At 65.0% G+C, this 115,097-nt stretch carries 101 protein-coding genes, 4 tRNA genes and 8 pseudogenes (1 of these 113 running past the window's edge); 62 read left to right on the top strand and 51 right to left on the bottom strand.

Features of this window, described 5'->3' with window-relative positions:
• From recF to AUC68_RS05520, 4 genes and pseudogenes are all read left to right on the top strand, one after another.
• On the top strand, positions 1–354 hold the end of the coding sequence (recF, locus tag AUC68_RS05535) for a DNA replication/repair protein RecF (protein WP_083240456.1). Its footprint begins 846 nt before the window's first position; only the last 354 of its 1,200 coding nucleotides appear in the window; its start codon lies beyond the left edge, outside the window; its stop codon occupies positions 352–354.
• 76 nt (positions 355–430) lie between these two features.
• On the top strand, positions 431–2,863 hold the full coding sequence (gene gyrB / locus AUC68_RS05530) for a DNA topoisomerase (ATP-hydrolyzing) subunit B (RefSeq protein ID WP_069436713.1): 2,433 nt from the start codon (positions 431–433) through the stop codon (positions 2,861–2,863).
• 137 nt (positions 2,864–3,000) lie between these two features.
• Positions 3,001–3,855: pseudogene (locus tag AUC68_RS17575) on the top strand (transglycosylase domain-containing protein); the annotation flags it as partial.
• Positions 3,856–4,268: 413 nt separating this feature from the next.
• Positions 4,269–5,075 carry a transglycosylase domain-containing protein gene (locus tag AUC68_RS05520; RefSeq protein ID WP_244500424.1) on the top strand — a complete coding sequence of 269 codons (807 nt, stop codon included), beginning with the start codon at positions 4,269–4,271 and terminating at the stop codon, positions 5,073–5,075.
• A 32-nt stretch (positions 5,076–5,107) separates the two neighbouring features.
• Here AUC68_RS05520 and AUC68_RS05515 read toward each other — a convergent pair whose 3' ends face one another.
• The 5 genes and pseudogenes from AUC68_RS05515 to AUC68_RS05495 all read right to left on the bottom strand — a co-directional run bounded on the left by AUC68_RS05515 (position 5,108) and on the right by AUC68_RS05495 (position 9,641).
• Positions 5,108–5,917 carry a M48 family metallopeptidase gene (locus AUC68_RS05515; protein ID WP_069436710.1) on the bottom strand — a complete coding sequence of 270 codons (810 nt, stop codon included), beginning with the start codon at positions 5,915–5,917 and terminating at the stop codon, positions 5,108–5,110.
• Between the two features lie 88 nt (positions 5,918–6,005).
• Entirely contained in the window at positions 6,006–7,277 is a 1,272-nt protein-coding gene (locus AUC68_RS05510) for a polyhydroxyalkanoate depolymerase (RefSeq protein WP_069436709.1), read from the bottom strand.
• A 103-nt stretch (positions 7,278–7,380) separates the two neighbouring features.
• Positions 7,381–7,986 (bottom strand): SCO family protein, encoded by a 606-nt coding sequence (locus AUC68_RS05505; RefSeq protein WP_069436708.1) that lies wholly within the window; start codon positions 7,984–7,986, stop codon positions 7,381–7,383.
• Positions 7,987–7,990: 4 nt separating this feature from the next.
• Positions 7,991–8,787: pseudogene (locus AUC68_RS05500) on the bottom strand (ABC transporter permease).
• A gap of 53 nt (positions 8,788–8,840) precedes the next feature.
• Complete coding sequence (locus AUC68_RS05495) at positions 8,841–9,641, bottom strand: ABC transporter ATP-binding protein (protein ID WP_244500406.1); 801 nt, start codon at positions 9,639–9,641, stop codon at positions 8,841–8,843.
• Between the two features lie 123 nt (positions 9,642–9,764).
• On the opposite strand from AUC68_RS05495, the gene AUC68_RS05490 reads away from it, so the two are divergent.
• Entirely contained in the window at positions 9,765–11,210 is a 1,446-nt protein-coding gene (locus tag AUC68_RS05490; protein ID WP_069436707.1) for an ActS/PrrB/RegB family redox-sensitive histidine kinase, read from the top strand.
• Positions 11,211–11,479: 269 nt separating this feature from the next.
• Positions 11,480–12,031: an ActR/PrrA/RegA family redox response regulator transcription factor gene (locus tag AUC68_RS05485; RefSeq protein ID WP_141701109.1), complete on the top strand. Its 552-nt coding sequence runs from the start codon at positions 11,480–11,482 to the stop codon at positions 12,029–12,031.
• A gap of 38 nt (positions 12,032–12,069) precedes the next feature.
• Here the strand turns inward: AUC68_RS05485 and AUC68_RS05480 are convergent, their stop codons facing one another.
• Complete coding sequence (locus AUC68_RS05480) at positions 12,070–12,567, bottom strand: MmcB family DNA repair protein (RefSeq protein WP_069437035.1); 498 nt, start codon at positions 12,565–12,567, stop codon at positions 12,070–12,072.
• 172 nt (positions 12,568–12,739) lie between these two features.
• Between AUC68_RS05480 and egtB the strand changes: the two genes are divergently transcribed.
• The 3 genes from egtB to AUC68_RS05465 all read left to right on the top strand — a co-directional run bounded on the left by egtB (position 12,740) and on the right by AUC68_RS05465 (position 16,358).
• Complete coding sequence (gene egtB / locus AUC68_RS05475; RefSeq protein ID WP_069436705.1) at positions 12,740–14,029, top strand: ergothioneine biosynthesis protein EgtB; 1,290 nt, start codon at positions 12,740–12,742, stop codon at positions 14,027–14,029.
• Positions 14,029–15,021: an L-histidine N(alpha)-methyltransferase gene (gene egtD, locus AUC68_RS05470; protein ID WP_069436704.1), complete on the top strand. Its 993-nt coding sequence runs from the start codon at positions 14,029–14,031 to the stop codon at positions 15,019–15,021. Before egtB ends, egtD begins: the two co-directional genes overlap by 1 nt.
• A gap of 86 nt (positions 15,022–15,107) precedes the next feature.
• Complete coding sequence (locus AUC68_RS05465) at positions 15,108–16,358, top strand: diphosphate--fructose-6-phosphate 1-phosphotransferase (RefSeq protein WP_083240454.1); 1,251 nt, start codon at positions 15,108–15,110, stop codon at positions 16,356–16,358.
• A gap of 9 nt (positions 16,359–16,367) precedes the next feature.
• Here the strand turns inward: AUC68_RS05465 and speE are convergent, their stop codons facing one another.
• Both speE and speD read right to left on the bottom strand, forming a co-directional pair.
• Positions 16,368–17,222 carry a polyamine aminopropyltransferase gene (gene speE / locus AUC68_RS05460; RefSeq protein ID WP_069436703.1) on the bottom strand — a complete coding sequence of 285 codons (855 nt, stop codon included), beginning with the start codon at positions 17,220–17,222 and terminating at the stop codon, positions 16,368–16,370.
• Positions 17,171–17,710: an adenosylmethionine decarboxylase gene (speD, locus tag AUC68_RS05455; RefSeq protein ID WP_069437033.1), complete on the bottom strand. Its 540-nt coding sequence runs from the start codon at positions 17,708–17,710 to the stop codon at positions 17,171–17,173. The genes speE and speD overlap by 52 nt, the downstream gene beginning before the upstream one ends.
• Positions 17,711–18,066: 356 nt before the next feature.
• Here speD and AUC68_RS05450 point away from each other — a divergent pair, with 356 nt between their 5' ends.
• Genes AUC68_RS05450 through AUC68_RS16705 form a run of 5 tightly spaced genes read left to right on the top strand, consistent with a single transcriptional unit; the run spans position 18,067 to position 21,450 of the window.
• The gene (locus AUC68_RS05450; protein WP_069436702.1) at positions 18,067–19,038 is read left to right on the top strand and encodes an extracellular catalytic domain type 2 short-chain-length polyhydroxyalkanoate depolymerase; all 972 of its coding nucleotides are present in this window, start codon (positions 18,067–18,069) and stop codon (positions 19,036–19,038) included.
• A 5-nt stretch (positions 19,039–19,043) separates the two neighbouring features.
• The gene (locus AUC68_RS05445; protein WP_141701108.1) at positions 19,044–19,493 is read left to right on the top strand and encodes a GNAT family N-acetyltransferase; all 450 of its coding nucleotides are present in this window, start codon (positions 19,044–19,046) and stop codon (positions 19,491–19,493) included.
• A 13-nt stretch (positions 19,494–19,506) separates the two neighbouring features.
• The gene (gene bcp / locus AUC68_RS05440; RefSeq protein WP_069436701.1) at positions 19,507–19,971 is read left to right on the top strand and encodes a thioredoxin-dependent thiol peroxidase; all 465 of its coding nucleotides are present in this window, start codon (positions 19,507–19,509) and stop codon (positions 19,969–19,971) included.
• Positions 19,972–20,005: 34 nt separating this feature from the next.
• Complete coding sequence (locus AUC68_RS05435; RefSeq protein WP_083240451.1) at positions 20,006–21,232, top strand: serine hydrolase domain-containing protein; 1,227 nt, start codon at positions 20,006–20,008, stop codon at positions 21,230–21,232.
• 35 nt (positions 21,233–21,267) lie between these two features.
• Positions 21,268–21,450, top strand: a complete 183-nt coding sequence (locus AUC68_RS16705) for a hypothetical protein (RefSeq protein WP_083240450.1) — start codon at positions 21,268–21,270, stop codon at positions 21,448–21,450.
• Here the strand turns inward: AUC68_RS16705 and AUC68_RS05430 are convergent.
• A complete protein-coding gene (locus tag AUC68_RS05430; protein WP_069436700.1) occupies positions 21,447–22,703 on the bottom strand; it encodes a NupC/NupG family nucleoside CNT transporter in 1,257 nt (418 codons plus the stop codon). The genes AUC68_RS16705 and AUC68_RS05430 overlap by 4 nt on opposite strands.
• A gap of 215 nt (positions 22,704–22,918) precedes the next feature.
• Between AUC68_RS05430 and AUC68_RS18615 the strand changes: the two are divergent.
• The 6 genes and pseudogenes from AUC68_RS18615 to AUC68_RS05395 all read left to right on the top strand — a co-directional run bounded on the left by AUC68_RS18615 (position 22,919) and on the right by AUC68_RS05395 (position 30,529).
• Positions 22,919–24,317: pseudogene (locus AUC68_RS18615) on the top strand (carbohydrate porin).
• Positions 24,318–24,448: 131 nt separating this feature from the next.
• On the top strand, positions 24,449–25,816 hold the full coding sequence (locus AUC68_RS05415; RefSeq protein WP_141701106.1) for a porin family protein: 1,368 nt from the start codon (positions 24,449–24,451) through the stop codon (positions 25,814–25,816).
• Between the two features lie 239 nt (positions 25,817–26,055).
• Complete coding sequence (locus tag AUC68_RS05410) at positions 26,056–28,203, top strand: adenylate/guanylate cyclase domain-containing protein (RefSeq protein WP_141701105.1); 2,148 nt, start codon at positions 26,056–26,058, stop codon at positions 28,201–28,203.
• Positions 28,204–28,306: 103 nt separating this feature from the next.
• Entirely contained in the window at positions 28,307–28,510 is a 204-nt protein-coding gene (locus AUC68_RS05405) for a hypothetical protein (RefSeq protein WP_069436696.1), read from the top strand.
• Between the two features lie 7 nt (positions 28,511–28,517).
• Positions 28,518–28,739, top strand: a complete 222-nt coding sequence (locus AUC68_RS05400) for a hypothetical protein (protein WP_069436695.1) — start codon at positions 28,518–28,520, stop codon at positions 28,737–28,739.
• Positions 28,740–29,425: 686 nt separating this feature from the next.
• Positions 29,426–30,529, top strand: coding sequence for an acyltransferase family protein (locus AUC68_RS05395; protein WP_069436694.1), 1,104 nt, complete (start codon positions 29,426–29,428; stop codon positions 30,527–30,529).
• Positions 30,530–30,807: 278 nt separating this feature from the next.
• On the opposite strand, the gene AUC68_RS05390 is transcribed toward AUC68_RS05395, so the two are convergent.
• Positions 30,808–30,884, bottom strand: a tRNA-Arg gene (locus AUC68_RS05390).
• Between the two features lie 187 nt (positions 30,885–31,071).
• Here AUC68_RS05390 and AUC68_RS05385 point away from each other — a divergent pair.
• The 8 genes from AUC68_RS05385 to AUC68_RS17085 all read left to right on the top strand — a co-directional run bounded on the left by AUC68_RS05385 (position 31,072) and on the right by AUC68_RS17085 (position 39,090).
• Positions 31,072–32,742 (top strand): FAD-dependent oxidoreductase, encoded by a 1,671-nt coding sequence (locus AUC68_RS05385; protein WP_069436693.1) that lies wholly within the window; start codon positions 31,072–31,074, stop codon positions 32,740–32,742.
• Between the two features lie 90 nt (positions 32,743–32,832).
• Positions 32,833–33,573 (top strand): 5'-3' exonuclease, encoded by a 741-nt coding sequence (locus tag AUC68_RS18610; RefSeq protein ID WP_083240449.1) that lies wholly within the window; start codon positions 32,833–32,835, stop codon positions 33,571–33,573.
• Complete coding sequence (gene polA, locus AUC68_RS05380; RefSeq protein ID WP_425283218.1) at positions 33,543–35,690, top strand: DNA polymerase I; 2,148 nt, start codon at positions 33,543–33,545, stop codon at positions 35,688–35,690. Before AUC68_RS18610 ends, polA begins: the two co-directional genes overlap by 31 nt.
• Positions 35,691–35,936: 246 nt before the next feature.
• Positions 35,937–36,521 (top strand): hypothetical protein, encoded by a 585-nt coding sequence (locus tag AUC68_RS05375; protein ID WP_069436692.1) that lies wholly within the window; start codon positions 35,937–35,939, stop codon positions 36,519–36,521.
• A gap of 31 nt (positions 36,522–36,552) precedes the next feature.
• Complete coding sequence (locus tag AUC68_RS05370) at positions 36,553–37,545, top strand: SulP family inorganic anion transporter (RefSeq protein ID WP_204376967.1); 993 nt, start codon at positions 36,553–36,555, stop codon at positions 37,543–37,545.
• Positions 37,530–37,814: a hypothetical protein gene (locus tag AUC68_RS18105; RefSeq protein WP_280138522.1), complete on the top strand. Its 285-nt coding sequence runs from the start codon at positions 37,530–37,532 to the stop codon at positions 37,812–37,814. The genes AUC68_RS05370 and AUC68_RS18105 overlap by 16 nt, the downstream gene beginning before the upstream one ends.
• 68 nt (positions 37,815–37,882) lie before the next feature.
• On the top strand, positions 37,883–38,521 hold the full coding sequence (locus AUC68_RS17090) for a hypothetical protein (RefSeq protein ID WP_204376966.1): 639 nt from the start codon (positions 37,883–37,885) through the stop codon (positions 38,519–38,521).
• A complete protein-coding gene (locus tag AUC68_RS17085; protein WP_204376965.1) occupies positions 38,506–39,090 on the top strand; it encodes a hypothetical protein in 585 nt (194 codons plus the stop codon). Before AUC68_RS17090 ends, AUC68_RS17085 begins: the two co-directional genes overlap by 16 nt.
• A 3-nt stretch (positions 39,091–39,093) precedes the next feature.
• On the opposite strand, the gene AUC68_RS05360 is transcribed toward AUC68_RS17085, so the two are convergent.
• The 5 genes and pseudogenes from AUC68_RS05360 to AUC68_RS05345 all read right to left on the bottom strand — a co-directional run bounded on the left by AUC68_RS05360 (position 39,094) and on the right by AUC68_RS05345 (position 44,199).
• Positions 39,094–39,789 (bottom strand): glutamine amidotransferase, encoded by a 696-nt coding sequence (locus tag AUC68_RS05360; RefSeq protein ID WP_069436691.1) that lies wholly within the window; start codon positions 39,787–39,789, stop codon positions 39,094–39,096.
• 30 nt (positions 39,790–39,819) lie between these two features.
• Positions 39,820–40,296, bottom strand: a pseudogene (locus AUC68_RS15645) (gamma-glutamyltransferase); the annotation flags it as partial.
• Positions 40,297–40,527: 231 nt separating this feature from the next.
• A complete protein-coding gene (locus tag AUC68_RS15635; RefSeq protein ID WP_083240446.1) occupies positions 40,528–41,352 on the bottom strand; it encodes a gamma-glutamyltransferase in 825 nt (274 codons plus the stop codon).
• A 125-nt stretch (positions 41,353–41,477) separates the two neighbouring features.
• Positions 41,478–43,282 (bottom strand): annotated as a pseudogene (locus AUC68_RS05350) (phosphoenolpyruvate carboxykinase (GTP)).
• A 110-nt stretch (positions 43,283–43,392) separates the two neighbouring features.
• The gene (locus tag AUC68_RS05345; RefSeq protein ID WP_069436690.1) at positions 43,393–44,199 is read right to left on the bottom strand and encodes a HugZ family pyridoxamine 5'-phosphate oxidase; all 807 of its coding nucleotides are present in this window, start codon (positions 44,197–44,199) and stop codon (positions 43,393–43,395) included.
• Between the two features lie 141 nt (positions 44,200–44,340).
• On the opposite strand from AUC68_RS05345, the gene AUC68_RS05340 reads away from it, so the two are divergent.
• From AUC68_RS05340 to AUC68_RS05310, 7 genes and pseudogenes are all read left to right on the top strand, one after another.
• Positions 44,341–45,036 carry a response regulator transcription factor gene (locus AUC68_RS05340; protein ID WP_069436689.1) on the top strand — a complete coding sequence of 232 codons (696 nt, stop codon included), beginning with the start codon at positions 44,341–44,343 and terminating at the stop codon, positions 45,034–45,036.
• Positions 45,037–45,048: 12 nt separating this feature from the next.
• A complete protein-coding gene (locus tag AUC68_RS05335) occupies positions 45,049–46,860 on the top strand; it encodes a sensor histidine kinase (protein WP_069436688.1) in 1,812 nt (603 codons plus the stop codon).
• A 57-nt stretch (positions 46,861–46,917) separates the two neighbouring features.
• Positions 46,918–47,367: pseudogene (locus AUC68_RS05330) on the top strand (HPr kinase/phosphorylase); the annotation flags it as partial.
• A gap of 93 nt (positions 47,368–47,460) precedes the next feature.
• The gene (locus AUC68_RS05325; protein ID WP_045364320.1) at positions 47,461–47,862 is read left to right on the top strand and encodes a PTS sugar transporter subunit IIA; all 402 of its coding nucleotides are present in this window, start codon (positions 47,461–47,463) and stop codon (positions 47,860–47,862) included.
• Positions 47,863–48,180 carry an HPr family phosphocarrier protein gene (locus AUC68_RS05320; RefSeq protein WP_069436686.1) on the top strand — a complete coding sequence of 106 codons (318 nt, stop codon included), beginning with the start codon at positions 47,863–47,865 and terminating at the stop codon, positions 48,178–48,180.
• Between the two features lie 150 nt (positions 48,181–48,330).
• Positions 48,331–49,719, top strand: a complete 1,389-nt coding sequence (gene ahcY / locus AUC68_RS05315; RefSeq protein WP_069436685.1) for an adenosylhomocysteinase — start codon at positions 48,331–48,333, stop codon at positions 49,717–49,719.
• 365 nt (positions 49,720–50,084) lie between these two features.
• Complete coding sequence (locus tag AUC68_RS05310; RefSeq protein WP_158008242.1) at positions 50,085–50,912, top strand: outer membrane protein; 828 nt, start codon at positions 50,085–50,087, stop codon at positions 50,910–50,912.
• A gap of 183 nt (positions 50,913–51,095) precedes the next feature.
• Here AUC68_RS05310 and AUC68_RS18605 read toward each other — a convergent pair whose 3' ends face one another.
• From AUC68_RS18605 to AUC68_RS05295, 5 genes are all read right to left on the bottom strand, one after another.
• Complete coding sequence (locus tag AUC68_RS18605; protein WP_083240445.1) at positions 51,096–51,269, bottom strand: ribbon-helix-helix protein, CopG family; 174 nt, start codon at positions 51,267–51,269, stop codon at positions 51,096–51,098.
• A gap of 148 nt (positions 51,270–51,417) precedes the next feature.
• Positions 51,418–51,535: transfer RNA gene (locus tag AUC68_RS16700), tRNA-Leu, on the bottom strand.
• 1,151 nt (positions 51,536–52,686) lie between these two features.
• Complete coding sequence (locus AUC68_RS05305) at positions 52,687–53,742, bottom strand: ligand-gated ion channel (RefSeq protein ID WP_158008241.1); 1,056 nt, start codon at positions 53,740–53,742, stop codon at positions 52,687–52,689.
• 236 nt (positions 53,743–53,978) lie between these two features.
• Positions 53,979–54,557, bottom strand: coding sequence for a beta-class carbonic anhydrase (locus AUC68_RS05300; RefSeq protein ID WP_069436683.1), 579 nt, complete (start codon positions 54,555–54,557; stop codon positions 53,979–53,981).
• Between the two features lie 409 nt (positions 54,558–54,966).
• Positions 54,967–57,444 carry an arylsulfatase gene (locus AUC68_RS05295; RefSeq protein WP_069436682.1) on the bottom strand — a complete coding sequence of 826 codons (2,478 nt, stop codon included), beginning with the start codon at positions 57,442–57,444 and terminating at the stop codon, positions 54,967–54,969.
• A 446-nt stretch (positions 57,445–57,890) separates the two neighbouring features.
• On the opposite strand from AUC68_RS05295, the gene AUC68_RS05285 reads away from it, so the two are divergent.
• The 6 genes from AUC68_RS05285 (at position 57,891) to trxA (ending at position 69,400) form a co-directional block, all read left to right on the top strand.
• Complete coding sequence (locus tag AUC68_RS05285; RefSeq protein WP_069436680.1) at positions 57,891–59,105, top strand: PAS-domain containing protein; 1,215 nt, start codon at positions 57,891–57,893, stop codon at positions 59,103–59,105.
• The gene (locus AUC68_RS16695) at positions 59,042–60,130 is read left to right on the top strand and encodes a sensor histidine kinase (protein ID WP_158008240.1); all 1,089 of its coding nucleotides are present in this window, start codon (positions 59,042–59,044) and stop codon (positions 60,128–60,130) included. The genes AUC68_RS05285 and AUC68_RS16695 overlap by 64 nt, the downstream gene beginning before the upstream one ends.
• The gene (gene tsaE / locus AUC68_RS05275; RefSeq protein WP_141701103.1) at positions 60,127–61,653 is read left to right on the top strand and encodes a tRNA (adenosine(37)-N6)-threonylcarbamoyltransferase complex ATPase subunit type 1 TsaE; all 1,527 of its coding nucleotides are present in this window, start codon (positions 60,127–60,129) and stop codon (positions 61,651–61,653) included. The genes AUC68_RS16695 and tsaE overlap by 4 nt, the downstream gene beginning before the upstream one ends.
• 32 nt (positions 61,654–61,685) lie before the next feature.
• Positions 61,686–62,390, top strand: coding sequence for a nucleotidyltransferase family protein (locus AUC68_RS05270; protein ID WP_069436678.1), 705 nt, complete (start codon positions 61,686–61,688; stop codon positions 62,388–62,390).
• A gap of 9 nt (positions 62,391–62,399) precedes the next feature.
• Positions 62,400–69,005 carry a double-strand break repair helicase AddA gene (gene addA, locus AUC68_RS15615; RefSeq protein ID WP_083240443.1) on the top strand — a complete coding sequence of 2,202 codons (6,606 nt, stop codon included), beginning with the start codon at positions 62,400–62,402 and terminating at the stop codon, positions 69,003–69,005.
• 62 nt (positions 69,006–69,067) lie between these two features.
• Positions 69,068–69,400 (top strand): thioredoxin, encoded by a 333-nt coding sequence (gene trxA / locus AUC68_RS05260; protein ID WP_069436677.1) that lies wholly within the window; start codon positions 69,068–69,070, stop codon positions 69,398–69,400.
• A 23-nt stretch (positions 69,401–69,423) separates the two neighbouring features.
• Here trxA and AUC68_RS05255 read toward each other — a convergent pair whose 3' ends face one another.
• The 12 genes and pseudogenes from AUC68_RS05255 to aroA all read right to left on the bottom strand — a co-directional run bounded on the left by AUC68_RS05255 (position 69,424) and on the right by aroA (position 80,791).
• A complete protein-coding gene (locus AUC68_RS05255; RefSeq protein WP_069436676.1) occupies positions 69,424–70,776 on the bottom strand; it encodes a bifunctional folylpolyglutamate synthase/dihydrofolate synthase in 1,353 nt (450 codons plus the stop codon).
• 133 nt (positions 70,777–70,909) lie between these two features.
• Positions 70,910–71,926 carry an acetyl-CoA carboxylase, carboxyltransferase subunit beta gene (accD, locus tag AUC68_RS05250; RefSeq protein WP_083240442.1) on the bottom strand — a complete coding sequence of 339 codons (1,017 nt, stop codon included), beginning with the start codon at positions 71,924–71,926 and terminating at the stop codon, positions 70,910–70,912.
• Between the two features lie 12 nt (positions 71,927–71,938).
• Positions 71,939–72,790, bottom strand: a complete 852-nt coding sequence (gene trpA, locus AUC68_RS05245) for a tryptophan synthase subunit alpha (RefSeq protein WP_069436675.1) — start codon at positions 72,788–72,790, stop codon at positions 71,939–71,941.
• A 2-nt stretch (positions 72,791–72,792) separates the two neighbouring features.
• A complete protein-coding gene (trpB, locus tag AUC68_RS05240; protein WP_425283211.1) occupies positions 72,793–74,019 on the bottom strand; it encodes a tryptophan synthase subunit beta in 1,227 nt (408 codons plus the stop codon).
• A gap of 55 nt (positions 74,020–74,074) precedes the next feature.
• Complete coding sequence (locus tag AUC68_RS05235; protein WP_342027460.1) at positions 74,075–74,674, bottom strand: phosphoribosylanthranilate isomerase; 600 nt, start codon at positions 74,672–74,674, stop codon at positions 74,075–74,077.
• 109 nt (positions 74,675–74,783) lie between these two features.
• The gene (locus tag AUC68_RS05230) at positions 74,784–75,002 is read right to left on the bottom strand and encodes a hypothetical protein (protein WP_069436673.1); all 219 of its coding nucleotides are present in this window, start codon (positions 75,000–75,002) and stop codon (positions 74,784–74,786) included.
• Between the two features lie 10 nt (positions 75,003–75,012).
• On the bottom strand, positions 75,013–75,357 hold the full coding sequence (locus AUC68_RS05225) for a LapA family protein (protein WP_069436672.1): 345 nt from the start codon (positions 75,355–75,357) through the stop codon (positions 75,013–75,015).
• A gap of 45 nt (positions 75,358–75,402) precedes the next feature.
• Entirely contained in the window at positions 75,403–75,702 is a 300-nt protein-coding gene (ihfB, locus tag AUC68_RS05220; protein ID WP_069436671.1) for an integration host factor subunit beta, read from the bottom strand.
• Positions 75,703–75,753: 51 nt separating this feature from the next.
• Positions 75,754–76,716, bottom strand: coding sequence for a signal peptide peptidase SppA (gene sppA / locus AUC68_RS05215; protein WP_069436670.1), 963 nt, complete (start codon positions 76,714–76,716; stop codon positions 75,754–75,756).
• A 229-nt stretch (positions 76,717–76,945) separates the two neighbouring features.
• A pseudogene (rpsA, locus tag AUC68_RS05210) lies at positions 76,946–78,645 on the bottom strand (30S ribosomal protein S1); the annotation flags it as partial.
• A gap of 194 nt (positions 78,646–78,839) precedes the next feature.
• The gene (gene cmk, locus AUC68_RS05205; protein ID WP_069436669.1) at positions 78,840–79,481 is read right to left on the bottom strand and encodes a (d)CMP kinase; all 642 of its coding nucleotides are present in this window, start codon (positions 79,479–79,481) and stop codon (positions 78,840–78,842) included.
• The gene (gene aroA, locus AUC68_RS05200; RefSeq protein ID WP_342027459.1) at positions 79,478–80,791 is read right to left on the bottom strand and encodes a 3-phosphoshikimate 1-carboxyvinyltransferase; all 1,314 of its coding nucleotides are present in this window, start codon (positions 80,789–80,791) and stop codon (positions 79,478–79,480) included. The genes cmk and aroA overlap by 4 nt, the downstream gene beginning before the upstream one ends.
• 99 nt (positions 80,792–80,890) lie before the next feature.
• On the opposite strand from aroA, the gene AUC68_RS05195 reads away from it, so the two are divergent.
• Together AUC68_RS05195 and AUC68_RS05190 are read left to right on the top strand one after the other, a co-directional pair.
• Positions 80,891–81,289 (top strand): TIGR02300 family protein, encoded by a 399-nt coding sequence (locus AUC68_RS05195; RefSeq protein WP_069436667.1) that lies wholly within the window; start codon positions 80,891–80,893, stop codon positions 81,287–81,289.
• A gap of 159 nt (positions 81,290–81,448) precedes the next feature.
• A tRNA-Ala gene (locus AUC68_RS05190) sits at positions 81,449–81,524 on the top strand.
• Between the two features lie 101 nt (positions 81,525–81,625).
• Here the strand turns inward: AUC68_RS05190 and AUC68_RS05185 are convergent.
• The 5 genes from AUC68_RS05185 to AUC68_RS05165 all read right to left on the bottom strand — a co-directional run bounded on the left by AUC68_RS05185 (position 81,626) and on the right by AUC68_RS05165 (position 84,514).
• Positions 81,626–81,937 (bottom strand): hypothetical protein, encoded by a 312-nt coding sequence (locus AUC68_RS05185; protein WP_069436666.1) that lies wholly within the window; start codon positions 81,935–81,937, stop codon positions 81,626–81,628.
• A gap of 96 nt (positions 81,938–82,033) precedes the next feature.
• Positions 82,034–82,612 (bottom strand): TetR/AcrR family transcriptional regulator, encoded by a 579-nt coding sequence (locus AUC68_RS05180; protein ID WP_069436665.1) that lies wholly within the window; start codon positions 82,610–82,612, stop codon positions 82,034–82,036.
• Between the two features lie 30 nt (positions 82,613–82,642).
• Positions 82,643–82,984, bottom strand: coding sequence for a thiosulfate oxidation carrier complex protein SoxZ (locus tag AUC68_RS05175; RefSeq protein ID WP_069436664.1), 342 nt, complete (start codon positions 82,982–82,984; stop codon positions 82,643–82,645).
• A complete protein-coding gene (locus AUC68_RS05170; RefSeq protein ID WP_069436663.1) occupies positions 82,981–83,472 on the bottom strand; it encodes a thiosulfate oxidation carrier protein SoxY in 492 nt (163 codons plus the stop codon). Before AUC68_RS05170 ends, AUC68_RS05175 begins: the two co-directional genes overlap by 4 nt.
• Positions 83,473–83,506: 34 nt before the next feature.
• Positions 83,507–84,514, bottom strand: coding sequence for a quinoprotein relay system zinc metallohydrolase 2 (locus tag AUC68_RS05165; RefSeq protein ID WP_083240439.1), 1,008 nt, complete (start codon positions 84,512–84,514; stop codon positions 83,507–83,509).
• Between the two features lie 289 nt (positions 84,515–84,803).
• Between AUC68_RS05165 and AUC68_RS05160 the strand changes: the two genes are divergently transcribed.
• Positions 84,804–85,151 (top strand): Hsp20 family protein, encoded by a 348-nt coding sequence (locus AUC68_RS05160; RefSeq protein WP_158008239.1) that lies wholly within the window; start codon positions 84,804–84,806, stop codon positions 85,149–85,151.
• A 20-nt stretch (positions 85,152–85,171) separates the two neighbouring features.
• A complete protein-coding gene (locus AUC68_RS05155) occupies positions 85,172–85,438 on the top strand; it encodes a BQ00720 family protein (RefSeq protein ID WP_069436661.1) in 267 nt (88 codons plus the stop codon).
• A 76-nt stretch (positions 85,439–85,514) separates the two neighbouring features.
• On the opposite strand, the gene AUC68_RS05150 is transcribed toward AUC68_RS05155, so the two are convergent.
• From AUC68_RS05150 to AUC68_RS05120, 7 genes and pseudogenes are all read right to left on the bottom strand, one after another.
• Complete coding sequence (locus AUC68_RS05150; RefSeq protein WP_069436660.1) at positions 85,515–85,982, bottom strand: PTS sugar transporter subunit IIA; 468 nt, start codon at positions 85,980–85,982, stop codon at positions 85,515–85,517.
• A gap of 416 nt (positions 85,983–86,398) precedes the next feature.
• Positions 86,399–87,940 (bottom strand): RNA polymerase factor sigma-54, encoded by a 1,542-nt coding sequence (rpoN, locus tag AUC68_RS05145; protein ID WP_069436659.1) that lies wholly within the window; start codon positions 87,938–87,940, stop codon positions 86,399–86,401.
• Positions 87,941–87,966: 26 nt separating this feature from the next.
• Positions 87,967–88,865, bottom strand: a pseudogene (lptB, locus tag AUC68_RS05140) (LPS export ABC transporter ATP-binding protein).
• Between the two features lie 343 nt (positions 88,866–89,208).
• Positions 89,209–90,147 carry an LptA/OstA family protein gene (locus AUC68_RS05135; RefSeq protein ID WP_083240438.1) on the bottom strand — a complete coding sequence of 313 codons (939 nt, stop codon included), beginning with the start codon at positions 90,145–90,147 and terminating at the stop codon, positions 89,209–89,211.
• Positions 90,144–90,899 (bottom strand): LPS export ABC transporter periplasmic protein LptC, encoded by a 756-nt coding sequence (lptC, locus tag AUC68_RS05130; RefSeq protein ID WP_069436657.1) that lies wholly within the window; start codon positions 90,897–90,899, stop codon positions 90,144–90,146. Before lptC ends, AUC68_RS05135 begins: the two co-directional genes overlap by 4 nt.
• Positions 90,900–91,027: 128 nt before the next feature.
• On the bottom strand, positions 91,028–91,648 hold the full coding sequence (locus tag AUC68_RS05125) for a ribonuclease D (RefSeq protein WP_069437027.1): 621 nt from the start codon (positions 91,646–91,648) through the stop codon (positions 91,028–91,030).
• Positions 91,649–91,728: 80 nt separating this feature from the next.
• Positions 91,729–91,815, bottom strand: a tRNA-Leu gene (locus tag AUC68_RS05120).
• 146 nt (positions 91,816–91,961) lie between these two features.
• Here AUC68_RS05120 and AUC68_RS05115 point away from each other — a divergent pair.
• The gene (locus AUC68_RS05115) at positions 91,962–92,936 is read left to right on the top strand and encodes a complex I NDUFA9 subunit family protein (protein ID WP_141701102.1); all 975 of its coding nucleotides are present in this window, start codon (positions 91,962–91,964) and stop codon (positions 92,934–92,936) included.
• A 16-nt stretch (positions 92,937–92,952) separates the two neighbouring features.
• Here the strand turns inward: AUC68_RS05115 and AUC68_RS05110 are convergent, their stop codons facing one another.
• Positions 92,953–93,750, bottom strand: a complete 798-nt coding sequence (locus tag AUC68_RS05110) for an undecaprenyl-diphosphate phosphatase (protein ID WP_069436656.1) — start codon at positions 93,748–93,750, stop codon at positions 92,953–92,955.
• 147 nt (positions 93,751–93,897) lie between these two features.
• On the opposite strand from AUC68_RS05110, the gene AUC68_RS05105 reads away from it, so the two are divergent.
• The 3 genes from AUC68_RS05105 to AUC68_RS05095 are packed head-to-tail and all read left to right on the top strand — an operon-like array spanning position 93,898 to position 96,657.
• Positions 93,898–94,584, top strand: coding sequence for a glutathione S-transferase family protein (locus AUC68_RS05105; RefSeq protein ID WP_069436655.1), 687 nt, complete (start codon positions 93,898–93,900; stop codon positions 94,582–94,584).
• 58 nt (positions 94,585–94,642) lie between these two features.
• Positions 94,643–95,773 carry a tRNA epoxyqueuosine(34) reductase QueG gene (queG, locus tag AUC68_RS05100; RefSeq protein WP_069437025.1) on the top strand — a complete coding sequence of 377 codons (1,131 nt, stop codon included), beginning with the start codon at positions 94,643–94,645 and terminating at the stop codon, positions 95,771–95,773.
• A complete protein-coding gene (locus AUC68_RS05095) occupies positions 95,770–96,657 on the top strand; it encodes an SDR family oxidoreductase (RefSeq protein WP_069436654.1) in 888 nt (295 codons plus the stop codon). Before queG ends, AUC68_RS05095 begins: the two co-directional genes overlap by 4 nt.
• Before the next feature lie 3 nt (positions 96,658–96,660).
• Here AUC68_RS05095 and AUC68_RS05090 read toward each other — a convergent pair whose 3' ends face one another.
• Positions 96,661–97,476: an alpha/beta hydrolase gene (locus tag AUC68_RS05090; RefSeq protein ID WP_083240437.1), complete on the bottom strand. Its 816-nt coding sequence runs from the start codon at positions 97,474–97,476 to the stop codon at positions 96,661–96,663.
• A 46-nt stretch (positions 97,477–97,522) separates the two neighbouring features.
• On the opposite strand from AUC68_RS05090, the gene AUC68_RS05085 reads away from it, so the two are divergent.
• From AUC68_RS05085 to pheT, 9 genes are all read left to right on the top strand, one after another.
• Positions 97,523–98,719: a glycosyltransferase family 4 protein gene (locus AUC68_RS05085; protein WP_069436653.1), complete on the top strand. Its 1,197-nt coding sequence runs from the start codon at positions 97,523–97,525 to the stop codon at positions 98,717–98,719.
• A gap of 200 nt (positions 98,720–98,919) precedes the next feature.
• Complete coding sequence (locus tag AUC68_RS05080) at positions 98,920–99,831, top strand: hypothetical protein (protein ID WP_141701101.1); 912 nt, start codon at positions 98,920–98,922, stop codon at positions 99,829–99,831.
• Positions 99,832–100,008: 177 nt separating this feature from the next.
• Positions 100,009–101,055 carry an O-antigen ligase family protein gene (locus AUC68_RS05075; RefSeq protein WP_069436651.1) on the top strand — a complete coding sequence of 349 codons (1,047 nt, stop codon included), beginning with the start codon at positions 100,009–100,011 and terminating at the stop codon, positions 101,053–101,055.
• A 7-nt stretch (positions 101,056–101,062) separates the two neighbouring features.
• On the top strand, positions 101,063–101,332 hold the full coding sequence (locus AUC68_RS05070; RefSeq protein WP_069436650.1) for a hypothetical protein: 270 nt from the start codon (positions 101,063–101,065) through the stop codon (positions 101,330–101,332).
• A gap of 151 nt (positions 101,333–101,483) precedes the next feature.
• Positions 101,484–102,005 carry a translation initiation factor IF-3 gene (infC, locus tag AUC68_RS05065; RefSeq protein ID WP_069436649.1) on the top strand — a complete coding sequence of 174 codons (522 nt, stop codon included), beginning with the start codon at positions 101,484–101,486 and terminating at the stop codon, positions 102,003–102,005.
• 184 nt (positions 102,006–102,189) lie between these two features.
• Positions 102,190–102,393 carry a 50S ribosomal protein L35 gene (rpmI, locus tag AUC68_RS05060; protein WP_069437023.1) on the top strand — a complete coding sequence of 68 codons (204 nt, stop codon included), beginning with the start codon at positions 102,190–102,192 and terminating at the stop codon, positions 102,391–102,393.
• A 34-nt stretch (positions 102,394–102,427) separates the two neighbouring features.
• Positions 102,428–102,784 (top strand): 50S ribosomal protein L20, encoded by a 357-nt coding sequence (rplT, locus tag AUC68_RS05055; RefSeq protein ID WP_069436648.1) that lies wholly within the window; start codon positions 102,428–102,430, stop codon positions 102,782–102,784.
• 30 nt (positions 102,785–102,814) lie between these two features.
• On the top strand, positions 102,815–103,900 hold the full coding sequence (pheS, locus tag AUC68_RS05050) for a phenylalanine--tRNA ligase subunit alpha (protein ID WP_069436647.1): 1,086 nt from the start codon (positions 102,815–102,817) through the stop codon (positions 103,898–103,900).
• 3 nt (positions 103,901–103,903) lie between these two features.
• Positions 103,904–106,348, top strand: a complete 2,445-nt coding sequence (gene pheT / locus AUC68_RS05045; protein WP_083240436.1) for a phenylalanine--tRNA ligase subunit beta — start codon at positions 103,904–103,906, stop codon at positions 106,346–106,348.
• 357 nt (positions 106,349–106,705) lie between these two features.
• Here pheT and AUC68_RS05040 read toward each other — a convergent pair whose 3' ends face one another.
• From AUC68_RS05040 to AUC68_RS05030, 3 genes are read right to left on the bottom strand one after another with little or no spacing between them, the layout of a single operon-like run.
• Entirely contained in the window at positions 106,706–107,866 is a 1,161-nt protein-coding gene (locus tag AUC68_RS05040) for a CapA family protein (RefSeq protein ID WP_069436646.1), read from the bottom strand.
• Positions 107,863–108,144: a hypothetical protein gene (locus AUC68_RS16690; protein ID WP_158008238.1), complete on the bottom strand. Its 282-nt coding sequence runs from the start codon at positions 108,142–108,144 to the stop codon at positions 107,863–107,865. The genes AUC68_RS05040 and AUC68_RS16690 overlap by 4 nt, the downstream gene beginning before the upstream one ends.
• Positions 108,145–108,171: 27 nt before the next feature.
• The gene (locus tag AUC68_RS05030) at positions 108,172–109,836 is read right to left on the bottom strand and encodes a GMC oxidoreductase (RefSeq protein WP_083240434.1); all 1,665 of its coding nucleotides are present in this window, start codon (positions 109,834–109,836) and stop codon (positions 108,172–108,174) included.
• 154 nt (positions 109,837–109,990) lie between these two features.
• Between AUC68_RS05030 and msrA the strand changes: the two genes are divergently transcribed.
• On the top strand, positions 109,991–110,602 hold the full coding sequence (gene msrA, locus AUC68_RS05025) for a peptide-methionine (S)-S-oxide reductase MsrA (protein ID WP_083240433.1): 612 nt from the start codon (positions 109,991–109,993) through the stop codon (positions 110,600–110,602).
• 63 nt (positions 110,603–110,665) lie between these two features.
• Here msrA and AUC68_RS05020 read toward each other — a convergent pair whose 3' ends face one another.
• Together AUC68_RS05020 and AUC68_RS16315 are read right to left on the bottom strand one after the other, a co-directional pair.
• The gene (locus AUC68_RS05020; RefSeq protein ID WP_069436643.1) at positions 110,666–110,911 is read right to left on the bottom strand and encodes a hypothetical protein; all 246 of its coding nucleotides are present in this window, start codon (positions 110,909–110,911) and stop codon (positions 110,666–110,668) included.
• Positions 110,912–111,041: 130 nt separating this feature from the next.
• The gene (locus AUC68_RS16315) at positions 111,042–111,269 is read right to left on the bottom strand and encodes a hypothetical protein (RefSeq protein ID WP_141701100.1); all 228 of its coding nucleotides are present in this window, start codon (positions 111,267–111,269) and stop codon (positions 111,042–111,044) included.
• Positions 111,270–111,515: 246 nt separating this feature from the next.
• On the opposite strand from AUC68_RS16315, the gene lepA reads away from it, so the two are divergent.
• From lepA to AUC68_RS17080, 3 genes are all read left to right on the top strand, one after another.
• Positions 111,516–113,327 (top strand): translation elongation factor 4, encoded by a 1,812-nt coding sequence (gene lepA / locus AUC68_RS05015; RefSeq protein WP_069436642.1) that lies wholly within the window; start codon positions 111,516–111,518, stop codon positions 113,325–113,327.
• Between the two features lie 309 nt (positions 113,328–113,636).
• Positions 113,637–114,752 carry a TAXI family TRAP transporter solute-binding subunit gene (locus tag AUC68_RS05010; RefSeq protein ID WP_069436641.1) on the top strand — a complete coding sequence of 372 codons (1,116 nt, stop codon included), beginning with the start codon at positions 113,637–113,639 and terminating at the stop codon, positions 114,750–114,752.
• A gap of 58 nt (positions 114,753–114,810) precedes the next feature.
• A partial coding sequence (locus AUC68_RS17080) for a hypothetical protein (protein ID WP_204376964.1) occupies positions 114,811–115,097 on the top strand: 287 nt, incomplete at its 3' end.

The raw sequence follows: 115,097 nt of genomic DNA, 5'->3' as shown, positions 1-115,097 counted from the left end.
GACCGCGCGGCGGCCCGCACCCTCGAGGGCCCCCACCGGAGCGATCTGCTGGTGGTTCATGGACCGAAAAACGCCCCGGCCGCAATTTGCTCCTCGGGCGAGCAAAAGGCCCTGCTGCTGGGCCTGGTTCTGGCCAAGGCCGAGCTGATCAAGACCATGGACGGCATCGCTCCGCTCGTCCTCTTGGACGAGGTGGCCGCCCATCTGGACGAAACTCGGCGCAGGGCGCTGTTCGACGAGATTTTGAGGCTCGAGGTGCAGGCCTGGATGACCGGAACGGATAAGGAACTTTTTTCGCCCCTGGCACAAGATGCTCAAATCTTGGACGTGAATCGGGGTATAATAGGTTCATGATTCAGACGCGCGCCGGCACCAATGCCTGGCCTTACGACGACCTTCGAAACCTCTTCTAAAAGTACTTTCATAGCCCATGACACCAGCTGCCAAACGCAAGGCTGAAGCCGCGGCCGATTACGGCGCCGAATCCATCAAAGTCCTGAAGGGCCTCGACGCCGTGCGCAAACGGCCGGGCATGTATATCGGCGACACCGATGACGGCTCGGGCCTGCATCACATGGTCTACGAGGTGGTGGACAACGCCATCGACGAGTCGCTCGCGGGCTATTGCGACCTGATCAACGTGACCCTCAACGCCGACGGGTCGGTCACGGTCAACGACAATGGCCGCGGCATCCCCACCGCCATCCACCAGGACGAAGGGGTCTCGGCCGCCGAGGTCATCATGACCCAGCTCCATGCGGGCGGAAAGTTCGACCAGAACTCCTACAAGGTCTCCGGCGGGCTGCACGGCGTGGGCGTCTCGGTGGTGAACGCCCTGTCGAGCAGGCTCGAGCTCACGATCTGGCGGGGCGGCAAGGAATACGCGATGCGGTTCGCCAATGGCGAACGCGAAGGCCCGCTCGAAGTCGTGGGCGAGTCAGGCGGCAAGACCGGCACTCAGATCACCTTCGTGCCCTCGCCCGAGACGTTCACCATGGTGGACTTCGACTATGCGACGCTCGAGCACCGCCTGCGTGAACTGGCCTTCTTGAATTCGGGCGTGCGCATCGTTCTGAACGATTTGCGCGGCGTCGAACCGAAATCGGAGGAGATGCATTACGAAGGAGGCCTGCGCGCCTTCGTGAAATTCCTCGACCGTACCAAGCACGCGCTGATCTCCGAGCCGGTGGTGGTGGAGAAGACCCATGACGGCATGACCGTGGAAGCCGCGCTGTGGTGGAACGACAGCTACCACGAGAACGTGCTGTGCTTCACGAACAACATTCCCCAGCGCGACGGCGGCACCCATCTCGCCGGCTTCCGGGCCGCGCTCACGCGCACGGTCAACACCTATGCGGCCGAGTCCGGCATCGCCAAGAAGGAGAAGGTGTCTTTGACCGGCGACGATGCACGCGAGGGGCTGACCTGCGTGCTCTCCGTGAAGGTCCCGGACCCGAAATTCTCGAGCCAGACGAAGGACAAGCTGGTCTCGTCGGAAGTACGCCCCGTGGTGGAAAGCGTCATGTCCGAGCGGCTGTCGCAATGGTTCGAGGAGAACCCGAACGAAGCGCGCAACATCGTGCAAAAGATCGTGGAGGCTGCGGCCGCCCGCGAGGCGGCGCGCAAGGCCCGCGAACTGACGCGGCGCAAGGGCGCGCTGGACGTGGCTTCCCTCCCCGGCAAGCTCGCAGATTGTCAGGAGCGCGATCCGGCAAAGTCGGAACTGTTCCTGGTGGAGGGCGACTCCGCCGGTGGCAGCGCCAAGCAGGCGCGCGAGCGCGGCTTCCAGGCGGTGCTACCCTTGCGCGGCAAGATCCTGAACGTGGAGCGTGCGCGCATCGACAAGATGCTGTCGAGCGCGGAGATCGGCACGCTCATCACCGCGCTCGGCACGGGCATCGCCGATGAGTTCGACCTCTCGAAGCTGCGCTACCACAAGATCATCATCATGACGGACGCGGACGTGGACGGCTCGCATATCCGGACGCTGCTGCTGACCTTCTTCTACCGGCAAATGCCGCAGATTATCGAAGCCGGCCATCTCTTCATCGCCCAGCCGCCGCTCTACAAGGTGAAGCGGGGCAACCAGGAGCGCTATCTCAAGGACGAAGCCGGCCTTCAGGACTACCTGATCGGCGAGGGCCTCCAGGATGCCGTGCTGGTGACGGGCGACGACGCGGCGCGCTGCGGCGCGGATTTGCGCGACATCGTCGAGAAGGCCCGCAAGATCACCTCCATCCTGAGCGGTCTGCATAGCCGCTATCCGCGCTTCATCATCGAGCAGGCCGCCATTGCCGGCGTTCTCAATCCGAAGATGCTGAAAGACGCGGCCGAGGCGCAAGAAGCCGCAGCCTATATCGCGCGCCGGCTGGACGCCCAGTCGGACGAGATCGAACAGGGCTGGGAAGGCGAGGCGCTGCCCGAAGGGGGCTTGCGCTTCTGGCGCGAACTCCGAGGCGTGATGGAGTCCCATCTGATCGATGGGCCCTTCATCGCCTCCGCCGACGCGCTGAAGCTCGACCAGTTCGCCGAGCACCTCCAGGAGGTCTATGCGAAGCCGGCCATTTTGAAGCGCAAGGAGACGAGCCTCACCGTGCACGGCCCGTCCGATCTCCTGGGCGCCGTCATGGAGACCGGGCAAAAAGGCCTCTCGCTGCAGCGCTACAAGGGCCTTGGCGAGATGAACCCGGAGCAGCTCTGGGAGACGACGCTCGACGTGGAAACGCGGACCATTCTGCAGGTGAAGATCAAGGAAGGCGAAGACGCCGACGACATCTTCTCCCGGCTCATGGGTGACGTGGTCGAGCCGCGCCGCGAATTCATCCAGGAAAACGCGCTCCAAGTCGCCAATCTGGACGTTTAGGCGCGCTGTCACACCGCATCCTTAACGGGATGGCAACATGGCTATCCTAGGGTGTGCCCGGTGGAAGACACCCCCCACGGTCCGTTCGCGGCGGCGGCTGGACCGGTTTCCATAGTTCGCACGGAGTGTAGTTGCGTATGAGCGGCGCGAAGCGCAGGCCCAAACCTCAAGGCACAGGTCAAAGCCGCGCCCGGCCCCGTTCGTCAGCCCCCAAGACGTCAGGGCCGAAAACGGCCGCACGGCGCCGTCCGCCTTCCACGCGGCGGACGCGCGGCAAGCGCAACGGCCTCGTGGCGCGTTACAAGCGCCTGTCTCAGCGGCATCCCTATCTTTTCAAGGCGGCCCGTTTCGGTCTTCTCGCTTCGCTCTGGGGCACGATCATCCTGGCGGGCGCGGTGATCTTCTTCATCTCGCGCGTGCCCGATCCGGTCCTGGCGACGCTGGACGACCGGCCGCCGAACGTGACCGTGCTTGCCGCGGACGGCACGGTCCTCGCCGAGCGGGGCCTCCGCCGGGGGCATATCCGCGTCGACGTGCTCCCCAACCACCTCATCAAAGCGGTTCTGGCGACCGAGGACCGGCGCTTCTACGATCATTGGGGCGTCGATGTCGGCGGCATGATCCGGGCCAGCTATCGGAACTTTCGCGCCGGGTCGGTCGTGCAAGGCGGCTCGACCATCACGCAACAGCTCGCGAAGAACCTGTTCCTGGAGCCCGAGCGCACGGTGATCCGCAAGCTCGAGGAGCTGGTCTATACGGTCTGGCTCGAACAGCGCTTCACCAAGGACGAAATTCTGGAGCTCTACCTGAACCGGGTCTATCTCGGCGGCGGCACCTATGGCGTCGAAGCGGCCGCGCGGCACTATTTCGGCCGGTCGGCGCGCGACGTGACCCTGGCCCAGGCGGCGGTGCTGGCGGGCCTCTTGAAGGCACCTTCGCGTTACGCGCCGACCCGCAGCATCAAGGCGGCAAGCGCGCGGGCCCAGGTGGTCCTCGACAACATGGTCGATGCGGGCTTCGTCTCGCAGGCCGAAGCGCAAAACGCCGGCCGGCAGCCCTTGCGACTGCAGGCCAAGGGAGACGCCACGGGCTATCCTTACGCGGTCGATTGGGTCGCCGCGATGCTGCCCGAATATGTGGGCCGTCACAAAGACGCGCTGGTCGTGCAGACCACGATCGATGCCAAACTGCAGCGGCTGAGCCAAGAGCGCTTGCGCAAGCTTCTGGATGGCAAGGGGCGAAAGCTGAACGCGGGCGAAGGCGCCGTGGTGGTGCTCGACCCCAAATCCGGCGCGGTGCGCGCGCTTGTCGGCGGCCGCTCCTACAGAAACAGCCCGTATGACCGTGCGCTCACGCGCGGCGCCAGCCGGGCTCGGCCTTCAAGCCCTTCGTCTATCTCGCGGCGCTGGAAGCAGGCTACACGCCCGCCTCGGTCGCGAACGACACCCCGGTCAATATCCGGGGCTGGACCCCGTCGAACTATACGAACACCTATAAGGGCCAGGTGTCGCTCCGCTACGCGCTGACCCATTCCATCAACACGGTCGCCGTGAAACTGACCGCGAATTTGGGACCGGGCCGGGTGGCTCAGACGGCACACCGCCTTGGCATCAGCTCGAAGCTCCACGCGCAGCCCTCGCTCGCGCTCGGCACGTCCGAGGTGACGTTGCTTGAGCTGACGGGCGCCTATGCGCCGTTCGCCAATGGCGGCGCGCGGGTGCTGCCCCATGTCATTACCCGCATCCGCAGCGAGGACGGCAAGGTGCTCTACACGCGGCAACGGTCGGCCGTGGGGCAGGTGGTCGCGCCACACCATGTGGCGGCCATGAACGACATGATGGGCGCGGTGGTCCGGCAAGGCACCGGCAAGCGCGCCGCCATTCCCCGGCATCCCGCGGGGGGAAAGACCGGGACCACCCAGAACTCGCGCGATGCCTGGTTCGTCGGCTACACGGCGCACTATGTCGCCGGCATCTGGATCGGCAACGACAACAACACGCCGATGAAAAAGGTCACGGGCGGTTCGCTGCCCGCGGAGCTGTGGCACGACGTCATGCTCGTCGCCCACAAGGATTTGAGGCCGACGGCACTGCCCAGCCAGCGCGGGCCACCACTCCCTGGCAGGGCCGGGGCGCGATCGCCGCGCGCTTTCCGTTCAACCTCAACGGCCGCGGCGAGCGCGGCGGCTCTCAGCCCTTCTACCAGCGTGTGATCAGCTTCTTCGGCGGCGGTTAGGCCCCCGCGTCAGGGCCCTGGAGGCATGTCGGCGCCGTAAGCATGGAGGTTCGACCCGTGCTTATGGAGCCAATCGCGCGCTTCGGTCTGGCGCGGCATGGTGCGCGCAACGAGTGCCCAGAACCGCGGCCCGTGATTCATCTCTTCCAGATGCGCAACCTCATGGGCGGCGAGATAGTCCAGCACGAAGGGCGGCGCGAGAATCAAACGCCACGAAAAGGACAAGGCGCCCGTCGATGAGCAGGACCCCCAGCGGGTGGTCTGGTCGCGCACGCTGATCCGTTTCGGTGCGAGACCGAGCCGCTTGGCGTGAATGTCCACGCGGAGCTTGAGATCGGCTTGGGCCTGCCGCTTCAGCCAATCGAGCAGACGGCGCGGCGCGTGGTCCGCTTCCCCGGCCACGTGCAGCCGCGGCAGCGGCCCGGCGGCGGCGGACAATCCCTCCGGCCACACGGGCGCGAGCGGCACGTCGTCCGAATCCTCGACCCAGACGACCCCGCGGCGGCGGACGGGACCCGCGAAATAGAGGCGATGGGCGAGGCCACGCAAAGGAATGACCGCGCCGTCCGTGAAGGGCACCGGATCGCACAGTCCCGCGAGCCGCTCCTTGAGCCAGGCCATGTGGCGCGACAGGAATTGCTCGGCATCGGCCAGGCTCGAATGGGCCGGCACGGTGAGCACCGCGCCCCGGCGGGCTTCGCTGACCTGAAGGCTCAAGCGCCGCGCCCGGGCGCTGCGGCGCAGGACCAGCGGCACGTCCAGACCGTTGATCTGGATCTCCCTCGTCCCGACGCGTCCGAGCTTGAGACGCTTCAACATGCGGCGTTCCCGGCCATTGAGCCCAATTGCCCCCGAATCTTAGGGCGTCAGATTAGCACGAGGGCCGGCGGGAACGCGTGCCCGTGCTTTAGGCAACGCGATCCAGAACGCGCTTGAGCATGCTCTTCCGCCGCTGGTGCGCCCGCATAAAGGTCCGGACTTTCGGCAGAATCTCGTTGCGGAAGCGCGAGCCGTTGAACACGCCGTAATGGCCCACGCCCTCCTGCAGATGGTGGGCCCGCATCGTGTCCGGCAGGCTCGTGCACAGATCGTGTGCCGCCTCGGTCTGACCGACGCCGGTGATGTCGTCCTTGTGGCCTTCAACGGTCATCAGGGGCACGCGCTTGATCGCGGACGGGTCCACGAGCGTCCCGTGATGGCGCATCTCGCCCTTGGGCAATTTGTGCTCCATGAACACCGACTCGATGGTCTGGAGATAGTACTCGGCCGACAGGTCCATCACGGCGAGGAACTCGTCGTAGAACTCACGGTGCTTGTCGGCGGAATCGCCGTCGCCCTGGATCAGATTGTGGAAAAGATCGCGGTGGGCGGTCACGTGCCGCTCCAGATTCATGCCCATGAACCCGGAAAGCTGCAGAAAGCCGGGATAGACCAGCCGCATGTGGCCGGGATAGGGCCATGGCACCTGGGTGATCACGTTCTGCCGAAACCAGCTCAGCGGCTTGCCCGTGGCGTATTTGTTCACCGCCGTCGGGCTCTTGCGGGCATCGATGGGACCGGCCATCAGCACCATGGAGCGCGGCACGTTGCGGTCGCCCCGCGCTTCCATCAACGCCACGGCCGCGAACACCGGCACGGTGGGCTGACACACGGCCACGACATGCACATCGCCACCGAACGACTGAATGAATTCAATGATGTAGTCGATATAGGTGTCGAGATCGAACACCCCTGCCGCCCGCGGGACGAAGCGCGCGTCGATCCACTCGGTGATATAGACATCGTGGTCGGGCAGCATGTCCCGCACGGTCCCGCGCAGAAGCGTCGCGAAATGCCCCGCCATTGGGGCCACCAGCAGGACCTTGGGATCCTTCTTCTGCACGGATGCGGGCAGATCGCGCTGGAAATGCACCAATTTGCAGAACGGCTTGGTGCGGACCGCGACCGGCTTCACGGCGACGGTCCGGCCATGCGCCGTCACCTGGTCGATCTCCCATTCCGGCTTGCGATAGCGGCGCGTCGAACGTTCGAAGAGCTCCAGCGCCGCCGCCGCACCCCGGCCCATGACCGTATGGGACGCCGGATTCAAGGGATTTCGCCACATCATCCGGTAGGCTTCAGCCGCCGCCCGGGCCGGATGCAGCGCGGCCTGATTGAGCTCATAGAAATGGTAAAGCATGAGTGCCTCCGACTCGCTCCATTCTAATGCTGCATCGCAAAATGCGGTGGTGATATTGTGCTGCCCTGCAATGACAGATGGCCGCAGGGCGAATTTGGCGCGATCAAAGGAGCCCGCGCAACGTCTCCGCCATTTTTTCTGGGGATGTTCCGTAAGGAAAATAGGTCACGAACTTGCCGTCGGGCCCCATGAGGTAAAGCAGCGCCGAATGATCGACGCTGTAGTTCTCCCCGGCGTTCTCCTCTTGAAACTTCTGGTAGGTGACCCGGTAGGCTTTCGCGGTCTTGGCGATGGCTTCCGGCGTTCCCGTCAGCCCGACGAAGTTCTCGCCGAAATTCGCCACATAGGCCGACACGAGCTCAGGCGTGTCCCGCTCCGGATCAACGGTAATGAAGACCGGGACCACCCGATCGGCCTTGTCCCCAAGATCGTCCAGCGCCGCCGACATGACCTGCAATTCGGCGGGGCAGATGTCGGGGCAGTGCGTGAAGCCGAAGAACACGAGCATGTAGCGCCCAAGGAAATCCTTGTCCGTGACGGTCTTCCCATCCTTGCCGACAAGCTCGAAGGGACCGCCGATCAGCGCTTGCCCGCTGGTGACCACGCGGTTCTTGGTTGGGCTTTGCTGGTCGAGCATGAGCGCGCCGACGCCGATCAGGGATCCAAGCAGAAAACTCCCCACAATCACGAGAATCAGTCGACGTTTCATGGCCTCACTCACCAAGCTGCAACAGCGAGCCGTTGTCACGGGCACGGCTCAACAACCAACGGAACACGCCGTACCCGATGGCCAGGTAGACCGCGTTCAGGCCGAGCGCCCACCACAGATCGCCCGCGTCGAAGCGGTGTTCCAACAGGATCGCGCGCATTCCTTCGAAGACATGGGTCGGGGGAAGCGCGAGCGCCACGGGCTGGAGCCAGCCGGGCAGCGCGGACAGGGGGTAATACACACAGTCAGCGGCAACAGCAAGAAGGCGAGCGACCAGGCCAGTTCCTCGGCACCAAGGCCGTAGCGCAGCATGACGCCCGCCGCGATCAGCCCCAAGGACCAGCTCGTCACCACCAGCATGGCGAAGAACACCGCAAGCCACAGGCCGAGATCGAGCAGGTTGAAGCCGAAGATGAAGAACGCGGCCACCGTGACCGGGAGCATGCCGATGGAAAGCCGCAAGACGCTCCACAGGCAAAGCGCCACGACAAGCTCATGGGGGCGCAAGGGGCTGATGAGAAGATTGCCCAGATTGCGGGACCACATCTCCTCGATGAAGGTGGTGAAGAAGCCGAGATTGGAGCGGAACAGGATGTCCCACAGCAGCACCGCGCCGATCAGGACGCCGGCGCCTTGGGCATAAGGGTTGTTCGTGCTCGCCAGGAACTTCTGCAGGAAGGCCCAGGTCAGCATCTGCAGGAAGGGCCAATAGATCAGCTCGACCAGGCGCACGCTCGAGCTTCTCAGGAGATAGATATAGCGGCGCAGCAGCGCGCCGATGCGGCGCACGGACGCCCGCACGCCCGTGGGGGCGAGAAGAACGGGGCCGACGGCGTCAGGGGCTTGGCGGACGCTCACGACGCTTTCCTTTCAGCCCCGTCGGGCGCAGTCGCGGCACTCCGCCCCCGCACCACGTCGAGGAACACGTCCTCGAGCGTTTCGCGGCCATAGGCGGCAATGAGTGCGCGCGGGGTTTCGTCCTCGACGATCCGCCCGGCGCGCAAGAGGATCACGCGGTCCGCCAGTCGTTCGACCTCGGTCATATTGTGCGAGGCGATCAGCAAGGTCGCTCCGCGCTCCGCCGCGTAGGCTTTGAGTTTCTGGCGAACCCAATCGGCCGTGTCCGGATCGAGCGAGGCGGTGGGCTCGTCGAGCAGAAGGAGCTCGGGCGCGTTCAACAGGGCCTTCGCCAGACCCACGCGCGTCTTCTGTCCCGCCGAGAGCTTGCCCGTCGGCCGGTCCAGAAGCGTCTCGATCTGCAATTGGGCGGCGACGCCCGCGATTCGCGCGCGTGCGTTGGCGATGCCGTAGAGCCCGGCATAGACCATGAGGTTCTGGCGAACCGTGAGCCGCTGGGGCAGATCCACATAAGGGCTCTGGAAGTTCATGCGTTGGGCGACGGCGTAGCGGTTGCGCGTGACGTCGGCTCCGAAGATGCGAACCTCCCCGGCGCTCGGCCGGATCAGGCCGAGCAGCATGGCGATGGTCGTGGTCTTGCCCGCGCCGTTGCCCCCAAGCAGGGCCACGGTGGAACCGGCTTCGATGCAAAAGTCGAGATGGTCCACGGCGGTCACGGACCCGAATCGTTTTGTCAGGCCGCGCGCAACAACCGGCAATGCGCCCGCGCCGCTCACGTCCTGTACATTGTCTCGCACCACCTCACTCCTGTTCTTGTGGCTCCGGCCGCGCGATTGGGCCGCCTTGTCCTGCCGGGTCGCCGTGCGATAGGGAACATCTTTGTCGGAATTATAGCTTTGGACCCATGCTAGGATTCGTTCATGAGCCTCATCGATAGCGGTCAAGCCAATATCGAGGCCGCAACCCCCGAATGGCTGCGCGCGGGCGATTCGCGTTTGCGCCTGCATACGATCGTCCGCCTGCGGTGGCTCGCGGTGATCGGCCAAAGCGTCACCATTCTGGCGGTGCATTGGGGACTGGGCATGACGGTGCCCATCGGCTGGTGCTTCGCCGTGATCGCCTTGTCGGCTTGGCTCAACGTGGCTTTGCGCATCCGTTTTCCGGAAAGCCAGCGCCTGACCGCCCGGTCCGCCTTCCTGATGCTGGGCTTCGACATCCTGCAACTCGCCGCGTTGCTCTATCTCACCGGCGGGCTGCAAAACCCTTTTGCCTTTCTCCTGGTCGCACCCGTCGCTGTGTCCGCCTCGGCCCTGCCGCTGCGCTGGACCATCGCGCTCGGCCTGCTCGCGATTGCCGCGGCGAGCCTGCTTGTCGCCTTTCACTATCCGCTGCCCTGGTGCCACCAGGGCCAACCCGTGCTTGAGGTCTTCCATCACTCGGTCGCCTGGTGCTACGCGCAGACGATCGCGATCCCGCGGCTCTACGTTCTCGGCGTCTGGACGGCCGTTGTCCTCGGCATCGTGTTCATCGGCTTTTACACCTGGCGCACGGCTCAGGAGAACCGGCGCATGGCCGAGGCGCTCGCGGCAACCGAGATGGTGCTCGCGCGCGAGCAGCGGCTCTCCGCCCTCGACGGCATGGCGGCGGCGGCGGCCCATGGGCTCGGCACGCCGCTGGCCACGATCGCCGTCGCGACCAAGGAACTCCTCCGCGAGACCAAGGAAGGCGAACCGATCTATGACGACCTGCTTCTGGTCCGCAATCAAGCCGAGCGCTGCCGCGACATCCTGAAGGAGCTGAGCGCCCGCGCCGAGGAGCTCGACACCATTCTCTCGCGCCTGCCGGTGAGCCACCTCATCGACGAGGTCGTCGAACCGTACCGGCCCCTCGCCGTGCCCATCGCGGTCACCACCGGCCCGAAGCCGGGCGTGCCCGCCAAGAGCGATGCGGCCCGGGAGCCCGTCACCGACCGCAATCCCGGCGTTCTCTACGGGCTGGGCAATATCATCGAGAACGCCCTCGACTTTGCCAAGGACGAGGTCCGCGTCGAGGCCACCTGGTCACGCGACGAAGTCCGGATCGTCGTCACCGACGACGGCGACGGCTTTCCGCCCGAGGTCCTCGAACAGCTCGGGGAGCCCTTCGTGACCACGCGGCCGGCCGCGACCTTCGACCATGACGAGCCGGGTCATGCGGGCATGGGTTTGGGCTTCTTCATCGCGAAAACACTTCTGGAACGGTCTTGCGCGCGCCTCGAACTGGCAAACCGGCCCGAGCCCGAAACCGGCGCCGTCGTGACGGTGATTTGGCCGCGAAAAGCGTTTGAAACGCCTCAGTCCTGCAACAGGGCGGATATGGCAATTTAGGGCCCGATACCCTTTCCGCACAGCTTTCGCCGCGCTTTGTTCACCATACCGCTGAAATACGGGCGCTGACTTGTCCCGCTTTATGCCTTTTTTCAATGCAAAAGCTTCTGGCGCAATAGGCCAAGACTTGTCACGCCCGTCAGAAGACCTTACCTCTAACCCCAAGCCATACAAGGCAAACTATTCGAGCGTCCGGGAGGACACGCCCCTTGGTTGGGTTCCACGACCGTGAAGGGAGCAGACGAATGGACATCCAGTCGGTATCAACGATGTCAGACGATTTCAGCGGCGCGCCGCAAGACAATACGTTGCTGATCGTCGACGACGACCGCGCGTTTCTGCAGCGCCTGGCGCGTGCGATGGAGACGCGTGGCTTCGCCGTCGAAGCGGCGGCATCCGTCGACGAAGGACTGGCGATGCTCCGGCAGCGTCCTCCGGCCTTCGCCGTGGTGGATATGCGCCTCGACGACGGCAACGGAATCGATGTGATCGCGGCGCTGAAGGAAATCCGTCCCGATTCGCGCGCCGTCGTCCTGACCGGCTACGGCAATATCGCCACAGCCGTTTCCGCGGTGAAGATCGGCGCCGTCGACTATCTCGCCAAACCAGCCGACGCCGACGACGTGTACAACGCTCTGGTCGCCTCGCCCGACGACAAGGCATCCCCGCCGGAAAATCCGATGTCGGCCGATCGTGTCCGCTGGGAACACATCCAACGGGTCTACGAGCTCTGCAATCGCAACGTCTCGGAGACAGCGCGGCGGCTCAATATGCACCGTCGTACCCTGCAGCGCATCCTGGCGAAGCGCGCGCCCAAATAGGACCCGCAACAGGTAAGACCGGCAAAGAGACGGACCGGTCAGCTTCGCAACCCGCAACCGGGGTCGAGATGATGCTGGAGCCGGAGCGCCGCTGCGCGCGCGAAGCACAGCATCATGGTCTTGCGACGGGCGGCATTGAGCCGCTCTTCCGTCGGTTCACGGACGAGTTCGGCGCCGTAACGATCGGCGAGAATGAGGCCGGCGCGTTCCGGGATCACCTCGTTCGGAAAGTCCGCGGACACGGCGAAATAGAGCCGGTCGCAGAAGTCGAGATATTCGTGCCATTTTCCGTCGGTGCGATAGTCGGTCAGGCAGGACTTGATCTCCACGATCATGATGTCGCCGGAGGCGGACAGCGCCACCACGTCGGCGCGCCGTCCATTGGCCAGCGGCAGTTCCGTGATCACCGAATGGCCGAAGGCGCGCAGCGTCCGGCAAACGCCGCGCTGAAGCGCGGCCGCGGCGTCCGACTGCCGGCCGTCGGCGACGATCAACGGGTCTTGGTCTAACTCGGCCGCGGACCTTTCGCTTGCCACCGGTGTTTCCTTCTGCACGGACCTTCACGGTCGCATGCCAAACCATCGTCACGGAATTGTGCATGGTGGCTCGTTTCGAGATGTGGAACAAGCAGCGAAACGCCGCTTGGCAAGAGCCACCGCGATTCGCCGGCCCTGCGAACCACGAGCTACGCGAACATTGGGAGGAACGATGAGTCTCACCCAGCTTGCCGTCGCCGCAACAGATCAAGACACACCGAGCCCTCGCGATCGTCTCCGCGGCAGACTCGAGCAAACGCGCGCCCTCTCGGCCGACCTTGCCCGCCCCTTGAGCGATGAAGATCAGGTCGTTCAAGCCATGGACGATGCCAGCCCGACGAAATGGCATCTCGCCCATACGACATGGTTCTTCGAGGCGTTCGTCCTGTCCCAGTTCCTCCCCGGCTATGTCCGCTTCGACGAACGCTTCGAATATTGTTTCAACTCCTATTACGAGAGCGTCGGCCCACGCCATCCGCGCCCGTTTCGCGGGCTGCTGACCCGGCCGTCCGGCGATGACGTGCGCGCCTATCGCGCCCATGTGGACGGGGCCCTCGAGACGCTTTTCGCGCACGATCTTCCGGACGAGGCCCTGAACCTGATCGAACTCGGCATCAACCACGAACAACAGCATCAGGAATTGCTGCTCACGGACATTTTGAGCCTGTTCGCGTCCCAACCGCTGAAGCCCGCCTATCGCGAAGATGCCACCGGGGCTCCCGCGGGCGCAGTGGCGCCGCTGGCCTTCACCGCTTTTGAGGGCGGCATCTTCGAGGTCGGCCACGCGGGTGCGGGCTTTTCCTACGACAACGAAGGACCGCGCCACGAACAGCTCATCCGGCCCTTCAAGCTCGCCAATCGCTGCGTCACCAATGCCGAGTGGATCGCCTTCATCGAGGACGGCGGCTACGAGACCGCTTCGCTGTGGCTCGCAGACGGATGGAGCCTGATCAACGCCGAGGGCTGGCGCGCGCCGCTCTATTTCGAACCGGCCGAGGGCGGGTACGGCCAAATGAGCCTTCGCGGCTTCCGCCCCGTCGACCCGGCGGCGCCGGTGACCCATGTCAGCTATTTCGAAGCGGATGCCTTCGCGCGCTGGGCGGGCTATCGGCTTCCGTCGGAGTTCGAGTGGGAGCGTGCGTCCACCGGTCTTGCCGAGCGCGGAAAGACGCTGGGCGCCGGGCATTTGCGGCCTCGGCCCGCGCCGGACGGTCCGGGCCTCACCCAGATGTTCGGGGACGTCTGGGAATGGACGGGAAGCGCCTATCTGCCCTATCCGGGCTACAAGCCCGCCCCCGGCGCCGTGGGCGAGTACAACGGCAAATTCATGTGCAATCAGTTCGTGCTCAAGGGCGGCTCCTGCGCGACGCCGGACGGCCATGTGCGACGGACCTACCGCAACTTCTTCTACCCCCATCAGCGCTGGCAGTTCACGGGGCTTCGTCTGGCGGCGGATGCGTGATGGCGCGGTCTTCGTTCATACGCCAGGCCAGCGCCGAGATCGCGAGCGACGCCCGGGTGGCGGAGCCTGCCGGTTCCGCGGAGTTCGCCGAAGCCGTCCTGGCTGGCCTTGCGGCCACGCCTCGCAGCATTCCCTCGCGGTTTCTCTATGACGAAACCGGATCGGCCCTGTTCGAGGAGATCACGCGGCTCGACGAGTACTATCCCACACGGACGGAGATTGCGCTGCTCCGGGCGCATGGCGATGAGATCGCACGCTGCGTGGCCGAGGTGGACACGCTGGTCGAGTTCGGTTCGGGCTCGAGCCGCAAGACGCGCCTTCTCATCGAGGCTCTTGACGGGCTTGAGACCTACGTCCCGATCGACGTTTCCGAGACCTTCCTCGCCGAAGCCGCCGAGGGCCTCGAAGCGGATTTCGACGGGCTGACCGTCACGCCCGTCGTCGGCGATTTCACCGAACCGCGCGATCTCGAAGGCGTGCGGGCGGACCGGCCGCTCGGTTTCTTCTCCGGTTCCACCATCGGCAACCTGTCCCACGCCGAGGCGCGGCGCTTCCTCGAAAATGCGGCGGAGCTGCTGGGCGCGGAAGGGAGTTTCCTGATCGGCGTCGACCTGCAAAAGAGCCTCGACATCCTGATTCCCGCCTATGACGACCCGGACGGCGTGACCGCCGCGTTCAGCCTCAACCTGTTGGCGCGGATCAACCGCGAGCTCGACGGCGACTTCGACACGGACCGGTTCGCCCACCGGGCGCTCTACAACGCGCGCGAAGGGCGGATCGAGATCTATCTCGAGAGCCTCGCGGACCAGACGGTCCACGTTCTCGGCCAGCGCTTCACCTTCGCGGAAGGGGAGCGTATCCACACCGAGAACTCCCACAAATACACCGTCGAGGGTTTCCGGGGCCTCGCCTCCGAGGCGGGCTGGAAACCGGCCCGGGTTTGGACCGACGAGGCAGATCTTTTCAGCCTCCATCTCCTGCAGGCGGCTTAAACGGCAGCCCTTGCCAGCTTCGCCTTGCAACGGGGCAAGGCTCCGGGGCATGGTGCCGCCATCACCAGAACCAGGAGGAGTAGCGCGTGTCCGATCTTCCAACCGGCAATGCGGCCATCGGCCAATCGGGCGGGCCGACCGCCGTCATCAACCAGTCGCTGGCCGGCGTGGTCGAGGGCCTGCAAACGGGCCTTGTCGCGTCGGGCAAGGTGAAGAAGATTTTCGGCATGCGCCATGGCGTGCGCGGGATCGCCAAGGATGGCGGCGACCTGGTCGACCTTTCACACCTGCCGGCCGCGACCATCGAGGCCGTCGCGCAGACGCCCTCCGCGGCGCTGGGCTCGACCCGCGACAAGCCCGACGATGCCTATTGCGCGCAGATTCTGGAAGGCTGCCGCCAGAACGAGATCCGCTATTTCTTCTATATCGGCGGCAACGACTCCGCCGACACCTGCCGCATCGTGAGCGAGAAGGCGGCCGAGGCCGGGTACGAGATGCGCTGCTTTCACGTGCCCAAGACCATCGACAACGACCTGAAAGAGAACGATCACACGCCGGGCTTTGCCTCTGCCGCCCGCTTCGTGACGCTCGCCCATATGGGGGACGCTCTGGACAATGCCAGCCTCGGAGGCATCAAGATCAACGTCGTCATGGGCCGCAATGCGGGCTTCCTGACCGCAGCGGCCTCGCTCGCACGGCGCGCGCGGGAGACGGACAAGGACGCGGCCAAGCGGCCGGCACCGCATCTGGTCTACGTGCCCGAAGTGCCCTTCGTGATGGATCACTTCCTCCACGACGTGGACTCCGTCTACACCAAGCTCGGGCGCTGCCAGGTCGCCGTGAGCGAAGGAATTCGGGACGCCAACGGCGAGGAGATCGGGCCGCAGCTGATGCGCTCGGGCGAGGTGGACGCGCACGGCAATGTGCAGCTATCCGGCTCCGGCGCGCTGGGCGACGGGCTGGCCGATGCGGTCAAGAAGGCGCTGACGCCCGCGGGCGGCAAAGCGCCGCGCGTGCGCGCCGACACGTTCGGCTATCTGCAGCGCTGCTGGCCGGTGACCTCCCCGGTCGATGCCAGGGAGGCGCGTGGCGTCGGCCGTCATGCGGCGGCCCTTGCCGCCGAGGGGGACACGGGCGCATCCATCACCATCGAGCGGACCTCGAACGTGCCGGGCGAGTATCGCAGCGCCTTCGGCCGTGCCGAGCTCTCCGCGGTCGCGCGCTACGCGCGCCACATGCCCGAGGACTTCTCCGACAACGGCAACAATATCAGCGCCAGCTTCTACGACTATTGCATGCCTCTGGTCGGCGACCTGCCGGAGTTCGGGACGCTGTAACCGGCGGGGCTATTTCTCGACCAGATCGCGAATGTAGTTGGGCAGCGCGAAGGCTGCGACCTGCAGGTCGGGATTCCAATAGCGCGTGGGGAACGCTCCGGCCGCCTCGTAGCGCCGTGCGATCGTGCCGCTGGTCTGCTGGCGGAGCGTGGCGTCGTCGCTGGCCCAGCCATACGACATGGACCCGCCGAAATAGCTCGGCGTGGTCGCCAAATAGGCGAACGCGTCCTTGAACAGCTTGCGGAAATAGCCCACCGACTCCGCCAGTTCCGGGCCTTGCAGGAACGGCAACCCGTTCTGGGTGACGAGCACGCCGCCCGGTTTCAGCGCCCGGCGGCAGCTCGTGTAGAACGCCTCGGTGAAGAGAACCGCGCCCGGCCCGATGGGATCGGTCGAATCCACCAAGATCGCGTCGAAGCGGTCGTCGGTTTCGGCCACGAACTTGGTGCCGTCGGCGATGACGATGCGCGTACGGGCGTCGTCATATGCCCCTTGGCTGATCTCCGGAAAATGCGCACGGCACAGATCGATGACGCTGCGGTCGATCTCGCACAGGGTCGCGCGCTCCGCGTCCGGGTGCCGCAAGACTTCGCGCAAGACCCCGCCGTCGCCGCCGCCCACGATGAGCACGTCCTTCGCCTCGGCATGGGCGAAGAGCGGCACATGGGCCATCATCTCGTGATAGACGAACTCGTCCCGCGTCGAGAGCTGAACCACGCCGTCCAGCATCATCACCCGGCCGAAATCCCCGTTTTCGAAGATGATCAGCTGCTGATGGTCGGTCTGGCTGTCGAACAGAACCTCGTCCGCCTTCAGGCGGACGCGGAAGCCGTTATGGAGTGTCTCTTCGACCCAGCGTTCCATCGCTCGAGCTCCCTGCCGCGAAGTTCGGTTTTCACAACGACCTTGTCGGGCGAAAAGGCTTGCTTCATCACGTCGATGGTCGCGTTCGGATCGGCCGCGCCGCACATGAAGACGTCCAGGGCCGCGTAGCCGTATTCGGGCCAGCTATGGATCGAAATATGCGACTCGGCGAGCACCGCGACCCCGGACACACCGCCATTGGGCTCGAAATGGTGCAGGTGGATATGCAGGAGCGTCGCGCCCGCTGCGTCCACACACCCCCTCAGCGTCGTCTCGATGTGATCCAAGTCGTCGAGCCGCTCCGCCCCGACGAGATCGATTATGAGATGTGTGCCCGCATAGCGCACACCATCTCGCTCACAGAAAAAGTCCTTGCGCTCCTCTCCCATTTCGGGATCGAGGCACCGGGAATGGTTTTCTTCCGTTTGGGCGGTGCTTGAACCATGATCCAAGTCCATCCCCAATTGGAAGAGGGCGTCACGGGACATGGCGTCCTCCCCAACCAGCAGATAGATCCAGACGAACACAGGGCGTGGGCCCCGTTCGGATAAGAGGCGCTATTTGCACCGCGCGAGTCCCGCTTGCAAGTGGTATTTGGGGCCTGCGATCATATTGGGACCCGTGACGCGTGTTATGGACGTGCCATCCACGCTTTAACTTCCAGTGTGACGGCAACAGGATAGGCCCATGCCGGGGACTCACGCGCGAGGAGACCATTCTGCCATGACCTTCAGGCCACGACGGCCGGCGGCGCGAAAGGCGCCGTTCTCGGTGCCCTTCTCGGGGCCGCCCTCCTCTCTCCGAACCCGGCCGCCGCGGAAGCCCTGCCGAAGGTCGCGCGGCGCTGTCGCAGACGTCCGTTTCGGGCCTGTCCTCCGGCGCGTTCATGGCCGGACAGTTCGAGATCGCGCATTCGAAGGACATCGTGGGGGCCGGCATCGTCGCCGGCGGCCCCTATGCCTGCGCCGAATCGGCGGCGGCGCGGCTGTTCCCCTACTGGTTCACGGGCGTGGCACAGAACGCGGTCCAGGCCGCGCAAAGCTGCATGAAGACGACACTCGGGGAGCCGGACCCGGAGAAGCTGCTCGCGCGGGCGAAGGAGCTGGCCGAGGACGGCGAGATCGATCCGCTCTCCGGGCTCGCCACGCACAACGTGTACCTCTATTCCGGCGACAAGGACTCCACGGTGAGCCGGCCCGTGGTCGAGGCCGCCAAGCGCTTCTACGAGCTCGCGGGCGTGCCCCAAGGCAATCTGTCCTATATCGAGGGCGACGGGGGCCACGCCTTCATCACCGAGGAAGGGGGCGCCGCCTGCGGCCTGTCGGAGACGCCCTTCGTAAGCGACTGCGACTACGACCAGGCCCGCGCTATTCTGGGGTGGATCTACGGTCCCCTGACGCCGGCCAATGCGAAACCGGAAGGCGAATTCATCGTATTCGAACAGGCCGAGTTCACCGAGTCCGGCGAGGGGCTTGCCGATGAGGGCGTGGTCTATGTCCCGCCCTCGTGCCGGCAAACGCCCGGCTGCCGCATCCATGTGGCGCTCCATGGCTGCCAGCAGTCCCGCGCCCGGGTCGGCGGCACCTTCATCGAGGACACCGGCTATGCGGAGTTGGCCGACACGAACCGCTTGATTATCCTGTTTCCGCAAATCGCCTCCAGCGCGGTGAACCCGCAAGGCTGCTGGGACTGGTGGGGCTATACGGGCCTCGACTATCTCGGCAAGGATGCGCCACAGATCAGCGCGCTTTGGAAAATGGTCCAACGCCTCGCGGAGCCTCCGGCGCAGGCGGAGGCCGAGCCGGGACAGGAGTGACAATCATGGATCGCGGCACGACCGTCCTGATCTTCGAGGCGCCGCTCGATTCCGCCCTCTACCGCGACGCCTTGCGCTTGCGGGAGCACATCCTGCGCCGGCCCTTGGGTCTTGCCGTGAGCCGTGAGGAACTCGCCGACGACACCATGCGTCAGCATTTCTGCGCGGTCGACTGCGGCGCGGTGGTGGGCACGGTGTCCTTGCGGCCGCTGGACGAGACGACGCTACACCTCAAGCAAATGGCCGTCGCCGAGCCCAAACGGGCCGCCCGTATCGGCTCGCGCCTGGTCGCCCATGCGGAGCGCTGGGGCGCATCCGCCGGCTTTCGGCTTATGATCGCCCACGCCCGCATCGGCGCGGAAGGGTTCTACCTCAAGCACGGCTACGCGCAGGAAGGCGGCGTGTTTTTCGAACAGACGATCCCGCATATGCGGGTCACCAAGCGACTGCGATAGGAGGCCACACGGCATGGTTTTACAGGTTGGCGACAAAGCGCCCAGTTTCACCCTTCCCACCGACGGCGGTGGTGAGATCTCCTTGAAGGACTGCAAGGGCGAAGCCGTCATCCTGTATTTCTATCCCAAGGACGACACGTCCGGCTGCACGGCCGAGGCTTGCGCTTTCCGCGACGCGCTCCCGGATTTCTCCAAAGCGAAGGCCAAGGTCATCGGCGTCTCCAAGGACCCGGTGAAGAAGCACGACAAGTTCAAGGAGAAATACGACCTCACCTTCCCGCTCGCCTCGGACGAGGACGGCAAGATCTGCGACGCCTACGGGACCTGGGTCGAGAAGAGCATGTATGGCCGCAAATATATGGGCATCGAGCGCTCGACCTTTCTGATCGACGGCAAAGGCGTCATCCGTGCGATCTGGCGCAAGGTGAAAGTGCCCGGCCATGTCGATGAGGTTTTGAAGGCGGCGCAAGAACTGTAGGAGGGCGTGACGGCGTCTCGTGCCCAAGGCTCTGTTGCTCCGAGGTAGGCTTTGGCTCGCCGCCGCGACCGTTGCGCTGGCGGCGGTCGCGCTGGTCGTGGTGCCGCCGCTTTACCGCATCGCCCTGCTCGGCTCCGGCTACATGGCCGAGCAGCTTTGCGCGGGGATCTTCGTCTCGGACCGCAGCTTCGACCACGTGATGGGCGAGGACTTGTCGGGGCCCGGCTTCGGCGCCTTGGCGCTCTTCACGCCCCATGTTGACGCGGAGGCCAAGACCGTACGCGCCTCGGCCTACGGCATTGCCGGCCAAACGGCGGTCTACCAGGACGGCCTGGGCTGCACGCTGATCCGGCATCGATCGCCCGACGGCTTTCGCGCGCGCACAGGCGATCTGTTTGCCGCAGAACCGCTGGCGGCATTCGACTTGGAGTGGCCGGACGGGTCGATCGTTGCGGCAGGGGCTCGGGACACGGACTTCGAATGGCCCGACGGCGTGGATGGACAGGCTGCGTCCGGGGCCGTGGATGCCATCTTCGCGGACCCGGATCCGGCACGCCCGCGAAACACGCGGGCGCTCGTGGTGGTGCACAAAGGCCGTATCGTCGCCGAACGGTATGCGCCCGGTTTCGACGCGCAGATGCCGCTCGTCGGCTGGTCCATGAGCAAGACGGGCACGAACGCGCTCATCGGCCTTCGGGTCAAGGATGGGGCGCTTTCTCTCGACGACAAGCGCCTGATGCCCGAATGGCTTGGGCGCGACGACATGCGCGGGGAGATCACGCTCAACGCGCTGTTGCGCATGACATCGGGACTGGCCTTCGACGAAGACCCCGGCGACAAGCTCAGCGACGTGTCCCAGATGATGTTCGTGCAGCCCAACACCGCGGCGTTCGCCGCCTCCAAACCGCTCGCCTACGCGCCCGGGACCCATTGGCACTACTCGACCGGGGCGGCGGCGATACTGTCGGGCGTTCTGCGTGAAACGTTCGACGACGAGAGGGACTATCTGCGCTACCCCCGGGAACGCCTGTTCGGCCCGCTCGGCATGCGCACGGCGCAACTCGCGCCCGACGCCTCCGGCACGTTGATGGGCGGGGCCTTTCTCTATGCCTCTGCGCGCGATTGGGCGCGGCTCGGACTTCTGTACCTGCAGGACGGCAAATGGCGCGGCGAGCAGATCCTTCCCGAAGCTGGGTCGCCTATACGACCAAGCCGACGGTTCAGTCTCCCGAAGACAAATACGGGGCGCAGGTCTGGCTGAAACTGGAGAAGTCAGAGAATCTTGGCGAACCGCCAATGCCGGCCGATTCCTTCTACATGCTCGGCCACAACGGGCAGGTTGTGGCCATGGTCCCGTCCAAGGACCTGGTGGTGGTGCGGCTGGGGCAAACCCTGAGCGGCGGCGATTGGGACACGGCGCGGGACCTTTCGCCGCTCGTCAACGCGTTCCCGGACACGGCTCGGGCGAGCGGCTCCTAGGTCAACAACAGCCCGGCCATGGCCCCGGTCATGAAGCAGGCCATCGTGCCGGCAACCAGCGCCTTAGGGCCGAGGTCAACGATCTCGGCGCGCCGCTCCGGCACGAGGGCGGCAAGGCCGCCCAGCATGATGCCGAGGCTGCCGAGATTGGCGAAACCGCACAGCGCATAGGTCAGGATCGTGGCGCTGCGGGGCGACAGGGCGTCCGCCGGGAGTTCGGCCATGGACAGATACGCGACCAGCTCGTTGAGCACGATCTTGGTGCCCATGAGCTCGCCCGCGAGCCCCGCCTCGTTCCAGGGAATCCCGATGAGCCAGGCGACGGGCATCAGGAGCCAGCCCAGAATGCGCTGAAGGCTCACCCTGAAGCCGCCAATCTCGGGCAATAGGCCAAGGAACAGATTGACGAGATGCACGAGCGCGATGGCCACGATCAGCACCGCCACCACGGCGACGATGATTCGAACACCCGCCAGCGTGCCGTTGACGATGGCCTCGACGGCGCCGGTTGCATCCTCGCCAGGGCCCGGCTGCTCCACCGCATCGCCCGTATAGTCGCCGGGCACCATCAGCGCGGCAATGGCGACCGAGGCCGGCGCGCTGATCACCGAAGCGACCATCAGCGTCCCCGCCGCGTCGGTGAGCACGGGCGACAGGACGGTCGCATAGAGCACGAACATATTGCCCGCGATGGTCGCCATGCCGACGGTCATCACGAGGAACAGCCCTGCGCGGGTCAGGTCGCGCAAATAAGGGCGAATCAGAAGAGGCGCCTCGATCATGCCGACGAAGACATTGGCCGCCGAGGCGACACCGGTCGCGCCGCCGAGCCCGATTGTCCGCTCGAGGAGCCAAGCGAAGCCCTCTACGATCTTCGGCAGGATCCGCCAATAGAACAGCAGCGCGCTGAGGGCGCTCACGATCAGGATGAGCGGCAGCCCTTGCGTGGCCAGGATGAACATGTTCTGGGGGGCGGTGGGCTCGAAGGGTACCGGCCCCCCGCCCAGATAGCCGAACACGAAGGAGGTTCCGGCGAGCGTCGCCTGACGCAGCGCCTCGACCGCCTTGTTGAGCCAAGATAGCGCGGCCGTGACGGGCGGCAGGCGCAAGAGCAGCACGGCCAGCGCGAATTGCAAGGCCATGGCGCTCGCCACGACCCGCACGGGAATCGCCCGCCGGTCCTCGCTGACGGCCCACGCGAACCCCAAGAGGACAATCAGTCCGAGCCCCGCTTGGAGTATGCCCTGCCACATGGTCTTGCCCCTTTTGGTCCAGGCCTGGTCGCTGCCGGATGGCGTACGCGTTTCGCTGCGGCGGCGTCAACCGCCGCGCGGAAGCCGCCGTTCCCGGACCGGGCGGCGCACGATGAGCATCACTCCCGGCGCAACCGTCTGATATCGTATGGTCCGCGCGGCGTTCCGCGGGAACCGCCCGAGCCGGACCGGAAGGTCGCATCGAGGGAGCGCAGATGGTTAGCCCGGGACAGGATCGCCTAAGGCGACTCGGCCCATGCGCCGCCGGGCTCATGGGTCTGGCCGCGGGCTTGGCCGCGGTCTTGCTCCCGCCCCTGCCCGCCAGCGCCGGCGAGCGCGATCTGCGGACGCGCGGCACGCTGACCGGCGATTGGGGCGGCGCGCGGACGAGGCTTTGGGATCGCGGTATCGACCTCCGCCTCACCTATACCGGCGAGGTCTTCGGCCTTCTGTCCGGCGGCGCCACGACCGGGGCATCCTATGAAGACCTCATCGACCTCGAGGTGAACGCCGACCTTGAAAAGCTCGTGGGCTGGACAGGGGGATCCGCGCACGTCTCGCTCTATCAGATCGACAACGGCGGCAGAAACGCAGCCGACCTGGTGGGCTCGCTCACCGACCCGAGCAATATCGACGCGTCGCCCACATTTCGTCTGTTTACGGTGTATCTCGAACAAGAGCTTGGCCGCGTTGGCTCCCTGCGCGCAGGGCAGATCGCGGCCGACGACGAGTTCCTGATCAGTTCCACCGCCGCACCGCTGATCGCCAGCACATTCGGCTGGCCCGGCATCGCCGCCGCCGACTTTCCGCGCGGCGGACCGGTCTACCCGCTGGCGACGCCGGGCGCCGGCTGGCGCTGACCCCCACGAACGAAACGAAGGTCATGGGAGCGGTCTTCAGCGGTGACCCCGCCGGAGAATGCCCGCTCCTGCAGAACCCGCAGTCCTGCAACCCGCACGGCACAACCTTCAGCTTTACGGGCGGGGCGATCTTCATGGGAGAACTTCAATACCGCCCGAACCCCTCGCGGGAGGACGAGACCGGCAGCGCCTATCGGATTGGCGGCTGGTACCATACGGGCAAGTTCGCGGACCAGGCGATCGGGAACGGCAATGACGGCACGATCATCGCCATCGCCGAGAATCCGGCAAGTCCCATCGAACACCAGACGAATTGGGGCCTCTACGCCGTCGTCGACCAGCTCCTTTGGCAAAGCGATACGGCGCGCGTCATGGCGTTTTGGCGCGGCGGCATCGCTCCGCCCGACCGCAACTTCGTCTCGTGGTACATGGACGGCGGGTTCGGGATTACCGGGCTTGTCTCGGGCCGGCCGACGACGTCCTCACGTTCGGTGTGGCCCATTCCAACGTCAGCCGGGACGAAGCCGCGCTGGTGCGCTCGGCATGGCGCCTGTTCGGCTATCCGACCAAGGTCCGCAGCGGCAACATCGTGTACGAGCTCACATACACGGCAAAGCTCACGCCCTGGTGGAGCCTTCAGCCCGACCTGCAATACATCACCTATCCCGGGGTTGCGCCGATCGGTCCCGACGGCCTGCCACGGCCGGTCGGCGATGCGCTGCTGGTGGGGCTGCGCACCACGGTCGCGTTCTGACCCCGAGTGCTGGTCAGAACGCCATCCTATATGACATGCTCCCCTAAGAGCCGAGCGCTCCGTTTCTGAAATGCCGCTATGATGGGTGAGAGAGACTGACGTCCGTGTCCGGGAAGGGAGCGCCCTTCACAATGAAGCTCGCCACGACAGTCGGAAGGCTCGGCAACGCGCGGCTCTGGCTCCCCCTCATCGCCGTTGCTCTGCTGCCGTGCCCGCTGGCCGCGCAAGAGACTCGCGATGCCCAACAGACTCGCGACGCAGAAGACGCAGCCACGGCGCATGCGAGCTGGGAGGCGTTCGTGGCACAGTCCGAGCCGACCGAGTGGATCGATGCGCCCGCGGCGTCCGCCGTCGAGGCGGGCGATCCGTACGACGTCGTCGACGAGGGCTGGGAGCCACTCAAGATCGGACCGTTTCAGGTCGGCGGCGCGTTTCGCGTGAACTACATCATGAAAGACTGGGACGACGCCTACAAGGATCTCGGCGAACTGGCGTTCGATACCGCGCGCGTCAATGTGGACCTGGACAAGAACCGGATGACCGGGTCGTTCGAGTTCCGCTACTACCAGGACAAGTTCGCGGACGGACACGACTACGCGATGATCCATCACGCCTGGCTCGGCTGGGCGTTCGACGACCAGCAGCAAGTCCAGGCCGGTGTCACGAAAGTCCCCTTCGGAATCCTGCCCTACGCCTCGCACAACTGGTTCTTTCAGTTGCCCTACTATGTCGGGTTCGAAGACGACTACGACCTCGGCGTCAAATATATCGGCGCGTTCGCGCCCTGGAACTTCCAGGCGGCCTATTTCCCGACGGACGAGGGGAACTATTTCGGCGATAGCGGCGACAGCGCGCGCTACTCCTACGATCTCGTGCGCGAGGGCCCCAACGGCAACGCCGAGCGGAACCAGTTCAACATGCGCCTGGCCTACACGATGGAACACCGGGAGGACTACAGCACGGAGGTCGGCGTCTCGGTGATGGCCGGCGGCATTTCGAACGACAACCCGCAAGGCGGATCGGGCGACCGGTACGCGGTCGCCGCGCATCTCGTCGGGAACTACGACCGCTGGAACCTCATGCTCCAAGCGCTCCACTACGATTTCAACGTGGACAACGATCCCAACCGCGACGCCAGTCCCGACGGGAGCTTCGTCGTCTTCGGCGCGTACGATGCCTTCTACTACGTGGCATCGGAGGCGACGGTCTACACGGCGGGGCTTGCCTACACACTTCCGGTCGATTGGCAGCGCGTCACGTCTTTGACCTTCTACAACGACTTCAGCCTGATGGTGAAAGACGAAAGCGGCTTTCAGAACAGCCTGCAGAACGTGGTCGGATGCGCCGTGGATGCGGAGCCTCTCTACATCTACATCGACCTCGCCATGGGGAAATATCATCCCTGGCTCGGCGGCGAGTGGACGACCTCCCTTGCGGAGGGCGGCGACAACGGCTCCTGGCACGCCCGCTTCAACATCAATGTCGGGCTCTATTTCTGATTCCCCTGACACTGCCCGTTTGGTTGCGCGGAGATCGTTGCGCCGGGACCGTTGCGCAGAGGCCGTTGCGTGGAGACTTGGGCCACATCGAGCGCCCGCCGGTTCGAAGTCACGACCCGCGGTCATGACCCTTCGTACTGGCCTCCCGGTTGACCTTGGATTCGAAATCCAACAAGCATGAGCTTGCTTCGTCTACCATGTAGGCTCGGCTCGGTTTGGTGATACCTCGGACACGCACCGTGAACTTTAGCTTTCGGGCAACGCTTCTCACGCTGATGCTGGCCGTGCTGCTGACGGCAGTGGCCCTGCTCGGAACGGCGGCCTACCTTTATGCGAAATTCGCGGTCCAGGACCTTGGCGCTCAAGTGCTGGATCAGGCCGCCGCGCGCGTCGAGCAACATGTGGAACATGCGCTGGACGTCGCGGAGAACGAGGCGGCCACTGTCGCAGCGCTCATTGCCGACGGCTGGCTGGATCCCGACGACCAAGAGCGCGTCAGCGCCTACTTTCTCGAAGCGCTCAAAGCACGGCCGAGCTTGTCCTACCTCTCGTTCGGCATGCCGAGCGGGAAGTACTATCACGCCTTCCGCGATCGCGATGGCGGGCTCAGCGTGTTGTGGCTGACACCTCAGCCGGACGGAACGCGCGACCTCTACGAGTTCAACATCTTGCCCGATGGGACGGAGGAGCAGGTTCGCGACATTCCTCAATCCACGCGCACCCCGCCCTACGACCGGCCGTATTATCGCGCGGCCGACGAGGCCGGGGTGCCGATCTGGACGGAATCGTATGTGTTTCTCGGCTCCGGCGAGTCCCTGGACGTTCCCGGTGTCAGCCGGGCGGTCCCCGCGACGCAACCGCCGGGCGGCGACTTCGCCGGGGTGCTCACCGCCGATTTCGATCTCTTTGCGCTCAGCCGCTTCCTGCGCGATGTGACCTTGGGTTCGGAAGGGTTCCCCTTCTTGGTGGAGATCGCATCGGACGGGAGCCGGCGGATCATCGCGCACCCGGCCGCGGCCGCTCCCGACCCGGATGGGCGCCTTGACCTCACCGAGCCGTCTCCGGACGGCGAAGGCCGCGTCACCATTCGCGCGGACGAGATCAAGGATCCGCGCGTCGTCAAATTCCTCGAAGTGCTCGGTCTGGACCTGTCTGCGATACCGGCGGAGCTGCAGCGCGTACGATTTGAAACGGACGGCCGGACCTATATCGGCGGCTTCCGGCATCTTGGCCGTGAGGGCGGCCCCAATTGGATCATCGGCATGTTGTTGCCGGAAGACGAGGTCTTCGGCGATGTCGACCGTATGGCTCAACTCATGCTGTATTTCGGACTGGGCGGCGTGTTGATGGCCATCGCGCTCTCGGTCCTGCTGTCGCGGCGCATCGCCGGCAATCTCAGCAAGATCGCCGCGGAGACCCGCGAGATCGGCCAGTTCGAATTGGAGCCGAAGGCCCCTGTTCAAAGCCGGATCCGGGAGATCAGCACGCTCGCCGCCGCGGTCGAGGAAATGAAGACGGGCTTGCGGTCCTTCCAGAAATACGTCCCCGCCGATCTCGTGCGCCTGCTGCTCGAGTCCGGAGAAGAAGCGAAGCTCGGCGGCGCGCGGAAAGAGATCACGATCTACTTCTCCGACATCGTGGGCTTCACCTCGATTTCCGAGAGCCTCACCCCCGAAGTGCTCGCGGACCTCCTGTCGCAATATTTCGAGCAAATGACCGGTGAAATTCTTCGCAACGGCGGGACCGTCGACAAGTTCATGGGCGATGCGATCATGGCGTTTTGGGGCGCCCCGCAACCGTCCGACGATTGCCCGCTCGCGGCGTGCCGCGCGGCGCTCGCCAATCGCGCGAAGCTGGACGAACTCCGCGCGGACTGGACGCGGGCCGGCCTGCCCGCCCTTCGCGCGCGCACGGGCATCCATACCGGCGTGGCCACGGTCGGCAATTTCGGCAGCCCGGACCGGCTCGACTACACGGCCATCGGCGACACGGTGAACGTCGCCAGCAGGCTCGAAGGCCTCAACCGCGTGTACAACACTGAGATCTTGATCAGCGGCGTGACGCGCGCGGTGGTCGAGGACCAGCTGTTCACGCGCGTGATCGACAAGGTTGCGGTGAAAGGGCGCAAGGAGGGACTTCTCGTCTACGAACTGCTCGGCGAAACCGCCCACGTCCCGGAAGCGGAGCGCGAGCGCGCGAGCCTCTATACAGAGGCGTTCGAACGGTATCTCAACCGGCAATGGACGGCGGCACGAGACGGATTCGCGACGGTGTTGGAGCAGGTCCCCGGGGACGCCGCGGCCCGCATCATGCTCGACCGATGCGAGGCCTATGCCGCTTCGCCGCCTCCACCCGACTGGGACGGGATCTTTCACCCGCCGAAGTAAGCCCGCGTTTCACGGCGCGTTGGATTGATGGGAATCAACGCAAGGCACGGTGTAAGTTCGTCCAATCAAGATCGAGTCACCGCTTGATGGAGGAGCACAGCAAATGAGCGAAGGCGTTCCACAAAATCATCGCTTACGTCCCTGGTACATCGGCCTTGTCCTTGTCTTTGCGGCAGTCCTTTTCGTTGGCTATCGCATGTGGGAAGGAAACTGTCCTGCGCCAGGCATCATTGAGATCGGCGTCCTGACGGTTATTCCGATTGTCTACCTGGTGCTCATGTACCTGACCTTCATAAGCCAAAAGTGAGACGGCCATGCCATTCTGGTTGGTGAAGGCGACTTGGTACGAAGACGAAGCCGAGGCCAGCGAACGATGGGCGGCGAATGCGGAGACTGTGCAGGATGCGGTGGCGACGGTCGCGAGGCGCCTTCGGTTTCAGCCTCATCACATAGAAGCCGTTCGACGGGAACCGGAGGACTTGGATCAGCGGATCGCGAATGATCTCGTACCCGGCGAGGCACGACGCCTGCCCTAGTGGGCCGATCGGAGGTCGTGGTACGCATGGCCGACGGCGCCCGTTCCACCACCGACGCGAGTTCTTCCTGAGCCGCGGTCCGTCGACGGTTGAGATACAGTCCGAACGCTTCGGCATAGAAGTTTGCCCGCTCACGGTCCGCTTCCGGGACGCGGGCGGTATCGCCGAGCAATTCGTAGACGAGAAGTCCCTCCCTTGCGCCCCTTCACCGCGACCTTGTCGATCACGAGGCAGAGTCGGTCGCGGCCTCGCGTCCGGACTCGCCCCAGGCCATGACGCGCGGCAGCCAACGGCTCTTTAGGCTCTTGATTTTGAGGAGAAATTCTGGCGCACCCGACAAGATTCGAAGCTCTGACCTCTGCCTTCGGAGGCCCTTGGTCGATATCGTGCGCTCACACTTGCGACACTTGGAGCAGGTGATAGGCGGACATTGGCCTCACGCAGACCATGTCCACTATCCTAGTCAGAGCGGTCCTCCCTGATGTCCGCCAACATCGTCTGCTACCGACCCAAAGCGGACCTATTCGGGGGAGGAAGGGCCGCCCTCGTGGCGCACCGAATGCTGGCGCGATTTATCCGCCTAACTATCAGAGCGGGAAACCATAGAGGACATCAACGCACGCGTAAGTTAGGGTTAACCTGTCTCTAAAGTTGAGGTTTTTCTTGCCCTATAAGCAGATAGGTCGATGGGAGAATCCGAACAGACACTCAACTGGCATTTCGACGTACTCGATTTCTACCGCTACGTGGCTGCGGTAGGTGTCGTTATCTTCCATTTCGCCGCTTACATGCCGCTGGGCCAAGCTGAAGATGCGGTCGCTCCGCTGCAGCTTCTCGTCGATTTCTTCTTTATACTTTCTGGCTTCGTAATCATGCACGTCTACCGCACGCGCATGACCTCCAATTCCGATTATCTCGTCTACCTGCGAAAGCGCCTAGCGCGAATCTATCCCCTCCACCTCCTTACGTTGATGGTCTACATAGCGCTTGCCGTTTGTGCTGCGTATGGCCTCTTTTCATTCGAGAACCCAGACCGGTACCCCGCCGACGCGATTGTCCCAAATCTCCTTCTGGTCCATGCCTGGGGTGTCACCGACGACCTGACTTTCAACTACCCCTCATGGTCCATTAGCGCGGAATTCTTTGTCTACCTGCTGTTCCCCGTGCTGCTCTTGGCGACCCGCCGGTTGGGAGAAATCAGTTGTCTGACACTGGTGATCGCTATGGCGGCCTTTGTCGCTGCGTTCATCAGCTTCTGCGGGGACTCTCCGTGGACACGCGCCACTGCGGAGTTTGGATGCTTGCGTGCGCTCCCATCGTTCTTTGCCGGAATGGTGATCTATCTGTTGGTGACTCAACGCCTCGCCCATGTCTCGGTGCCCAGGTGGATTGGCTATTCCGCGGCATTGATCCCCATTGGCCTTATGGTCGTTGGCGCCCCTGACGAAATAGTACTGGTCGCATTTGCCGTCGTGGTCTTGCTCACCGCCCGGATGGAACTCTCGGCTCGACCAAAGCTCTTTTCCCGACCGCTGTTGCGCAATTTCAGCAACGCGTCCTATGGCGTTTATATGCTGCATCCGCTGGTGGCCGCTGGAATGTTCAGAATACTGCCCAAGATCATCGAGATTGAAGGGGCATGGATGTTTGGGCTCGGAGGAATAGCCCTGGGCATAACCACGGCTGTGGCCATGCTCAGCTATCGCCTGTTCGAGAATCCGGTCCGACGAATTTTGGGGGGAGGCATTGCACGGCATCAATTGCCGCGCCTGCTACGTCCTGCGAGCTAGATGGTATCCAACATTCCCAGCGCCACGCCCCACCAAACGGGTTGGCAACCGGTGCGCCAACTCAATTGGCGCTTGGCCGAAATGAGCGGCGTCAACGCCTCAGTTCAGAGTTCTGCTTCTGGCACTTAGTGGACATGGTCGGAGCCATCCACCATGTCCGCTACTGCATAGAGAGCGGGCACGGGCCTGGAGGCTCCCAAAAAGTGTCCCAGAATTGTCCCAAGACAAATGTGTCGATTGCCCGCTTATAATAAGATATTGATTTTTATGTCGTTTTTTGGCGCACCCGACAAGATTCGAACTTGTGACCTCTGCCTTCGGAGGGCAGCGCTCTATCCAGCTGAGCTACGGGTGCTGAGCAGACTGTGGGCGCGAACCTACCCAAACCGTGAAGCGTAAGCAACGCTCGCTTCGCAAGGCTGCCCGGTCGCGCCGGCCGGGGCGTTCCCTGCTCCCACGGCTCACTTGACGCGCTCGGCCAGAGGCGTCACCTATGCGGCCTAACGCTGGATAAGGCTGGGCAGCCGGGGAAAAACAAGAGGATGGCGGACAAGAAGAAGGTCATCGTGATCGGCGGCGGCTTTGGCGGTGTCTTCGCCGCCAAGTCCTTGGAAAAGCTGGGCCGCGGCTTGGTCGATGTCGAGCTCATCAACAACAACAACTATTTCGTTTTTCAGCCCCTCCTGCCGGAGGTGGCCTCCTCGAACCTGAACTCCTCCGACGCGGTGGTGCCGCTGCGGCAGCTCCTGACCCGGGTCCAGGTGCGCCAGGCCCGCGTCATGGGCATCGATTTCGAACGGAAGATCGTCATCGTGATGCAGGGCGCCCGCATGACGCCCGTGGAACTGCCTTACGACGAACTCGTGATCGCGCTCGGCACGGGCGTGGATCTCGCCCGGATCCCGGGCATGGCGGATCACGCCTTGACCATGAAGGACCTGACGGACGCGCACATGCTGCGCACCCACGTGATCGGCTGCCTGGAGACCGCCGACGTGACCACCGACACGCTGGTCAAGGATCAGCTCCTGACCTTTATCGTCGTGGGCGCGGGCTTTTCGGGCGTCGAAACCGCCGCGGAAACCAACGAGCTGATCAGCCGGGCGCTGCGCTACTACCACAACATCAAGCCCGAAGAGATCCGCATGTATCTCGTCGAGTTCGCGCCGCGCATCCTGCCGACCTTCCCGGCCGACCTTGCCGAATACGCGACCAAGAATCTGCGTGCCAACGGGGTGGACGTTCTGACCGGCGTCGGCACGAAGTCGGCCACGTCCACGGGCGTCGAGCTGACCAACGGACGGGTCATCAATGCCTCGACCGTGGTGGCGACCATCGGCAACGGGCCGCACCCGCTGGTGCAGTCGCTCGGCCTCGACATGCATTGGGGCCGCATCAAGACGAACCGCTTCATGCAGGTCCCCGGACACGACGATGTCTGGGCGCTGGGCGATGCCGCGCTGATCCCCCTCAACGACGATCCCAAGGAAGACCCGGCCGACTACGCCACGCAGACCGCGCAGTTCGCCGTGCGCGAAGGCTACCAGCTCGCGGTCAATATCGTGGCGAAGCTCAAGGGCGAACCGCTGAAACCCTTTGCCTACACATCGAAGGGCTCGTTGGCCTCGCTCGGCATGAGCAAGGCGGTGGCGGACGTCTACGGCGTCAAGATGCACGGCATCTTCGCGTGGCTCTTGTGGCGGGGCTTCTATCTGTCCTTCCTGCCGGGGCTCGTCGCGAAGGTCCGCGTCGGACTGAACTGGATGATCAACGCGGTGATGCCGCCCAATATCGTGCAGCTCCGCATGCCCGCGCCGGCCACGCGCTACATCCATTTCTGGAAGGGCGACAAGGTGTTCGAGCCGGGCATGCTGATCGACGGCTTCTACACGGTCGTCAAGGGCCGCTTTCGGCTGACCATCGACAATCCCGACACGGGCGAGCATTTCGAGAAGGAGTTCGGCCCGGGCGAGCATTTCGGCGAGCGGGTCCTGCTCAAATCCCATTTGCGGACGGGGCTCGTCGTCGCCCTCGAAGACGGGCTTCTTCTGTTCACCGCCCAGAAGGACTTCCGGCGCTTCGCCCGGGCCTTCCCGCCTCTGGAGAAGTATTTCCGGAGTTATATCGACGAGACCTTCGGCGGCCCCGACAAGACCTTCGCGCCCGGAAACGTCGGGGACGAAAAGGAAGACGAGCACGAACCGCAGGCGTGAGGCCAGGCTCGCCCCGCGTGCCGGCGCCCCGTGGATGCGTGGCCTTTCCCCGTTCCGCGCCGGGCATGCAGTCCGTATAGTCCCCCGGTCATGACCCAGAAGAAGACCGCATCGGCTGGCGCGAGCAGGCCGGCAGCGCCCGGCGACCACGTCTATTTGATCGACGGGTCGGGCTATATTTTCCGCGCCTATCATGCACTGCCGCCGCTGACCCGGCCCTCCGACGGCCTGCCCGTCGGGGCCGTGCACGGCTTTTGCGCCATGTTGTGGAAGCTGCTCCGCGAGACCGGTGAACTCGCCCCGCCCACGCATATGGCGGTGATCTTCGACTATTCGGCCAAGACGTTCCGCTCAGACCTGTTCGACGGCTACAAGGCCAACCGGCCGGAGGCGCCGGAAGATCTCATACCCCAGTTCCCGCTGGTGCGTGACGCCGTGCGGGCCTTCAACGTCGCCTGTATCGAAAAGGAAGGCTACGAGGCCGACGACCTGATCGCCACCTACGCGATGGAGGCGCGCGAGGCCGGCGCGGACGTGACCATCGTGTCGTCCGACAAGGACCTGATGCAGATGGTCCAGCCCGGCATCATCATGTACGACACCATGAAGAACAAGGTGATCGGCGAAGAGGGTGTGATCGAGAAGTTCGGCGTTCCGCCCGACAAGGTCATCGAGGTGCAGGCGCTGATCGGCGATACGTCCGACAACGTGCCCGGGGTCCCGGGGATCGGCGTCAAGACCGCCGCGCTGCTGATCGGCGAGTATGGCGATCTCGACACGCTGCTGGCCCGCGCGCCGAGATCAAGCAGCAGAAGCGCCGCGAGAACCTGATCGAATATGCCGACCAGGCGCGGCTGTCGCGCACGCTCGTGACGCTCGATACGAAGACACCACTCGACGTGCCGCTGGCCGAGACGGCCGTGCGGCCGCCGGAGCCCGAGGCCCTGCTCGGCTTCATGCGCGAGATGGAGTTCACGACCCTCACCAAGCGCGTGGCCGAAGGGCTCGGCGCGCCGTTGCCCGAAGGCACGGACAAGCCCAAGAAGACGCCGGCCAAGAAGAAGGACAACTACGACCATCCCTTGCGGCAAAGCCGCGCGGCGCGGCCGGCCCCGCCCGCGTACGCCCGCGCAAGGCGGCTCGCCGCGCGAACTCGCCGCCGAGCGTCAGAGCCGGATCGAGGACATCCCCTTCGATCGGACGGCCTACGAGACCGTGACGGACGCCGCGCGGCTCATCGAGCTCGTGGCGGCGCGCGCGATCAGGCTTACGTGGCCCTGTCGGTCAAGCGCGCCTGCGCCGATCCCATGACGGGCGACATCGCCGGCATCGCTTTGTCGGTGGCGCCGGGCCAGGGCGCCTATGTGCCCTTGTCGCACCGGGCGGGCGACGGGCTCGACCTCGGGGGCGATGCGAACATCGTGCAGGTCCCACTTGGGGATGCGTGGCCGATCCTGAAGCCGCTGCTCGAAGACGACGCCGTGCTCAAGATCGCCGCCGACGCCAAGCCCGCCATGGTCGCGTTGGCCCGTTACGGCATCGCGCTACAAACGGTCGACGATCCCACCCTGATCTCCTACGCGCTCGATGCGGGGCGCGCCGACCACGGCCTCGCCAAGCGTGCGTCCGTCCTTTTCGGCCATACCTGCCTCACCGAGAAAGAGGTGCTGGGGACCGGCAAATCGGCGATCACCTTCGACCGCGTGGACGTGGCCCGCGCGACCGAAGCCGCGGGCGAGGAGGCCGACGTGGCGATGCGGCTGTGGCGCGTGCTGAAGCCCCGCATGCCCGCCGAAGGCGTCACCACCGTCTACGAGACGCTGGAGCGGCCGTTGCAACCGGTCCTCGCCGAGATGGAGCGCGCCGGGATCAAGGTGGACCGCGCCATGCTGGCGCGCCTCTCCGGCGCGTTCGCGCAAGAGATCGCGCGGCTCGAAGACGAGATCCGCGAACTTGCGGGCGAGGACTTCAATATCGGTTCGCCCAAGCAGCTCGGCGAGATCCTGTTCGACAAGATGAGCCTTCCCGGCGGGCGGAAGACCAAGACCGGCGCCTGGAGCACCGACGCGGCCGTGCTCGAGGAGCTCGCCGCCGAGGGCCACGATCTACCGCAAAAGATCCTGCAATGGCGGCAACTCGCCAAGCTGAAAAGTACGTATACGGATGCTTTGCCCGCCTACATCAACGCGGACACGGGCCGCGTGCATACGCGCTACGTGCTGGCCTCGACCACGACGGGGCGTCTCGCGAGCCAAGAGCCGAACCTCCAGAACATCCCCGTGCGCACCAAGGAAGGCCGCGAGATCCGCAAGGCCTTCGTGGCCGAGAAGGGCAAGACGCTCATCAGCGCCGACTACAGCCAGATCGAGCTGCGCGTGCTGGCCCATATGGCCGACACGCCCACGCTCCGCCAGGCCTTCGCGGACGGCCTCGATATCCACGCCATGACGGCATCGGAAATGTTCGGCGTGCCCATCGAGGGCATGGATCCTGGGGTCCGCCGGCGGGCCAAGGCGATCAATTTCGGCATCATTTACGGCATCTCGGCGGTGGGGCTCGGCGCGCAGCTCGGCATTCCGCGCGGGGAGGCGGCCGCCTATATCAAGACCTATTTCGAGCGCTTCCCCGGCATCAAGGACTATATGGAAGCGACGAAGGCGGAGGCGCGGCACTCGGGCTACGTGTCCACGCTGTTCGGGCGGAAGGTCCACTACCCCGAAATCAACATCAAGAACCCGTCCTTGCGCGGCAATTACGAGCGCGCGGCCATCAACGCGCCGATCCAGGGCTCGGCCGCGGACATCATCCGCCGCGCCATGATCCGCATGCCGGAGGCCTTGCGCGATGCGGGCCTCGAAGCACGCATGCTGCTGCAGGTCCATGACGAACTGATCTTCGAAGCGCCGGAAAAAGAAGCCAAGAAGACCATGGAGTCGCGCGCACGGTGATGGAGGCCGCGCCCGCGCCCGCGCTCGAGCTCAAAGTGCCGCTGCAGGTCGACGCCCGCGCCGCCGACAACTGGGAGGCCGCGCATTAGGGTGCGCTTGGGCGTTAATGTTTGTCTCGGTCCCCTATGCGTCCGTCATCCTGAGGTGCCCGGCGTGGGCTTCGAGGCTCGCTTGCGCTCACACCTCAGCATGACGCGCCGGGCCTCGAAGGATATGCTCCAAAGGCTGAAAGGCTAAGGAGGCCCCATGCGATATGCCGTTTGCCTTCTGACCGCGATCGGTCTCTACCTTGTCACCCTGTCCGCGCAAGCGGTGCCGGCGCCGATGTCGGACGCGGAGCTGGTGGCCAAGAGCGACGTCGTCGCGCTGGTGCGCGTGATGTCGGTGACCTGCACCAGCGTCACGACGGACAAGACGACGGGCGAACGGCTCCCCGCCTATCTCGCCAAGCTCCGCGTGATCGAAGCGAAGAAGGGCGACGTGAAGCCCGGCGGCGAGGTGCTGGTGACGTTCCACGCACTTCCCCGGGGGATCCTCGGCCCCTGGACCGTCTACTACTATCCCGGCGAGGAGGTGTGGACGCATCTCTACAAGCGCGACGGCGGCGCCACCTACGCCACCACCTGGTGGAACGCCAAGCGCGACCAGGCGAAGCGCCCGAGACCAAGGACCTGCCGACCGTGGTCGGCCAGTCCGTCATGGCGCGTGAAGCGCCCTGAGACGGGGCCCCTCGGGGCCCGCGCCGGGCCGGGCGCGCGCTGCGTGCCGCGGTATCCCGGCAAACCATGGCATCCGGACATTTCGCGGCATCTGGACAATTCGCGCAATTGACGCCGCGTAGGCGCTTGCGCGACACGGGCGTATGAAGCCCAAGCTCCTCACCACCCTCGAAACCTATACGCGCGAGGACTTCCTCCAGGACACGATCGCCGGCTTGACCGTGGCCCTGGTGGCGATCCCGCTCAGCATCGCGATCGCCATCGCCTCGGGCGCGGAACCCGCGCAAGGGATCGTGACCGTCATCGTCGCGGGCATGCTCGTGTCTTTGCTGGGCGGCAGCCGGGTCCAGATCGGCGGTCCCACCGGCGCGTTCATCGTCGTGGTCTACGGCGTCATCGCGGAGCATGGCTATGACGGGCTGGTGCTCGCGACCTTCATGGCCGGCCTGATCCTCCTGCTGGCCGGCGTGCTTCGGGTCGGAAATCTCATCCAATACGTGCCCGAATCCGTCATCAACGGTTTCACCATCGGCATCGCCGTCATCATCGCCACGAGCCAGTTGAAGGATTTCTTCGGGATCGACGTGGCGCAGCTTCCGGCGGACTTCCTGGAGAAGGTTCCGGCGCTGTGGGCCGCGCGGGACACGGCAAGCCTCGTGGCCCTCCTGGCGGGCGTCACGACCTTGGTCGCCATCGTGTTGTTGCGGCGCGTCATCCCGCGGGCACCGTGCACGATCATCATCGTCGCCATCGTCTCGACCGTGATCTTTCTCGCCGGACTGCCGGTCGACACGATCGAGTCCCGGTACGGCGCGCTACCGCAGCAATTGCCGATGCCGGCGCTCCCGTCCTTCTCGCTCGAAAAGGTCCTCGAAATGTTGCCGAGCGCGATCGTCATCGCCTTCCTGGCCGGCGTGGAATCCCTCCTGTCGGCGATGGTGGCCGATCGCATGATCGGCAGCGCGCACCGCCCCAACGCCGAGGTCCTCGCACAAGGCGCCGCCAATGTCGGCTCGGCGCTGTTCGGCGGCTTGCCGGCCACGGGCGCCATCGCGCGGACGGCGAAGACGTCCGGGCGGGCGGGCGCACGCCGGTTGCCGGCATCATCCACGCGCTTGCCGTGCTCGCGATCATGATGGTGGCCGCGCCCTTGGCCGGGCATCTGGCGCTTCCGGCGCTCGCCGCGTTGTTGATCCTGACCGCTTGGTATATGAGCGAACCGCATAAATGGCGCGGCTATATGAGCGAACGGCCATCGGACCGGTTCCTGCTGCTCCTCACGCTGGTCTTGACCGTCATGACCGACCTGACCGTCGCCATCGGCGTGGGTGTCGCCGTCGGCCTCGCCATCAGGCTTCGGCGCCGCCATGATCCGCCTGCGGACTGGCACGTTCCGGAGCGCTAGCCGCCGAACGTTCGCGCGACCGTGGATCGACCCGAACACGGACGAGTCAATCGCTATCAGGTGTCTCGATGCTCAGCGCCGTCATTCTCCTGACCACAGCAGCGTTCGCCGCGTTGATGGCGTGGCCGAAACTGGCCAACAACCGGCTGTGGCGCGCGACGCTGACGCCGCTTGCCTCGATCATCGGCTCGGGCTTCCTGGTGCTCGGCCCCGTCCTCGACGACCGTTTCGGCGCCTATGGGCTCCTCGTCATGGCCGCCCTGTGCGCCATGGCCGCCATGTTCGGCTCGGCCATCCGCTTCAACATTGCCGCCTATGAGCGCGACGGATGGATCGCCGGCTCGCCGATCGAGCGGCTGGAGGCGGTCTCGTCCTGGGTGCTCGCCTTCGCCTACATCATCTCGGTCGCCTACTACCTGAACCTGTTCGGGGCCTTTGGCGTCAGTCTTGCCGATGTCGATCAGGCGTTCTCGGCCAAGCTGCTCACCACCGCGATGTTCGTGTTCATCCTGGTGATCGGATGGACGCGGGGGTTCCACGCGCTCGAACGTCTCGAGCAGGTGTCCGTCGGCCTGAAGCTCGCGGTCATCGCGGGACTCCTGGTCGGCCTCGCCAGCTATTTCGGCACCAAGGCGGCCTCGGGCGCGCTCGTCCTGAACCCACCCCAGGTGACCGGTTGGAACGCCGTCGCATGGTGTTCGGCCTGATCGTCACCGTGCAGGGCTTCGAAACCTCGCGCTATCTGGGCGAGACCTATTCGGCCACGACGCGCATCGCCTCCATGCGGCTCGCGCAAGTCATCTCGACGGCGATCTATATGGTCTATATCGGCCTGGTCACGTTCGTGTTCGCGCGCAGCGAACTGCACTTCTCCGAGACGGCCGTGGTCGACATGATGGGCATGGTCGCGCCGATCCTCACCGTGCTGCTGGTGGTGGCGGCGCTCAGCGCGCAGTTCAGCGCGGCCGTGGCCGACACGAGCGGATCGGGCGGGCTGTTCGAAGAGCTGACGCATGGCAGGGTCTCGAGCCGGGCCGGCTATCTTCTGCTCATCGTTCTCGGCATCGCCCTGACTTGGACCGCGAACGTTTTCGAGATCATTGCCTACGCCTCGCGGGCGTTCGCGCTGTACTACGCCATCCAGGCCGGGATCGCCGCGCATTTCGCCCACCGCAACAAGCCGTTCGGGCCCTTATGCATCTCCTACGCCGCGCTCGCCGTGCTCGGGCTTGCCATCACGCTCTACGGCACGCCGGTCGAGGGCGGCAGCGAATAACGCTCAACCGTGCGGCAGCGCGTCGAGCCACGCGTCGACCAGCGTGCGGCTGGCCGCATTCACGGCGGGGGCGTAACGGGCGGTGTCGGCGCGCATCTGCGCCAGATCGATATGCGCGTTCGCCAGTTCCACCGTATGACCGATCAGCCAGCGCTCGATGTCGCGGGCCGGCAATTCCACGTGGAACTGAAGCGCCAGGACGTTCGGTCCGAACGAAAAGGCCTGCGTGGGCGTGATGTCGGTCGCGGCGAGGCGCGTGGCGCCGGCCGGCAGGTCGAAGATGTCGCCATGCCAGTGGAGCACGGGCAGGCCGTCGAGCGCCGCCAACGGCGAGGCCTTGCCCTCGTCCGTCAGGTGGAGCGCGCTCCAGCCGATCTCCTTTTCCGCGCCCGGATAGACGCGCGCGGCCAGCACCGCGGCAAGCGCCTGCGCGCCGAGGCAGATGCCGATGACGGGCGTGCCCTTGTTCATCACGGCCTCGATGAGCTTCAGCTCGTCCTTGAGGAAGGGGTAGCGGTCGAGCTCGTAGATGCCGATGGGGCCGCCCAGAACCAGAACGAGGTCGGCCTCGCGCGCAGGCGCCAGATCGTCGCGCCCCGCTTGAAGATAGGTGACGTAGTAGCCCCGTTCCTCGAGCACCGGCTGCAGCGTGCCCGCGTCCTCGAACGCCACGTGATAGATCGCAACGGCCGTTTTCATCTTTGCCTCCGTACCGGACCAGAGCGAAGCCTAAACGACGATCGCGACGCCTTGGCGGCGGGGATCGCCCGCGCCGTGCGCGCCGCCCTTCTGATGCCAGCGCGCCACATGCACACCGCCGAAGAAGAGGTTGCGCTCGGGCCAGGCCTTGGCTTCTTCGGCAAGCGTGCGCAGCGCCGCTTCCTCTTCCCCCGAAAAGTCCGGCTCGAAACTCACCGTGCCGCAGCGTTCCACGTGCAGCCGGGGCGCAAGCACGGCCGCCTCCACATCCATGCGATGGGCCAGGAGATTGACCGCCACCTGGAGGATGGCGGTGCGGATGCGGTTGGACCCGCCGGTGCCGAGCGCCGTGACGGTGCCGTCGGCCTCCGCGATGATGGTGGGGGCCATCATGGAGGACATGCGGACGCCTTCGCGGAAGTGTCCCGGCGTCTCGTCCACCACGTCCTCCTCGCCCAGCATGTTGTTCAGCATGAAGCCGTGATCGCCCACGACGAAGCCGTTGCCCTCGCCGTTGGAGAGGCTGACGGCGCAGCATTGCCCTCCGCGCGATCACGCTGATATGGGTCGTGCCGCGATAGGCTGGCGGCGCGGCCGCAGACGCGGCCACGGTCGCGGCGATGTCTTGCGCCATCAGGCCGCTTGCGAGGCGGGCACCCAGATGCGCGCCGTGGGTGCCGCGCATCTCGTTGGTCGCGATCATGGCCGCGCCCAGCGCGCCCGCATCGATGGGCTTGCCTAAGGCGCATGGGCTTCGAGAAAGGCAAGGCCGTAGGCGATCAGTGCGCCGCCCGCACTCGGCGGCGGGTTGAGGGCGACGGTGGCGCGGCCGAACCGCCACAGAAGCGGGTCCCGCAGGCACACCGCGTAGCCCTTCAAGTCCTCCAGCGTGAGATGCCCGCCCCGGTCGCGGGACTGGGCCGCGATGGCCCGACCGATATCGCCGTCGGTGAAGAGCCGCGCGCCGTCCTCGGCGAGCCAGGCCAGCGTTTCGGCAAGCCCTTCGTTGCGGAAGGTCTCGCCCGCCTTCATCAGCGTGCCGCCCGGCGCGAAGATCGCCCGCGCTTCGGCGCTTTCGGTCAGGATCGGCGCGATCACGGTGAAGAGATAGGCCTGGAAGTCGGAGAGCGGAAAGCCTTTCTTTGCCGCCCGAACCGCCGGCTCCACCAGCCGTGTCATCGGCAGGCGCCCATAGGCCTCGTGCATGGCGAACAGGCCTTGGGCCAGGCCCGGCGTCGCGCTCGACCCAAGGCCGATATGGAATTCCTGGGTGGCCGGACCGAAATCGGCCTGGATCGGAAAGAAGGACACCTTGCCCCGGGACCGGCGCTTGAGGGGCGTCTCCACGAAGAAGTCGAACAGTTTCGCGGTGCGGTCCCCGGCCGCGCGCGCCATGAGGAATCCCCCGCCGCCCGGGGAGGCGAACACCGCTTCGGCGACGAAACTCATGCAGACACCGGCGATGGCCGCATCGAAGGCATTGCCGCCGTCGGCCAGTATCTCGGCGGCGGCCTCGGCGGTCAGGGCATGACCGGCCGCGACGACACTTTGGGCTTTACTCATGCGGGTGTCCGTAAGGGGCGCTGCCGTCCGGAGCAAGGGCGCGCTGCCCCGAAATGGGCCTCAAATCGACTCATGGCCGGACGCGCGCCCGGCCATGATCACGATTCGTCCGATGCGACGGGGCACTAGCTCAGCCGCTTCTCCAGCTCGCCGAGCTCTTCGTTCAGGCCGGCCGGCAACTTGTCGCCGAAGGTCGCATAGTGCTCCTTGATGGAGGGGATCTCCGCCTTCCAGCCTTCGGAGTCGACGCGGAGCAGTTCCTTCATGTCGGCCTCGTCGACCTCCAGGCCCTCGGTATCGAGCCCATCCGTTGTCGGTATCTTGCCGAGCGGCGTATCCACGGCCTCGGCTGTGCCGTCGCAACGTTCGAAGATCCATTTCAGGACGCGGGAGTCTCGGCAAAGCCCGGCCAGAGAAACTTGCCTTCAGGGCTTTTGCGGAACCAGTTCACGTAGAAGATCTTCGGCATCTTGTCGCCGCCCTTTTCGCCGATCTTCAGCCAATGGGCGAAATAGTCGCCCATGTGGTAGCCGCAGAACGGCAGCATCGCCATGGGATCGCGGCGCAGATCGCCGAGCCCGCCCGTGGCCGCCGCCGTCTTCTCCGAGGCCATGATCGAGCCGAGGAACGTGCCCTGCTGCCAGGATGAGGCTTCCATCACCAGCGGGACCACCGAGGCGCGGCGGCCGCCGAACAAAATCGCATCGATCGGCACGCCGTTCGGGTCTTCCCATTCGGGCGCGATGACCGGGCACTGGCCGGCAGGCGCGGTGAAGCGCGAGTTCGGATGCGCCGCGGGACGCTCCGAATCCGGCGTCCAGGACCGGCGCAGCCAATCGGTGGTATGCGCGGGCGGCTCCTTCGACATTTCCTCCCACCAGACATCGCCGTCGTCCGTCAGCGCCACGTTGGAAAAGATGCAGTTGGCATCGAGCGTGCGCATGGCGTTGACGTTGGACTTGTCGGACGTGCCGGGCGCGACGCCGAAAAAGCCGGTCTCCGGGTTGATCGCGTAGAGCCGTCCGTCGTCGCCGAATTTCATCCAGCAAATGTCGTCGCCGATGGTCTCGGCCTTCCAGCCCGGGATCGTGGGGTTGAGCATGGCAAGGTTGGTCTTGCCGCACGCACTCGGGAAGGCGGCGGCGATGTACTTCACCCGGCCTTCCGGATTGGTGAGCTTGAGGATCAGCATATGCTCGGCGAGCCAGCCCTCGTCGCGCGCCTTCACGCTTGCGATGCGCAAGGCGTGGCACTTCTTGCCGAGCAGGGCGTTGCCGCCATAACCGGACCCGTAGGACCAGATCTCCCGCGTCTCGGGAAAGTGCGAGATGTACTTGGTCTCGCTGCAGGGCCACGGCACGTCGGCCTGTTTCTCGGAGGTCAAGGGCGCTCCGACCGTGTGCATGCCGCGCACGAAATCGTCCGAATCGCCGAGGGCCTTCCAGACCGCGTCTCCCACACGGGTCATGATATGCATGTTGGCGACCGCGTAGGCGCTATCGGTGACCATCACGCCGATGCCGGCGATGGGCGAGCCGACCGGGCCCATGGAATAGGGCACCACATACATGGTGCGGCCCTGCATGGCGCCGTCATAGAGCTTCGACAGGGTCTCTTTCATCGTGGCGGGATCGGACCAGTTGTTGGTCGGGCCCGCGTCCTCCTCCTTCTCGGAGCAGATGAAGGTCTGGTCCTCGACCCGCGCGACGTCCTTGGGATCGGAGCGGACGAGAATGGAATTCGGACGCTTTTCCGGGTTCAGCCACATGGCGGAGCCGCTGTCCACCATCGCCTTCAGAAGCTCCTGATACTCCTCCTTGGAGCCGTCGCACCACTGGACCTGCTCGGGCTTGAACAACTCTTTCGCCGCCTCGACGAATTCCAGCACTTTTGGATTGGTGGTCGGGGCCACTTTCGACTGAACATTCATGCGTTTCCGTCCCTATATCTTGAACTCGTGACTTTTTTGATCGGTTGAGCATACCCCATTATGGGTGCTTTCGAGAAAGCACCGGCCAGGGGTAAGGCCCACGGCAATCGTCAGGTGGACCCTATCTTGGCCCTGGCCTCGTCCACAAGGCGGACGAGCGCCTTTCGTGCGTCCTGAGGCGTCTCGACGCGCCTCGGAAAGGTCATCCGCAAGGCCTCGGTTCCGCGCACGAGGTCGCAGCCTTCCGGGTCGAGACCGGTCATGCGCCAAGCCCCCGCTCCAGTCCCGCGCCGAGGCGGCGCGTCCGGGGCCGCCGTTTCGCCGCCAAGGCTCTGGGCATAGAGCGCAACGGCGTCGGCATGATCGGCGTTCATATGCGCCACAATCCCCTCTTCGGCCTCCACGACCGCCTCCGCGCCTGTCAGAGGGATCGACAGGTCCTGGGGCTCCAAATCCACGATACGTCCGAAGCCGCCGATGAAATGGGCGTTCTCGACCTTGAGCCGCCAGAAGGAAAAGTCCGGAAAATCGGCGTAAAACGACGCCTCGGCCTGGCGTGCCAGGAAGCGGCGGCGTACGGCCGGGTCTTCGGTCTTTTCGGCCCTGCCGCTCAGCGTGAGGCGCGCGCCTTGTAGCGGATCGCCGCCCTCCGCGGCCCCCTGACCGGTCCCGTCCACCAGGATCGCCGCACGCGGTTCGTTCATCAGATTGCGCGTATGCCGGGCCAGGGTCGAGATCAGAAAAACGGGCGCGCCGCCCGCGTCCGTGGCCAGGGTGATGAGCGAGGCATAGGGCGCGCCGTCCGGGGTATCCAAAGTTGCAAGCGAGGCTTTGATCGCTTGGCGGATCAGCTTGCGCGCTTCTGCCGCGATCTCCGCCGTATCGGGGTATTCTGGAGAGTTATTTACTTGCGCCATAACGGTTTTTGTTGCATCCCGGTATCGATGGGTCGGGCGCCAAGCGCCCCTCGCTCTGCCCCGATGCTGCCACTGTTTTCGCGCAGCCCTAGGAGCATAATACCCAGTAGATCGCGTACAGCGCGCAATAAAGGCCCCCCTATGCCAACTATCGCTCTTGTCGACGACGACAGAAACATCCTCACCTCCTTGCGCATGGTGCTCGAGGCGGAGGGGTACAAGACCCAAACCTACAACGACGGCGCAAGTGCGCTGGACGGCCTGTTCGACAGCCCGCCCGACCTCGCCATTCTCGACATCAAGATGCCGCGCATGGACGGCATGGAACTCCTGCGGCGCCTGCGGCAGCGCACGGAAATGCCCGTGATCTTCCTCACCTCCAAGGACGAGGAAATCGACGAGTTGTTCGGCCTCAAGATGGGCGCGGACGACTATATCCGCAAACCTTTTCCGCAGCGGCTGCTGATCGAGCGCGTCAAGGCCGTGCTGCGGCGCGCGCAGCCGCGCGATACGGCCCAGGCGGTCGAGGACAAGTCGAAGGTCCTGGAGCGTGGCAAGCTGAAGATGGACTCCGAGCGCCATACCTGCGTCTGGGATGGGCTTCCGGTCACGCTCACCGTGACCGAGTTCCTGATCCTGCAGGCCCTCGCCCAGCGGCCCGGTGTGGTAAAAAGCCGGGACGCACTGATGGATGCGGCCTATGATGACCAAGTCTATGTCGACGACCGTACGATCGACAGCCACATCAAGCGGTTGCGGAAGAAATTCAAGGCCGTCGACCAAAGCTTCGATGTGATCGAGACACTCTATGGTGTGGGCTACCGTTTCAAAGAATAACAGGCAGCGCCGATGACTGCCGAGGCCGAAAGGTCCTGGCAGCAGGACCCCGCGACGCTGCGCGCCCGCGCCATGCGCATGGGACGCGCCGGGCTTTATTGGCTCAAGCGCCTGTCGCGCTGGCTCGGGCAGCACCGGCCGTTCCGACACGGCTTCTCGAGCCTCACGCGCCGGATCGTCGTGCTGAACCTCATCGGCCTTGCGATCCTCGTCTCGGGCATCCTTTATCTCAATCAGTTCCGCGCCGGCTTGATCGACGCACGAGTGCAGAGCCTGCAGACGCAAGGCGAGATCATCGCGCGCGCGATTGCCGCCTCCGCCGGCGTCGACGCCGACCCGTCCGAGGTCGATGCGGAAGCGCTTCTGGAGAAAGAGCTCGACCAGACGGGCTTTTCCACCGGCGATGCGTTGTCGACCGCGCTCGGGTTCACCATCGATCCCGAACGGGCCGCGCCGATCCTGCGGCCCTTGGTGAAGCCGACCGGCAGCCGGGCGCGGATCTACGATCGCGACGGCGCGCTGATCCTCGATTCCGATACGTTCTATTCGCGTGGCGAGGTCTTGCGCTACGATCTGCCGCCGCCCGAGACCACGGAGCCCGACGCCCTGACGACATTCTGGAACGCGGTGGCCAATCAGTTCCAGCCCACCGAATTGCCGATCTACAAGGAGATCGGGACGCTCAACGGCAAGGCCTACCCTGAAGTCGCGACCGCGCTGACGGGCACCTCGGTGCCGATCGTCCGCAAGAACGACAAGGGCGAGATTGTCGTGTCGGTGGCGATCCCCGTGGAGCGGATGCGCGCGGTGCTCGGCGTGCTGCTCCTGTCCACCCGTGGCGGCGACATCGACAAGATCGTTGCGGCGGAACGCTGGAGCATCTTCCGCGTGTCGATCTTTGCCGCGGCCGTGACCATCGTCCTGTCGCTCATTTTGGCCAACACGATCGCCGGGCCCATGCAGCGGCTCGCGGTGGCCGCGGAACGCGTGCGGCACAGCGTCAGGCCCCGCGCCGAGATTCCGGACTTCACGGACCGATCCGACGAGATCGGCCATCTGTCCGGCGCGTTGCGGGACATGACGACGGCCCTCTATCACCGGATCGATGCGATCGAGAGCTTCGCGGCCGATGTGGCGCACGAGTTGAAGAATCCTCTGACCTCGCTGCGAAGCGCCACCGAGACCCTGCCGTTGGTGAAGGACTCCGAATCGCGCGAGCGCCTGATGGACATCATCCAGCACGACGTGAAACGGCTGGACCGCTTGATCAGCGACATCTCCGATGCCTCCCGTCTCGACGCGGAACTGGCCCGCGAAGATGCAAGCCAGGTCGACATGGACGATCTGCTGCGGGCGACCGTGTCGCTCTACAACGACATCCATCGCGACGACCTGCCGGAAGTGTCGCTCGAGGTCGCGCCGGCGCCCGGCCCGTACCCCTATCGCGTGATGGGCCACGACAGCCGGCTGCACCAGGTCATGGTGAACCTGATCGAGAACGCGATCTCCTTCTCGCCGCCGCGCGGGCGCGTGACCATCAAGGCCCAACGGCGGGGAGACCAGATCGAAGTGGCGGTCGAGGACGAGGGATCGGGGATTCCGCCGGAGAATCTGGAGCGCATCTTCGAGCGCTTCTACACCGACCGGCCGCACGAGACCTTCGGCCAGAATTCCGGGCTCGGCCTCAACATCTCCCGGCAGATCGTCGCGGCGCATGGCGGCCGCCTCTACGCCGAGAACCGGCCGCCGCGCGACGGCGAGCCGGACGGAAGCGGCAAGCGCAGCGGCGGTGCGCGCTTCGTCATTCGCCTTGCCGCCGCGTGAGGCGCCGGTACAGGCGATGACGCGCGAACCCGCCCGCCAAGCGTCAGCACCCTCGTTCATGGGACATGCGTCGCGCTCGGGGCCCACGCGGCATTGTTGCGTGGTAAGTCCGGGTCCGGGAAATCGGATCTTGCTTTGCGCTTTCTCGCATTGCCGGACGGCGATGCGGGCCCGGCCAGGCTCGTCGCAGACGACCAGGTTTGCCTGGACGCAACGGGTGAGGGCGTCACGGCCTCGCCGCCAGCGAACCTTGCAGGCCTGATCGAAGTCCGAGGGCTCGGCATTCAGCCGGTTTCTTCGATCCCCGCCGCGCGGCTGGTGCTCGTGTGCGATCTCGTCGCCGCGGCGGAGGTGCCGCGCATGCTCCCCGATCCGTGGCCCCGCACGAGGCTCGCCGGAATCGCACTTCCCGTGCTGAAATTGGCGCCTTTCGAGGCATCGGCGCCGTTGAAGCTCCGAATGGCGATTGTGGCCGCGACGGCACACTTGCGTGAGGCGGAACAATAGGGTTTAGGAAGGCGCGGTTCGGACTTGCACAGTCCCCATTCGCCCGACCAAGATAGCGGCCCACAGCCGGGCGACATTCATCCCAGAGGTAGCATGATCGGCGTTGTCATCGTGACCCACGGAAATCTGGCTTGCGAGTTTCGGGCGGCGCTAGAGCATGTGGTCGGTCCCCAGGAGCAAGTCGAGACTATTTCCATCGGACCGGACGACGACCTCGATGCGCGGCGCGCGGACATGCTCGCGGCCCTCGCCAAGGTCGATTCCGGCGACGGCGTCGTCGTGCTCACGGACATGTTCGGCGGTTCGCCGTCGAACCTTGCGATCTCGGCCATGGAGAAGCCCGATGTCGAGGTCGTGGCCGGCGTCAATCTGCCGATGCTCGTGAAGCTGGCGAGCGTGCGCGGCGAGTGCGGCCTGGAAGAAGCCATCACGCAGGCGCAGGAAGCCGGACGCAAATATATCAGCGTGGCGAGCCAGATCCTGGCGGCGCACTAGATGTCCGGCACGAAGGCCCGCATCAAACTCGCCGACCCCGCCAACGGGGCCTATGCCGCCGATGTGCTGATCCCCAACAAGAAGGGCCTCCACGCCCGGGCCTCGGCGCAGTTCGTGCGCACCGCGGGCGAATACGAAGCCGACGTCACGGTGAGCCGCGAAGGCCAGACGGTGGGGGGGACCTCGATCATGGGGCTCATGATGCTCGCCGCCGGCCAAGGCCATTTCATCCATATCGAGGCGAGCGGCGAGAATGCGAAGGCGGCCATTCAGGCGCTGGTGGCCCTGGTCGAGAACGGCTTCGGCGAGGACGACTAGCGCCCCGGCCATTCAGTGCCGCGCGGCCGGGAAATCGGGTCCCCCGCTGCAGCCTTTTGCCCCCTGGACGGAGGGCCATCCGCCTTGACTCCCCGGCGGGGCTATAAGATATAAGGACTTCTTTATATCTTTATACAGTCAGAGGACGGCATGAACTACTACGTCAAGGATATCGGGCTCGCCGATTGGGGCCGCAAGGAAATCGCCATCGCTGAGACCGAGATGCCCGGACTCATGGCCGTGCGCGAGGAATACGGCGCCGCGCAGCCGCTGAAGGGCGCGCGCATCGCCGGCTGCCTGCATATGACCATCCAGACGGCGGTTCTGATCGAATCGTTGCAGGCGCTGGGCGCCGAGGTCCGCTGGGCCTCGTGCAACATCTTCTCCACCCAGGACCATGCCGCGGCGGCCATTGCCGCCACGGGCACGCCGGTGTTCGCCGTCAAGGGCGAGACGCTCGAGGAATATTGGGACTATGTGGACCGCATCCTGGAATGGCCGGGCGGCGAGACCTGCAACCTGATCCTCGACGACGGGGGCGACGCGACCATGATGGTCATTCTCGGCGCCCAGGCGGAAGTCGACCCGTCGGTTCTCGACAACCCGTCCAACGAGGAAGAGGAAGCCTTCTTCGCCACCATCAAGAAGCGCCTCGCACGCGATCCCGGCTTCTATTCCAAGGTCCGGGACAATCTGAAGGGCGTCTCCGAAGAGACCACCACCGGCGTTCACCGCCTCTACGAGATGCAGAAGAAGGGCAAGCTCCCCTTCCCCGCGATCAACGTGAACGACAGCGTCACCAAGTCGAAATTCGACAACCTCTATGGCTGCCGCGAGAGCCTGCCCGACGGCATCAAGCGCGCCACGGACGTGATGCTCGCCGGCAAGTTCGCCGTCGTCTGCGGCTATGGCGACGTGGGCAAGGGCTGCGCCGAGAGCCTGAAGAGCCAGGGCGCGCGCGTGGCCATCACCGAGATCGATCCGATCTGCGCGCTGCAGGCGGCGATGGAAGGCTACGAGGTGACCACCATGGAGGCCGCCGCGCCGCGCGGTGACATCTTCGTCACCACCACCGGCAACAAGGACGTCATCACCGTCGACCATATGCGGGAGATGCACGACCGGGCCATCGTCTGCAATATCGGCCATTTCGATAGCGAGATTCAGGTTGCCGCGCTCAAGAACTTCGTCTGGCACAACGTGAAGCCGCAGGTGGACGAGGTCGAGTTCCCCGACGGCAAGCGCATCATCCTTCTGGCCGAAGGGCGCCTCGTGAATCTCGGTTGCGCCACGGGCCATCCGAGCTTCGTCATGAGCGCCTCCTTCACCAACCAGGTTCTGGCCCAGATCGAGCTTTGGCAATATGCCGGCAAGTACGAGAACCAGGTGTATGTGCTGCCGAAGCATCTCGACGAGAAGGTCGCCCAGCTGCACCTGGCCAAGCTCGGCGCACAGATCACCAAGCTCAACGAGGAACAGGCCGCCTATATCGGCGTGAGCGTGGATGGCCCCTACAAGCCGGAGCATTATCGCTACTAGTTTGCGCTACCGCCCAGCGGCTGCTTGAGCGCTAGTTTGCGCTACCGGCCATCTTGTTCGGCCTACCGCTTCGCTGCTTGAGGCCGTTGGCCTACTTGAGCGCTTGTTTGCGCTATCGGCCATCTTGTTCGGCCTACCGCTTCGCTGCTTGAGGCCGTTGGCCTACTTGAGCGCGCAACGTCGTTGCTCTTGATGCGCTATCGCCTAGCGGCTACTTGAGCGCGCAACTTCGTTGCCTCTTGTTTGAGAAGCGGGTCCTTACTCTGACTCGTCACCCCCGGGCTTGACCCGGGGGTCCACGATTTGCAGCAAGTTCCGCCTTTCGTGGATGCCCGGATCAAGTCCGGGCATGACAATGATGGGATGTGTCACGGACCATTGGAACGGGCGCCGACGTTTGGCGCGCCGCGCGGCTGGGATATACTGACGGCTCATCGCCGGGGGCCGATGTCATGCGCACAGTCCTGACTGCCGTTGCGATCCTGACCGCTCTCGCGGGACATGCCCGCGCGGGCGGCATGCTCGTGGAGCACGCCGCCGCGCCCGAGACCGCCACGCGAGAGACCGCGAACTGGACCGGCTGCTACGCCGGCGGTCATCTCGGCGGAGCCTGGGGCACGAGCAGCAAATGGATCCCGCGCACGCCGGGCGGTGCGTTCCAAGGTGTGTCCCTCGGCGGCCATGACGTCGACGGGGTCATCGGCGGCGTGCAGGCGGGTTGCGACGTTCAGCTGGCGAACCGCGTGGTGCTCGGCATCGGCGGCGACTACGGCTGGACCGACGCGAACGGCAGCCATCCGTCCGCTCGCGAGACCGGCGTCACCTATCGCAGCGAGATGGACGGGCTCGGCACGCTCACGGGCCGCATCGGCTACGCCTTCGATACCCTGCTTGTCTATGTGGAAGGGGGCGCGGCCTGGGAGCGGGTTTCCTACGCGGCCGCGACCACGCAGATCGGCACCGCCTACCGCGCATCGGACACGCGCGAAGGCTGGACCATCGGCGGCGGCGGCGAATACGCGCTCACGCAGCACCTCTCGGCCTTCGTCGAATACGCCCACTACGACTTCGGCACGGACCGCATCACCCTCGACCCGCAATACAACTTCCTGCCCACCGCCTACGTGGACATCGAAGACACAGCCAATGTCGTCCGTGCCGGGATCAATCTGCGGTTCGGGGGCGGGTGGTAGAGGAAAGGAAAGTTCGAACACGGACCGCTGATAGCGCCAGCGCTTGTATTGCGTGTGCTCCGCGCGTACTGGCTGGACGAAGACAACGAGGGACTTCGACAGTCCATCACCTATCGGATTGTGCAAGCCCTTCGACTGTAGTGGAAGAGGGCAAGATTGAGAGCCCCGAGAAACGGGGTGGTATCAGGATTTGGACTTTGCCTTAGCGTCCTTGGCTTTCTCCCGTGCCACGAACTCTTTGACAGCGATCCGTATGACCTTGCTCGCGGTCATTCCCCGTTCCTCGCATAGGGTCTTTAGTTCAGCGGCAAGGTCGTCGCCGAGGCAGTGCCTCGACCCCTTAAATTCACGCGCCATACCACCCCGCAACGCACTACTCGTTGCGTATCAATGTACATTAATGTACATTAACTAGCGAATCAGTTTGCCTAGACTCCGCCACATGCAGGTGTTTGGATAAAAAAAGGGGGAGGCTCACTAGGAACCACCCCCGAGGATTTGAGTGCGGAGACGGAGGGATTCGAACCCCCGGAGCCTTTACCCCGGTCCACCTCTCACAGCTTACGGGAACACGGCTCACCCGGACCTAAACCGGGCACCTTAAGCCACTCAGTCACGTCTCCATATGCGCCCCGCCCCTTAAAGGCGGGGCGAATCGCTCGTAGCAGTATGAGGCGGCGAGTGCTAATCCGACAACCCCTCTGGGGGTTAATGCCCTCATGAACCACAACATCTCGACTCAGACGCTACGATAGGAAGCGTACGGTCTAATCTGGCTGCCGATGGGCCGGCATGTGACGAAATTGGGGCCGTTGCGTAACATGCTGTGTGTAATCACAATTTTTTGGCGATGCGGACGGGATAGCTTGGTGCTCTTGCTACCCATGGCCGGGCCAACCGACCAGCCAAGCTGGACGTCAACCTTATCCCCACCCGCCAAACCTGAGCTACGATGTAGCCATCCCTCGTTCGTGAGGACGCGAGCTGCAGACCGTCTGCTCTCGGGGCGGGGGACGCAGCGCCCGAGGTGGCGCGGTACCGAAGGGCCCGAGGTGAATGATCAAGCCCGGACCACCGCGTCGCGGCTAACGGACCGGCCTCGGGGGTCTCTACTCCGCCCGCCTGCGACGTAACGCGTGGGCCGTCGGGTGAGGCATACGATCTCCATGCGTATGTCTGTGCCACCGGAGATAAGCGCGCGGCATGAGGCTCTAAAACATCGCTGCGGCGTCGAGGCGTGTTTCGCTCTCTTGCGAAGCACCGTCCAAACGCCATGCGGGGCGCCGGAAGGCTGCCCACACAAAACAATCGGACGGCGGCCGACCAGCGCCCCGCAAGTCCCCACTTCGTGGGCTTGAGTTTTGAGACGTCGGGAGAGTGTGGCGAAGCCTCGTGCCAAACGGCTGCGGGACGCTTTGGCGTGCCCGCAATGCCTCCGACTCGTCATCCTGAGGTGCGCGGCGCGTGCTTCGAGGCTCGCTGCGCTCGCGCCTCAGCATGACGCGCCGCGCCTCGAAGGATGTCTGCGGTCTCCTCCCTCGCCATCGTCCGGTCGCGCCCCCAAGCAGCGAAGCGGTAGGGCATCCAAAGAAGCGCTCAAGCAGCCGCTAGGCGGTAGCGCAAACAAACATGCGCTCAAGTAGCGCGAAGCGCGGTAGCGCAAACAAACACACGCTCAAGCAGCGCGAAGCGCGGTAGCGCACACAAAGAGAGATCGGTACCAGCCGCGTTCGTGGACATCGCGTACGCGGCGAAATCGGGAACCAAGCCGGTCTCAACCCCTGATGAAGAAGAAGAAGATCGCAAAAATAAGAATCAGCCCGGAGAAATACGTGACCGGGAACAGCCACTGGGCGGTGGTATCGACCTTGCGGGCAAGCGAATCCCGATCGGCCCTGGAGAGGGACACCACGACAAGGCTCTCCAGGATCGTCAGACACATGACGACGAAGGAGTACAGCACGACCGTATCGGTGAGCGTGAAGTACGAGATCCGCGGCATGGTCCCGTCGATCAGGAACTGGTACGCGACAATCGTGAGGATGCCGATGAACGAAACATTCAACCGGTCTGACAGATCGTTGATGTCCATCCAGAAGACGGCCCACATGAGCGACACCAGGATCACCATGGGCGCGAGCACCTTCCAGATGATGTTCATGGGGTTGCGCTTCAGCGCTATGCCGAGCTTGACGCCGGAGACTTCAGCATTCTCGGCGTAGTACCGGGTCTTCGAGGTGAACGGTGTCATGTCGACGCCGACCAATTGCCACTGGGCAATGTTCACTCTCTGGTTGGTTTCGGCGTATTCCTCGCTGGCTCCCAGCATCCCTTGGTGGACCTCGAGCACCACTTCCCGGCTCGTGTCGCCAAACGCGATCATGTCCGCTTCCAGGACCTGCTTATCGAAGGGAAACGAGTGCAGCTTCATGGGCGTCTCAAGCGTCACATTACGTTGCTCCTTGGCGCGAACGCGGCCGTCGGAAAACACCTCGATCTGCATGGCGTTGAGATCGCCCGACCCGATTTCGTTGAGAAAAATCAGTGACGGCCACCAGCCGCCGAACACTTCGTCGAACTGGAAGCTGCCCTGAAACAGTTTGCGGTCGCTGCCGTATTCCTCCGCGTCGAACGCCAGACGCGGATCCATCCATTCCGCCAGAATGATGAGCTCGGTTTGAAAGGTCTCGTCCATCTCGTCCAAGTCGATAATGTCGGCCACGAAGATTCCGACCTTCACGACCGTCGGAGAGGCGGGCGGATTGGGCATGCCCGCATCGATGGCGAAGGCTGGAGCGGGGGCGAGAAGCAAGAGAAGCCAGAGAAGCACTGGTCTCAGCACTGCGCGGCGGGGAACATCGAAGGATCCGCCCTCGCCGCTCGATTGACGAACAAGGCGGCGGACATTCCTCAAGCAGGCAATTGGCATATCGAGACCCGATGGCTCCTGGGTTGAATCAAATCAGACTTGGCGAAGCCCAGCTATGGCCGAACCCCGAGACCTGTTTCAATACCCAAAATCCTGCAGCCGCTCCCGGCGGTCCACGGTCGCATGGCGCGAACCCGTCAGGCTTTGCCCGCGGCCGTCGCCTCGGGCACTTCGATCAGCGTCCCGGATCGCACGTCGTAGATATAGCCGTAGATGGGCACGCCGCCGGGCACCAGCGGGTGCGCGCGGATGCGGGCCACGTCTTCGGCGACGCCCTTGGCCTGATCGGAGATGGTGAGCCAGTCGATCGCCTCGCCCGCCGTCGAGCCGGGCCCCTGGCCGACGTCCTTCCAGCCGTCCGGCCCGATCTCGGCCGTATCGAGGCTCTGGCGGAGGAGGTCGCGCATGATCTCGTTGGTGAAGGTCTCCATCCCGCAATCGGTATGGTGGACGACGAACCATTCTTTGGTGCCGAGCAGCTTATGCGAGATGACGAGCGAACGGATGGCGTCGTCGCTGGCGCGTCCGCCGGCGTTGCGGATCACATGCGCATCGCCCTCGGCGAGTCCTGCGAACTTCGCCGGGTCGAGCCGCGCGTCCATGCAGGTCAGAATGGCGAAGCGGCGCGCCGGCGGCATCGGCAAGTCTGCCTTGTCTCCGAAGCTCTTCGCGTAGGCTTCATTCGCCTTCAGCACTTCGTCGTGCACCTTGGTCATCGCGTTTTCTCCCTGGACTGCTGTTTTGGCCCTTGCCAGCGAGGGACTTTGACACAACGCACGCGGATACGCGACCGGCCCGGAGTCCAGGTGCATTCACGCGACGTGGCGCATTTGGCGTACCCGTTTGTTCTCCGATTCGTCATGGCCGGGCGTGACTTGAGCCTGCACCCGGGCCGGCAAAGCCGGACCCGGGGCGGCCATCCACGCCTTGAAGGGAACGCCGCTCTGCGTGGATGCCCGGATCAAGTCCGGGCATGACGACGAATGAGAGACCCGCCCTCAAGTAGCCGTTAGGCGATAGGGCGAATAAACAAGCCCTCAAGTAGCGCGAAGCGCGGTAGGGCGAATAAACACGCCCTCAAGCAGCCGCCAGGCGGTAGGGCAAAAAGGACCCCCCCGGCCGCGATCAGCCTTTGTCGCCCTGGGAGGCCTTCGCCTCTTCGAGCTTGCGGATGTCTTCCTTGCTCAGCGTCGGGCGCTCAATGTCGAGGGTGATCTTCTCGATCGTCCCGTCGAAGGTGAACGGCACCTGATAGTCCGCATCGTTGACGCCCGTGAGCGTGTCGGAGCCGATATCCTGCGCCTCGTCCCAGGCGAGCGTGATGGGGATGGTCTTCTCCATCTTCTTCCGCGCGACTTCCTTGCCGTCGATGCGGATCACGCCTTCGCCGGGTTTCCCGACGCCGGAGAGATTGTTATAGGCGAAGGTTCCCATACCGAGCCCGTCATAGGTGAACTCGAACTCGACCGTATGCTTGCCGGGTGTCAACGTCTCGGACGATTCCCAGCGGACGCGGTCGAGGTCCAGAAGGTCCCAGGTGTAGACCGGCTTGCCTTTCAAGAGGTAGAAGCCGTGGCCGCCGAACTTGCCGCCTTGGGTGAACAGCATGCCGTTCCCGCCGCCTTCGGGCACGTCGATCTCCGCCGTGATCTTGTAGGACGTCGCCAGCAGCAGCGGCTCCACGCCGTTCGGAATGCCGGTGATCGGTTTCGTGTACACGAACCGCGAATGGCCCGCCGTCACGCTCGGCCGCGGCGTCACCAAACGCGTGGCGACGGCGTTGTTGAGCGGGAAGACGTGATATTTCGACGCCTCGACGATCCAGAGCTCCTGCATCTCGCGAAGCTTGTCCGGCATCTTCTCGGCAAGGTCGGTGTATTGGGTCCAGTCGTTCTTCAGGTCGTACAGCTCCCATTTGTAGCTGTTCATCACGTCCGTCGGGGGCACCGAGAACAGCGCCCAGGGATCGACGATCGGATGGGTGTTGGCGAACCAGCCGTCCGCATAGATGGCGCGGTTGCCGAACATCTCGAAATACTGGACGGTCCGCTGCGAGGGATCGTCGGGCCCGTCGTCCCAGGTGTAGGCCATGCTGATGCCGTCCATCGGCTTCTGCTCGATGCCGTAGGCGAAGCGCGGCGCGGGAATGTCGGATGCCTCCAGCAGTGTCGGCACGATGTCGATGAAATGGTGGAACTGGTTGCGCACGCCGCCCACGTTCTTGATGCGCGCCGGCCAGGACATGACCATGCCCTGCTTGATGCCGCCGAAATGGGACGCGATCTGCTTGGTCCATTTGAACGGCGTGTCGAAGGCCCAGGTCCACGCGACCGCCATATGCGGATAGGTCTGGTCCGAGCCCCACAGGTCGTAGAAGTCGCGCAGCTGGACATCGACCGGCGGCGTCACGCCGTTGAACTGCGCCACTTCGTTGGGCGTGCCGATGGGCGAGCCTTCCGCGCTCGAGCCGTTGTCGCCCACGATGTAGATGACGAGCGTGTTTTCGAGCTGGCCGAGATCCTCGATCGCCTTGATCACGCGGCCGGTCTCGTGGTCGCAATAGGCGAGATAGGCCGCATAGACGTCGACCTGACGGATGAACAGCTTCTTCTCGTCGTCCGTCAGCTCATCCCATTTCTTGAGGCCGTCGGGCCAGGGCGTGAGCTTGGCGTCCTCCGGGATCACGCCGAGCCGCTTCTGATTGGCGTAGATCGTTTCGCGCAGCTTGTTCCAGCCTTCGTCGAACAAGTGCATGTCGCTGATCTTCTCGATCCATTCCTTGGTCGGATGATGCGGCGCATGGGTCGCGCCCGGTGCGAGGTAGACGAAGAACGGCTGCTCGGGATCGATGGACTTGACCATGTTGATCTGGCGGATCGCATCGTCCGCCTCGGCCGTGATCAGGTTCCAGCCGGGATTGTCGCGGAATGGATAGATCGCCGTCGTGTTGCGGAACAGGTTCGGCTGCCATTGGTTCGCGTCGCCGCCCATGAAGCCGTAGAAATAATCGAAGCCGAAAAGCTGTCCGGTCGGCCATTGATCGAAGGGACCGATCTGGCTTTCCTGCCAGGGCGGCGTGTTGTGGTTCTTGCCGAACCACGACGTGTTGTAGCCGTTCGCCCGGAGAATGCCGCCGATCGAGACGGCGTCGCGGCCCATGAAGGCGTCATAGCCCGGGAAGCCGGTCGAGGCCTCGGCGATATTGCCGAACCCGACATTGTGGTGGTTGCGCCCCGTCAGCAGCGCCGCGCGAGAGGGCGAACACAGCGCTGTCGAATGAAAGTTCGTGTAGCGAAGCCCGCGCTCGGCGAGCCGGTCGAGCGTCGGCGTCGGGATCACGCCGCCAAAGGTGGAGGCCGCGCCGTATCCGGTATCGTCGGTCATCACCAGGAGGATGTTCGGCGCGCCCTTTGGCGGGACGACGCGGGCCGGCCAGAAGGGCCTCGACTTGTCGTTGTTGAGCTCGATCGTGCCGCCGAACGGCTCTTGCGGATTGGGAATGTAGTTGCCGTCGATCGTGGTCGTGGAACTCGGCGCGCCCGGTGTCCCGGTTGTCTGGGCGTAGAGATCGGATTTGACGTGCGTGGCGAGATGGCCATCCATCGTGTCCTGGGCGAGAGCTGCGAAGGGCGCTCCCGTCGCGAAGACGAAGCCCGTGACAAAGCGGAGAAGAATACGGTTCATGGCGTGCTCCATGCTCGCTGGATCGATGCCGGCGTCCAGACGCCGCGCGGCAAATCGGAATATGTCGAAACCACTTCGCGCTTCTAACATTCGCCCTCGGCCGCACCCTTGCCATTTGGTGCCAGATTTCGGGCCGAGACATCACCGCCGATCGGCTTGCGGGCTGTGGGCAAGGTGGCGCGAAGCGGTTAGTCTAAAAGTGATTCGTCCTTGCGGCTGACGTCCGTCAGCCCGGTTTCGCGTCCAATCTGCGGCAAGTCTTCAGACGCGTGAGTTTCAGAACCGCAAGGGCAACGTCAGACGCGGCGCGGAAGAGCACTGCCGCCGGACGTTCGGCATCGCGGCGGCGTGGAGCGAGGGGGACCATGCGGACCAGCACAGAGGGGGCAACGCCTGAATCAAGGTGGCCTACGACGCTGTCCCGCGTTCTTGCTTATTCCGTCCCGGCGTGGCTCCTGTCCGTCCCTGGCGCCCACGCTGAAGACGGCGGCTTCCTGCACCCCGTCACGCTCCTCAAGCTCGGTATCGACCTGGGCATCATCGCCTTTTCAGTGGGCATGGTCATCGCCTGCCTCCGCGCGATCAAACGGGCCCGGGCGCGCGAAGCCAGTGCGGCCGCGGAGGCCGAGCGCCTCGCGCTGAGCGAGAACACGCTCGAGACCGTTCTCGCCGCCGAACCGCAAGCGCTTCTCACGCTCGGCGAAACGGCAAAGCCCGACCTGCTCGTCTCCAACCTGCCCGGCGCATTCGGGGTGCCGCGCGATGCCATGCGGCTCCTTGCCTTCGAGCAATGGCTCGATGCCGCCTCCGCGGCGGACCTCGAAACGGCCATGAAGGCGCTCGCCGAACATGGCGAGCCGTTCAATTTGATGCTGCGCACGAAACGCGAGCGCTACGTGGAAGCGGACGGACGCACCGCCGGCCACACGCTCGTTCTCAAGGTCCGCGACATCGCCGGCCAGCGGCTCGAACTGGCCGAGCTTTCGGCGAAGCACAAGGAACTCGAGAAGCAGGTCGCGGCCCTGCGGTCCCTGCTCGACGAGTCCAAGCGCAACGAGCGCGACAACGCCGAGGCGCGCGCTCTGCTGGACACGCACTTCCGCAGCTTCGACCGTCTCGCCACCGCCTTCGCCGTGTTCGACTCCACGCAGCGGCTGGCCCACTACAATCAAGCCTATGTGGACCTCTGGCACCTCGACCCGGGCTGGCTGGAGACGCGTCCGCGCGACGGCGAAATCCTCGACCGGCTGCGCCAAGCACGCCGTCTCGAGGAGCGCGCCGAATTCCGGGCCTGGAAGCAGGACTGGTTGTCCGTCTACGGCACCGGCAAGCAGGTCGAAGCGCGCTGGCACCTGCCGGACGGCAGCATGCTTCACGTGGTGGCGGACTCCAACGCCGACGGAGGCATCACGTATCTTTACGAGAACGTCACCGAGCACATCGCCTTGGAGAGCCGCTACACGCCCTCAGCCAAGTGCAGCGCGAGACCCTCGACACGTTGCGTGAAGGCGTCGCCGTGTTCGGTTCCGACGGACGCTTGCGGCTCTACAACAGCGCGTTCGCGGCCATCTGGTGCCTGACGCCGAAGCTCCTGGATGCCGAACCGCACGTCGACGAAGTCACGGCTTGGTGCAGCCTTCTATACGATGCGCCCGAGGAGTGGGAACGGACCCGGGCGATCGTGACGTCCATCGTCGCCGAACGGCGCTCCTATGACAGCCAGTTCGACCGCCCGGACGGCACGGTCCTCGCCTGCGCCGCCCTGCCGCTGCCCGATGGCGGTACGCTGCTGACCTTTTCGGACATCACCGATTCAAAGCGCGCCGAACGCGCGCTGATCGAGAAGAACGAGGCCTTGGAAACGACGGACCGCCTCAAGAGCGACTTCGTTTCGCATGTGTCGTACGAGCTGCGGACCCCGCTGAACAGCATGCTGGGCTTTGCGCAGATGCTCGCCGAGCCCGCGTTCGGAACCTTGAACGACAAGCAGCGCGAATACGTGGACGACATCCTGTCCTCGGGCAATACGCTGCGCGCCATCGTCGACGACATTCTGGATCTGGCCACGATCGACGCCGGCTCCCTGCGGCTGCAGCTCGCGCCGGTCCATGTCTCGTCCATCATCGAGGCGGCCAAACAGGGCGTCGAGGAACGGCTCAAGCAGAACGACGTCAGGCTCGACATCGAGATCGAGGATGGGGTCGACGAGGTGGTCGCGGATGCTAGCCGTGTCACGCAGATCCTCTATAATCTGCTCTCCAACGCCATCGGCTTCTCCGAGCCGAACTCCGTGGCGCGGCTGACATGCCGGCGCGATGGCGCGATGATCGCCTTCTCCGTGGCGGACGAAGGCCCAGGGATACCAGAGGACTTCCAAGACACCGTGTTCGACCGCTTCGAAAGCCGCACGCAAGGCTCGCGTCATCGTGGCGCCGGGCTCGGGCTGTCCATCGTGAAGAGCCTCGCGGAGCTTCACGGCGGCACGGTCACGGTCGAAAGCGCGCCCGGCCAGGGGTCGCGCTTCACGGTGCGGCTGCCGCTCAAGCAGGACATGGAAGCGCCTGAGACAGAGACGGACCCAATGCGGGCCAAACAAGCGGGATGACCGAAATCTGGCGGCTTGACGGCGTCGATCTGGACCGTCTGGACCGCCTTGCCAACCGGATCGCACTCAATCTCAAGAGCGGCGACGTGGTGACGCTGTCGGGTCCGCTGGGCGCCGGAAAGACGACTTTGGCGCGCACGCTGGTGGGTCATTTCGACCAGGACAGCGAGGTGCCGAGCCCGACCTTCGCGCTTGTTCAGCGCTACGAAACGCCGCGCCTCGCCCTCAGCCATTGCGACTTCTACCGTCTGGATGCCGGCGAACTGGATGAGTTGGGCCTCGACGATGCCTTGGCCGATGGGGCTTTGCTGATCGAGTGGCCGGAACGGGCCGCCGGCTGGCTGCCGCAGGACCGGCTCGACATCGTCTTCGATGAAGCGGGGGAGCCCGACACACGCACGCTCGTGCTGACGGGCCGTGGCAACTGGGCCGAGAGGCTGCACCGGCTTCAAGCGATGGCCGGCTTTCTGGAAGGCACGGCGTTCGCCGAAGCGACGCGCTGTTATCTGCAAGGCGATGCCTCCGCGCGCGGCTATGCGCGCCTCGTGTTGCCGGACCGGCAGGCCGTGCTCATGAACGCGCCCCGGCAGCCCGACGGGCCGCCCCTCCGCGACGGCAAGCCCTATAGCGCGCTCGTGCACCTGGCCGAAGACGTCAAGCCGTTCGTCGCCGTTGCCGAGGCCTTGCGGGCCCGCAGCTTCTCGCACCCGAGATTCTGGCCTTCGACCTCGACAAGGGATTCATCGTCCTTGAGGACTTCGGCGACGCAGTCTTCAAGACGGCGCTGGCGCGCGGCGTCAACCAAGCCGGAATTGTGGGGACGGGCCGTCGACGTCCTGCTCGCACTCGCCGAGGCACCGCCCGACCGAACGCTACCGGTGGACGGCCACAGCCCTTACACGCTTCCCAGCTTCGACGCCGAGGCCATGCTGATCGAAGCCTCGCTGATCGTGGAGTGGCTTTGGCCGGCGGTACACGGCCAAGACCTTCCGCAAGAGGTCCGGGCCGCGTTCGAATCCCTGTGGCGGCCGCATCTGGAGGCGGCCGCGCAAGCCGATCCCGGATGGGTTCTGCGCGACTTCCATTCGCCCAACCTGATGTTCTTGCCGGAGCGCGACGCATCCGGAATAATCGGCCTTCTGGACTTCCAGGACGCGCTTTACGGCCCCTTGGCCTACGACCTTGTCTCCCTACTCCAGGACGCGCGCCTCGACGTGCCCGAAGCGCTTGAACGGGCCGAACTCGACCGGTACTGTGCCGCCCGTACGGCGCGGGGTGGGACTTTCTCAAGCGATGATTTTCGAACGCTCTATGCCACGCTCGGCGCCCAACGGAACTCCAAGATCCTCGGCATCTTTGCCCGATTGGCGCAACGTGACGGAAAGCGGGCCTATCTCGGCCACATGCCGCGGGTGGCCCGCTATTTGGAACGTGACCTCGCTCATCCGGCGTTGGCCGATCTTCGCGACTTCTATGCCCGGGCCTTCCCGGGCGCCGACGATCTCCCGCCGAAATCGCTCTAGAAGGGCACCGCTATGACTTCTGTTCGCAGAGCATGGTGCTCGCCGCCGGTTTCGGCGAGCGCATGCGCCCCCTCACCGAAACCATGCCCAAACCCCTCGTGCCGCTGATGGGCCGGACCCTCATCGATCATGTGCTGGACCGCCTCCATGCCGCAGGGGTCGAGACGGCGGTGGTGAATGTGCATTACCTGCCAGAGCAGATCGAGGCGCATATGACCACCCGCGCCGACCGGGGGCCGAAAACGATCATCTCGGACGAGCGCGACCAATTGCTCGACACCGGCGGCGGCACCGCAAAGGCCTTGTCGCTACTCGGCGAGGGACCGTTCTTCATCCACAATTCGGATTCGGTCTGGAGCGAGGGCGTGACGCCGGCCCTGCCCCATATGCAGCGTCATTGGAATCCGGCGCTGATGGACTGCCTGTTGCTGCTCGCGCCGCTGTCCACCAGCATCGGCTATAGCGGTCGCGGCGATTTCGACATGGCGCCGGACGGGCAGATCTCGCGGCGCGGCGAACGGCAGGTCGTGCCTTTCGCCTTTGCCGGCGTTTCTCTGTGCACGGCGGCGTTCTTCGAAGATGTGCCCGAAGGGCCCTTCTCCCTGAATCTGCTCTGGGACCGGGCCCTGGCCAAGGACCGCCTCTACGGCGTGCGCCTCGACGGCCGCTGGATGCACGTGGGCACGCCGGAAGCTCTCACCGAGGCGGAGGCCTCGTTCGAGCACGAAGGCGCATGAGCGTGACGCGTGTCTGAGCCTCGCGCACAGCCGCAGCTTTATACAATCCCGCCTTCGGCGCCGTTCCTGACGACCTTAGCGAGGGCCATCCTGGCCGGCGATTTGCCCGGCGCGCACGGCGCGAAGCCCGACCGTCTTACCTTGCCGCAGACCACGATCTATCTGCCTACACGGCGCGCGGCGCGCACCTTGCGCGAAGCCTTCCTCGAAGAGTCCGGCGGCGAGGCCATGCTGCTGCCCCGCATCCTGGCGCTGGGGCACGCGGATGAAGACGAAGCGCTGATCCTGGACGCTGACCGTTTCGAAGACGCCGACACAAGCCTCGGCAGGCCGGCCATCGAGCCCACGGCCCGCCTGATGGCGCTGATGCGCATGATCCTCGCCTGGGCGAAAGGGGCCGGGAGGGCGGGGCCGGCTGGACTTCAAGGCCCGCTCCCCATGACCGCGGCACAGGCGGCCGCCCTCGCGGCGGACTTGGCCAACCTCATGGATATGGCCGAGTCGGAAGAAGCCGATCTCGGCGCCCTCGAGACGCTGGTGCCAGACGACCTCGCCGCCCACTGGGCCGAGACGGTGGCCTTTCTCACCATCCTCACCGAGCAATGGCCGGCCTTTCTCCGCGAGGCCGGTCTCGTTTCGCCTGTCGGGCGCCGCAATGCCCTGATGGCGCAGGAGACCGAGCGCTTGGCCGGGGGCTCCCCGCATTCCGTGATCGCCGCCGGGTCCACGGGCACCGTGCCGGCCACCGCGCGACTGCTGCAGACCATCGCGCATCTGCCAAACGGGGCCGTGGTCCTGCCGGGCCTCGACCTGGCACTCGACGCGGAGAGCTGGGAGACGCTTCGCCATCATCCGGAACACCCGCAAGCCGGCATGGCCGAACTCCTGAAGAAGCTCGGCGCGACGCGCGAGGACGTCGCGCTCGTGCCTGGGAGCGCTCCCGGCGACCCGGAACGGGCCCGGCTGCGCCTCGTGAGCGAGACCTTGCGGCCCGCCGAGACCACCGATCGTTGGCGGCAGGCCTTCGACGGCGCACCGGAGCGGCCCGCAGCCGAGCTCGCGGTCGCGCTCGAGGGGCTCAGCCTCGTCGAGGCCCCGACGGCCCATGACGAAGCCGAAGTCATCGCGCTCATCCTGCGGGACTGTATCGAGCATCCGGGGAAGACGGCCGCGCTCGTGACCCCGGACCGGGAGCTCGCACGGCGCGTGGCCGCGCGCCTGAACGACTATGGGCTCGCCATCGACGACTCTGCCGGCACGCCCATTCGGCGCACCCTGCCCGGCGCGTTTCTCGACCTGGTCCTCTCCGCCGTCGAAAGCGATTTCGCGCCGCCCGACCTGATGGCCCTGCTCAAGCACCCGTTGACACGCCTCGCCCGGCCCGCGGGCGAGATCCGCCGCATCGCGCGCGTGCTGGAGCGCGCCCTGTTCCGGGAGGACTATCTCGGCGGGGGGCTTTCGGGCGCCGCGGAGGCGCTTCAGGCGCTGAGCCCGAAAACGCCCGCAACACCGGCCGAGCGGGCGGACATCGCATGGCTCGTCGCGGCGCTTCAGAGCGCGTTCGCGCCCCTCGTGGCCGTGTTCGGCGATGACGCGGGCCACGGGGCCGCAGCGCTGGTTCAGGCCCATGCGGCCGCCGCTGAAGCCTTGGCGCGCGACGAGACAGGCGCCGTGCCGCTCTGGGGCGGCGATGCGGGCGAGGCCCTGTCGGTGCTGCTCTCGCGGCTCATCGAGGAAGGCGGCGGGCTGCAACTGTCCGCGCGGAGCTATCCCGCCGTCTACCGCACGCTCCTGGCGGGGCAGGCGGTCCGGCCGAGACGGCCCGCCCATCCCCGCCTGTCCATTTGGGGCCAACTGGAAGCACGCCTGCAGCAGCCCGATCTTATGGTGCTCGGCGGCCTCAACGAAGGCTCCTGGCCGAAACCGCAAGACTCGGGTCCCTGGCTCAACCGTGCCATGCGCGAGAAGCTCGGCCTGTCGCCGCCTGAGCGTCGTATTGGCCTCGCCGCCCACGACTTCGCCCAAGCGCTCGGCGCCAAGTCCGTGGTCTTGAGCCGCGCGCTGAAGGTGGAAGGCGTGCCGACCGTGCCCTCGCGCTGGCTTCAGCGGCTGCAGACACTGGTCGATGCTGCCGGGCCGGACGACGGGCTCGAGGCAAGCGAGGACTGGGTCGCCTGGGCCAGGGACCGGGATACGATCGAAGCATTCGCGCCGGCGAAGCCGCCACGGCCCTGCCCGCCCGTGACGGCACGGCCGCGGGGCTTGAGCGTCACACAGATCGAGCGCTGGATCGCGAACCCTTACGAGATCTACGCGAGGCATATCCTCAAGCTCGTGCCCTTGACGCCGCTGGGCACGGCCCCGGACGCCGCCATGCGTGGCTCGGCCTTTCACCGGATCCTGAACCGGTTCACCAAGGCCTACCCGGACTCCCTGCCAGACGACGTCGAGGCGGTTCTCAAGGAGATGGGTGAGGCACTGTTCGATACGCTCGGCGACGATCCGAGCCTGCTGGCCTTCTGGCGGCCGAGTTTCGAACGCTTCGCCGAATGGTTCGCCGCGACCGAACCGGGGCGGCGCGCGAATATCGTGCGGTCCTTGCCGGAGGTCCCGGGCGCGCTGACCTTGCCGTCGGGCTTTCGGCTTACGGCGCGCGCCGATCGCATCGACGAGGCGGCCGACGGGAGCCTCGTGATTTACGACTACAAGACCGGCGCGCCGCCGAGCGCGAGCCATGTGACGGACCTCTACAAGCCGCAGATGCCGCTCGAAGCGCTGATCGCCCAAGAGGGCGGCTTCGAGGCGCTCGGCCCCCGCAGCGTGAGTGGCCTCGTCTACATCCACGCCTCGGGACGGGGCGACGGCGGCGAACAGCAGGACGCGAGCAAGGACCGGCCGACGCGCTCGCGCGCGCGCGGTCGAAAAGCTCGAGGCGCTGATCGCTCATTTCGACAAGCCCGACACGCCCTACGAGGTCAAGCGCCGGGCGAACGCGGCCTTTACGTCCGCGTACCGGTTCGACGACTACGCGCACCTGGCCCGCGTGCCCGAATGGCTGACCGAAGGAGAGCGGTCATGACCGCACCCGCAGAACTCGTTCAGACGGCCGACGCCAACCAAACACGCGCCGCCGAACCGCAGGCCTCCGTCTGGGTGTCGGCCAATGCCGGGACCGGCAAGACCGCCGTTCTGGTGAAGCGCATCTTGCGGCTCTTGATGGCTGGCGCCGACCCTGAGAGCATTCTGTGCCTCACCTACACGAAAACCGCGGCGGCGGAGATGCAGAACCGCCTGCTCAAGACGCTTTCGGGCTGGGCCTTGATGCCCGAGGCCGAACTGGAAGAGAGACTTGCTCCGCTCCTCCAAGACACCGTGCGCGAAAAGGACAGGCAGACCGCGCGGCGGCTCTTCGCGCGCGTGCTCGAAGCGCGGGGCGGACTGAAAATCCACACCATCCATGGCTTCTGCGAGAGGCTGCTGCAGCGTTTTCCCTTGGAGGCCGCTGTAACACCGAACTTCAGCGTGTTCGATGAGCCAAGCGCCGACGCCGCGCGGAACGATGCCTTCGACGCGGTCGCCGTGGAGGCGGTGGCCACGCCGGACAGCCCGCTGGGGCACGCGCTTTCCAAGGCGGTTGCGCTGACCAGCGAAGAGCAGTTCCGCCAAGTGGTGGGAGAGATCCTTGCCAAGCGGGCCGAGCTTGCGCGGATCGTCCGGCGCCACGCGGAACTTGGTCAGCCGACGGACTGGCCGCGCGCCGAGGCCGAAGCGCTGAAGACCTTCTTCGGTGTCGCCGAAAAAAACGAGGCGACGCTCGTCGCCGAACAAGCCTCGGTCCTTTCGGACGCGCAGATCGATGCGGCGCTCGCCGCGCTTTCCGAATTCGCGACCACGAAAACGGACAAGGGCGTGGAGGAGACCTTGCGCCGCGCGCGGCGCCTCGCCGGACACGGCCGCACCGGCCTGTTCAAGACGCTCTTCCTAACGCAGAAGGGTGAACCGCGCGCGCGGCTCGTGACGAAGGGCATCGCCGATGCCGCACCCGAGATTGCCGTCATGCTCGACGCCGCGAAGATCTCGTTCGCCCGCATCGAAACGGACCTCGCGCATTTGCGGGTCGTGGAGGCGACGGGGGCGGTCCTCACCTTCGCCGATGCGGTCCAGACCGCCTACGACGCACAGAAGCGGCGCGAGGCCGCGCTCGATTACGACGACCTGATCGTCAAGACGCTGGATCTGCTGTCGCGCAGCAATGCCGCCGCCTGGGTGCTCTACAAAATCGACGGGGGCGTGGACCACATCCTCATCGACGAAGCCCAGGACACGAATCCCGAGCAATGGTCCATCGTCGAGGCCCTGGCGGAGGAGTTCTTCGCCGGTGCCGGCGCGCGGGCGCAACCGCGCACGCTGTTCGCCGTGGGCGACGAGAAGCAATCGATCTACAGCTTCCAGGGCGCCAACCCTGTGCGCTTCGGCGAGACGGGGCGCCGATTCCGGGCGGCCGCGCGTGCCGCGGAAACGGCCTGGCACGACGTGCCGCTCAACGTCTCCTTCCGTTCGACCGTCCCCGTTCTGGAGGCCGTGGACCGCGTGTTCGCGCAGGACGACGCGGCACGCGGTCTGACCTTTCTGGAAGGCACCGCCATCCAACACTATGCCGCCCGGCAGGGTCAGGCCGGGCTCGTGGAACTTTGGGAGGTGGAGGAGACCGACCGGCCTGCGGACAGCGCGCCGTTCGAGCCCTGGAACGAAGACGAGAGCGGCGCCGACGCACTCGAAGCGCTGTGCGGACGCCTCTCCGCGCAGATCCGCCATTGGCTCGACACGCGCGAGGTCTTGGAGTCCCGGGATCGTCCCATCCGGGCCGGAGACATCCTCATTCTCGTGCGCCGGCGCGCGCCCTTCACCGCACCGATGATCCGTGCCCTGAAACGCGCAGGCATTCCCGTCGCCGGGGCCGATCGCATGCGCCTGCTTGAGCAGCTCGCCGTGCAGGACCTGATGGCCCTCGCCGACGTGCTGCTGATGCCAGAGGATGATTTGGCCCTGGCCGTCGTCCTCAAGAGCCCCCTATTCGGCCTCGACGAGACGGCGTTGTTCGATCTGGCCCATGAACGCGACGGCTCGCTTTGGAGCGCCCTGCAAGCAAAGGCGCGAAGCGATTCCCGATACGCCGAAGCGGCGACAGACTTGCGCGCACTGTTGGGGCGGGCCGACATGTTGCCGCCTTACGAGTTCTTCGCCGCGCTCTTGGGCGAGCGAAACATGCGTATGCGCAAGCGCATGCTGTCGCGGCTCGGACCGGAAGCGGCCGAGGCGATCGACGAATTTCTGGATGCCGCGTTGTCGTACGAGCGCGAGGCGGCGCCCTCGCTGCAAGGCTTCATCGCCGCTTTGCGCGAGGGGAGCATCGACGTCAAACGCGACATGGACCAAGACCGCGACGAGGTGCGGATCATGACGGTGCATGGCGCGAAGGGCCTGCAAGCGCCGATCGTGATCATGCCCGACACGTGTTCGGTGCCCCGCGGCCAGGGACCGCAGATCTACCGCGCGCCCCGCGCCGATAGCGTCGCGGACGACGCCCATCATCTGTTCTGGCCGCCGGCGGGCCATTCGGGCGTCCCGGGCCTCAGCGACGCCAAGTCCGCCGTCGCGCGCGCCGAGCAGGAGGAATACCGCCGCCTGCTCTATGTGGCCATGACGCGCGCCGAGGACCGCCTCTATGTATGCGGCTGGCAGGGCGTGCAGAAGCGCAACGATGCGTGCTGGTACGATCTGATCGAACAGGGCCTGCGCCCGCATCTGGTGCCGATGAAGGACGCGCAAGGCCGCGCCGTGTTCCGCATGTCGTCTCCACAGGAGGCACCGGCGCAGAAGGACAAGGATGCGCCTGCGATGAGGACAGCCGCACCGCTGCCGGACTGGGCACGAAAGCCCGCCCCGCAGGAACGGGTGGGTACACGGCTGTCCCCGTCGCGGCTTGCCCAGAACGCGACCGGGGAGAGCCCGTTCGGAGCCGAACAAGCGCCGTTGGGCCCGGGCGCCCTCGCCGAAGACATGCGTTTCGTGCGGGGGAGGCTGATCCATGCGCTGCTGCAGCACCTGCCGCAGGTTCCCCCCGAGGACCGGCCGCGCGCGGCGGACGCGTTCGTGACGGCCCGCGGCGAAATGCTGGCGCCGGCGGCGCGGCAGCAGATCGTCGCGGAGTCCCTCGCCATTGTCGGCGATCCGCGCTTTGCCCCTCTGTTCGCCCCTTCCAGCCTCGCCGAAGTGCCCGTGGTGGCGCGGATCGGCGAGGGGGGCACCGCGATCGACTTGGAAGGACAGATCGACCGTCTGGCGATCTTGGAGGACGGGCTGCTGATCCTGGACTACAAGACCAACCGTCCGCCGCCCACGAGCGAAACGGACGTGGCCCCGGCCTATATCGGCCAGCTCGCGGCCTATCGGCTGGCCCTGCGGACGATGTTCCCCGAAAAGCCGGTCCGCGCGGCCCTGCTCTGGACCGACGGTCCGCATCTCATGGAGATCTCTTCAGCTTTGCTTGAGAGCGCCGAACGCGACATCTTGCGGGCTGGTGGTGCCCTTGACGCACATGAGGGGCGCACCTAGGTTCCGGAGGCAACAGACCAATCCGGCCAGGGACCCTGACCGGCGACGAGGAGAGACGATCAATGGCGACCAACAAGGTTTCAGACGACACATTCGAAGCAGAAGTTCTGAAATCCGAGACACCTGTCGTGGTGGACTTTTGGGCCGAATGGTGCGGTCCCTGCCGCCAGATCGCTCCCGCGCTCGAGGAGATCGCCAAGGACCTCGGCGGCAAGGTCAAGATCACCAAGCTGAACATCGACGAGAATCCGAACGCCCCGGCCAAGTACAACGTCCGGGCGATTCCCACGCTCATCCTGTTCAAGAACGGCGAGGTCGTGGACACGCTTCGTGGCGCCTATCCGAAGAACCAGCTGGCAGCCTGGATTGGGGGCGCCGTCGACGGCGTCGCGTAGAGCGCACCCGCGCTTCTTCAGCTTCAGCCTTTATGCAGCTTGAGGACGTGGCCCGCCAGGTAGAGCGAGCCGCAGATCAGGATGCGCGCGGCATCCCCGCTCGTGGCGGAGCGCAGTAGCGCCTCTTGCACGCTGGTCACGGGAACGGCGTCGAACCCCTCCGACCGGGCCGCATCGGCCAGCGGCGCGGGGTCGAAGGCGTTCGGCTCGCCTGGGATCGGGACCGTGTAGATCCGCTCCACAAGACCCTTGAAGGGCGCGATGAAGCGCGTTGCGTCCTTGGTCTCCATCATGCCCCAGATGACATGCACGGGACCAGGAACGCGCTCGTCGAGTTCTGCGAGCGCGTTGGCGACGGCCTGGCCGCCCGCTTCGTTGTGGCCGCCGTCGAGCCAGATTTCCGTGCCCTCGCTGGCATAGGCATGGAGCGCGCCGATCGGCAGGCGCTCGAGACGGGCCGGCCAGTGCGCGCTCGCAATGCCGCTTTCGAGCGCGCTCTGGGTGAGCGCGTCGCCGAAAATGACGCTGGCGGCGGCGATCGCCACGCCCGCATTGTCGATCTGATGGCGGCCGGCCAGGCGCGGGAGCGGCAAATCGAGCAGGCGCGATGTCGTCTGGAAGACAAGCCGGCCCTGTTGCTCGTAGGCATCGAAGTCCCGGCCCGCCACATGCAGCGGCGCACCGACCTCATCCGCACGGGCCTCGATGACAGCGAGCGCCTCGGCCTCCTGCCGCGCGACGATGCAGGGCACGCCCGGTTTCAGGATCCCGGCCTTTTCGGCCGCGATCTCGCTCAGCGTTTCGCCGAGAAACGAGACATGGTCGATGGAGACGGGCGTGATGATCGTGAGCGCCGGCTTCTTGACCATGTTCGTCGCATCGAGCCGGCCGCCGAGACCGGTCTCGAGCAGCAAGAGATCGGCAGGCGCTTCGGCGAATGCGAGGAAGCCCGCAGCCGTCGTGATCTCGAACAGGGTGATCAGTGCACCGGCATTGGCGGCTTCGGTACGTTCCAGGCAATCGACCAAATGGTCCTCGCTGATCGGCGCGGCGCCGTGCGGCCCCGCCAACACGATCCGCTCGTGAAAGTCGACCAGATGGGGCGAGGTATAGACATGCACCCCTTTGCCGAGGGCTTCCGCGATCGCCCGCACAAAGGCGAGCGTCGAGCCCTTGCCGTTGGTGCCGGCGATATGCACCACGGGCGGGAGCTTGTCTTGCGGGTTTCCGAGATGGGCGAGAAGCGCCTCGATGCGCCCGAGCGATAGGTCGATGGATTGGGGGTGAAGAGACTTCAGCCGCTCAAGAAGCGTCGAGCTCATGACCTCGGACGGGTCGAGCGATGCACCACCAGCGCTATCGGGAAGAGTGGTCAATCCTCAATCGGCCTTATCGAAGGACCCTTGCTCCGGGTGCCTGGCTTGGGCGGCCCTCGTCAAAGGAACCGGCCCAATGCAACTCACGCATTCTGAGACGTCTGTTGATTAGCGCCATTGCTTGGTGCGCTCGTCAAGACCTCGTCCGTCTCGGGTTCACCGTCGTCGCGGACGGCGAGCCCGTTTCCGCTGTGCTTTGCGGCCCCGTCTCGTGCCTCCGCGGGCGGCTGGTCCGCGGCGGAGGCGCGTCCGCAGGCAGATGCGCCAGCGCCTTCACGGCGTCTTCAGCATTGGCGTCGAGGCGCCGATGGAGGAGGAGATTGCACACGCGCGCTAGCGTCGCGCGGAGGTCGTGGCGATGGACCACCATGTCCACCATGCCGTGGTCCAGAAGATATTCGGACCGCTGGAAGCCCGCCGGCAGTTGCTCGCGGATAGTCTGCTCGATCACGCGCGGGCCGGCGAAGCCGATCAGCGCGCCCGGCTCGGCGATATGGATGTCGCCCAGCATCGCGTAGGAGGCGGTGACACCGCCGGTGGTCGGGTTGGTGAGCACGACGATATAGGGAAGATTGGCCTCGCGCAGTTCCTCCACGGCCACCGTGGTCCGTGGCATCTGCATGAGGGACAGAATGCCTTCCTGCATGCGCGCGCCCGCGGAGGCCGCAAACAGGATGAACGGGGCATTGCGCACGAGCGCCGCCCGCATGGAGGAGATCACGGCCTCTCCGGCCGCCGTGCCGAGCGAGCCGCCCATGAAGTCGAAGTCCTGAACCGCGGCGACGACCGTGTCGCCGTGCAACTTGCCGATGCCCGAATGGATCGCGTCGTTGAGCCCGGTCTTGCTGCGGGCGTCCTTGAGGCGTTCCGAATAGCGCCGCTCGTCGCGGAATTTAAGCGGGTCCTGAGGCACGTCCGGCAGATGCAGCGCCGCGTATTTGCCGTCGTCGAACAGCGCCTTGAGTCGCGCGGGGCCGGTCATCCGCATATGAAAGTTGGAGCCGGGGACGACGAACTGATTGGCCTCCAGATCCTTGTAGTAGATCATCTGGCCTGTCTCCGGGCATTTGACCCAGAGATTGTCCGGCATCTCCTTCTTGCGAAGGAAGCTGCGGATTTTTGGTCTGACGACGCTATTGATCCAGTTCACTGGTCCAACTCTCTACGCTGCTGCCGCTCTAGATCGCCGAGGCTCGGCCAGCTGATGCAAGGCCTCGGAAAGATACTCCACCAGCCCCAGAAGCTTCGGCTTGGTCTCCGCGGTCGCCTGGCCGTTCTCGTCGAGCGTCTCGGCGATCGAGGCAACCAGGGCCGACCCGACCACGACGCCCTCCGCCAGCGCCGCAAGCTCCCGAACCTGCTCGGGCGTCTTGACGCCGAAGCCGATCGCGATCGGAAGGTCGGTATGGGCCTTGATGCGCGCCACATGCGCCCCGACGGACGAGATGTCCGGGGCCGCGGTCCCGGTTATTCCGGCGATCGAGACATAATAGACAAAACCCGACGTGTTCGCGAGCACGGCCGGGAGCCTCCTCGCGTCGGTGGTTGGCGTCGCCAACCGTATGAAGTTCAAGCCTTTTCCAGCCGCAGCGGGACGCAGTTCCTCGTCCTCTTCCGGTGGCATGTCGACGATGATGAGCCCGTCGGCGCCGGCCTCGCTCGCATCGGTCACGAAGCGGTCGACGCCGTAGACATAGATCGGGTTGTAATAGCCCATCAGCACGATCGGGGTTGCCTGGTTTTCCTTCCGGAACTCCCTAACCATGGACAGGGTCTTTTTCATGTTCTGTCCGGCCTTCAGGGCGCGCAGCGAGGACGCCTGGATCGCCGGGCCGTCCGCCATGGGATCCGAAAACGGCATGCCCAGCTCGACAATGTCGGCACCGGCGGCGGGAAGGCCTTTCAGCATCGACAGGGACGTTTCGTAGTCGGGATCGCCCGCCGTGATGAACGTGACGAGGCCCCCACGCCCTTCGGCTTTCAACCTGGCGAATGTCTGATCGATCCTGGTCATGCCTACATCTCCATCGAGAGGTGTTCGGCGACGGCAAAGATGTCCTTATCGCCGCGGCCGCACATGTTCATGACCAACAGATTGTCGCTCGGCAGCTCGGGTGCGAGTTTGCGCACATACGCCAGCGCGTGGGAGGGTTCGAGCGCGGGGATGATGCCTTCGAGCCGGGTACAGAGCTGAAAGGCTTCGAGGGCCTCCTTGTCGGTCACGGCGACATAGGTGACCCGGCCGGTATCCTTGAGCCAGGAATGCTCCGGACCGACCCCGGGATAGTCGAGCCCCGCTGAGATGGAGTGGCCCTCCAGAATCTGGCCGTCGTCGTTCTGGAGCAAATAGGTGCGGTTGCCGTGCAGCACGCCCGGCTCCCCACCCGTCATGGACGCGGCATGCCCGTTCGGAACGTCGATGCCATATCCGCCCGCTTCCACGCCGTAGATCGAGACCGCGCGGTCGTCGAGGAACGGATGAAACAGCCCCATCGCGTTCGAGCCGCCGCCGATGCAGGCCACGAGCGTGTCCGGCAGACGTCCTTCGCGCTCCATCATCTGCGCGCGCGTCTCCTTGCCGATGACAGACTGAAAGTCGCGCACCATGGCCGGGTAAGGGTGAGGACCGGCGACGGTCCCGATGATGTAGAACGTGTCGTGCACGTTCGCGACCCAGTCGCGCAAGGCATCGTTCATGGCGTCCTTCAGCGTACCGGAGCCCGAGGTGACCGGATTGACCTTGGCGCCCAGCAGCTTCATGCGAAACACGTTCGGCTTCTGACGCTCGATGTCGGTCGCGCCCATGTAGATCTCGCAAGGCAGCCCGAACCGCGCGGCCACGGTCGCGACCGCCACGCCATGCTGGCCGGCGCCGGTCTCCGCGATGATGCGGGTCTTGCCCATGCGCCGGGCGAGCTGGATCTGCCCGAGGCAATTGTTGATCTTGTGAGAGCCGGTGTGATTGAGCTCGTCACGCTTGAAGTAGATCTTGGCGCCGCCGAGATGCTCGGTGAGCCGTTCGGCGAAATAGAGCGGGCTCGGACGGCCCGAGTAATGGGCATTCAGCGAATCGAGTTCCGCTTGGAATTCGGGATCGGCCTTCGCCTCGTTATAGGCCCGCTCCAGATCCAGGATCAGCGGCATGAGCGTCTCGGCCACATAGCGCCCGCCAAACAGGCCGAAATGGCCGTGCTCGTCGGGACCGCCGCGATAGGTATTCAAGGCATCGGTCATCGTCGTCATGAGGCTTTCTTATGCTGTGGCGCGGCGTCCCGCACCGCTCGTACGAAGTGCTCGATCAGCGCGGCGTCTTTCTCGCCGGGCGCGTCTCGACCCCCGAAGACACGTCGACGAGGCCGGCGCCGGACAGCCGGATCGCCTCGGCGACATTGCCGGCATCGAGGCCGCCCGACAGCGCGAACGGCGCCGTGACTCCGTGCAGGAGTTTCCAGTCGAAACGCATTCCGTTACCGCCTGGCAAATCCGCTCCGGGCGGCGCCTTGGCGTCGAACAGGATCGTGTCGGCGACATCCGTATAGCGGGCCGCGACCGCCAGATCGGCAACCTCGGCAACGGGGACGGCCTTGAACACCGGCAAGCCGGTGCGAACCTTGATGGCGGCCACGCGCTTCGGGGTCTCGGACCCGTGCAGTTGCAGCACGTCAGGCCGGACCTCGGCCACGACCGCGTCAATCAGCGCATCGTCTGGATCGACCGTCACGGCGACTGTCTTCGCGCGTCCGCGCGCGGCAGCCGCGAGGGCTTGCGCATTCTCGAGCGTCAGATTGCGCGGGCTCTTTTGGAAGAACACAAGGCCGACGAAACCCGCCCCGGCAGTGATCGCCGCGTCGAGGATGGCAGGCGTCCGCACGCCACAGATTTTAACTTCGACCGTCACGGGAACTCTTAAAAATGGTTGAGACTCGCAGTCGCCGGGTCGCAGGCCGCGAGCGGGGCTCACCCTATGAAATCCAAGCCCTTAAGTCCATCGCACTGCAATATCGACGTTACCGAACAACCCGGCGGCGCCAGCGGTCCGCGGCCACCCCGGCCCATATGGCCTCAAGGACGCCGAAAGGCCAGGCCCCCTGGAGAAAGCCATAGGCCGACCCGAGGAGGCAGGCAAAGGCAAAGGCCAGAATGAACCAGGGACTGCGTTCCTCAAGCGCGTAAGTGACCAGCATGGCGGCCACCGCGATCAGACCGAAAACGGTCAACGGGTCCATGGAGAAGCGCCTACTGGGCGGGGAGCTGCGGCCGCTGCTGGGAGGCGTGGACGGATTCCAGCTCCCGCTCCAAGCGGTCCGCCTGGCGGCGCCAGTCCCGCGCGTCCCGGGCCTCCGCCTTGGCCGTCCGGCGCCACTTGCCCTGGTTGAGCCAGGACGCAAACCCGCCGATCAACAGGCCGAGCGCGAAGGCACAGAGCAGAAACAGGAACAGCGGCGCCTCGACCATATAGCCGTGTTCGCCGCCAAAGGGATTCAGGATGAGTTCCGCGGGCCCGCGATTGACCACGGCAAGCGCGATCAGCGCCAACCCAAGCGGGATGATCACAAGTCCCAGCACGAGCTTCCGCGTCACGTCTTGCTCCTCAAGCGGCCCGGCACGGGCCAAACGCCGTCCGCGCTATGCGCTGCCCTGGCTGTCGTCGGGGTTGAGGCGCTCGCGCAATTCCTTGCCGGTCTTGAAGAAGGGCACGTATTTGTCCTCGACGAAGACCGTGTCACCCGTCCGCGGATTACGTCCCTGGCGTGCGGCGCGGTGCTTGACCGTAAAGGCCCCGAAGCCGCGCAACTCGACACGATCCCCGCGTGCAAGAGCGCCGGTGATCTCGTCGAGGATAATATTGATGATGCGCTCAACATCCCGATGGAACAAATGCGGATTGGCGGCGGCCACCCGCTGGATCAGCTCGGATTTTATCATTGGCACGCCCCAAAAGGACCACAGCCAAATCCCGCTGCGCTCCAAGCCCCACTAATGAGACGCAGGGTGCCAAACCGAAACCAGACCGTCAAGCTCAAGCACCGCGGCGGCCTGGTCCAGCAGCGCGGCGACCTTGCTCCCGGAAACACCGAAGGCCGAGGCCACGGAGTCCATGACAAGACCGAAAAAACCCTCTTCCTCTTTGCGCGGCTTCCACTGCCTGATCCGCAGGCCCTCCTGAACGCCGCGCTCCTTCACGAGCCAGTTGCGGGCGGCAAGCTCATCGCCGATCTGGTCGGCAAGCTTGTACTCGACGGCCTGACGGCCCGAATAGATGCGTCCCTCGGTCAGGCCCGGAATGTCGGCGGGGTCGATTTCGCGCCGCGTCTTCACGAGGCCAACGAACCACGCCATGGCGTCCTCGACCATCTCTTCGGTCACGGCCCGCGCCTCCTCGGTGGTCGGCTCGAAGGGGCTCGGCACCGCTTTCAGCGACCCGCTCTTCACGTCCTCAAACTGAATGCCGAGGGTCTTCATCAGTTCGGTCACATTGGCCCATTGGAAGATGACGCCGACGGAACCGGTGATGGTGTTGCCGTAGACGAAGATCCGGTCGGTTGCGAGGGCGACGATATAAGCTGCGGACGTGGCCAGGGTCCCGCACGTCGCGACCACGGGCTTCTTTTTCGCGACCCGGCGGATCGCATCGTACAGGGCCTCGCCCCCGGTCGTGGTGCCGCCGGGACTGTTGACCTCGAGGATCACCGCCTTGACCTGGTCGGCCTTGCCGACCTTGTTCAGGAGGTTGATGACCTTGCGGTCGTTCGTGATCACACCGTCGATGGTGATGCGCGCCACGTGGGGTAGGATCCCGCCCGAGCGGCCCGCCTGCTGGTCGCCCATGAGCAACACGCCGACAAAAAGCACGGCGAGAAGGACGGCGGCGATCCGCCAAATGGAAACGCGCCGCTTGAGGCGGCGCCGTTCGACTACGCGTTCCGCGTCTAGGCTCATGGATCGTGGCTCCGGATCAGGCAGAAAAACGGGCCGTGGGTCCATTATAGACCACGGCCCGTGAAACAGTGAAATTCAGGCAGCCTTGAGGCGTGCCGGACTATTCCTCCGCGGAGGCCTCGCCGGCACCCTCGCCATCGGCGGCGGCTTTCGCGGCGCGCTTGGTCTTCGGCTTGGCCGCCGCTTCGGGCTCAACTTCCGCTGCGCCCTCGTCGTCGCCGCCTTTGACCTTGTTCAGAGCCGCACCGAGGATATCGCCGAGCGAAGCGCCGGAATCGGTCGAGCCGTACTGGGCCACCGCTTCCTTCTCTTCGGCAATCTCAAGGGCCTTGATCGAAGCGGAGATTTTCCGCGTCTTCTGGTCCACCTGGGTCACGACGGCATCGAACTTCTCGCCGACGCCGAAGCGATCGGGACGCTGTTCGGAGCGGTCACGGGACAGATCGGAGCGGCGAATGAAGGTCGTAAGGTCATGGTCGAGCAACTTGGCCTCGATGCCATTGTCCTTGACGGCCGTCACCTCGCAGGTCACGCGCGCGCCCTTCGCGAGCTTCTCGGACGAGGCGCTGCCCGCAAACGGGTCGGCGGCAAGCTGCTTGATGCCGAGGCTGATGCGTTCCTTCTCGGAGTCCGCTTCCAGGACAACGGCCTTCACCGTATCGCCCTTCTTGTACTCCTTGAGGGCTTCCTCCCCGGACTTGGACCAGTCCAAGTCGGACAGATGGACCATGCCGTCGATGCCGCCGTCGAGACCGACGAACAGGCCGAACTCGGTGATGTTGCGGATCTGACCCTCGATCTCCGTACCGGGCTGATACGCCGCGGCAAAGGCGACCCACGGGTCTCCTGGGTCTGCTTGAGGCCGAGCGAAATGCGCCGCTTGTCCGGATCGACTTCCAGAACCTGGACCTCGACCTCCTGGCTCGTCGAAATGATTTTGCCGGGGTGAATGTTCTTCTTCGTCCAGCTCATCTCGGAGACATGGATCAGGCCCTCGACGCCGGGCTCCAGCTCCACGAAGGCACCGTAATCGGTGATGTTGGTCACCGTGCCCTTGAAGCGGGCATCGACCGGGTATTTCGCGGCGATGCCTTCCCACGGATCGGCCTCGAGCTGCTTGATGCCAAGGCTGATACGCTGGGTATCGGGATTGATGCGGATGATCTGCACCTTCACGGTATCGCCGACATTGACGATCTCGCTCGGGTGATTGACGCGGCGCCAGGCCATGTCGGTGACGTGAAGCAGGCCGTCGATACCGCCAAGGTCGATGAACGCACCGTAATCGGTGATGTTCTTGACCACGCCGTCAACAACTTGGCCTTCCTTCAGCCGCGAGACGATCTCACCACGCTTCTCGGCCCGGGTCTCTTCCAGAACCGAGCGGCGCGACACGACGATGTTGCCGCGGCGGCGGTCCATCTTGAGAATCTGGAAGGGCTGCGGGCTGTTCATGAGCGGACCGACGTCACGGATCGGACGGATATCCACCTGGCTGCCCGGAAGGAAGGCTACGGCGCCGTCCAGGTCGACGGTGAAGCCGCCCTTGACGCGATTGAAGATCACGCCTTCGACCTTCTCATTGGCCTTGTACTTCTCTTCGAGGCGGACCCAGCTTTCTTCGCGGCGGGCCTTCTCGCGGGACAAGACCGCTTCGCCGGCTGCGTTCTCGACACGCTCCAGATAGACGTCAACGGTGTCGCCTTCGGCCAGCGTGGAGGGGGCGCCCGGGACGCCGAATTCTTTGAGGGGGACGCGGCCTTCGGTCTTCAGGCCCACATCGATGATCGCCACATCCTTTTCGATGCTGACGACGGTTCCTTTGACCACACTGCCTTCCACTAGCGCTGCGCCGGTGAGAGATTCCTCGAGAAGCGCTGCGAACTCGTCGCGGCTAGGCTGGCTGATGCTGGTCTGCGGCTCGGTCATTTGAACTCCTACTCGGCGTTCGTCGGTGGCTCGTTGCCTGGTACGGCGGAACCCGAGGTTTGATGTTAATTCAATGCGACGAAAGCGCCTCGGACTGCCGCCCTCTCCGGAGGCCGGGCCCGCTTCGCTTCACCGCGCGAAAAGTCTTTCAAGCTTGTCCAAAGACGATGGGCCAACGCCAAATGGGCATGGCCTCAACCGGCCCGCCCTGCGCGGCTCATCGCAGCCTCGATCAAATCGATAGCTGCCCTGAACGCCGCGTCTATATCCAAATTTGTGGTGTCGAGCAAGGCCGCGTCTGGCGCCCGGACCAGCGGTGCGGCGCCTCTGGTCGAGTCCCGCTCGTCCCGGGCCCGGATATCGGCCAGCACGGAGGCCTCGGAGACCGCGACCCCACGGCCCGTTAGCTCCAAGAAACGGCGCAGGGCCCGCACTTCCGGGGAGGCGCTGACGAAGAGCTTCACGTCGGCATCGGGGCAAATCACCGTGCCGATATCCCGGCCGTCCAGAACCGCTCCCTCCGGGCCGTAGGCGAAACTCCGCTGATAGGCGAGGAGCACGGTCCGGACCGCCGGATGGCGGGCAACCCGGGAAGCGGACTCGCCCGCCCCCACCGTCCGAAGGGCCGGATCGCCGAGCGTCGCCACGTCGAGCGCCGAGGCCACCTTGGCCGCGGCCTCGGCATCGTCCAGGTCGACGCCTTGGGTCAGGGCGTCTCGCGCGACCGCGCGATACAGGAGCCCCGTGTCCAGGTGTGGCAGGCCGTAATGCGCGGCAACGCGCTTGCCCAGGGTCCCTTTGCCGGAGGCGGCCGGTCCGTCGATCGCGACAATCATGGAAGTTGCGCTCCCAGACCGCGCATCAGGGGCACGAAATCCGGAAAGCTCGTGGCGATCATGCCGATGTCGTCGACGGTCACAGGTGCCTCCGAACCCAATCCGAGCGTCAGGAAGGCCATGGCGATCCGATGGTCCATGTGGGTCTCGACCACCCCGCCGCCCGGCACGGCGCCCCGTCCGGAGACAATGAGATCATCGCCCTCGATGCGGGCCTCGACGCCGCAGGCGGCAAGCCCCGCCGCGGTGGCGGCCAGGCGATCGCTCTCCTTCACCTTCAGTTCGGCCGAGCCTTCCATCCGGGTTTCGCCTTGCGCGAAGGCGGCCAAGACCGCGAGGATCGGGTATTCGTCGATCATCGAAGGCGCCCGCTCGGGCGGCACACGCATCCCTTTGAGCTTGCTCGACCGGACATGCAGATCGCCCACGGGCTCGCCGGCCTCGTCGTGCTCGCCGAGGATTTCGATATCGGCCCCCATCTCCCGCAGCGTCTCGAAAAATCCCGTGCGCGTGGGATTGAGAAGGACGTTCTCGATCACGAGGTCCGAGCCGGGGCAGATGAGCGCAGCGGCAACGAGGAACGCCGCCGAACTCGGGTCGCCCGGCACGATCACGTGGGCACCGGTCAGTTCCGCGTCGCCCCCGACCGTCACGGCCCGGCCGCCGTCGTCGCGCGTCTTCACGTCGATCTCGGCACCGAAAAATCTCAACATGCGCTCGGTGTGGTCCCGGGTCGGCAGAGGCTCGATCACGGTGGTCCGTCCAGGGGCATGGAGCCCCGCCAGCAGGACCGCCGACTTCACCTGGGCCGACGGCACGGGCAGTTCGTATACGATCGGCAACAGATCCGCCGTCCCCTCCACGGTGAACGGCAGGGTGTCCTTGTCGCCCTCCACCGTTAGTCCCATCTCGGACAGCGGCGCCAGCACGCGGCTCATGGGCCGCCGGCACAACGAGGCATCGCCAGTCATCGCAACGCGCATCGGATATCCCGCAAGAACGCCGAGCATGAGCCGGCTTGCCGTCCCGGAGTTGCCGAAATCGAGAACGCCGTCGGGGGCCGTGAGGCCGCCGACCCCCTGCCCCAACACCTCGAACGCGGCGCCGCTGCGCGAGACCGTGGCGCCCAGCGCCTCCATGGCACGTGCGGTCGCCATCACATCGTCGGCCTCGAGCAGGCCTTCGATGCGCGTGCGCCCGGTCGCCAGACCTGCCAGGATCAAAGCGCGGTGGGAAATCGACTTGTCGCCGGGGACTTTGACACGGCCGGAAATCGGCGCGGATCGGCGAGCTGTCAGGGGCTGCGGCATGGAGGTGAGATTGCTGTTTGAGGATGCTTGATAGCTTTTGACACTACGCATGAGGCGTGGCAATGGGGAGTCACGCTTAGACTACGTTTGAGGAGAGTCATGTCGAAACCCGCACGGGGAACCAAGCGCGTGTGCGCGAGCTGTGACGCGCGGTTTTACGATCTGGGTCGTTCGCCGATTACCTGTCCCGTTTGCCAAGCCGTTTACCACGTCGCAACGCCGTCCCGGCGTAGCGCGGCCGCACCAGTGGCGAAGCCAGCAGCGGAGCCCGAGGCCGAAGACGATACACCGGTCATGGGTGGCGCCGAGGTCATCAGCCTCGATGAGGCGGAGGAGGCCGAGGAGGCCGGGGTCGAGGACGAAGAGATCGCTGACATCGGAGATGACGATGAGGACATCCCCGATAGCGACGATGAAGATGCGTTTCTCGAGGACGACGAAGACGAAGACGACGACGTCACCGACATCGTCAAGAGCGAGCGGGAAGACGAAGGCTGAGCACGCGACGGCGGTCTAGCACTGCCGGCCGGCTTCAATTCCCGCCGATCTTCGGCTCCGAGTCGCATTTCGCTTGAACGAACGGGCCGCTGGGCATAAACGATGCGGTCTGAATTCGACGGAGCGCGCCGCGCACTCGGATTCCGGATATTTCCTCAAGGGGCCATAGCTCAGTTGGGAGAGCGCGTGAATGGCATTCACGAGGTCGGCGGTTCGATCCCGCCTGGCTCCACCAATCCCCGATAAGACGACCGTTCACCGCCGAGGCGTGTGACCTGCGCTTGCTTATGACGCGTCAACGGCGGCGCGTTGCGGATTCGCGCACCGTGGGGCGCCTCAGCAGTTCGAATCGATGAGCTGCTGAGACAAGGTCTTGATGGCAGCGTCGTCGGCCAGCGCCAGCGACTTCTTTGCATCGGCGCAGTTCTGCGCCGCATCGCTGCCGTTCGCCGCTCGGAGACCATAGAACATTCCGGTGATCGCGTTCTCGGCCGCCGCGTTGTCGATCAATCGTGAGCAGGCCGCGACCACCGCACCGCTATCGTTTCCCTGGGTGCAGGTGGAGAAATCCGCGTCGAACCCGTCATAGGCGACCGCCTGCACCGATACGAGGAGCATCCAAACCGGCACGAATCTGAGTAGGCGCATTGCTTGTCTCCGTTTCCTCGCAAGACCGACGCGCTGGATCGTAGGCGCCTTTTGCCGGGCAATCGACCCCGAACAGGCTGTGTGCTTTAAACAAACTCAGTCCGTGCCGGTCTCGGCAAGGCTTGCGACGGCCTGCAAGAAGGTCGGCTCGATACGTGTACTGTCCTTTAGCGCCCAGGCGACGAGACTGGCCCCTTCCACGACGCTGAGCAGCATGGTCGCCGTCTGCCGCACGTCGAGGTCGGCACGAAATTCCCCGTCGGCGATCCCGTCCCGAACGACCCCGGACAGCCAATCGAGATGAAGTTCGAAGAACGTCGACACCTGCCGTTGCATCGACTGGGGCAATGCGGCCGCCTCGGCGGACAGCGCCGCGCAGAGCGGCATCAACCCGTCGCTCAGGCTGTCGACGAAAAAGCCGCTATAGGTGGCAAGCCGCGCCTTGGCCGACGTTTCGTCCTCGCGCACGGCAGCAAGCGCCGGCTCGAACTTGGCGAGATAGCCATCGACCAGCGCAACGCCAAGGGCTTCCTTCGTGGGGAAGTGGTGATGGACGCTCGCCTTCCTTATGCCCACGCGTTCGGCCAGATCCGCATAGCTGAACGCCGCATAGCCTCGCGTCCGAGCCAACGTCTCCGCCTCTTTCAGTAAGAGATCGCGTGTTCCAATCGACATTGCCGCCTCTCGATCGCCCTGACCTTGCGCCTAGGATCCGCCCTGACGACGGGTCGTGGTTCCGTGGAAGGCCTCTCCGTCGGTGTCCACCGCCGTAACGTCGAGCACGTTGTTTTCGCCCTTTGCGAAGGTGAAGCGAAGGTTCGGATTGGTGGAAATCGAGAAGGTGCCGTCGAGCGTAAATACCAGCTCACCGTCCCGTTTCACCGTGACTTCCTTGATGTAACGGGCCGGAATGAACTTGGCCGTGTTGATATCGAGCTGCATGCCGTTGTGGTTGGGGTGCTTGATCATCACTTGAGCCGACCAGATCGGGTTGCTGCTCAACGCAGGCTCGAAGGTGCGGACGATCGTCTTTCCAAGGCCGGTCATGTCGCTTCCGGGTCTTTGGCCTGCATGGCGGCACATCCCCCCGCCGCGGCCAGAAACTTCGAGGCCATGTGCAGGCTCCCGTCCTCGAGTTCGAGCACCGCCCGGGCATGGGAAAAATTGTCCACCCGGACGCGCGTTGCGAAACTGCGCTCGCCGCCTGCCCCCGCAGCCGGACCGAAGTTCAGCGTCGCCACCTTGGGATCGGGATTGTTGTCGATGAAGATCGACAAGGATTTGAGCTTGTCCTTCACGTGGGGCGGCACGCGCACGGTGATCGGTACGAGCGCTGCGTCTTCCACCTTCTGCGGCGTTTCGAGGACGACGGCGCCATCCTCCTCCGCAATCGGACGATCGCCGAAGGCCTGCTCCCGCAGAATGGGCCAGAGGTCCTCCTTGGCGTGGACCGGGGTCGCCGCAAGAACGCCGACACAGGCTGCGAGCACGGCGCCGCAGAGCATTCGGCTGAGCGTGTTGAAAGCGTAGGTCATGGCCTTGAACTTCCTCTCATCACTTCGATCGGGATCATTCCCATTCAAGTTCCGCGAAAGCCGCGGTGACGTTGCGCACATGATACTGGTCGAACAGCTTCCAGGCATCCTTCTCCGAAAAACCGGCCGATGCCGTGGCCTGTTCCAGCGTCTTACCGGCAGCGATTTGCTGCTGGACGTCGTCGGCAATGGCCGACAGATAGCGTTGTTCCGGCTCAAGCGCCTCGGGCAACTCCATGGTTTTCGGACCGTGGCCGGGCACGACGCGGGCCGCTTTTCGCTGCCCCATCGCGTCGAGGACCTCCAGCCAGCCCTTGATCGAGCCGTCGATGGTCGGCACGTGCACCGAGAACAGAAGATCGCCCAGAAAGAGCGTCCCCGTCTTCAGGTCCGTGACGATCAGATCGTTGTCCGTATGGGCCGTCGGCTGGGGCTCCAGCAACAGCTCCCGGCCGCCCAGATCGAGCTTCGTCGCCTCTTTGATGCCAACCGTCGGAAGAACGATCTTGCTCCCGGCGAAACCGTCCGCGCCGATCATTTGCTCGTTGGCGGCGAGATAGCCGTCCTTGCGCGTGCCGAGGGCGCGCGCGAGCTTGTAGTGCCCCACGAAGTCCGGCTTGTCCTGTTCGAACGCCGCGTTCCCGAACACATGATCGGGATGCATATGCGTGTTGATCACGTATTTGATGGGCTTGTCGGTGACGGCCCGGATGGCGTCCCGCAACTCGGCGCCGAGCTTCGCACTGCCCGAGGTATCGATCACGGCCACGCTGTCGGAGCCGACGACAAAGCTCGCATTGGCGATGTCGCCGCCATTCGCGGCGGACTGCACCTCGTAGCGGCCCTGATGCACGAAGACGCCGGGCGCGACCTCGCTCACATCGGCGGCCGCCGCATGGGCCGGCCGATAGCGCAGCAAGGGGGCGGAGGCGATGGCCAGCGCGGCCAGTACGACGTTCCGGCGCGACAGGGCGTGGACGCCGCAGCGGCAGCTTCGATGGCCTTGGTGGGGCGCTGGGGACTGATGAGCGTGGTTCGACATCTGTCACTCATCCTACCTATTACTAGGTAGGTGCGTCAAGTTGTCGTGGCGCGCGAGGGGCTGTGCCGGGGTGTTTGCGCGAGATGCTCTCGTGTGCTGGCCATGCGCCTCGCGGCGTCTAAGCTTGATTTCGGTCGCCGGGCACCCATATCGGTGTTGATTTCCTGACGTTTTCCACGCTGTGCCGCGAGCGGAAAACAGAAGATCCTTCGCTGGGCAGTACATGACACGTCTCGACGGCCGTCTTTGGATCATCTTTGAAGCTGCCCGAAAAGGGTCCGCGGCCAAGTTGGCAGAGGGCGGGTATCCGCCCTACAACGTGGAAATCCTGCCTGCCGACGCTCACTGTCCCGAAAGATTGCGGATTACACTGGCGGTCGCCGGTTTCGCCCGCGACGAACTGGACGTGAGCATCACGGGCGGCGCCCTTCAGATCCGGGGCGAAAAGCCGGACGAGGAGCCCAAGGACTACCTCCACCGGGGCCTCGCCAGTCGCCGCTTCAAGAGGACATTTGCTCTTGTCAACGGCGTCGAAGTGCGCAAAGCCGAGTTACATAACGGCCTCCTTGCGATCGAGCTCGAGAGGCCGAACCAGGAGAAACGCGTTCTCAAGGTCGGGATCACGTCCGCAAGCTGAGATGTTTGGAAACCACTTCAATGAATGAACGACAAGACGACGACCGCCAGACCTCGATGAGCCCCAAGGAGCTTGCGCTGCTCGGGGAAGGCGAAGTCGCATATATCAAGCAGGTCGACTTCGACGATGCCGAGCGGCTGTTTCCGGCGCTGGACGAAACGCCGGAGGGTATCGATCTGTTTGCCGTATTGGGTGCCGACGGCACGCCGATCGCGCTGACGGACAGCCGCAACGCGGCCATCGCGAATGCGATCGAGAACGACCTCGTTCCCTTAAGCGTCCACTAGTCCCGCCGACGCATTTGCCGCACGCATGCGTCGCGTGCGTGCGCCTCGGTCGAACGCGCCTTCGATGGCGTTTGTGCTAGGCCGCGTGGGAGGCCGTATCGTCCTGCGTGAGGACGGCATAGAGCGCCTCCGCATCCCTCGACGACTTCAGTTTCTGCACCGACGGACGATCACGGAGCAGACGCGAGATGCGCGCAAGCGCCTTCAGATGATCCGCGCCCGCGCCTTCCGGCGCCAGGAGAAGAACGACAATCGTCACGGGCTCCGCGTCGGCCGCATCGAAATCGATGGGCTCGGCGAGCCGTGCAAATAGGCCGACAATCCGGTTCAAACCGGGCATCTTGCCATGCGGAATCGCGACGCCCTGCCCGAGCCCCGTCGACCCAAGGCGTTCCCGCTGCAACAGGACGTCGAAGATGTCCCGTTGCTGGAGACCGGAGATCTCCGAAGCGCGGACGGCGAGCTCCGCCAACAGCTGTTTCTTGTCCTTCGCGTTGAGCGAGGGCAGCACCGCTTCGGGCGCGATCAGATCCGCTAAAGTCATTTCGATTACCCGTGTGCCTCTCGTGGGGCGCAGTCAACTCGGACCAACAAAACGATTTCCGCTGCGCGTCTGTTCCAATCGGCACGCGCGAGCCGAACGTTTCTTTCCTGCATACTAGGCACAGCGCCCGAGATCTCTCGCTGACGCCATACAACGCAAATCTGGACGAAAACGCGGAACGTTTTTGACGAAGTCTGTCCGGTATTTTGCCGTGTCGTTATTTCCCGTAGGCGATCCGCCAACCTCCTGCGACAACGCGCTTCCTGGTGCGCATCCACAAGAGACGAGGTCAGCATCGGGACATACTAACGTCCCGGCCCAAACGATTATGGCCTCGATCGCGGAGGCCGGAAGCTAGCTCTGCGCTTGGAGGGTGTCAAATCCAATCCTCCGCAAATCGTGCAAAAAACGTGCTGCTATGCACTCGCCGCCATCGCGATACGCTTTTGCCGCCGGCGTTGCACCGACGAAGGAATGCCCAGAGCTTCGCGATATTTGGCGACTGTGCGGCGCGCAATATCGATGCCATCCGTCTTCAGCCGCTCGACGATCTTGTCGTCGGACAGGACGTCCTCCGCAGGCTCCGCATCGATCATCTCGCGAATCCTGTGACGCACGGCTTCGGAGGAATGGAAATCGCCTTCGCCCGTGGCCGCGATCGCGGAGGTGAAGAAGTATTTCAGCTCGAACAGGCCCCGATTGGTGGCCATGTATTTGTTGGCCGTCACGCGACTCACGGTGGATTCGTGCATGGAGATCGCGTCGGCGACGGTCTTCAAATTGAGCGGGCGCAAGTGCCGGACACCGTATGTGAAGAACGCATCCTGCTGCCGCACGATTTCCTGTGAGACCTTGAGGATGGTGCGCGCCCGCTGATCGAGACTCTTCACAAGCCAGTTCGCGGTCTGCAGGCAGTCGACGAGATAGCTCTTGTCGTCCTTGGCGAGCGGCGACTTGGTGACCTTCGCATAGTAGGTCTGGTTGACGAGCACGCGCGGCAGCGTGTCGGAATTCAGCTCGACGTGATAGCTGCCGTCGGGAAGGGCGCGCAACAGAACGTCCGGCACGATAGGCTGCGCGGGCGTCGCGCCAAACTCCAGACCCGGCTTGGGATTGAGCCGCTTCACCTCGGCAACCATGTCGACCAAGTCCTCGTCGGTGACGCCCGTGGCGCGCTTCAACGCCACGAAATCGTGGGTCGCGAGCAGATGCAGGTTGTCGATCAACGCGGCCATGGCGGGGTCGCAGCGGTCCTGCTCTTTGAGCTGAAGCGTGAGGCACTCGCGCAAATCGCGCGCGAAGACACCGCACGGATCGAATGTCTGCATCTCGCGAAGCGTCTCCTCGACGAGCGAGAGCGGCGCGCCGAGTTGCGCTGCAAGACTGGCCAAATCGCCACGAAGATAACCGGCTTCGTCGGTCAGATCGATGATGTGGCCGCCGATCATGCGCTGCGCGGGGTCGGAGAACGCGAGTGAGAGCTGCTCGGACAGGTGGGCCCGCAAGGTCTTTTCCTCGGCCACATAGGCTTCGAGGTCCGTGCCGTCTTCCGACACGCTCGGCCCGGACTGGGCCAGACCGGTCCAGCCGCTGTCCGTCACGGCTCCGGGAACAAAATCCTCGGAGTCCGGAAACATGTCCTTGGGATCTGCATCGAGATCTTCGGTGCGGGTGTTGTCGCCGCCCGATTCGAGATCGACCCAGTTGTCGGCCTCACGCGACTCGGCGGCGCCCTCGCCTTTCGCGTCGGCCCCCTCCGCATCCTGATCGTCCGCGGAAGGATTAACCGGTCCGTCGCCTTCGGCGCGCTCGAGCAAGGGATTGCGCTCGAGTTCGCCCTCCACGAACGTGCTCAACTCGACGTTCGACAGTTGCAGCAATTTGATTGCCTGCTGCAGCTGAGGCGTCATGACCAGACTCTGCGTCTGGCGCATTTCCAGCTTTGCGTTGATCGCCATCTACGAACTCATCTGCGATCAGGAACTCATATCTTGAACTCGTCGCCCAGATAAACGCGCCGCACGTCTTCATTATTGACGATCTCGTGGGTCGTCCCATGGGTCAGAACAGACCCGTCATGAATAATATAGGCCCGGCCAACGAGGTCGAGGGTTTCGCGAACATTGTGATCTGTGATCAGCACACCAATTCCGCGCTGGGTCAGATGCCGGACCAGCGCGCGAATGTCATTCACGGCGATCGGATCGATGCCAGCGAAAGGTTCGTCGAGCAGCATGTAGGACGGCCGGGTTGCCAGGGCGCGGGCGATTTCGACGCGCCGGCGCTCACCGCCCGACAGGCGCATGGACGGCGACTTTCTCAGCCGCGTGATGCGGAATTCCTCAAGCAAGCCGTCAAGCTGTTCGTGGCGCGCTTTCCGGTTGGGCTCCACCGTTTCCAGAACCGCCAGAATGTTCTCCTCGACGGTCAGGCCCCGAAAGATGGATGCTTCCTGCGGCAAATAACCGATCCCCAGCCGGGCGCGGCGATACATCGGCAGGCGGGTGACGTCCTGCCCGTCGATCTTGATCGAGCCCTCGTCGGCCGGAATGAGTCCGGTGATCATGTAGAAGGTCGTCGTCTTGCCGGCGCCGTTTGGGCCCAGGAGGCCGACCGCCTCGCCGCGCCGCACGTCGATGCTACGCCCCGAACGACGGTGCGCTTCTTGAAGCTCTTGACGATCGACCGGACGGTCAGCCAGCCCTCGCCCGGCTCGTGCAATTCGTGGGGCACCCGCTCGGCGGGATGTTCGGCGCGCGACTGTGGCACGGGCGGCGGCGTCGATGGCAGTGGCGGCGGCACGGGCTGACCTTGCGGTGCACGTTGCTGCGGCGCGGGGTGCGAGGCCGGCTGCCGCTGCGGAACGGGCCGGCCTTGCGGCACGGGCTGCCTTGGCTGCGCGGGATGACTTGGCTGCGCGGGATGACTTGGCTGCGCGGGATAACTTGGCTGCGCGGGCTGGCGTTGTTGGGCGGGCTGGGCTTGTTGCGCGGGGTGGGCCGATTGCGCGGGATGGGCCTGTTGCGTGGGATGGCCTGGATATGCGGGCCGATCCGGGTGTCCCGTGTCTTCGCCGGGCGTGCGCCTAGGCTGGTGCCCGGCAGGGGCACCCTGAGGAGCTGCGACTGCCCCTTGTCCCGGAATCGAGAACACCTTGCCCACTGCCCCTCTCACCCTTCGGTTAAAGCGTCCGCCGATTAATATCGGCTAAAGCGCTTGCTGAATCCTATAGAAATCGGTGACGGACCAATTCTGCGACATTCATGGCCAAGGTCCGGCGCGACACACGGACGCGCGCAGCACGTGCGATCCGCTCCGATTGCACCGGCACAACTGTCTTGCGGGCACGCTTGCCAACAATAGAACCGTTGCCCGCGTTGAAACGCCGGCTACCGAACTTGGCCCGGCGGGACGCCCCGGCCTCGCCCGGCGTCTCTTTCTCCTTGCCGGGTTTCTTCTTTTCGTCCTTCGGAAGAAGCAACGCACGAATCCGGCGGCTTCCATCGGCCGTCGTGCCCGTGTTCTCGAACCGGCTCTCGCCTGTCGCTAGGTCGATATTGAGCCGGTCTCCCTTTAGCACGTTCTGTCCCTGGGATAACACCACATTGCCGCCCACCACGGCCTTCTGCGCGGCCACGTCGTAGATCGCCCAGTCGCTGGTCGTCGTTTGGTCTTCCTCGCTGGTGATGACCACGTTGCCGCGCACGGTGACCTTCTGGGCAGGCACGTCGTAGAGAAGCCAGTCGCAGGTCGTGGTTTGATTATCCTCGCTATTGATCACCACGTTGCCGTGCGCCTCGATCTTCTTGATCCGTGATTTGGCGTCGGCGTCCGCGCCGTCTTGGGACGGCCCCTGCATGCTCTCCGGCGCTGGCGCGGGCTGCCCCGTCAACGTGTTGGCGCCGCCAATGTAGTGAACGTCGAGTTGCGCGGCCCGTAATGTGGACGTGCCCTGGTTCGCGCGCACATTGCCCTTGAACACGGCGAGCTTCTTGTCGTCGTAAACGGTGAGCGTCTTGGAAAAGATATCGATGGGCTTGTCCGAGTTCTTGGACAGCCCCTTGAAGGCGCTCTTGACCTCCTCGGCCCGGGCCGGGGGAGCGAACGCGCCCCCAAGCGCGGCCAAGACAGCGATGACGACCAGCGCCCCGCGCGGGTCCATCATTGCACCGTTTCTGCCGGCGCGGCGTCCGTCGCGACGGGCCCGCCGGCGGCTGCTGCGGGCGTTTCGCCCGGCGCCGCGGCCTCTTTCTTCGGGGGATCGATATGGACCGCCACGTTCCCCCGGAAAACGATCGTGTTTTCACCCGAATAGAGCGTCATCCCGTTGGCCCGGACCGTCCCGTTGGGCATGTCGAGCGCGACCGGATTGTGAGACCGCAGGATCGAGTTCTTCATGTCGATCGTGGCGTAGGAGAGCTCGCCGGTCACACCCGTGCTCGTGGCGAGCGTGATCCGATCCTTCAGAATGAGCCGCTCCTTCTTCGAATCGAACTTGCCCCGCACGGCGCGCATGCGCGACCAGCCGCCGGTGGTCGTATTGGTCACGTCGGCCTTGATCGTGTTGAGCGCAACGAGGTTCGGGTTCGCCACGTCCTGATCCGCGTAATCGGCCCTGATGACGTAGTCGCCGTTCTTCTTGTCGGTGCCCCTCATGGTCGGATTGAGCATCCGCAAGGCGCCGTCGGTCACTTCCATGCCGTCAATGCTCGCGATGATCCCGCCAACATGCACGTTCATACGGGTGGAGAAGAAATAGGCGCCAAGCACCAGCACAGCCAGAACAGGCAAGACCCGGCGCAAAAGGCGGACGAGCACGCTATGGCGTTTGGCGCTCCGCATCGCGCGGGCGCGCTCTCCGGCCGTCCGGACCCGGTGGCGCGCGTGCGCGCGTGCGAGATTCGCCTCATATGCCATTGCGTTCGCCAATTTTCACGGATCTGGCTCCGCGCATTCGGGGCCCCTCATGGCCCAATCTACCTAGCCGCAGGACTTTGATCAGATTGCGACCGTGGCCCTTGATTTCCTGAGGCTTTTCGGGCGCCTCAATGGGCGAAAATATCGATCTCGGACCAGCCTTTAAGGTCCAGCTCGGCGCGGACGGGCAGAAACGCGAAACAGGCGCGCGCAAAGTGCTGGCGCCCCTCCCGCTCGAGCATCTTGTCCAGCCGCTCCTTCAGCGCGTGTAAATATAGCACGTCGCTCGCCGCGTAGTTGAGCTGGTCGGGGCTCAACATGTCGGCGCCCCAATCGGAGGATTGCTGCTGCTTCGACAGCTCGATGCCCAGCAGTTCCCGGCAGATATCCTTCAGACCATGACGGTCCGTATAGGTGCGGGCCAGCTTCGAGGCGATCTTGGTGCAGTAGATCGGCGCGGTGTCGACACCGAGATAGTGTTTGAGCACGGCCACGTCGAAACGCGCATAGTGGAAAATTTTGACCACGCTCTCGTCGGCGAGAAGCCGCTTGAGCTCGGGGGCATCGGCGCCCGGCGTAATCTGAACCAGGGCGGCCGTCCCGTCGCCGTCGGACAGCTGTACGAGGCAAAGCCGGTCGCGCTGTGGATTGAGACCCAGCGTCTCGGTGTCGACCGCGATCGCCTTGGCCGAAAAGCGGCCCGGAGGCAGATCGCCCTTGTAGAGTTCGACGGTCGAGGACTGGCTCAATTGCGTCTTTCCGGAAGGGTGCGGTCCCGCCCCTTTGCCGACAATTGCGCTCGCCGCTCCGAATGCGGCGAGACGAACGATGGTGCCCAGGAGAAGACTCGAACTTCCACGCCCATACGGGCACTAGCACCTGAAGCTAGCGCGTCTACCAATTCCGCCACCTGGGCTTGAACGGGTTCAGGTACGATTGGCGCTGCGTAATGTCAATTCTTTCGGCAACGGGACTTGGGACGAAGAACCGCCTTCAAGGCGCCCCGTCTTCGTGGCATGTTGCATCTGCGAAACCAGGCGCGGCTAGAGGTGAGGCATCGACGTGGGCGTGACACTGAACAATCGAGCACTCGTAACCGTTTATGGCGGCTCCGGATTCCTTGGACGCCACCTGGTCCGGGCCATCGCGCGCACGCGCGCGCGCATCCGGGTCGCCTGCCGCCGTCCCGATCTCGCCGGCCATCTCCAGCCGCTCGGGGGCGTCGGCCAGATCGTCCCGGTCCAGGCCAATGTGCGCTACCCCGACTCGCTTATGACGGCGGCCGAGGATGCGGACGCGGTCGTAAACCTCGTCGGAATCCTGTTTGCCTCCGGCAAGCAGACCTTCAAGACGGTGCAGGACGAAGGCGCGCGCAATGTCGCCGAGGCCGCGAAGGCCGCCGGCGTCGGCACGTTCGTCCACGTCTCGGCCATCGGCGCCGACGCCTCATCGGCGGCGATCTACGCCCAGAGCAAGGCAGCCGGCGAAGCGGGTGTCAGGGCCGTCTACCCGGACGCCACGATCGTCCGGCCCTCGGTCGTGTTCGGTCCCGAGGACCAGTTCTTCAACCGGTTCGGGGCTATGGCCCGGCTGTTTCCGGCCCTGCCTCTGATCGGCGGCGGGCACACGAGGTTTCAGCCCGTCTTTGTCGGCGACGTGGCGCAGGCTCTCGTCGCGGCGATCGAGGGGCGCACGAGAACGGCGCGCCCTACGAGTTGGGCGGTCCCGAGGGTCCTCTCCATGCGAGACGTGATGGAGCGCGTGCTGGCCTACACGATGCGGTCGCGCCCGCTGATCCCGCTGCCCTTCTGGCTGGCCAAGCTCCAGGGCGCCATGCTGCAGTGGTTGCCCAATCCCCCGCTCACGGTGGACCAGGTGCGCCTTCTCGAGAGCGACAACGTGGTGAGCGAGGCGGCGATCGAGGACGAGCGCACGCTGCAAGGGCTCGGCATCGAGCCCGTGCCCGTCGCCAGCGTGGTGCCGGACTATCTGGAGCAGTTTCGGCCGCGCGGACAGTTCTCGGTCTACAAGGCGTAGAGCCCGGGCCGCGCTCCTAGCCGTAGATCATGAACAGCAGGAATCCACCCAGGACCATGCGGTAGAGCACGAAGGGCAGGAAGCTGATGCGCCGGACCAGAGCCATGAGGAACGCGATGGCGGCAAGGCCTGCGAAGAAGGTCAGGATCGCGCAATAGACCGCATCCATTGTGATCGTATCGCCCGCGGCCAGTGCTTCGCCCACGGTCAGCACGCCCGCGCCCGCGATTGCCGGAATTCCCAGCAGGAACGAGAAGCGGGCCGCATCGGGGCGCGTATAGTTGAGAAACCGCGCGGCGGTCATGGTCACGCCGGAGCGGCTGGTGCCCGGAATGAGCGCCAGGGCCTGGGCCACGCCGATGATCAGCGCGTTCTTCAGGGTCATGTTCTCGATGGTCTTCTCCTGCCGGCCCATCATATCGGCGACCAGCATGAGAATGCCGTAGATCACGGTGTTCCAGGCGACGACCGTGACGCTGCGCTCCAGATCGCCGAAGCCGAACTTCTTGAGGAAGAGCCCGAACGCGACCGCGGGTATCGTGGCCAGCATGATGTACATGGCGAGCTTGCCGTCATGGGTCACCTTGCCCTTGAAAAGCTCCAGCGTCCCGACAAGGAGCTTCCAGACGTCGCGCCAGAAGTAGATCAGGATCGCGAACAAGGTGCCCACATGCACCATGACGTCGACGAACTGCCCCTGATCGGGCCAGTGAAACAGATAGGGAACCAGGACCAGGTGACCCGACGACGATATCGGCAGGAATTCCGTGATTCCCTGAACCACCGCGATAACGATGATCTGCTCTATGGTCATGGTCCCAAATCCCCCGCGCGGCCGAGCCGCTTGTTCGCCTAGACCGCAGGTTCTATACGAGGCCCACGCGCTTGGCGCGATTCATTTTCCGCCGGGTCTGCTTTCCAACGAGCCCATTTTCCGAACGAATAGCCATCGAAGCCCATAATGGCGAATCTCCTCCACCATCCGCTATGCGCCTACTCCAGGTCAATTCGTCTCGCCCTCGCCGAATGCGGGGTCGAGGTGGAGTTGAACGAGGAAAAGCCCTGGGAGTGGCGGCCCGAATTCCTGGCCCTCAATCCGGCCGGGACGCTGCCGGTCCTCCTTCCCGATGACGAGGGGCCGATCGTGGGGGCCTACGCCATCTCGGAATGGCTGTCCGATACGTTGGACGAACGGGCCCTACGGGGCTTCCAGCCCTTTCCGGGCGATGCGGCTGCCCGTGCCGAGGCGCGGCGGCTGGTCGCGTGGTTCCACGACAAGTTCCACGCCGAGGTCACGGATTACCTCGTCGTCGAGAAGGTGTTCCGGCGATTCGGACCGCAGAGCACGTCTCCCGACATGGAGGCGATGCGGGCGGGGCACGACAATTTGCGCTATCATATGACCTATATCGGCCATTTGACGGAGACGCGCAGCTGGCTCGCAGGGGACACATTGAGCTTTGCCGACTTGGCCGCGGCGGCCCACCTGTCGGCGCTGGACTATCTCGGCGAGGTGCCGTGGGAAGAGTTCGAACCTGCCAAGAACTGGTATGCGCTGGTGAAGTCACGGCCGTCGTTCCGTTCCCTCCTGCAGGATCGGGTCGCCGGGTTTATCCCGGCGGGCACGTATGCCGATCTCGATTTCTGAGTCCCGTCCGAACGCCCGTCCGACCGCGCGGCACGCCATCGGCGGACCGTCTTCCGTGATGGTGCAATCCCTGAAAGCGAGGATCGCCGAGCGGGCCGAGGCCCTTGGCTTCGACGCCATGCGGATCACCACCGCAGACAGTCCCGATGCGATGGGCACGGCGCTCGATGCATTTCTGGCGCAGGGCCGCGAGGGCGACATGGGCTGGCTCAAGGACACGGCCGAGCGGCGCAAGAGCCCGCGCGCCCTGTGGCCGGACGCGCGGAGCATCATCCTGCTCGGGCTGAACTATGGGGGGCCCGCCGGCCCGTTCGCGGCCCTTCGGAACGCCTCGCACGGGGCCGTCTCGATCTACGCCAAGCGGGCCGACTATCACGACGTGATCAAAGGCAAGCTCAAACAACTGGCCGGACACGTCCAGGCGCTCGCGGGCGGAGACGTGAAGGTGTTCGTGGACACCGCGCCTGTCATGGAGAAGCCGCTGGCGGCCAAGGCCGGCCTCGGCTGGCAGGGCAAACACACCAATCTCGTCTCGCGCGCGTTCGGCTCCTGGCTGTTCCTGGGCTCGATCTTCACCACGGCAGGGCTTGAGCCCGATGTCCCCGAGATCGACCATTGCGGCGCCTGCCGCCGCTGTCTCGATGCTTGCCCCACGGACGCGTTCACCGCGCCGTACGAGATCGACGCCCGCCGCTGCATCTCCTACCTCACCATCGAGCACAAGGGACACATCGCGCCCGAGTTCCGGGAGGCGATGGGAAACCGCATCTATGGCTGCGACGACTGCCTCGCCGTGTGCCCCTGGAACAAGTTCGCCAAGACCGGTCACGACGCGAAGCTGGCGATCCGTCCGCAGGCTGACGATCCGCCGCTCGCCGAAATTCTCGCGCTGGACGATGCGGGCTTTCGCGACCGCTTTCGCGGCACGCCGATCAAGCGCACGGGTCGCGATCGCTTCGTGCGCAACGCGCTGATCGCTGCCGGCAACGCCGCCGACGCCTCGCTGACCTGTCCCGTGGAGACGTTGCTCGACGATGCGTCGCCGCTGGTGCGCGCCATGGCGGTGTGGGCGCTGCAGCGCCTCGACCCCGACCGGTCCGCGGCCCTGGTCTCGGCGCGGCTTTCGACCGAGACGGACCCTCACGTGCGCGCGGAATGGCAGGCAGGTGCCGGCAAGGGCGCGTCATGAGCCGGCTCTTCGCCTTTGGATTTGGCTATTGCGCCCAAGCGCTCGCCCCGCGCCTGACCGCGCGCGGCTGGACGGTCGCAGGCACCGCGCGGGACGAGGCCAAGCGCGAAGCCTTCCGCGCGCGCGGATACGAGGCAGCGCCGTTTTCCGGCGAGGCCCCTCACGCGGATATCGACCGGTTGCTGCCGGGCACGACACATTTGCTGCACTCGATCCCGCCGGACAGTCATGACGAAGGCCATGGAAGCGACGGTCATGGGGATCACGTGCTCACCCACTATCGCGAGGCGCTGGCGAAGCTCGGCAGCTTGGAATGGGTTGGCTATTTGTCGACCGTCGGCGTCTACGGCGACCAGCAAGGCCGTTGGGTCGACGAGGGCACGCAGCCCAAGCCCAACAGCGCGCGCACGGAAGCGCGTGTCGCGGCCGAACAGGCCTGGCTCGATTTCGGTGCGGAAACCGGCGTGCCGGTCCACATCTTTCGCCTCGCCGGAATCTACGGTCCCGGACGCAGCGTGTTCGACAAGCTCGCGGCCGGCACGGCGCGGCGCATCAACAAGCACGGCCAGGTCTTCAGCCGCATTCACGTGGACGACATCGCCACCGTGCTAGAGGCTTCCATCGCCAAACCGAGCGCGGGCGCGATCTACAATGTCGCCGACGACGAGCCGGCCGCCCCTGGGGATGTGGTGGCTCACGCCGCCCGAATGATCGGGGCCGAACCGCCGCCGGAGATCGACTTCGACGAGGCGGACCTGCCGCCCATGGTGCGCAGCTTCTACGAGGGCAGCCGCAAGATCGGCAATGCGCGCATCAAGTCGGACCTCGGCGTGCGCCTGGCCTATCCGACCTTCCGCGATGGGTTGGCGGCGCTCAAACCCTAGGACCTAGGCGGGCGGCGATGCGGGATCGATCAGCGCTTCGATCGTGCGCGACAGCCGCGCGAGGTCTGCCGGTTCCGACAGGCGATGTCCGGCCGACTTGACCAGCGTGAGATCCACATCGTCCGTGGCCAGGAGGTCGACCAGCGCCCGGCTGTGCTCCCAGGGCACGTCTTCGTCACGCATGCCCTGCAGAATGCGCACCGGCGCCTTCACCGGAATGCCGCCCTCCGCCAGAAGATGGTTTCGCCCGTCTTCGATGAGGATCTTCGTGATGGGATAGGGATCGTCATAGTTGGACGGGGCGTAGAACACGCCCTCGGTGAGGACCGCGTTCCGTGACTTCTCCGACATCTTCTCCCACATCAGCTTCTCGGTCATGTCCCAGGCCGGGGCAATGAGGACCAGGCCCTTGAGACGGGCGTCGCCGCTTCGGGCCATCGCACGGGCCAGGAGGAGCGAAATCCAGCCGCCGAGCGACGAGCCAACGAGCACGATGGGGCGCCGACCGGCGAGCGCCATCATCGCCTGCGCTTCTTCCAGCCAGTCGCTGACGGAGGCCCGCTCGATATCGCCGCCGGAGAGCCCGTGGCCCGAATAGTCGAACCGGAGCATGGCGTAGCCGCTGGCCGCCGCCCAATTGCTCAAATAGACGACCTTTGTGCTGGCCATGTCGGACAGGAAGCCCGACAGCCAAACGATGGCCGGGCTCGCATCCGCCGCGCCCGGGTCGAAACGGTAGGCGATGCGGCGGCGACGATCGCCTTGGCCAGTCTCCAGAACTTGGCCAATCTCCAGAAAATGTGGTTCTTGCTGATCCATCGAATGAGGTGCCCGCGCTTTGGCTAGATGAGGGTGAAACGAGGCAATGTCGGACGTGACCATATTGCAGGTTGTGCCGCGGCTTGAAACCGGAGGCAGCGAGCAATCGACCGTCGAAATTGCCGAGGCGCTCACCCAAGCCGGGGCGAGGGCTCTCGTTGCCACCGAAGGGGGCCGGTTGGCAACCGCCCTTGAGGAGGCCGGCGGCGAGATCATCGAACTCCCGGTGGCCAGCAAGAACCCCGTGACGGTCCTCGCTAATGCAAGGCGCCTGACGCGGCTTGTCGAAGAGCGGAACGTCACGCTGCTGCACGCGCGCAGCCGCGCCCCGGCTTGGAGCGCGTATCTTGCCGCCCGCCACACGAACCGGCCGTTCGTGACGACCTATCACGGGGCCTATAGCGGACGGAGCCGGCTGAAGACGCTGTACAACAGCGTCATGGCCCGCGGGGACCGGGTCATCGCGAACTCGCGCTTCACGGCCGGCCTGGTCAGTAGCCGCTACCCGGTGCCGCCGGAGCATCTGCACGTGATCCATCGCGGCTTCGACGTGTCGGCCTTCGATCCGGACAGAATTGCGCCGGACCGCATCGAACGGCTGCGCCGCGCCTGGGGTATCGCGCCGGGCCAGCGGGTGGTCCTGCAGGCCGCCCGGCTGACGCGCTGGAAAGGGCACGCCCATACGATCGAGGCCGCACGCCTGCTGAAGGCGGATGGGCGCCTCGGCGATGCGGTCTTCGTTTTCGCGGGCGACAGCCAAGGGCGCGACGAGTATCGCGGCGAACTCGAGTCGGAGATCGCCGAAGCGGGCCTCGCCGGCATCGTGCGGCTCGTTGGCCATTGCGACGACATTCCGGCGGCCTTCACCTTGGCCGACATCGCCGTGGTCGCGTCAACACGGGCGGAGACATTTGGACGCACCAGCATCGAGTCCCAAGCGGCCGGCTGCCCGGTCGTTGTCACCGACGTGGGGGCGGCAAGCGAGAACGTGGTCGCCGAAGACGCTGGCGACGGCAGGACCGGTTGGGTTGTCCCGGCCGCCGACTCGCTCGCGCTGGCCGACTGCCTGGCCAATGCGTTAACCCTGTCGCCTCAGAGGCTTGCGGAAATTGCACGGCGGGCACGGTCGCATGCGCAAGACCACTTCGCCTTGCGCGAGATGCAACGGGCTACGCTTGCCGTGTACGACGAACTCTTAGGTACGGAACTGGCCCGCAGGTTCGCCTCATTTAATTCATTCTAATCGTTCAAATTTTCGTGTGGCGCCCCAGGGCAACTTTGCCCCTTTTTTGCCTAGCTTCCGCCGCGTCATTCTGTATTCAATAAGAGATCGGTTCTCGCTGGCGCCAATCGGGCATTCTCGTAGGGAACCAAGGCCCTAAAGAGAATGTTAAGTATGGTGGTGCCAGTCTACTAACCATGTTTCCAACTGTTTCGATAGAAATGCAGGCACGAGCTGATTTGGGGCACGGCGCGAATACGCCGCCGCTGCATTTCATCTACCACGTGCCCAAATGCGCTGGCCGCACGATTGATCGGCACTTGGCGAGCACGTTGCCTGCGTCGGCCTATTATCGGTTGCGCAAGCGCCGGGGCATGGGCCGCTTCGTAACCCGGTACGATTCATCGCGGCTCCCCGTCTCCAACGCCACGCGCGTGGTGAGCGGTCACCACCTGGGAATCTCGCTCGATTCGCTGTTTCAGGATCGGCTGATCAAGCGCAGCATGTTGTTGCGCGATCCGGCGAGCCACTTCGTGTCCTATTACAACTACCGCATGACCCGCTACATCAGCGAGGGTCTGCAACCCTATGGCGTCGACGTCGCCTACGGGGCGATGCGGCGCAATTTCATCACCCACTACATCCTCAACAATTTTCTCGAGTTGAGCTGGGTACAGATCGCCAGTCTCTCCGATCAGGACAAGTACGATTTGGCCAATGCTTTCTTGTCCATGTTCTGGTTCGTCGGCGACTACACGCTGTGCGACGGCCTGCTCTCCGCGCTTGGCGACCGGCTCGGCATCCCTGCCAATGCACGGCCCCGCAACACGCTTGCGGACTTGGCCCGCGGTGCAGGATGGACGCCGCTGACGCTGGATCTGTTGCCCCGCACAATGGTCGCGAACATCGAGGCGGAGAACAACGTCGACCAGAGATTGTGGGAGACCTGGCGCGAGGCCCGTCACGAAACCGGCGCCGTGCGCCCGGTCGCGCTCGACAACGGCAGGTCCAGCTTCATCAGCAACGAGGCGATCCGCTTCGTGCACCAGATCGTCCGCCGGCTGCAGCGGCGCTGGGGCCTCTTCGACGCTGGACTGCCTGTGCCGCAGGAAGACCGGGTCACGCTCGCTTAGCACCGGTCCAAGCCGCGTACGGTCCCGACCCCCAAACAGATGACGTGGCCGGTGCCATGCCGCACGGCATGACAGGTGCTTCCGGGCCGGTCTGTGAGGTGCTATGGCATACGGACTGAGTCAGTTGATCCTACAGCACTTTAGGGCCTGGGCCCGAGACACCACACCGGAATCTCCATGCGGAAACTTGCCAAACTCGCGCTCCGGCGAGAGCCCGCGATCATCCGTACGCTGTTCTTCCTTGGGCCTCTCGTAGCGCTTCTGGTCCCGAAAACAACGGTTGCGGTTCTCATCGCGCTCTTCATCGTCTGCGCGATCCTCGCGCTCGCGCGCGGCGTCGATCCGAGAGCCCTGCTTCGGATCGACGTGCCCCTGGCTCTGTTCGGCGTAACCGCGGCCTATCTCTTCCTCAACGCGACCTGGTCTCTCGACCCGGAACGCGCCTTCACCACGGCGGCTTGGTTCGTCCTGATCGTTCTCATGGCCCATGGCGCCGCGCGCGCGCTGGCCCATTGGCCGAAACGGTCGCTGTGCATGGCGGCCACCGCGTTCCTTGCCGGCATCGGCGTCGGCACCGCATTCATCTTGTTCGAAGCCGCCACGGGCCGGATTGCCACGCTGGCGCTCTATCACCTCCTTCCCGTCACCCAGCCCGACAGTCTCAAAGGATTTAGCGTCCGCGACGGGGAGATCATGCGGATCGCGCCGAGCGAGTTGAACGCCATGGTCGCTGTCATGCTCATGGCGCTCTGGCCGGCGCTGCTCTGCATGGTGGCACGGCTTGGCTGCCGGAAAGGCTATCTCTTTGCCGGGGGGCTCTTGGCCGCGGCTGCCGCCACCATCTTCCTGTCGAATCACGACTCATCGAAAGTCGGGCTGGTCGCGAGCCTGGTCGTCTTCGCGTGCGCCATCTACTGGCCCAACGTGACGCGCTATGCCCTCTGGCTCGTCTGGTGCCTTGCTTTCGCATTCGTCGTCCCGCTGGCCGCGGCCGCCTACAAAGCCGACCTCCACCAGTCCGACAGGCTTCCCCCCTCGGCCCAGGCCCGCGTGACCCTTTGGGCCTACACGGCCGAGCAGATTCCCAAGGCGCCGTTTCTCGGCATCGGAGCCTCTTCGACCCGCAAGATCGATCAGTCTCTGGACAATCGGAAAATGCAGTGGAAGAAGAGGCTGAGGACGGAAGGCTTCGGCTGGCGCGCGCGCGGGCGCCCATGCGCATAACGCCTTCTTGCAGACCTGGTATGAGCTCGGGGCCGTCGGTGTCATCCTCTTCGTGGTGACAGGCTCCGCCCTCCTGCTATCCCTGGGGCGCCTCCCGCTAAAGACCCAGCCGTTTGCGCTGGCCCAGGTCGCGGCCTTCTTCGCGATCATCGCTTTCGCCTGGGGCATGTGGCAGGGATGGCTGATGGCGTTGACCGGTCTCGCGGCGCTCTACCTCGCGCTCGCCGTGAACGTCTATCGCGCGAAGCACTCCGAAGCGGCACCGGCTGCACCTTGATCCGAAAGCCAATTCCAGCACGACTTGTCAGGTGTTGCCGCCTTCTTGTAGAACTTTCCGCTTCTAACTTTGTTTTACTGTCGCGCCCCGTGCCTCGCCGCGGCGAGGGCGCACCAACACCAAAGGAGACTAAGACATCGCAAGACGGCCCATGAAGATGGCCCCCAACCGGGGCGGCCCCCGCACGAACGAGGGCATCGATACTCCCGAAATCCAGCTCATTGACGCGACCGGCGAGAATGTCGGCGTCGTGAATATCGAAGACGCGCTCGCGCGCGCTAGCGAGGCTGGGCTCGATCTCGTCGAGATTTCGCCCAACACCGACCCGCCAGTCTGCAAGATTCTGGATTACGGCAAGTACAAATATCAGGCTCAGAAAAAGGCCGCCGAGGCGCGCAAGAAGCAGCGCACCGTCGAGATCAAAGAGATCAAGATGCGGCCCAACATCGACACGCACGACTATGACGTGAAGATGCGGTCCATGAACCGGTTCTTCGAGGAAGGCGACAAGGTCAAGGTGACATTGCGCTTCCGCGGCCGTGAAATGGCCCACCAGGATCTGGGAATCCAGTTGCTCAACAAGGTCAAGGACGACACCACCGACATCGCGAAGGTAGAGTCCGAGCCCCGGCTGGAAGGGCGCCAGATGGTTATGGTGCTCGCGCCGCGCTAGGGCGCGCTCCGATCGCACGTACGGCGCTTGCGCTGGGGGCGCAATTCCCTTTATAAACCGCCGTTCAAGGAGCCGCCCGGCAGGGCATGCCGTGGCGGCTCGCATGCTTTCCAGCATTTTGTTCGGATATTGTTCAAGAACGCGGGCCCGGCCAATGCCGGAGCCAGCCAAAGAAGGAAGCCAAATGCCCAAGCTCAAGACGAAGAGCGGTGCCAAGAAGCGATTCAAGGTCACGGCCAACGGCAAGGTGAAATGCCTCGCCGCCGGCAAGCGTCACGGCATGATCAAGCGGACCAACAAGTTCATCCGGAATGCCCGGGGAACGATGGTTCTCTCCGACGAAGACGCAAAGATCGTGAAGAAGAATTTTCTCCCCTACGCCCGCTAGGGCTGGCGAGCAAACGCTTAAGGAGCACCGATAAATGTCCCGTGTAAAACGTGGCGTCACCGCCCATGCCCGTCACAGCAAGGTCCTGAAACAGGCCAAGGGCTATTACGGACGCCGTAAGAACACCATCCGCGTCGCCAAGCAGGCCGTGGAGAAGGCCGGTCAGTACGCCTATCGCGACCGCAAGGTGAGGAAGCGTACGTTCCGCTCACTGTGGATCCAGCGCATCAACGCCGCCGCGCGCCTCCATGGGGTGACCTATGGTCAGCTCATCGACGGCCTGAAAAAGGCCGGTATCGAGCTGGACCGCAAGGTCCTGGCCGATATCGCCGTGCGCGAGCCGCAAACCTTTCAAGGGTTGGTCGAAGCCGCCACTGCCGCCCGGGCGTAACGCCTAACCAAGCGGCAAGGAGCGAGACCGATGGCTGCGTCCGAACTCGACACCCTCAAGGCAGAGCTGCTTGAGGAGGTCGCGTCCGCGTCCGATTTGGCGCGCCTCGAAGAGGTGCGCGTGGGCGCGCTCGGCAAGAAGGGCCGCGTGTCGGCGCTGATGCAGCGGCTTGGCGCGATGCCGCCCGAAGAACGCCGGGATTTCGGCCAGGCCGTCAACGCCGTGAAGGTTGCCGTGTCCGACGCACTGGACGCGAAGCGCGAAACGCTGGCCCGCGAAGCGACGGCGGCGAGACTTGCTGCCGAGCGCGCCGACGTAACGCTGCCGGTGCGCGAAGGGCCCCTGGCCGAAGGGCGCGTGCACCCGGTCAGCCAGGTCACCGACGAGATCACCGAGATCTTCGCCGACATGGGCTTCTCGATCGCCGAAGGGCCGGACATCGAGACGGACTTCAACAACTTCACCGCGCTCAATATCCCGCCAGAGCACCCCGCGCGGCAGGATCACGACACGTTCTACTTCGCCGAGGCCCAGACGGGACGAGGCCCCGTGCTGCGCACCCATACCAGCCCCGTGCAGATTCGTACGATGCTGGCGAACAAGCCGCCGTTGCGCATCATCGCACCGGGGCGCGTTTATCGCTGCGATAGCGATCAGACCCATACGCCCATGTTCCATCAGGTGGAGGGGCTCGTGATCGACGAGGAGACCCATCTCGGCCACCTCAAATGGGTGCTCGAGGAATTTTGCAAGGCCTTCTTCGAAGTGCCGGAAGTGAAGATGCGCTTCCGCGCGAGCCATTTCCCCTTCACCGAGCCGTCGATGGAGGTCGATATCGGCTACGCCAAGGCGGGAGACGAGATCCGCATCGGTGAAGGCGACCAGTGGCTGGAAATCTTGGGCTGCGGCATGGTTCACCCGAACGTGCTCAAGGCCGTCGATCTCGATCCCAAGAAATATCAGGGCTTCGCCTTCGGCGTCGGCATCGACCGCCTGACCATGCTGAAATACGGCATGCCGGATCTGCGCGCCTTCTTTTCGGGCGACCTGCGCTGGCTCAAGCATTACGGCTTTCCGCCGCTCTCCGTGCCGACCCTTGCCGGGGGGCTGAGTTAGCCCATGAAGTTCACCCTGTCCTGGCTGAAGGAGCATCTCGACACGGAGGCATCCGTCGAGGAGATCGCCGACACGCTTACCCTGATCGGGCTCGAGATCGAAGAGGTGCTCGACCCGGCAAAGGCGCTTGGCGAGTTCCGCGTGGCCGAAGTGGTGACGGCGGAGAAGCATCCGGACGCCGACAAGCTGCAAGTGCTGCAGGTCAATACCGGCAAGGAGACGCTGCAGGTCGTGTGCGGGGCGCCCAATGCGCGCGCGGGTATGAAGGGCGTGTTCGCCCCGGTCGGCGCCTATGTGCCCGGCATCGACCTCACCCTGACCAAGGCCAACATCCGCGGCGTCGAATCGAACGGCATGATGGCCTCGGAGCGAGAGTTGGAACTCTCCGACGAACACACGGGCATCATCGAACTGCCTGCGAAGTCGCGTGTCGGCAGTTCGGCCGCGAAGGCGCTTGGCCTCGACGACGTCGTGTTCGACGTCGCCATCACGCCCAACCGGCCCGACTGCCTCGGCGTGCGGGGCGTCGCCCGCGATCTTGCGGCGGCGGGCCTCGGCAAGCTCAAAAAGGATCCGGTCAAGCCGGTCAAAGGCGCGTTCGACAATCCGATCCCGGTCAGACTGGATTTCGACAAGGAGACGAAGGACGCCTGCCCTGTCTTTGCAGGGCGCCTGGTGCGCGGGATCAGGAACGGGCCGAGCCCGGCCTGGCTGCAAGCGCGGCTGAAGGCAATCGGGCTTCGTCCCATCAACGCCCTGGTCGATATCACGAACTATATCTCCTACGACCGCGCCCGCCCCTTGCACGTCTACGACGCGGACAAGCTGACCGGCGCGGTCCATGCGCGGCTCGGCAGAACAGGCGAGAGCTTCGAAGCGCTCGACGGGAAGACCTACAAGGTCGACGCGGAGATGTGCGTCATCGCCGACGACCAGGTCGTGCTCGGCCTCGGGGGCGTGATGGGCGGCGAGGAGACCGGCTGCACCGAGGAGACGGTCAACGTCTTCATCGAGTCGGCCTATTTCGATCCCAAGCGCACGGCGCGCACGGGCCGGACCTTGAACATCGTCTCGGATGCGCGGTTCAGGTTCGAGCGCGGCATCGATCCGCAATCGGCCGAGCCCGGCATCGAGCTGGCGACCGCAATGGTGCTCGACCTGTGTGGCGGCGAAGCCAGCGACGTGACCGTGGCCGGGCGCGCACCGAAGTCCAACCCGCCCTTCCGGTTCGACTTGCGGCTGATCGGCCGCCTGAGTGGCCTCTCCCTGCTTCACCGCGACATCCTGCGTAAGCTCAAGGCTCTCGGGATCGCGCTGGAGGGCGACGGCCATGTGCGCAAAGCCGCCCCGCCCTCCTGGAGGCCCGACCTTTCGATCCCCGCCGATCTCGTGGAAGAAATCGTGCGCCTGACGGGCGTCGACCGCATTCCGGCGACGCCGCTGTCGCACCTGTCGGGGGTCGCCAAACCGGTCTTGACGCCCGCGCAGAAACGGGCCCGCACCGTGCGCCGTCTGCTGGCCGCCCGTGGCCTGGTCGAGGCCGTCACCTGGTCCTTTATTCCGGAAAGCGAGGCCGCCCTGTTCGGCGGAGGGGACGCGGCGCTGGCACTCGACAACCCTATCTCGACCGAGATGTCCCACATGCGTCCGAGCCTCCTGCCCGGACTCATCAGCGCGGCCAAGCGCAACCGGGACCGGGGCTTTGCGGACGGCGGACTGTTCGAACTCGGCAACGCCTATCGCGGTCTTGAGGCGCAGGATCAATCCGCAGCCGCGAGCGGCGTCCGCTTCGGGCAGTCCTCCCTTGCGGGCGCGGGCCGGCATTGGTCCGGCGCGGCGCCCGAAGCCGGTTGGGCGGCGGTCAAGGCCGACGCCATGGCCGCGCTCGAAGCGCTCGGCCTCGGTCAAGGCAAGGTGCAGATCACCCGCGAGGCGCCGGATTGGTTCCACCCGGGCCGTTCGGGCGCGATCAAGCTCGGCCCCAAGACGACGCTCGGCGTCTTCGGCGAGCTTCATCCCGATACGCTCGCGAAGCTCGATGCGGACGGGCCCATGGCCGCGTCGAGATCTATCTCGGCAATTTGCCGCCCACGAAAGCCAAAGGCACGGCCAAGCCGGCCCTCGGACGCCTCCGATCTCCAAGCGGTGCGCCGCGATTTCGCTTTCCTCGTGGATGCAGACACGGACGCCGGCGCCCTCATCCGGGCGGCGTCGGGCGCGGATCGCGTGCTTATCTCCGATGTCAGCGTATTCGACGAGTTCACCGGACAAGGCGTGCCGGAGGGCAAGAAATCGCTCGCCATCGAGGTGACGCTTCAGCCCCGCGACAAGACGCTGACCGACGAAGAGATCGACGCGGTGGCCGAGAAGGTCGTCGCGGGCGCAACAAGGCCACCGGCGGCACGCTGCGCTAGGCCCTTTTCCGGCAGCCACTCGCCAACCAATTGAAGTTGCAGTGGTTTCCGCCCCGCATGTTCCCCTTGCGTTCCCCGCGGATTCGGATCAATTTTTCGAGTCGATGCACCGATCGTGGTGCATCTCTCATGGAGAAACTCAAATGCCAAAGGGCAAAGCAAGTGCAGCTGGCGGCGGTGCCAAAACCGGCCGTGTCACCCCAGTCAAAAAGACCAAGAGCCGTTCCAGCACTCCCACGGTGGGAAGCATGGCCAAAGCCGGACAAGGCCCCGCCAAGGCCGGCCGTGCGCGGAAAAAATAGTCCCAACTCTCATTTGATCTCTCTCGAGGGCCACGCTCGTGGCCCTCGTTTTCCCGCCAAACCGCGTCGGCAATAGAGGCGCGTTGGCCCTAGAACTGCCCGAACCCGAAAATCGAATTGGTGTTGCGCTTCTTCTTGCGGCCTGCGCCGTAGAAGGGCTTGTCGGCGCAGGCGCTGGCGAGTTGCGCGGACAGCTGTGCTGGAACCGGCGGTGCGGGAGTCCATGCCCGGCACAGCGCCCCGATCCTGCCGCCAAGCGACTCCGCGCCAGGTGCGCAGTAGAGCCCGGTGCCGTCGCCGCGCGGCGTGAAGCGAAGGCCTTCCGCACCCGGACTATCTCCGAGCCGCGCGCCCAGATAATTCAAGGCGAAGATGCGCCGCGCGCCGTCTTGGGGCGAGAACCGTTGGGGGCGGACATGGGTGTTGGTGATCGGGATCGCTTCGATCGCGCCGACGGTCCATTTCGGGCCGGCCTTGGCGAGATGCACCTTGGTCAGATGGACCTTCGCCATGAGCCCATAGTCGCGGCACATCCCGAAGCGTTTCATCTCGGCGGTGCCCGGATGCAGGAAATTGCCGAGGCCGTAGAAGATGAGCGAGCTGCCGACCCGCTCGACCCCCTGCGCCACGTGCGGATGGTGGCCGACGATGAGATCGATGCCCTTCTCGCGCGCGGCGAAGGCGCGCCAATCGTCGAGCTGGCGCTTGTCGGGAACGACGCGCCCCTCGAGCCCGTAGTGAATGGACAGGATGCGATAGTCGGCCGGGACCTCGCGTAGACGGTTGACCACGATTTCGAAGTCCCCGCGCCGGCGATAGGCCGCCTGGCCTGGCTTGTTATTCCCCGCCCGGTGCTCGTCCCGCTGGCCCGTCACGATCCCCGTCGCCGCGAAGCCGAGTTTCATGCCGCCCAGTTCCAGGCAGCCGGGCCGCGTGGCTTCCTCGAAGTCGGCCCCCAGTCCCGCATAGGCGATCGCCTTGCCATCCGGGCGCGCGGCCCCCGCCACGGCCATGTGGTACAGCGTTTCCTCGGCGCCCTTCGGGCCGTAATCCATGGAATGGTTGTTGGCGAGGGAGAACAGGTTGAAGCCCGCGCCGACAAGCGCGTCGAGTCCGGCGGGGTGACTGCGAAAATTATAGGGCGAGGTCTGCCCTTTCATGTCCGGCGGCAGATCGTTGCGGTCGGTCACGACCGTTTCGAGATTGAGAAAGGCAAGATCGCCGTCCAATTCGTCCGCGACGCCGCTCAAGCTCTCCGCGAAGGTGAGCGACTGGCGGTTCTCGTGAAGCCGCGCGCATCGACGGGCGCGCCTTTCGGGTTGAAGCCCGTGTCGCCCGCCAGCACGAGCGTCAGCTGCGACGGCCCCTCGGCTCCGGACCCCCGGGCCAGGGGCGGCGCGCCGCCGATCGCCGCCGTGTACTCGGCGTTCCCGCAAGGGACGATCCGCATCCCGGCTTGCGCGCGATCCGCGGGTCCGGGCGCTGCCAGGAACACGGCTGTGGCGCAAACAAGTCTCGCTAAGCGCATGAGCCTCTTGACCCTAGAGCGGGGCCTTCAAGCGGTGGGTTCGAGTTCGGCGTCCGTCCGAATCGGTTCGGTATCGAATCCTAGATGATGATCGCGGGCAAAGTGAACCATTGCCCGTTCGGCCAGGGCACTGATGGTCAGAAGTGGGTTGCAGCCCAGCGACCGCGGCATGACGGACCCATCGCAGACATAGAGCCCCGCATGGGTCTCCGCGCCGGTGGGTCCGGCAAAGACCTGGCACTTGTGATCGACCGTGCCGGTCTCGGCCGTCTCGCCCATACCGCAGCCACCGAGCGGATGCGCCGTCGCCGGCCGCGCGCCCATATTGGTCGCGGCCAGCGGGTTCTTGATGTAGCGCCCGCCGACGGCTTCCGCGGCCCTGGTCAAGGCATCGTCGACGCGGGCGTACACCTCCTGTCGGGCGACGTCCGGCCAGTCGACCGCCACGGCATCGTCGCGCAGCACGAGGCGGCCGAGCGCCTCGTCATGCGATACGACGAAGAAGCTCTGCAGATGCGCGAGCGGTCCCTTGTAGACACCCTTGATCAGGCTCTGGGCCGCGCCCAGGAGCCGTCCGCCGGCGATGAAGAACACCGGCAGGAGCGGGGCGACCGAGGACGGCATTGTGCCTTCCTGAATGATCATGCTGGCATTGAGATCGTCCGCGTCCGGCAATTCGATCTGGCCCGCCACGCAGGCGCCGACAGGATCGTCCGTGAACTTCGGCGGCTCGCCGACGCCGACCGCATTGGCGCGGTTCCTACCCCCGAGTGCAAAGGCGATGATGTCGCCATTGGCGGAGAAGCCGTGCCCCAGCCGGTCCGAAGCCTTGAGGCCGCGCTCGCGCGAGCGCAGGAGGATCTCGGTGGAGCCCAGCGTGCCCGCGCCGAGGAACACGGTCTTGGCGTCCACGGACGCCGTCTCGGACGCATCGGCCGTGGCTGCGAAATGCACCCGCCAGCCCCCGCTCAGTCTCTCCACATGGCTGACGGCAAGCTCGGTGAATATCTCCGCGCCATGGCGCTTGGCATCGGCGAGATAGGTGACCGCGATGGAGTTCTTGGCCCCGACATTGCAGCCCGAGCAGCAATCGCCGCACAGCGTGCAGGCCGCTTGGGCGATCCCGGCGGGGTTCACCACTGCGTCGAAACTGACCGTGACGGGGGCCGTGACCGGCGCCTTGCCGAAGACGCCGCTCGCCGCTTCCAACGCGCGGTACTTGGTAAGCGCGGGCGCGTCCGCATGGCGCGTCGGGCGCAGCATCGCAGCGGCCCGCTCGAAGCCGAGATCCAGGAGCCCGTCCGTTCGGATGGCATCGGGCCAGGCCGCATGGGCAAACACCCGCGCGTCGGGACGCAAGGCGACGCCCGCGTTGATCAGCGAGCCGCCGCCGAGGCCGCAACCGACAACCACGTTGATGTCCGATCCAAGGCGTACGTCGTAAAGCCCCGTGCCGGGGCCTGAGCGCTTCTTGCCACTGTGGACCTGGAGCTCGCGGCGCAGCTCCGGCATGCGCGACGGAAACGCGCCGACCGGCACCTCGCGGCCGCGCTCCAGTACGCAGACCCGTTGGCCCGCGCGAGAGAGCCGGGAGGCGGCGATGCCGCCGCCATAGCCGGACCCGACCACAACGACATCGTAGGCGGGACGCATGGCCGCGCGCGCAAGGGACAACATCTCAGGCTGCTGCATGCCTCTCAATACCCCGGTTCAAACAGGAGTTCCAATACGTTATGCGCGACGAGGCGCGGCCGCATCACTTCCAATCACACAACCGCGAGAGCCTCTATCGCCATGGGGGCCGACTCCTTATCGTCTGAGACAGACAACAATGTGGAGACGTTCCATGATCGCGCGATGGATTTGCGCCACGCTGACCGGCGCCTTTCTGGCACTGTGCGTGTTCGCCATGAACTGCCAAACCGCCGAGGCAGAAGACGCGGCCGCGACCAAGACGGCCATCTTCGCCGGAGGCTGTTTCTGGTGCGTGGAAGATGCGTTCGACAAGGTCGAGGGCGTGACCGAAACGGTCTCGGGCTATGCGGGCGGCGACTTACCCAACCCGACCTATGGCAACCACGAAGGACATGTGGAAGCGCTCAAGGTCACCTACGATCCATCAAAGGTGAGCTACGCGGAGCTGCTGGACAATTTCTGGCACAATATCGACCCGTTCGATGCGACCGGGCAGTTCTGCGACAAGGGGCCCGCCTACCGGACGGTTGTGTTCGTTTCGGACGATACGGAAAAGGCGCTCGCCGAGCAGACGAAGCAGGACATCGCGAAGCGCTTCAGCAAGGACGTCGCGACCGACATCCGTCCCACCAGCACGTTCACCGCCGCCGAGGAGTACCACCAGGACTACCACACCAAGAATCCGGTGAGCTACAAGTACTACAAATGGAATTGCGGCCGCGCCCAGCGCCTGTCGGAAATCTGGGGCGACAAGTCCAGCTGACACGAAGAAGGGGCGCTCGCGCATGGCACGACGCCCCTTTTTCAAACCGCTACGGCCTCACGGCTAGTAGTCGAGCCAGATGCGGCGCTTGCGGGCCTTCTTCCACGCCTTGCGGTTGTCCTCCCAAGCCTCGCGCCGGTCCTTGCAGGCCCGCTTGTAGGCCTTGCGCGCACGCTTGTCGTAGGGGTACAGCCAGTCCGCGCGGTCGCCGCAGCTGGGGCGGGCACTTGCCGGGGCCGGCGCCGTGACGAGCGTTGCGGCGCCCGCGATCATCGCGGCGGCCATCGAGAACAGAACGAGTTTCTTCATCGTATTTCTCCTCCTTCGTGGGTTTCGGACCCGGCACCTCGGTCCCGGCCTAGATGGCAAAAGAAAGGGGCCCCAATGAGCCCCTTTCGTGCATTTCGGTTGTCGGATGACGTGAAGTCGCGTTGCGCGCTTACGAGCGGTCCTTCAAGAAGTTGAGCTTGGAGAGCTTGCCGCCCTCGGCCTTGGCCGACTTCATCGACTTCTTGCATTCGCGCTTCATCTGAACGCGCTCCTTGATGTTGCTGGCCTTGGCCTTGGCCATTTCAGCGCACGTGCTGGCAGCCTGAACCGGGGACGCAAGGGTGGCACCGGCGATCAGAGCAGCAGCAGCGGCTGCGAGAACCACGTTCTTTTTCATCGATTTTGATCCTTAGAGGGAGTCTCGAGATCCGAGACCAAGGGTTGGACGCGAGGCTTCGGTGCATCCGCGAATCGGCCGAATCCTCTACGATCGGAAGAGCACTTCCTATCGGGCGTTTTATAGTCGCTGACAACTGCGAAATTGCGGCAGCCGGGGGCACGATTTGGCCAAAGTTTTCCCTTGCGGGACAGGGCCGCACTCCCAGCTTGACCTTTGGCGGTTTGCACCCCTACCTAGCCGCCCATGAGTTCGGCGACACCGCTTTCCCACATCCGCAACTTCTCGATCATCGCCCATATCGACCATGGCAAGTCGACCCTGGCCGACCGGCTGATTCAGCTCTGCGGCGGGCTGACGGAACGGGAGATGAAAGAGCAGGTGCTCGATTCCATGGACATCGAGCGCGAGCGCGGCATCACCATCAAGGCCCAGACCGTGCGCCTCGACTACCGGGCGAAGGACGGCCAGCTTTACGAGCTGAACCTGATCGACACGCCGGGGCATGTGGACTTCGCCTACGAGGTGAACCGGTCGCTTGCCGCGTGCGAGGGCTCGCTCCTCGTCGTCGACGCGACCCAGGGCGTGGAGGCGCAAACGCTCGCCAACGTGTACCAGGCCCTGGAGAACGATCACGAGGTCGTCCCGGTGCTGAACAAGATCGATTTGCCGGCGGCGGAGCCCGAGCGCGTGCGGGAACAGATCGAGGACGTGATCGGTCTCGACGCATCCGACGCGGTCGAGATTTCCGCCAAGACCGGCCTCGGCGTGGAGGACGTCCTGGAGGCGATCGTGACCCGCCTGCCGCCGCCGCAAGGCAACCCGGACGCGCCGCTCAAGGCCATGCTCGTGGACAGCTGGTACGACGCCTATCTCGGCGTGGTCGTTCTCGTCCGCATTATCGACGGGACGCTGCGCAAGGGCCAACGCATCCGGCTGATGTCGACGGGCGCAGGCTATCAGGTCGACCGCTGCGGCATCTTCCGCCCGAAACAGGAGATGCGCGACGCGCTCGGCCCCGGCGAGATCGGCTTCTTCACCGCCGCCATCAAGGAGGTGGCCGATACGCGCGTGGGCGACACCGTGACGGACGAGAAGCGGCCGGCCACGGAACCGCTTCCCGGGTTCCAGCCGGCCCAGCCGGTCGTGTTCTGCGGGTTGTTTCCCGTGGACTCCGGCGACTTCGAGGATTTGCGCGAAGCGGTCGGCAAGCTGCGGCTGAACGATGCGAGCTTCGAGTACGAGATGGAGACCTCCGCCGCGCTCGGCTTCGGCTTCCGTTGCGGCTTTCTCGGCCTCTTACATCTGGAGATCATCCGTGAACGGCTCGAGCGCGAATTCAATATCGATCTCATCGCCACGGCGCCGTCGGTCGTCTACCAGGTGTACCTGACCGACGGCACGATGGTCGAGCTGCACAATCCGGCCGACATGCCCGAGCCCCAGAAGATCGAGCGCATCGAGGAACCCTGGATCGAGGCAAACATCCTCGTGCCGGACGAGCATCTCGGCGCGGTGCTGAAGCTCTGCGAAGACCGACGCGGGCGGCAGAAGACCCTCACCTATGCGGGCTCCCGCGCGATGATCGTCTACGACCTGCCGCTCAACGAGGTGGTGTTCGATTTCTACGACCGGCTGAAATCGGTCACGCGCGGCTATGCCTCCTTCGACTATCACATCACCGACTACGAGCCCGGCGACCTCGTGAAGATGTCGATGCTGGTGAACGCGGAGCCCGTCGACGCGCTGTCTGTCATCGTGCACCGAGCCCGCGCCGAGGCGCGCGGGCGTGCCATGGTCGAGAAGCTGAAGGACCTGATCCCGCGGCACATGTTCAAGATCCCGATCCAGGCGGCGATAGGCGGCAAGGTCATCGCGCGCGAGACCATCAGTGCCCTGCGCAAGGACGTGACCGCCAAATGCTATGGCGGCGACATCACCCGCAAGCGCAAGCTGCTCGAGAAGCAGAAGGCGGGTAAGAAGAAGATGCGCAGCTTCGGCAAGGTCGACATCCCCCAGGAAGCCTTCATCGCTGCCCTCAAGATGGACGCGGATTAGGCGCGCTCTTTCGGACGAAACCAAATCGCCGCCCCCCGCGTTATGGATGCGGCACCCCGCGCCGCGGGCGCGATTTCGCGTGCCTTACACGGATGGCCAAGCTGGCAACGCAGAATTTCTAAGTTCTGTGTCTGTATACGTTGGTCTATACTTGAACTATTCCGCCTCATTGCTGACTAAGTTTGCCGAAGCCCGCCACATATCGGGCACTTTGGTGATTTTAACTTGTTATTTTACTTTATTTACTTGACAGGTGCGAATCCATCACTTTCCATTCGGTCCGGGGGACGTGTCTATGAGGGGTATGTCATGCGGATCGCAATGGTCCTTGGACTGGCCGGATTGTGCCTGCTCTCCCCGCCGGGGATCGCAAGCAGTCGCGCCGGCGACGCAACGCAAGAATCCGATGCGCTGACCGAAACCACCGTGACCGTCATGTCCGGAAGCCCGTTCGACGGCCACGCGGTCATCGTTCGCGACATGGCGGCCGTGCTGGACGACAGTCCCTCTTTGCGCGTGGTGCCGATGATCGGCCGGGGCCCGGCCCAAACGCTGAAAGACGTCCTGTTCCTCGACGGCGTCGACATGGGCATCACCCATTCGACGGTGCTCAACCACTTCGCCGAGACGGGAGAACTCGGCCCCATCCGCGACCGGCTCGTCTATGTGGCCAAGCTCTTCAATGAAGACCTCCACCTTTTGGCGCGCGCGGACAACGCGAGCGTCCAGTCCTTGAGCGGCAAGACCGTGAATGTGGGGCCGGCCGGAAGCGGGACGGAGATCGCCGCACGGATCGTGTTCGAGGCTCTCGGTCTACACGTTGAGGAGGCCCATCTCGATACGGCCGACGCCATCGTGGCACTCAAGTCGGGCGAGATCGCCGCCACGATCGTGATCGGGACGACGCCGATCACCGGCCTGACGCGGCTCGGGCCGGATTCGGGTCTGGCGCTCCTGCCGATCCCCTACGCCAAGGGTCTCGAGGATGACACCTATCCATCGGCCCTAGCGCATGACGACTACCCGGGCTTGATCGAGCACGGGGAGCGCATCGACACCGTTTCCATCTGCACCGTACTCGTGGCGCTGAACGATCAGGCGGATGCTGCCCACCAGGCCAAGATCGAGCGCTTCGTGGGGCAGTTCTTCTCGACCTTCGACGCGCTCCAGCAACAGCCGCACCATCCCAAATGGCGCGAAGTGAATTTCGCCGCGACGCTCGAAGACTGGCGCCGCGCGCCGCAAGCGCAGGCCTGGCTCGACACCGCAAGGAGCAAGGCGGTCGCCGAGGCGCGCGAGCAGGCGAGCTTCAAGGCCTTCCTGACCCAGGCGGGGGATGTCGTCAGCCCCGACGCGGTTTCGGAGGCGGACCAGGAAAAGTTGTTCCGTGCCTTCAAGGCTGGAGCGAGGCCACGCTCGAATTGACCCAATCGGCACACGCCCGATCGCCGCGCGCGACCGGCATCTTTCAAGGGAGGTCATCGTGGTACAGTCAGCGTTGAAACAAGACGGCTTTCCGGACGAGATCTTGCGGCTCGCGGAGCAGCTCAATGAGCTTCGCCGCTTGGAAGCCGGCTCGCCGCGGCAAACACCGATCAAAGCGCGTCCTCGCTTGCGCGGCGCTTCGCGCCCGATGTCGCGCGCCAGCGCGCGGCCGCGGCGATCCGACCGTGCTGCCGCCGGCCCGGCCGACGCCGCGGCGGTCCGCGCCCGCGCCCCGGCGTCTCGCGGTGCCGCCGCCTCGGACTGGCTACCGGGACCGTCGTGGTC

Source organism: Methyloceanibacter methanicus, from assembly GCF_001723285.1.
Classification (GTDB): Bacteria; Pseudomonadota; Alphaproteobacteria; order Rhizobiales; family Methyloligellaceae; genus Methyloceanibacter; species Methyloceanibacter methanicus.
The sequence above is the reverse complement of the archived record's forward strand: the minus strand, read 5'-3'. Positions and strand labels throughout refer to the sequence as shown.

Bases quoted from the DNA above. Each gene is read 5' to 3' on its own strand.
- AUC68_RS05345 (WP_069436690.1), bottom strand. From the start codon at position 44,199: ATGGCGCAAGTAAATAACTCTCCAGAATACCCCGATACGGCGGAGATC.
- AUC68_RS05030 (WP_083240434.1), bottom strand. From the start codon at position 109,836: ATGCAGCAGCCTGAGATGTTGTCCCTTGCGCGCGCGGCCATGCGTCCC.
- AUC68_RS05400 (WP_069436695.1), top strand. From the start codon at position 28,518: ATGCCATTCTGGTTGGTGAAGGCGACTTGGTACGAAGACGAAGCCGAG.
- msrA (WP_083240433.1), top strand. From the start codon at position 109,991: ATGATCGCGCGATGGATTTGCGCCACGCTGACCGGCGCCTTTCTGGCA.
- AUC68_RS05375 (WP_069436692.1), top strand. From the start codon at position 35,937: ATGCGATATGCCGTTTGCCTTCTGACCGCGATCGGTCTCTACCTTGTC.
- lepA (WP_069436642.1), top strand. From the start codon at position 111,516: ATGAGTTCGGCGACACCGCTTTCCCACATCCGCAACTTCTCGATCATC.
- egtD (WP_069436704.1), top strand. From the start codon at position 14,029: ATGGCGCGGTCTTCGTTCATACGCCAGGCCAGCGCCGAGATCGCGAGC.
- AUC68_RS05515 (WP_069436710.1), bottom strand. From the start codon at position 5,917: ATGTTGAAGCGTCTCAAGCTCGGACGCGTCGGGACGAGGGAGATCCAG.
- AUC68_RS05385 (WP_069436693.1), top strand. From the start codon at position 31,072: ATGGCGGACAAGAAGAAGGTCATCGTGATCGGCGGCGGCTTTGGCGGT.
- infC (WP_069436649.1), top strand. From the start codon at position 101,484: ATGAAGATGGCCCCCAACCGGGGCGGCCCCCGCACGAACGAGGGCATC.
- egtB (WP_069436705.1), top strand. From the start codon at position 12,740: ATGAGTCTCACCCAGCTTGCCGTCGCCGCAACAGATCAAGACACACCG.
- AUC68_RS05230 (WP_069436673.1), bottom strand. From the start codon at position 75,002: ATGGACCCGTTGACCGTTTTCGGTCTGATCGCGGTGGCCGCCATGCTG.
- AUC68_RS05445 (WP_141701108.1), top strand. From the start codon at position 19,044: ATGGATCGCGGCACGACCGTCCTGATCTTCGAGGCGCCGCTCGATTCC.
- AUC68_RS05195 (WP_069436667.1), top strand. From the start codon at position 80,891: ATGTCGAAACCCGCACGGGGAACCAAGCGCGTGTGCGCGAGCTGTGAC.
- AUC68_RS05300 (WP_069436683.1), bottom strand. From the start codon at position 54,557: ATGACCAAGGTGCACGACGAAGTGCTGAAGGCGAATGAAGCCTACGCG.
- AUC68_RS05340 (WP_069436689.1), top strand. From the start codon at position 44,341: ATGCCAACTATCGCTCTTGTCGACGACGACAGAAACATCCTCACCTCC.
- AUC68_RS17085 (WP_204376965.1), top strand. From the start codon at position 38,506: ATGGTGTTCGGCCTGATCGTCACCGTGCAGGGCTTCGAAACCTCGCGC.
- rpmI (WP_069437023.1), top strand. From the start codon at position 102,190: ATGCCCAAGCTCAAGACGAAGAGCGGTGCCAAGAAGCGATTCAAGGTC.
- AUC68_RS17090 (WP_204376966.1), top strand. From the start codon at position 37,883: ATGCTCAGCGCCGTCATTCTCCTGACCACAGCAGCGTTCGCCGCGTTG.
- AUC68_RS05485 (WP_141701109.1), top strand. From the start codon at position 11,480: ATGTCAGACGATTTCAGCGGCGCGCCGCAAGACAATACGTTGCTGATC.
- lptC (WP_069436657.1), bottom strand. From the start codon at position 90,899: ATGGCATATGAGGCGAATCTCGCACGCGCGCACGCGCGCCACCGGGTC.
- AUC68_RS05510 (WP_069436709.1), bottom strand. From the start codon at position 7,277: ATGCTTTACCATTTCTATGAGCTCAATCAGGCCGCGCTGCATCCGGCC.
- pheT (WP_083240436.1), top strand. From the start codon at position 103,904: ATGAAGTTCACCCTGTCCTGGCTGAAGGAGCATCTCGACACGGAGGCA.
- AUC68_RS05180 (WP_069436665.1), bottom strand. From the start codon at position 82,612: ATGTCGATTGGAACACGCGATCTCTTACTGAAAGAGGCGGAGACGTTG.
- AUC68_RS16705 (WP_083240450.1), top strand. From the start codon at position 21,268: ATGCCGGCCGATTCCTTCTACATGCTCGGCCACAACGGGCAGGTTGTG.
- AUC68_RS05155 (WP_069436661.1), top strand. From the start codon at position 85,172: ATGAATGAACGACAAGACGACGACCGCCAGACCTCGATGAGCCCCAAG.
- ahcY (WP_069436685.1), top strand. From the start codon at position 48,331: ATGAACTACTACGTCAAGGATATCGGGCTCGCCGATTGGGGCCGCAAG.
- AUC68_RS05430 (WP_069436700.1), bottom strand. From the start codon at position 22,703: ATGTGGCAGGGCATACTCCAAGCGGGGCTCGGACTGATTGTCCTCTTG.
- AUC68_RS05095 (WP_069436654.1), top strand. From the start codon at position 95,770: ATGAGCCGGCTCTTCGCCTTTGGATTTGGCTATTGCGCCCAAGCGCTC.
- rpoN (WP_069436659.1), bottom strand. From the start codon at position 87,940: ATGGCGATCAACGCAAAGCTGGAAATGCGCCAGACGCAGAGTCTGGTC.
- AUC68_RS05505 (WP_069436708.1), bottom strand. From the start codon at position 7,986: ATGAAACGTCGACTGATTCTCGTGATTGTGGGGAGTTTTCTGCTTGGA.
- AUC68_RS05185 (WP_069436666.1), bottom strand. From the start codon at position 81,937: ATGCGCCTACTCAGATTCGTGCCGGTTTGGATGCTCCTCGTATCGGTG.
- trxA (WP_069436677.1), top strand. From the start codon at position 69,068: ATGGCGACCAACAAGGTTTCAGACGACACATTCGAAGCAGAAGTTCTG.
- speE (WP_069436703.1), bottom strand. From the start codon at position 17,222: ATGGAACGCTGGGTCGAAGAGACACTCCATAACGGCTTCCGCGTCCGC.
- AUC68_RS05170 (WP_069436663.1), bottom strand. From the start codon at position 83,472: ATGACCTACGCTTTCAACACGCTCAGCCGAATGCTCTGCGGCGCCGTG.
- AUC68_RS05405 (WP_069436696.1), top strand. From the start codon at position 28,307: ATGAGCGAAGGCGTTCCACAAAATCATCGCTTACGTCCCTGGTACATC.
- cmk (WP_069436669.1), bottom strand. From the start codon at position 79,481: ATGATTGTCGCGATCGACGGACCGGCCGCCTCCGGCAAAGGGACCCTG.
- AUC68_RS05075 (WP_069436651.1), top strand. From the start codon at position 100,009: ATGCGGAAACTTGCCAAACTCGCGCTCCGGCGAGAGCCCGCGATCATC.
- rplT (WP_069436648.1), top strand. From the start codon at position 102,428: ATGTCCCGTGTAAAACGTGGCGTCACCGCCCATGCCCGTCACAGCAAG.
- AUC68_RS05335 (WP_069436688.1), top strand. From the start codon at position 45,049: ATGACTGCCGAGGCCGAAAGGTCCTGGCAGCAGGACCCCGCGACGCTG.
- gyrB (WP_069436713.1), top strand. From the start codon at position 431: ATGACACCAGCTGCCAAACGCAAGGCTGAAGCCGCGGCCGATTACGGC.
- AUC68_RS05370 (WP_204376967.1), top strand. From the start codon at position 36,553: ATGAAGCCCAAGCTCCTCACCACCCTCGAAACCTATACGCGCGAGGAC.
- AUC68_RS05105 (WP_069436655.1), top strand. From the start codon at position 93,898: ATGGCGAATCTCCTCCACCATCCGCTATGCGCCTACTCCAGGTCAATT.
- AUC68_RS05080 (WP_141701101.1), top strand. From the start codon at position 98,920: ATGCAGGCACGAGCTGATTTGGGGCACGGCGCGAATACGCCGCCGCTG.
- bcp (WP_069436701.1), top strand. From the start codon at position 19,507: ATGGTTTTACAGGTTGGCGACAAAGCGCCCAGTTTCACCCTTCCCACC.
- AUC68_RS05085 (WP_069436653.1), top strand. From the start codon at position 97,523: ATGTCGGACGTGACCATATTGCAGGTTGTGCCGCGGCTTGAAACCGGA.
- AUC68_RS16315 (WP_141701100.1), bottom strand. From the start codon at position 111,269: ATGAAAAAGAACGTGGTTCTCGCAGCCGCTGCTGCTGCTCTGATCGCC.
- AUC68_RS05325 (WP_045364320.1), top strand. From the start codon at position 47,461: ATGATCGGCGTTGTCATCGTGACCCACGGAAATCTGGCTTGCGAGTTT.
- AUC68_RS05090 (WP_083240437.1), bottom strand. From the start codon at position 97,476: ATGGATCAGCAAGAACCACATTTTCTGGAGATTGGCCAAGTTCTGGAG.
- sppA (WP_069436670.1), bottom strand. From the start codon at position 76,716: ATGAGCCTAGACGCGGAACGCGTAGTCGAACGGCGCCGCCTCAAGCGG.
- aroA (WP_342027459.1), bottom strand. From the start codon at position 80,791: ATGCCGCAGCCCCTGACAGCTCGCCGATCCGCGCCGATTTCCGGCCGT.
- AUC68_RS05165 (WP_083240439.1), bottom strand. From the start codon at position 84,514: ATGTCGAACCACGCTCATCAGTCCCCAGCGCCCCACCAAGGCCATCGA.
- AUC68_RS05175 (WP_069436664.1), bottom strand. From the start codon at position 82,984: ATGACCGGCCTTGGAAAGACGATCGTCCGCACCTTCGAGCCTGCGTTG.
- AUC68_RS05395 (WP_069436694.1), top strand. From the start codon at position 29,426: ATGGGAGAATCCGAACAGACACTCAACTGGCATTTCGACGTACTCGAT.
- AUC68_RS05285 (WP_069436680.1), top strand. From the start codon at position 57,891: ATGCGGACCAGCACAGAGGGGGCAACGCCTGAATCAAGGTGGCCTACG.
- AUC68_RS05110 (WP_069436656.1), bottom strand. From the start codon at position 93,750: ATGACCATAGAGCAGATCATCGTTATCGCGGTGGTTCAGGGAATCACG.
- trpA (WP_069436675.1), bottom strand. From the start codon at position 72,790: ATGACCAGGATCGATCAGACATTCGCCAGGTTGAAAGCCGAAGGGCGT.
- AUC68_RS05415 (WP_141701106.1), top strand. From the start codon at position 24,449: ATGAAGCTCGCCACGACAGTCGGAAGGCTCGGCAACGCGCGGCTCTGG.
- AUC68_RS05135 (WP_083240438.1), bottom strand. From the start codon at position 90,147: ATGATGGACCCGCGCGGGGCGCTGGTCGTCATCGCTGTCTTGGCCGCG.
- queG (WP_069437025.1), top strand. From the start codon at position 94,643: ATGGTGCAATCCCTGAAAGCGAGGATCGCCGAGCGGGCCGAGGCCCTT.
- AUC68_RS05295 (WP_069436682.1), bottom strand. From the start codon at position 57,444: ATGGATGGCCATCTCGCCACGCACGTCAAATCCGATCTCTACGCCCAG.
- trpB (WP_425283211.1), bottom strand. From the start codon at position 74,019: ATGACGACGATGACCGATGCCTTGAATACCTATCGCGGCGGTCCCGAC.
- AUC68_RS05020 (WP_069436643.1), bottom strand. From the start codon at position 110,911: ATGAAGAAACTCGTTCTGTTCTCGATGGCCGCCGCGATGATCGCGGGC.
- AUC68_RS05010 (WP_069436641.1), top strand. From the start codon at position 113,637: ATGCGGATCGCAATGGTCCTTGGACTGGCCGGATTGTGCCTGCTCTCC.
- AUC68_RS15635 (WP_083240446.1), bottom strand. From the start codon at position 41,352: ATGAGTAAAGCCCAAAGTGTCGTCGCGGCCGGTCATGCCCTGACCGCC.
- AUC68_RS18610 (WP_083240449.1), top strand. From the start codon at position 32,833: ATGACCCAGAAGAAGACCGCATCGGCTGGCGCGAGCAGGCCGGCAGCG.
- ihfB (WP_069436671.1), bottom strand. From the start codon at position 75,702: ATGATAAAATCCGAGCTGATCCAGCGGGTGGCCGCCGCCAATCCGCAT.
- speD (WP_069437033.1), bottom strand. From the start codon at position 17,710: ATGTCCCGTGACGCCCTCTTCCAATTGGGGATGGACTTGGATCATGGT.
- AUC68_RS05490 (WP_069436707.1), top strand. From the start codon at position 9,765: ATGAGCCTCATCGATAGCGGTCAAGCCAATATCGAGGCCGCAACCCCC.
- AUC68_RS05270 (WP_069436678.1), top strand. From the start codon at position 61,686: ATGGTGCTCGCCGCCGGTTTCGGCGAGCGCATGCGCCCCCTCACCGAA.
- pheS (WP_069436647.1), top strand. From the start codon at position 102,815: ATGGCTGCGTCCGAACTCGACACCCTCAAGGCAGAGCTGCTTGAGGAG.
- AUC68_RS05320 (WP_069436686.1), top strand. From the start codon at position 47,863: ATGTCCGGCACGAAGGCCCGCATCAAACTCGCCGACCCCGCCAACGGG.
- AUC68_RS05150 (WP_069436660.1), bottom strand. From the start codon at position 85,982: ATGACTTTAGCGGATCTGATCGCGCCCGAAGCGGTGCTGCCCTCGCTC.
- AUC68_RS16690 (WP_158008238.1), bottom strand. From the start codon at position 108,144: ATGCGCTTAGCGAGACTTGTTTGCGCCACAGCCGTGTTCCTGGCAGCG.
- tsaE (WP_141701103.1), top strand. From the start codon at position 60,127: ATGACCGAAATCTGGCGGCTTGACGGCGTCGATCTGGACCGTCTGGAC.
- AUC68_RS05360 (WP_069436691.1), bottom strand. From the start codon at position 39,789: ATGAAAACGGCCGTTGCGATCTATCACGTGGCGTTCGAGGACGCGGGC.
- AUC68_RS18605 (WP_083240445.1), bottom strand. From the start codon at position 51,269: ATGGCGCGTGAATTTAAGGGGTCGAGGCACTGCCTCGGCGACGACCTT.